The sequence below is a fragment of the Acidisoma sp. 7E03 genome (assembly GCF_054665075.1).
This window is the reverse complement of the sequence record NZ_BAAFHE010000004.1, coordinates 1-109899: the sequence shown is the minus strand read 5'-3', so window position 1 is coordinate 109899 and position 109899 is coordinate 1. Positions and strand designations below refer to the sequence as shown.

Genomic DNA, 109899 nt, shown 5'->3' with positions numbered 1-109899 from the left:
TTGGACCGCGCAGGCGGGGCGGGTGGTGGGCCTGCCGGTTTCCAAGGGGCGCGTGCGCCGGTCGCGGCGGCGCGCGGTACCGGCCTCGCGCTCTTTGCCCTCATGCTGGCGAGTTTCGGCATCGGCACCGGCGAATTCGTCATCGTCGGCCTTGTGCCCAGCCTCTCGTCCGGGCTTCACGTATCGGTCCCGACCGCCGGTCTGCTCATCTCGGTCTATGCGCTGAGCGTCGCCTTCGGCTCGCCCCTCGTTGCCGCACTCCTCTCCTCGATGCCGCGCCGGCAGGCGCTGGTGCTGCTAATGGGCGTATTCCTGGCGGGGGATGTGGCTTGCGCCGTGGCGCCCGGCTTCGGGGTCCTGATGACCGCGCGGGTGGTGACGGCGCTCGCCCATGGCGCCTTCTTCGGTACGGCGGCGATCGTCGCCGGACGGCTGGCGCCGCCCGGCAAGGCCGTCCGGGCGGTCGCGCTGCTCTTCACCGGCATGACGGTCGCGAACGTCATCGGGGTGCCGGCCGGCACCTGGATCGGACAGATCGCGGGCTGGCGCGTGACCTTTGCGCTGGTGGCGGTTCTGGCGGCCGCGGCGCTGCTCGCCATGTTACTCTGGATGCCGCGGGAGCTGGGGCGCGGCGAGGGCGGGATCAGGCAGGAACTCACCGCACTGCGGCAACCCCAGATCTGGCTTGCCATGCTGATCAGCGCGCTGTCCTCGGCCGCGCTGTTCACGGTGCTGAGCTTCCTGACGCCGCTGCTGGAGCGGGAAGCGGGCTTCGCGCCGCATGGCGCAGCCTGGGCGCTCTTCGTCTTTGGCGCCGGGCTCACCGTAGGTGGCCTCGTCGGTGGGCGCTTCGCGGACCGTCACGCCTTGCGGGCGATCCGCGCTTTGCTGGTCGTGGACGCCGTGGCCCTGATCGGGCTCGGCCTGCTGGTGCGGAGCGGGCCGCTGGCCCTGATCGCCATCTTCTTCTGGGGCGTCGCTGCCTTCGCGCTGGTGCCGCCTCTGCAGCAGCGGGTGGTGGCAGAAGCACAGGATGCGCCGCAGCTCGCCTCCACGCTCAACCAGTCTGCCTTCAATCTGGGCGACGCCGCGGGGGCCGCGCTGGGTGCGGCGATCCTGGGCGGGGGCTTCGGCTATATCTGGCTACCGGCAATCGGTGCCATCGTCCTCGGCCTCGCGCTCGTGCCGGCGTGTCTGAGCAGGGCCGCGCCGCGCTAGCATCGATCGTCTTCGGCGACCCTTGCCCCTCGGGAAGGGCAGGAGGAAACTAGCGGCCTCATGGAGGGAGACGCCGATGACCCCGCTCGTCAGCACCGAATGGCTCGCCGACTACCTCGGCGACGCCGACATCATCCTCTGCGACTGTTCCTTCTATCTGCCGAATGACCCACGTGACGCCCAGGCCCTCTTCACCGAGGCGCGCATCCCGGGCGCAAGGTTCTTCGACATCGATGCGATCAAGGACACGGCGACCGACCTGCCGCACATGCTGCCGCGGCCGGAGGCGTTCGCTGCGATGATGGGCGCCCTCGGGATTGGGAACGACAGCCGCGTGATCTTCTACGATCAGCTCGGCTTGTTCTCCGCGGCGCGCGGCTGGTGGATGCTGCGTGCCATGGGGCATGACCGCGCGGCGGTGCTCGACGGCGGCCTGCCCAAATGGCGCGCCGAAGGCCGGCCGCTGGAGAGCGGCCCCGCCGCGGCGCCGACACCCGCCCGGTTCAGCCCCGCTTTCCGGCCCGAGCGCGTGCGCGACCTCGCCGCCATGCGCGACATCGTGAGCGATGGCTCGGCCCTCGTTCTGGATGCACGGCCGGCCGGCCGCTTCCAGGGCACGACCCCCGAGCCACGCCCCGGCATGCGCGGCGGCCATATGCCCGGCGCGCACAACATCCCCTTCAACGACCTCCTGGCCGCCGACGGGACGATGCTGCCGGCCGAAGGCCTGCGCGCGCGCTTCGCGGCCGAAGGGGCGGATGGCAGCCGACCCGTGGTGACGAGCTGCGGCACCGGCGTCACCGCCGCCGTGCTGACGCTCGGCCTCGCCGTCGCGGGGTTGCCCGAAGGCGCGCTTTATGATGGGTCTTGGACCGAATGGGGCAGCCGCCCCGACACGCAAGTGGAATCCCGCACCGATGGCTGACATGGACGACCGGCTGCCCGAAGGGCAGCGCTTCGCGACGCGACTGACGCAGATGGGGCGCCCCGGTGCCCGCGTGCATGGCTTCGTCAATGCGCCGCTGGTGCGCGGCTCCACCGTGCTGCACCCCGACCTCGCGCATCGCAAGAGCGTCGGCGGCCAGCACTACGAGCAGGCGATGATCTACGGCACGCACGGCACGCCCACGCATTTTGCGCTGGAGAATGCCATCGCCGAGATCGAGGGCGGCACGCGCTGCCAGATCGTCTCCTCTGGCCTCGCCGCCATCACCACGCCGCTGCTCGCCTTTCTCAAGACCGGCCAGCATCTGCTGGTGCCGGACAGCGTCTATGGCCCGACCCGCCGCTTCTGCAACGGCATGCTGGCCGGTCTCGGGATCACGACGACCTATTACGACCCGCTGATCACCGCCGAAGCCCTCGCCGGCCTGTTCCGGCCCGAGACCGCGGTGCTCTTCCTCGAAAGCCCGGGCAGCCATACCTTCGAGGTGCAGGACGTGCCGGCGCTTGCGGCGGTCGCCCATGAGAAGGGCTGCGTCGTCATGATGGACAACACCTGGGGGCTGCACTTCTTCCAGCCCTTCCGCCATGGTGTGGACGTCTCCATCCAGGCGGCAACCAAGTATATCGGCGGTCATTCCGACATCATCCTCGGCTCGGTGACCGTCGCCGAGGACGCGCATTGGCGCCAGCTGCGCGATGCGGCGACCGCGCTCGGCCAGTTTGCGAGCCCGGACGACTGCTGGCTGGCGCTGCGCGGCATCCGCACGCTGGGCGTGCGGCTCGCGCATCAGATGCAGCAGGGCCTACACATGGCGCGCTGGCTGGAAGCGCGCCCGGAAGTGGCGCAGGTGCTGCACCCGGCCCTGCCGGGTGCGCCTGGCCATGAGTTCTGGAAGCGCGACTTCACCGGCGCCTCCAGTCTGTTCGGCGTGGTGCTGAAGCCGGAGTTCGGAGTCGATGCCGTCTCCGCCATGATCGACGGCATGACGCTCTTCGGCATCGGCGCGTCCTGGGGCGGGTATGAAAGCCTGATCCTGCCGACCTCGGGCACGATCTCCCGCAGCGCCGGCACCGGTGTCTTCGGCGGCGAGATCATGCGGCTGCACATCGGGCTCGAGGATCTGGCGGACATCAAGGCGGATCTCGAACGCGGCTTCGCCCGGCTGCACGAGGTCTCCGGTGTCTGACATTTCGGAGGCCACCATCGCCGAGACGCTGTCCGCCATCGCCTTCAACGCGGATGGCCTGGTCGCGGCCATCGCCCAGGCCGAAGGCACGGGCGAAGTGCTGATGATGGCCTGGATGAACCGGGAGGCGGTGGAAGAGACGCTCGCCACCGGCCGCGTCTGCTATTTCAGCCGCAGCCGGGGCAAGCTCTGGCGCAAGGGTGAAAGCTCAGGCCAGCGACAGCATCTGGTGGAGCTTCGCGTCGATTGCGATGGCGACACGCTGCTGCTGGTGGTGCGGCAGGAGGGCGTCGCCTGCCATACGGGCCGGCGCTCCTGTTTCTACCGGGCGGCGCGTCCGGAGGGGTTCGTCACCATCACCGAACCCGAAATCTCACCCGAAGCCCTCTACGGACACGGGCACTAGCCTCTCGCTCAGTGGTTCTCGAACTGGGGGCCGACGAAGGTGAACATGCTGTCGGGGTAATTCCCGCCATAGGTCACGTCGTAGAGGCTGATCTGCGTCTTCTTGCCCTGCGCATCGGTGATGATCCAGCTGCGCAGCGTCAGCGGATCGGTGGCGAAGATCAGTGTGATCGTGCCCCCCTGCGGCTTGTCGCTGCGGACGATGGAGAGCTGGATCTGGCCCGGTGCGCGGGCGATGCCGGTGACGGTCACCTTGCCCGACAGCTTCAGATTCTTCTCGAGCAGCAGGCCGAGCGGCGTCGAGGAGAGGAAGATGTTCGTCGTCTGCTTCACCGCCGGATCGTAGAAGACGAGCAGCCCGTGGCCAGCGACGAGCAGCATGCGGTCCGGCGGATCGTATTCGAAGCGCATCCGGCCGGGCCGATGCATCCAGACATTGCCGCCGATCGAATTGCCCTGGGCGTCCACCTGCAGGAAGCGCGCCTTCAGGCTTGTGATGCCGTTGAGATAGGCCTCGATCTTGGCGATGTCGGCCTGATCCTGCGGCGTGGTTGGGGGGGAGGCGGTAAGCTGCGCATGCGCGGCAGGCGCCCCGAGCAGGGCGACGGGCAGCGCGAGGAGGGGCAGCCAGGCGAAAAGCGTGCGACGGTTCATGGACCCCGATGTGGCATTGCCGCGCGGTCTTGAGAAGACGTCTGTGATGTCGGCTGGATTACGGAAAAGCAGGGTGGTTCAGGCAGCCGCCGGCATGCGCAGCGGCAGCTGCATCGCACCGCTGTAGGAGGGGGCGTGCAGGCCCGTGGCCGTCACGTGCCGGAAGGCGGTGGCATCCGCGAAAAGGGCGCGCAGCAGGAGATTGTTCAGCCGGTGGCCAGAGCGGCTGCCGGTGAAGCGGCCGATGAGCGGGCCGCCGGCAAGGGCGAGGTCGCCCACCGCGTCCAGCACCTTGTGGCGCACGAATTCCTGCGGCACCCGCAGACCCTCGGGGTTGAGGATGCGGCTCCCCTCGACCACCAAGGCATTGGCAAGGCTGCCGCCGCGGGCGAGGCCCGCTGCCTGCAGCTGCTTGATCTCCTGCGCCAGGGCGAAGGTGCGGCAGCGCGCAAGTTCGGCGCGGAAGCTGTCCTCCGTCAGACGGAGATCGAAGCTCTGCTGGCCGATGGCCGGAGCAGAGAAGTCGATCGACATAGACAGGTCGAGGCCGAGCCAGCTGCGGCCGGCGGGAAGCGGCTCGAGGGTGGCGGTTGCGCCATTCTCCGATACGGTGATGGGCTTCAGCACCTCGATCATGTCACGCGGCGCGGCGAGATCGGCGATGCCCGCACAGTCGATCAGAAAGAGGAAGGGCGACGCGGAGCCGTCGAAAATCGGGATTTCCGGACCATCCACTTCGATGATGGCATTGTCGATTGCGCAGGCGGCGAGCGCGGCCATGATGTGCTCGATGGTGCCGACGGTCGCTTCCGGATGGCCGGGCGCGGAGAGCTTCGTGCAGAGGCGGGTATCGGTCACGAGATCGAAGCGGGCGGGCAGGTCGATGCCCAGATCCGTACGACGGAAGACGATGCCCGTGCCGGCCGGCGCAGGCTTGAGCACGAGCCGGGTCTCGCGACCGCTGTGCAGGCCGGTGCCCTGGCAATCAATCGCGTGACGCAGCGTGCGGGACGCCGCGGGAATTGCCGTCTCGGTATAATGGTTCGGCAATCCGTCCATACCCCTGGTCTCCACATTCAAGACCCGCGGGCATGCCTTCAGGCACCGCCACACGGGTTCAGACGTAATCTTAACCTGGGGATCAGAGAAGCATTCTGGGATGGCAACCGCCAGTCAATGATTGTTGCCCAGTGTTACCGCATAACCGACTGTTTTTAAAAATTTTTGATTCAGTCGACCGTCATTGTTGCGAAAGCGCAGCGCGGAGCCGGGCGGCGCCGGCCGCATCTTTGACCAGGCCTTGGCGCAGGAAGAGGTCGATCAGCACCAGGTTGACGTTGAACTTGAAGTCCTCGGTCTCGACCACGGCCTCGAAGGCCCGCGCGATCGGCCAGAGCTCGAAGCCGGCGACCTCGCCGTCGCTCGGCCGCGGGGTGAAGTCCTCCGGCAGATCGAGGTCGTAGCAATGCAGCAGGTCGCGACGCAGCCCTTCCTGCCGCTCCATGTCGTAGCGGATGTGCCCGACGGCGACCGCCGATCGCGCCAGCTCCGCCGGCACAGCCGCTTCTTCCTCCGCTTCCTTGAGCAGCGTTTCCTCCGGGCTCATGCCCGCCGAGACGCCGCCCGCCACGATGTGGTCGAGCTTACCGGGGTCGAGCAGCTTGTCCTGCGCCCGCCGCGCGACCCAGAGGTGAAGCCCGTCCGCGCGGCGCACGAGGCCGTTCAGATGCACGCCGTAGGAGATGGTCCCGAAGAGCGGAACGGCGCCGCGGTCGACCTGGGTGAGGGCCGGCCCGGTGTCGCTCGCGCGCACGTCGAACGCCTCGTCGCGCCAGCGGAACCAGGTCGCCTCGCAGAGAGCCTTGGCAATGGCCGGCAACTCTGCCGCGCGGTCCGCGGGCAGGGTGACGCCGCCGCCGGCGTCGCGGTCGAGACCCGCGGTCTCCGCCAACGCTTCGGCAAAGGCAGGCTTCAGCCAGCCAACAGCATGGTCGCCGATGCGGAAGGGCAGACGCTCGCCCGGCAAGATCGCGTTGTGCGCGGCCTCGATATGCCGCAGTAGTTTTTCGGTGACGCGATCAGCCATGATCAAGAAGCCTTTGCATGGGGCGGGGGGCGGTGCCACATGCGCAGCCATGGCATCTACACCCGCATCGAATCCATTAGGGGAGGGCGCGGCCGCCGCGCCTCCCGTCGACAAGGATACGGCGTTCCGGACAATCCGGATGTTGCTTCCTTACCTGTGGCCGGCGGGCGACGCCATGGCGCGGCTGCGGGTCGTTCTGGCCTTCGCTTGCCTCATCCTGGCCAAGGTCGCGACGATTTACGTGCCGATCTTCTATGCCCGCGCGGTGGACCATCTGGCCCCGAAGGCCGCGCATGCGGTGGGCGGCAGCGCGGCGGCTGCGGCCGTCATCACCGTCCCACTGGCCCTCATCATCGGCTATTGCATCCTGCGCATCGCCTCGGGGGCTTTCGCGGAGCTGCGCGATGCCGTCTTCGCCTCGGTCCAGCAGCATGCGGTGCGCCGCATCGCGCTGCAGACCTTCGAGCACATGCACAAGCTGTCCCTGCGGTTCCATCTGGATCGCCACACCGGCGGCCTGTCCCGCGCCATCGACCGTGGGACGCGCGGAATCGAGCAGGTGCTGCGCTTTGCCGTCTTCAACATCCTGCCGACGCTGCTCGAAATGTTGCTCGTCGTCATCGTCATGTGGCGCATCTTCGACTGGCGCTATGCGGCGATCGTGGTGGTGGCCGTCGGTCTCTACGTCGCCTTCACCCTGTCCTTCACCAATTACCGCGTGCGCTTCCGCCGGCTGATGAACGACTCCGATTCCGACGCGCAGACCAAGGCGGTGGACAGTCTGCTGAACTACGAAACGGTGAAGTATTTCGGCAACGAGGCGCTGGAAATCGATCGGTTCGACAAGGCCCTGGCGCGGTACGAGCGCGCGGCCGTGCGGTCCCAGGTGACGCTGAACTTCCTCAACATCGGTCAGACCGTGATCATCGCGCTCGGCCTGGGCGCCATCATGCTGCTGTCGGCACAGGAGGTCGCGGCCGGCCGGATGTCGGTCGGGCGCTTCGTGCTCGCCAACACCTATCTGATGCAGCTCTATACGCCATTGAACTTCCTCGGCTTTGTCTATCGCGAGGTGAAACAGGGGCTGGTCGATACCGAGCACCTCTTCAGCTTGATGCGCGTGGGCGCCGAGATCGAGGACGCGCCGGGCGCCCAGCCGCTGCGCACCGCCGGGCGAACGGCAGCGCTCAGCTTCGAAGACGTGCACTTCGGCTACAATGCCGACCGGCCCATCCTGCAGGGCGTGAGCTTCCAGATTCCCGCCGGCGGCAATCTGGCGATCGTGGGGCCCACCGGCGCCGGCAAATCCACCATCACCCGGCTGCTCTTCCGTTTCTACGACATCGGGTCCGGCAGCATCCGGATCAACGAACAAGACATCCGTGACGTGACGCAGGACAGCCTGCGCGCGGCCATTGGCGTGGTGCCGCAGGATACCGTGCTGTTCAACGACACCATCCGCTACAACATCCGCTATGGCCGGCCGGACGCGAGCGATGCAGAGGTGGAGGAGGCCGCGCGGCTCGCCCAGCTGCACGACTTCATCCTCGCTTTGCCGCAAGGCTACGAGACGAAGGTGGGCGAGCGCGGGCTGAAGCTCTCAGGCGGCGAGAAGCAGCGCGTCGCCATCGCACGCACTCTGCTGAAGAACCCGGCCGTGCTGATCCTGGACGAGGCGACGAGCGCGCTCGACACCCGCACCGAACAGGAGATTCAGGCGGCGCTCCGCGCCATCGCCCAGAACCGCACGACGCTGACCATCGCCCATCGCCTCTCCACGGTGGTGGACGCGGACGAGATCATCGTGCTCGAAGCTGGGCGGGTTGCCGAGCGCGGCAGCCACTGGAATTTGCTCAGCCGAGGCGGCATCTATGCCCGCATGTGGGCCGCCCAGGCCGAGCAGGAGGAGGGGGCCGAAGCCGAGCGGACGGTCAACGCGGAAGCGGTTGCCCTTGCCGAACGCACCTCCTCCGCCCCGCAATCCACGAAGGAAGTCACACCATGAGCTCCAGCGACGACCGCTCCGATCTGTCCGACATCGCCCAGGCTGCGCCGGAGCTGCGCCATGCGGGCGCCGTGGTGGACCAGGCGATCGAATACCTTCTGAAGGAGAAGGTGGACGCCATCTCCATCGCCTCTGCCCTGCTGGGCGGGGCGCTCGGCATGTTGTCGATGAATCTCGACCGGGATCAGGTTCTGGCGGTGCTGGATCAGGCCCGCGCTAGCGTCTCCTCGGGCGAGATGGAAGGCCTGTCCCACCCGCCTGCGCAGGGACATGCCTGATCCCTTCCCGGCGGGCGTCGGAATCGGGCGGGACGGCTTGACGTTACAGTCCGGTTTCGCCATAAGCCCGCCTCCGTCGGGAAGCCGCGCTCCCCTTTCGCGCGCGGCGTGACCCGCTTGATGTGTTCGAGGTTTCCTATGTCCCGTCGCTGCGAGATCACCGGCAAAGGCGTTCTGTCTGGCAACAACGTCAGCCACGCCAATAACAAGACCCGCCGCCGCTTCCTGCCCAACATTCAGGACGCGTCCGTGATGTCCGATATTCTCGGCGCCCCGGTGAGCCTGCGCGTCACCGCGCGCGGCCTGCGCACGATCGAGCACAAGGGCGGCATCGACGCCTTCCTGCTCGGCACGCCGACGGCGAAGCTCTCCGCCGAGGCGAAGGTGCTGAAGCGCCGCGTCGAGCGCGCCGCCGCCCGTAAGAGCGCCTAAGACCTCTCCAGGAGTGCCCCGGCATTTGCCGGGGTTTTCGACCCGAGCCGATCAGCCGCCCGTCATACTCATGTGACGGGCTAGCTGTTTTTGGGCCGGTGCGTCGCTGATGATGAAATCGTGCTTGCGCGGCTTGCGGGCGATCGCCTCCCGCAGGATGGCCTCCATCTCCGCGTCGGAGGCTCCCTGGCGGAGTGGTGTGCGCAAATCCGCCTGGTCTTCCTGGCCGAGGCAGAGGAAGAGCGTGCCGGTGCAGGTCAGCCGCACACGGTTGCAGGCATCGCAGAAATGGTCGGTGAGGGGCGTGATGAAGCCGATCCGCCCGCCCGTTTCCGCCACTCGCCAATAGCGCGCGGGGCCCGGTGCCACACCCGTCTCACCCGTCTCTGCGTCACGCCGCAAGGTCCAGTGCGCGCCCAGCCGCTGCCGGACGGTGGTGAGCGGCAGATAATGCTCCACCCGGCTCTCGCCGGTCTCGCCCAGCGGCATGGTCTCGATCAGGCAGAGGTCGAAGCCCTCCCGCCCGCACCACATCAGCAGATCGTCGAACTCATCCTCGTTGAGGCCGCGCAATGCCACGGTGTTGATCTTGATGCGGAGGCCTGCGGCCTTGGCGGCGGCGATCCCCTCCAGCGTCTGTTCCAGCCGGCCGCCGCGGGTGATGGTGCGGAACCGCTCGGCCTGGAGCGTATCGAGGCTGACGTTGATGCGGCGCACCCCGGCGGCCACCAGCCCCTCGGCATGACGTGCCAGCTGGCTGCCATTGGTGGTCAGCACCAGCTCTTCCAGCCCGCCTGGCCCGATCTCGGCGCCCAGCGTCGCGATCAGCCGCATGACGTCCCGCCGCACCAGCGGCTCGCCCCCGGTGATGCGGAGCTTGCGGGTGCCGAGGCGGATGAAGAGCCGGCCCAGCCGCTCCAGCTCCTCGAAAGTCAGCAACTCCTCCCGCGGCAGGAAGGTCATCTGCTCCTGCATGCAGTAGAGGCAGCGCAGATCGCAGCGGTCCGTCACCGAGATGCGCAGGTACGAAATGGTCCGGCCGAAGGGGTCGATCAGCGGTGAGGCGGCCATCACTCATCCACCAGTTCGAGGGAGACGACCTGGGCATTGATCAGCCGCTTGCCCGCTTCCTCGAAGTTCACGGTGATGCGGTCGTTGACGACCGACTGCACCTGGCCGATGCCCCAATCGGGGCAGGCCGGATGGCGCACCCAGGCACCCGGTTCGATGAAGAGAAAGCGGCGATCGGTCATCGGCGGAGGCGAGCCCTCTTGCGGTTCTGAAACCCATACGCTGGGCGCGGCCGAATGGTAACGACCTCAGGCGGCGAAGGCCAATCGGCCCGCCCCCGACACATTTGGGCAATCAATGTGACGTTTTGAGTGGTTCATTCAAGTGTCACTGGGGTGTGAGGCGTCGAAGCACTAGGGGGATGCGCGACCGGACATTCGAAAACGCGAGTCGCGCCCATGAATGACGTGCCCTTTGCTCCTCGTCCGCAGCGCACCAACGCGCAATCGGCCAAGGCACCGCTCTACCGTTCCGTCTTCATTTCCGACGTGCATCTCGGCACCAAGGGAAGCAAGCCGGAGATGCTGAACGACTTCCTGGCGGATGCGACCTGCGAGCGGCTCTACCTCGTGGGCGACATCATCGATGGGTGGCGCCTCCGCCGCTCCTGGTTCTGGGACCAGCACCATGATGCCGTGCTACGCACGATCCTGCGCCACGCCAAACATGGGGCCGAGGTTATCTACATCCCCGGCAATCACGACGAGATGATGCGCGCCTGGCTGCCCCTGGGTCTCGAAATCGCCGGCGTCCGCCTCGCCGAAGAGGCTGTCCACGTGACGGCGGACGGCAAGCGCCTGCTGGTGATCCACGGCGATGCCTTCGACAGCGTGGTGCGCTACGCCAAATTCCTCGCCCATCTCGGAGACCAGGCTTACACGATGGCGCTGGTCGCCAATCGCTGGTTCAACTGGGGCCGCCGCCATCTCGGCTATCCCTACTGGTCGCTCTCCGCCTGGCTGAAGCGCCAGGTGAAGGAAGCGGTGAAGTTCATTGACAGCTTCGAGGTGGCGCTGGCCCAGGAAGCCCGCACCCGCGAGATGGATGGCGTGATCTGCGGCCATATCCACCATGCCGAGATGCGGCTGATCGGCGAGACCCGCTACTACAATACCGGTGACTGGGTAGAGAGCTGCACGGCGCTGGTGGAGCATCACGACGGGCGCTTCGAGCTGATCGACTGGCCGAGTGTGCTGCGCCAGAGCGTGGCGCCGGCGCCGGCCCGGCGCTCCGCCAAGGCCGCTGCCGATGCGATCCTGCCTGGCGCCGAGGCCGATCTGGCCGAGCCGATGCCGGCATGACGGCCTGGCCCAGCCGCGTCGCCATCGTCTCGGATGCCTGGCATCCGCAAGTCAATGGCGTGGTGCGCAGCCTCGGGCAGATCGTGGCGGAGCTGCAGGCGCGGGGCATCGCGGTCGAGGTCTTCGGACCGGACCGATTCCGCACGCTGCCTTGTCCCTTCTATCCCGAGATCCGGCTGGCCCTGATGCCAGGGTCCGGCTTGCGTCGCATGCTGGAAGACTTCGCCCCCGACGCGCTGCATATCGCGACCGAGGGGCCGCTCGGCCTCGCCGCGCGGCGCTGGGCGCGGCAGCGGGGGCATGCCTTCACCACCTCCTTCCACACCCGCTTTCCGGAGTATGTGGCGGCCCGCCTGCCGCTACCCCGCATCTGGACGGAGCGCGTGGTCTACCGCTGGATCCGGCGCTTCCATGGCGCTGGCTCCGCCGTGATGGCTGCAACCCCGAGCCTCATCCGGGAATTGCGCCAGCGTGGCTTCGGCAATGTTTGCCATTGGAGCCGTGGCGTGGACACGCAGAGCTTCCACCCCGGCCTGCGCCGGGAGGATAGCGACCTGCCGCGGCCGATCTTCCTCTATGCCGGGCGTCTCGCGGTCGAGAAGAACATCGAGGCTTTCCTCAAGCTCGATCTCCCTGGCTCTAAACTCGTGGTGGGCGACGGGCCGGATCGCGCGCATCTCGAGCGGCGTTTTCCCGAGGCCCGCTTCACGGGCATGCTGAAGGGCGAAGCGCTGACGACGGCTTATGCCTCGGCCGACGTCTTCGTCTTTCCGAGTCGGACGGACACCTTCGGCCTGGTGATGCTGGAAGCCTTGGCCTGCGGCACCCCCGTCGCGGCCTATCCCGTCACTGGCCCGCGGGACGTGTTGGGCGGCGCGGCCGAACCCGTGGGTGGCCTCAACGACGATCTGCGCGCCGCAGCGCTCCAGGCGCTGACGGCGGACCGCGCCGCCTGCCGGCGCTTCGCCGAAGGCTATTCCTGGGCGGCGGCGAGCGCGATGTTCCTGCGCAATCTGGTGCCGATGGCGGCAAAGCGTAGTTACGCTCGTCCCTTAGCACGCAACGGGTTGTCTCTTGCTCGATAGTCCATCGTGTGCGTGGGCGCGTCTGCTAACGGATATGCTCAAAGGACTACTGCTCTACCTCAGCGGAGGGGGAGGCGCTTTGCTTCGTCTGAGAAAACCGATTGAAGCACTGAACAAGGAATACATATACCCACGGAACTTCCAGCCATCGCGCGCAGCCAATAAGAAACACGAGTGATATCAGTATTATAAAGGCGTTAGGCAGCACTGTTCCTTCGAATTTAAAAAGGATGCAATCAATCAGAACGGTAACGCCCAACAGCCAAAAAAACCGTTCAATTTTACGCTGGGCCTTCTCTTCCTCCAGTCGCGATTCTAACGCAGCAGCACTTAAAGCACTTGGAGTAGACTCCTTAAGCGCAAGCAGTTGATCAATTCGGCTGGAGATGTCCTGCGGTGATTCGGGCCCGGCATTCATTGATGATAGCCTCGTCAGGAATTTTAATTCCACGAACGCCAGGGATGTAATGCGCGGCCCATGCGCCCCTTTCCCAGTGAGTTATTTCTACAAGTTCTCCAGGAGGAACAGCAAGTAGATCACGGCAAACATCTGCCAGATATTCCCGTCGTTTACTGCTTGCAGCAAAAGGTCGGGCATCTGGAAATACGTCCTGGATCGGCGCTTTGCCAAACATCCTCACCTGCTTGTAGACTTGCGGAGCTACAGGGCCATAGTCCCAGGCTTCGAAATGCAAATCCACCAATCGCTCGCCTTCCATACCCAGGAAGGCCATTTGGCCGACGTACAAAAGCTTCTGCAGTTGCAGATTGGTTACCTGCCAGTTGCCAGTTTCACAGATAAATTTGCAAACCGAATCGGGCCGGGCGACCATTTTTAAAAATCCCAACTTGGCTCCAAAAGGTCAGCCAACTCATTTCCCTATTACATTAACAAAAGGGGTAAATACAGCTCTCAAAGCTGGCTTTGCCCCAAAAGGCGATCATCAGGTCAGATGGGAGAGGGCGAAATAATCCTCGGTCCGCATTTCCATCAGCCGCGAGGCCGTGCGCTCGAAGGCGATCGCGCCTTCGCCGGCGGGATAGAGGGCATCCGGTTCGGCGGCGGCCGAGGCCACGAGCTTCACCCGGTGATCGTAGAGATTGTCGATCAGATTGATGAAGCGCCGGGCCTCGTTGTGGTTCTCGGGCGTGAGCAGGGGGATGTCGTCCAGCACCACGGTCTGGAAATGGGTGGCGATTGCGAGATAGTCCCCCGCGCCGAGATTGCGCGCACAAAGATCGGGGAAGGCGAAGCGGGCGACGCCGCCCGCCGCCTGCGGCACGTCCAGCGCCCGGCCCATGACAGTGAGCCGGACGGGGCTGACCGGCTTGCCTTCGCTCATCGTGGTGAAGGCGCGGTCGAGCGCCGCCCGGGCGCGGGGACCGGCCGGCACGTGCCAGGTCTCACCCGTCGCCTCGCGCAGCCGCCGGTAATCCTGCTGGGATTCCAGCACCAGCACGTCGAGATGCTGCTTCAGCACGGCGATGAAGGGTAGGAAGGCATCACGCCCGGGTTGGCCGCGAAAGAGATCGTCGGGCACGGTGTTGGAGGTCGCGACCACGACGACGCCACGCTCGAACAGCGCCTCGAAGAGACGGCCGAGCATAATGGCGTCGGCGATGTCGTTGATTTGGAACTCGTCGAAGCAGAGTAGGATGGCTTCCTCGGCGACCCGGTCCGCGAGCGGGGGAATCGGGTCCTCGCCACCCGGATTGGCCTGCTTCCAGGCGTGGATGCGCTGATGGGATTCCTGCATGAAGGCGTGGAAGTGGATGCGCCGGCGGCGCGGCACTTCGGCGGTCGCGAAGAACATGTCCATCAGCATGGATTTGCCGCGCCCGACCTCGCCGACCAGATAGAGGCCGTTGATCTGATTGCCCGGCGCTTCGTCCACCGGCTTGCGGCGCAGAAAGCGGCCGAGCAGGGTCTTGCGGGCGAGGCGGGGCGGCGGGTCGTAATGGCGCAGCTTGGACCAGAGAGCCTGCAGCCGCTCGGCGGCTGCCACCTGGACCGGGTCGGAGACGACGCGCTTTTCGGCGACGGCATGGCGATAGACGGCGAGCGGACCATCCCCCAGCGGGGCGCCGCTCAACAGGTCAAAGGCGACTGGCTGGGTCATGTCCATGCTGCGCCGCACATATCGGGCTGTCGGCCGGCCGACAATCGCTTTCACGGCAAACCTTCCCCGCCGTTGGAGCGGCCCGCGGCTGCGGGTGCCGTGACAGTGCGGGAGCATCGGGCTATTCCGGCGACAGGTGAGTGAGACGCGGGTGAGAACGGCATGACGGTACGGATCGACCGGGTTGTGACGCGCGGCGGCGACAAGGGCGAAACTTCGCTGGGCGACGGCACGCGCGTGGGCAAGGACGCGCCCCGTGTGGACGCCTTGGGCGCGGTTGACGAGGCGAATGCCGCTATCGGCCTTCTGCGCCTGCACACGGCTGATCAGCCGGAGGCCGACGCCATGCTGGCCCGTATCCAGAACGACCTCTTCGATCTTGGCGCCGATCTTTGCACGCCGGAGCCGGCGCCCGGAGAGGAGACCTCGCGTCCGCGCCTGCGCGTGACCGAGGCAGCCGTACTCCGCCTGGAAGCCGAGGTCGCGGCGATGAACGCAGTGCTGCCGCCGCTGACGAGCTTCGTGCTGCCTGGCGGTACGCCGGCGGCGGCCCATGCCCACCTTGCCCGCACCCTGGCGCGCCGGGCGGAGCGCCAGGCCGTGGCGCTCGCGGCGCTCGAACCGCTCAACCCGCTGATCCTGCTGTTTCTGAATCGGCTGTCAGATCACCTCTTTGTCCTCAGCCGCAGCCTCAACGCGGGATCGGGGCGCGAAGTCGTGTGGGTGCCGGGCGGCCGGTGACCGCATGAAAATGCAGCATCGCAGGGTCTTCGCGTGGGGCCTGGAATGGTATAAGTCGCCGAGCATGTCACAGCACCGCCGGATTCTTCCGATCGTCCTGATCCTGGCACCGGCACTTGCCGGTTGCGGGCTCTTCAAATCCGGCCCGACGGCCGAGCAGATTTCGGCGCGCAACGCGCATCTGCCGCCGGAGGTCGTCTACAACAACGGCATCAACGCCCTGCAGAAGCAGGACTATCAGGCCGCGGTGAACGACTTCAACGACATCGAGCAGAACACGCCCTATTCGCCCTGGGCCACGAATGCGCAGCTGATGCACGGCTATACCGAGTATCTGCGCAGCCACTACACCGACGCGATCAGCGCCCTGAACCGCTACATCGACCTGCATCCGGCGGACCGCGACATCGCCTATGCCTATTACCTGCGCGCCCTTTGCTATTACGAGCAGATCTCGGACGTGCAGCGTGAACAGGCAACGACGCAGCAGGCGATCGACGCGCTGCAGGAAGTGGTCAACCGCTTCCCGAACTCCGCCTATGCCCGCGATGCCCAGCTGAAGATCGACCTCGGCGAGGACCAGCTTGCGGGCCATGAGATGGTGGTGGGCAAGTGGTACGAGAAGCAGCATCTCTATGCCGCTGCCATCGGCCGCTATCAGGTCGTGATCAACAACTACCAGACGACGAACCACACGGCCGAAGCGCTGGAGCGTCTGGTCGAGGTCTATCTGAAGCTCGGCATGACGGACGAAGCCCGGCGCACCGCCGCGGTGCTGGCCTACAACTATCCGGGCAGCAAATGGTATCAGGAGGCCTACAGCAAGCTCGCCTCGGCCGACGTGATCAACCGCCGGACGGGTGACGTCGCGACGTCCGACACCGACACCACGGCCGAGACCGGCAGCATGGCTGGAACCTCGGTGAAGACGCCGCCGCCGAAATCCTCCGGCGGGTTCTTCGGCTGGCTGTTCTGACCGCCCGTCCTGTGACGGGATAAGCGCCATGCTGAGTGCGCTGTCCATCCGGGACGTGGTGCTGATCGACCGTCTCGACCTGACCTTCGGCCCTGGGCTGACGGTGCTGACGGGCGAGACGGGTGCCGGCAAATCCATCCTTCTCGATAGTCTTGGCCTCGCGCTGGGTGACCGCGCGGATAGCGGCCTGGTGCGTGCCGGCCAGGAGCAGGCGACGGTCACCGCCTTCTTCACCCCGGCCCTCTCCCATCCCGCTTTCGCGTTGCTCGCCGAACAGGGGCTGGAGGCGGAGGACGAGATCGTCATTCGCCGCCTAGTGCAGAAGGACGGCCGGTCCCGCGCCTTCGTCAATGATCAGCCGGTGAGCGCCGGGTTGCTGCGCCGGCTGGCGGCGCTTTTGGTGGAGGTGCAGGGCCAGCATGACCAGATCGGCCTCGCCGATCCGACGGCGCACGGGCCCTTGCTTGACAGTTTCGGTGTGCCGGCGAAGGTGACGGAAACCGTCGCCGGCACCTGGGGGCGCTGGCGCGACAGACTGGCCGCTCTGGGCGCCGCGCGGCGGGCGCTGGCTGAGGCCCAGGCGGATGAGGAATGGCTGCGCCACGCGGTAGGCGAACTCAACGATCTCGCGCCCGAAGCGGGGGAGGAGGAGGCGCTGGCCCAGGCGCGGCACGCCATGCAGCAGGCGGCCCGCCGGGCGGAATCGATTGCGGCGGCACTCGCCGAGATTGCGCCACGCGAACGCCGCAACCCCGGGCCGGCTGCCGCCTTGCGGGCCGCCGCCCGCAGCCTGCAGCGGCTGCTGCCGAGCAGCCTGTCTGACCCGCAGCCGGGGGACAATCCGCTGGCACCGGCGCTGGCCGCCATCGACCGGGCGGAAGAGGCGATCGCCGAGGCCGAGACCCTGCTTGCCCGCCTCTCGCATGAAGCCGAGGCCGATCCGCGCGAGCTGGAGCGGGCGGAGGAACGGCTCTTCGCGCTGCGGGCCGCTGCCCGCAAGCATGGCGTGCGGGTGGCCGAACTGCCGGCCCTCCGCGACCAGCTCGCGGCCCGGCTCGCCGCGCTCGACACGGGGTCTGCGCATCTTGTCGAACTGGAGGCCGCCGTCGCCGAGGACCGCGCGGCCTATCTCGCCGCCGCTGAAGCGCTTTCGGCCGCCCGCCAGAAAGCGGCGAAGCGTCTGGAAGCCGCGATCATGGCGGAGCTGCCGCCGCTCAAGCTGGAGCGCACGCGCTTCGTCGTGGAGATCGCGGCGCTCCCCGAAAGCGGCTGGGGCGCGCGGGGCGTCGAATCCATTCGCTTCCTGATTGCGACCAATCCGGGCCAGGCGCCCGGCGCGATCGACCGAATTGCCTCAGGCGGCGAATTGTCCCGCCTCATGCTGGCGCTGAAGCTTGTGTTGAGCCGAGGCTCGGCGGTCGGCACCCTCGTGTTTGACGAGGTCGATTCCGGCATCGGCGGCGCGACTGCGGCCGCCGTGGGCGAACGGCTTGCGCGGCTCGCGCGCGACGTCCAATTGCTCACGGTGACGCACAGCCCGCAGGTCGCGGCCCGTGGCAATGCCCATCTCAGGGTCGCCAAGAGCGTGCAGGGTGGGCGGAGCGCGACGCGGGTGGAGCCGATGACGGGCGAAGCGCGGCGTGAGGAAGTGGCCCGCATGCTGGCGGGCGAGGAAGTGACGGAGGCCGCGCGTGCGGCGGCCGACAGCCTGCTGGGGAACGCCGCATGAGCCGGAAACCAAAAACCAAGGGCACCGAGGCGCTGCGGGCAGAGTTGACGAGCCTCGCGATGAAGGTCGCAGCGGCGGATGTCGCCTATCACCAGAAGGACGCGCCCGAGGTTACGGACGCGGAGTATGACGGGTGGCGCCGGCGCTATAACGAGATTCTGGCCGAGCATCCCGATCTCGCCGAGGCTGGGTCGCCCGCCGAAAACGTGGGTGCGACGCCAGCGGCCGGTTTCCGCAAGCACCGCCACGGCATCCCCATGCTGTCGCTGGACAACGCCTTCGGCGTGGAAGACTTCACGGAATTCGAGGCGCGCATCCGCCGCTTCCTCGGTCTCAAGGACGAGAGCGCCCTGCGCTTCGTCGCCGAGCCCAAGCTCGACGGGCTGTCCCTCTCCATCACCTACGAGAACGGCGTGCTGGTGGCGGCGGCGACGCGCGGGGACGGTTTCGAGGGTGAACTCGTGACCGAAAATGTCCGCACCCTCAAAACCGTGCCGGAACGGCTGCATGGAGCGGCGCCTGCACGGATGGAAATCCGCGGCGAAGTGCTGATGACGAAGGCGGATTTCCTGGCGCTGAACGCAGCGCAGGAGGCGGCGGGCGAGCGGCTTTTCGCCAATCCGCGTAACGCGGCGGCGGGCTCGCTTCGTCAGCTCGATGCGCGCATCACGGCCGCCCGCCCACTCTCCTTCTTCGCCTATGCCGTGGGCGAGGCGAGCGAGGAGATCGCGGACAGCCATTGGGAGTTCCTGGCGCGGCTGGAGAGTTGGGGATTTCAGGTCAACCCGCTGCGGCGGCAGGTCTCGGGCGGGGCGGAGGCGGAAGCCTTCCAGACCGAGATGGGCATGGGCCGCGCCGATCTGCCTTATGACATCGACGGCGTGGTCTACAAGATCGACGACGTGACGCTGCAGCGGCGTCTGGGCTTCGTCGGTCGCGCGCCGCGCTGGGCGATCGCCTGGAAATTCCCCGCCGAACAGGCGGTGACGCGGCTGCTCGCGATCAACATCCAGGTCGGGCGGACGGGCGCGCTGACGCCGGTCGCCGAGCTTGAGCCCGTCAACGTCGGCGGCGTGCTGGTCAGCCGGGCCACGCTGCACAACGAGGACGAGATCGCCCGCAAGGACGTGCGGGTGGGCGACACGGTGATGCTGCAGCGCGCGGGCGACGTGATCCCGCAGATCCTAGGCATCGTGCCGGAGAAGCGGCCCGAAGGCACCGAGCACTGGACGCCACCGGACCATTGCCCGGTCTGCGGTTCGCTCGCGCTTCGCCCGCCGGGGGAGGTGGTGCGGCGCTGCACCGGCGGGCTCATCTGCGAAGCCCAGCAGGTGGAGCGGCTGATCCATTTCGTCTCGCGCGGGGCCTTCGATATCGAGGGACTGGGCGATAAGACCATTGCCGAATTTCACGCCGACAAGCTGGTCGCGAGCCCGGTCGACATCTTCCACCTGCCCGAGCATGAGGCGGAGATCGCCAAGCGCGAGGGCTGGGGCGCCCTGTCGGCCGCGAACCTCTCCCGCTCCATCGCGGCCAGGCGGACCGTGCCGCTCGCGCGCTTCATCTACGCCCTCGGCATTCGCCGCATCGGGGAGACCAACGCCAAGCTGCTCGCCCGCCACTACGGCGGCTTCATCCAGTGGCGGCAGGAGATGCTGGCGGCGCGTATCGTCGGCTCCGATGCCCGGCTGGCGCTTGGCTCCATCCTCGGGATCGGGCCGGCGGTCGCGGAAGAACTGGTGGAGTTCTTTTCCGAAGAGCGCAACGTGACGGTGCTGGATCAGCTCGCGGCGGAGCTGACGATCGAGGATGCCGAGAGTGCCGGGGCCGACAGCCCGCTCGCCGGCAAGACCATCGTCTTCACCGGCGGGATGGAGAGCATGACTCGGCCCGAGGCGAAGGCGCGCGCCGAGCAACTCGGCATGCGGGTGACAGACAGTGTCTCCAAGAAGACCGATTACGTCGTCGCCGGGGCCGATGCGGGCTCGAAGGCGAAGAAGGCGGCGGAACTCGGCATCACCGTGTTGGACGAAGCCGCCTGGCGCGACATGGCCGGATTACCGCCGGTATGACCGGTATGGTGGGCTTGGCGAAGCTGAGCCCACCATACGTCGGATGATCGTTGCTAGACGATGGCGAAGACGCGGGCCGGGAAGCCGGAGCCGCCGCGCGGCTTCGGCCAGGTGGCGACGATCAGCGCGCCGGCCTCCGGAACCTCCGCCAGATCGGCCATAAGCTCGATCTGCCAGCGGTCCTGCGCGAGGACATAGGTTTCGAGCGAAAAATCGCCGGCCGAGGTGGCGAGGCCGGGATCAGTATCGGTCGTCTCGTGACCGACGGCCGCGACGCCCCGATCTTCGATCAATAGGCGCAGCACCTCGGTCGACCAGCCGGGGTAATGCGCGCGGCCGTCCGTATCCTTGTTCGCCATGGCGGCGCCATCCGGCCAGCGCTTCGACCAGTCGGTGCGCAGCGCCACGAAGCTGCCGGCGGGAATGCGCCCGTGCCGTGCTTCCCAGGCTTCGACATCCGAACGCTGGGGCGTCGCATCGGCGTCCTCGGCGGCGCGCGCGCTGATGTCGAGCACCACGAGCGGCAGGATCATCTCGGAGACGGGGAGCTGGTCCAGGCTGCGGCCGCCCTCGATGAAATGCACCGGCGGATCGACATGCGTGCCCCACTGCCCGACATGCGTGTAGCGATGCACCTGAAAGCCGTGACCGAGGCTGTAGTCGAAATGGAAGTCCTGCGTGCCATCAGGGAAGTCGGGGAATTTCGGCTGCCCCGGATGGAAGGCGTGGGTGAGATCGACGAAGCGGCGGGGCGCGATCTCACGCGCGAAGAGATCCCAGAGCGGATGGGCGGACAAAACGGTCTCCTTCAAAAAGGAAAGCGGGCGGATCAGCCGGAAGACCAGCCCGTCATGATGCCGAGGCGGAGCGTGACGGGCACGCGGCCATCCGCGTCCTGCGGCAGGCGCATGAGGGCGGCGGGGAAGAGCCCAGCAGGAGGGACCGCACGGCTGCGCTCACGGATCGCGTTGCGCTCACCGGCTGCCTGCAGATCGCGTAGCAAGGCGAGCGGGTTGCCATAGAGCAGGGTGATTTCCTCCTGGTCGGCGACCGGCGAGGCGAAGCCCGCCCGCTGGAGCAGCCCCGCGAGATCGCGCAGTTCCGGGAAGGGCGAGATGCGCGGGCTGACGCCGCCGCGCAGCTCTGTCTCAGCTTCGGTCAAGGCACGACGGACGTCGCCCAGCGAGCCGAGCAGGGGAAGCGAGGCAAGCAGCAGCCCGTCCGGCTTCATGGCGCGGCGCAGCTGGATGAGCGCGCCGGGCAGATCATTCACCCAGTGCAGGGAGAGATTGGCGATAACGAGGTCGAAGCTGTTTGGGCCGAAGGGCAGAAGCTCCTCGTCCGCCGCGAGATAGGGCGCGCCGCTGAGGGCGGCCATCTTCGCCGAGAGGTCCATGGCAACCGTAGGAATCCCCATGGCGCGGAGCCGGGGCGCGATGACGCCACGCCCGCCGATGTCGAGCGCCGCTTGAAAATGCCGCGTGGTATCGGCCACCCGGTCCAGCAGGCGGTCGGCCGCATCCTCGAGGATCGGCGCCACCTCCTGCACGGTCGCGGCGGCGCGGTCCCGATGGCGACGGACGGCCGCGCGGTTGAAGATGTCGCCGCCGTCCGTCAGATCGCGGCCTCCTCGAAGATAGGGCGAAGGTCGCCGTTCCAGGCACCATGGTAGCGCGCCAGCCAGTACTCCGCCTGCGTCGGCGTGCCCTCCGCGATCTCTTCCAGGGGGGCGAGATAGATGCGTTCGTCCGCGCCGGCCGCATCCAGGCGCGCGCGCGCCGCAAGCCCGTCCGAGGCGATGGCGAGGAGGGGCGTGAGCAGATCCCGCAGCCGTCCATTCCGCCACGGGGCATCGAGGCCCTGGGCCGGCACGGCGGCGCGCAGCGTTGCAAGCTCCGCCGCAGTCACGCCGCGAACCAGGGACTCGGCCGCCGCGAGCGCAGCATCGTCGTAAAGCAGGCCCACCCAGAAGGCGGAGAAGGCGAGCATCATGGCCGGGCTGCCGGCGTCGGCACCGCGCATTTCCAGGAAACGCTTCAGGCGGACGTCGGTGAAGATGGTCGTGAGATGGTCGGCGAAATCGCCAAGCGTCGGCCGCTGACCTTCGAGCCCGGGCAGCCGGCCCGCCATGAAATCGCGGAAGGAGCGGCCGGCGGTGTCGATGTAGTGGCCGTCCCGGTAGACGAAATACATCGGCACATCGAGCGCGAAATCGGCGAAGCGCTCGAAGCCGAAGCCCGGTTCGAAGACCACGGGTGGAATGCCCGCCCGGGCATTGTCGGTATCCGTCCAGACTAGGGCTCGGTTGGAGAGAACTCCGTTCGGCCGGCCCTCGTAGAAGGGCGAATTGGCGAAGAGCGCCGTTGCGAAGGGCTGCAGGGCCAGGCTGACGCGCAGCTTGCGCACCATGTCCGCTTCCGAGGCGAAATCGAGATTGACCTGCACGGTGCAGGTGCGGGTCATCATGTCGAGGCCGCGCGTGCCGACCTGAGGCATGTAGCGGCGCATGATGCCGTAGCGGCCTTTCGGCATCCAGGGCATCTCCGCCTGGGTCGCCAGCGGGTGGAAGCCCAATGGTGCGAAACCCAAGCCGAGCGGTTCGGCGGCGGTCCGCACCTCAGAGAGGTGCGCTGCCAGCTCGTCCCGCGTTTCGTGCAGCGTCTCCCGCGGCGCACCCGAAAGCTCGAACTGGCCGGCAGGTTCCAGGGAGACGGAGGAGCCGCCCTGCGTCAGGCCGATCGGGTTGCCGCGGTCGAGGATCGGCTGCCAACCGCCTTTCGCGATCCCTTCCAGCATCGCGCGGATGCCGTTCGGCTCGTACGGCGGCGGCGCGAGATCGGCACGGCGGAAGCCGAACTTCTCGTGCTCGGTGCCGATGCGGAAACGCGACGCCGGTTTGCAGCCCTCCGCCAGATAGGCGGCGAGCTGCGCCGTGGAGTCGATCGGGGTGAGGTCACCCTCGCCGGGGTTGGACATCGGCTGTTCTGCTCAAGCGTCGTTGTTCAAGAAAGGCTATGGGCGCTGCAAAAGCGTGAGACCCACGATGGCCGCGGTCTCTGCCCGCAGAATGCGGGGGCCGAGCGACGCCGCTACAAGAAAGGGAAGCCGGCGGAGGACGTCAAGCTCCCGGGGATCGAAGCCACCTTCGGGGCCGATCAGCAACGCGCCCGAAACGACCGGTGGCGGTGGGGGGGCGGTGCCGTCGCGTTCAATGGCCGCGATCAGGGGGCGGTCTGCCGGCCAGCGCCGCAGCAGGCTCTCCAGCGGCTGCGGCGCGTGGATGTGTGGGACGGAGAGGCGTTCACACTGCTCCGCCGCCTCCACCGCGATCGCCGCCAGTCGCTCGGGCGCCGGCCGCGCCGGCTGGCTGCGCGCCGTGACGACGGGATGAATTTCTGAGACGCCGAGCTCGGTGGCCTTCTCCACCGCCCATTCGAGCGCATCCCGTTTGATGACGGAGAGCAGCAGCCAGAGATCGGGCTCGCTCGCTTGCGGGCGGAGCAGGCGTTCCGCCTGCAGAACAGCGCCCCGCTTGCCGATCTCCCGAATGGTGGCGGCCCATTCCCCATCCCGTCCGTTGAACAGGCGGAGCGAATCGCCAGGGGCACGGCGCATGACGGTGCCGAGATAGCGCGCCTGTCCCTCCTCCAGCCGGATGGAGGCGTCTGCGCCGAGATCGGCTGCGACGTGGAGGCGGATTGACCCATGACCGGCCAAGGAGGAAGGAGTGCTCATGGCAGCGCATACAGATATCGACCGGGACGGCTGGATCGGCAAGCTCCCCGCCAGCCTCGTACCCTATGCCATCCTGGCACGGCTCGACCGCCCCATCGGCGCCTGGCTGCTGTTCCTGCCGGGACTGTGGAGCATTCTGCTTGCGCATGTGCCGGCGGCGGAGACGATCCGCCTGATCCTGCTCTTCGCGGTGGGGGCGCTCGTCATGCGGAGCGCCGGCTGCGTGGTGAATGACATGTGGGATCGCAAGATCGACCGGATGGTGGCGCGGACGGCGGGTCGGCCGCTCGCCTCCGGCGTGCTTTCCATGCGCCAGGCCGCCGTCTTCCTGGTGTTGCTATTGTTCATCGGCCTCGCCGTGCTGCTCAGCCTCAATCCGGCGGCGCAGATCCTCGGGGCCTGTTCGCTCATCCTCGTCGCCTTCTACCCCGCGGCCAAGCGCGTGACCTGGTGGCCGCAGGCGATGCTGGGGCTGACCTTCGGCTTCGGCGCGCCTCTCGGCTTCGTTGCCGCCACCGGGCATTTCGGCTGGCCCGGTGCCCTAGTCTATGCCGCCGCCTTCTTCTGGATTCTGGGCTACGACACGATCTATGCCCATCAGGACCGCGAGGACGATGCGCTGGTCGGCATCGGCTCGACCGCGCGGCTCTTCGCCGAGACCTCCCGGCCCTTCCTCTCCGTCTGCTACGGCTGCACCGTGCTGCTGCTGGTGGCGGCCGGCATCGCTGCCGGGCTTGGCGCCCTCTATCTGATCGTGCTGATCTTGCCGTCCGTCATGCTGGCGCGGCAGGTCTGGCGGCTCGACGTGAATGATGGTCCGCTCTGCCTCGCTCTGTTCAAGAACAACAAATGGGTGGGTCTTGCCGTGGGGCTCGCCTTGCTCGCTGGGCGGCTTTGAGCGTGACGACGGAGGCCGAGACCTTCCTCCGCGCCCATACGATGCGGAGCCATGCGACCCTCGTGCCCGAAATTCCACTCTGGCTCGCGACCGAAATCACCCCGATCTGGCAGGCGAGCGAGAGCTGGCTCGCGGAAACGGGGATCGAGCCGCCCTTCTGGGCTTTTGCCTGGCCCGGAAGCCAAGTGCTGGCGCGGATGGTGCTGGACCGGCCGGAGCTGGTGGCGGGCCGTCGCGTGCTGGATTTCGCGGCCGGCTGCGGCCTCGCCGCCATCGCCTGCGCAAAAGCTGGGGCCCAGGCCGTGGAGGCGGCGGAGATCGACCCGCTGGCGATCGCGGCGACCCGGCTGAACGCGGCGGAAAACGACGTCTCAGTGCTTGCCGAGACGCGGGATGTGGTGGGTGACGACCGCCGCTGGGACCTGATCCTGTGCGGCGACGTCTGTTACGAGGCGCCGATGACCGGGCATATCCTGCCCTGGCTGCGGCGCATGGTTGCAGAAGGCGCCGAAGTCTGGGTCGCCGATCCCGGCCGGGCCTATCTGCCCCGCGCCGGCATGGTGCCGATCGCGACCATGGTAGTGCCGACGACGCTCGAGCTGGAAGACCGGCCCGAGCGGACGGTGACGGTCTTCCGCCTCAGCGCCTGAGCCTCAGCGGCTCATCAGCACCGGCAGGTCGGCATTTTCCAGAATGTGACGGGTGACGCCGCCGAGGATGAGCTGGCGCAGGCGGGAATGCGAATAGGCGCCCATCGACAGCAGATCGGCCTGGAACTCCCGCGCGCCGGCCAGCAGCCCGGCACCGACCGACTTTTCGAGTGGACGGAAGGTCGCGATCTCGGCTTCCACCCCATGCAGAGACAGGTAAGCCGCAAGGTCCGGCGCACCGGGGCCGCGGCGCTGGTAGTCATCCGAGGTGAGGATGCGCACGGCTTCCGCCTTCTGCATCCAGGGCAGAGCGGCCTGCACGGCAGCCGAGGATTCGGCGGTGCCGTTCCAGCCGATGCAGATGCGGCGGCCGAGGCTCTTGGGCTCGGCCGCGGGTGCGATCATTACCGGGCGGCCTGAATCGAACAGCACGGCATGGAGGGCGTCAGAGGAGGACACGTCCTGCCCGGCTTCGGGATGCGGGATGATGGTGAGATCGGCCAAGCGCGCCTGCTGCGCGATGATCTCTTCCTCGCGCCCGGCGACCGAGACGAAATTGGCCGAGGCGACGCCCGCCTGCGGCCGGGCCTCGCCGATGGTGACGCCGTGGGTGTTCATCGCCTTCTCGAAGAGCACGCGCACCTCATGCGCGCGCACCGCGCTCTCCTTCTCGGTCGCCACCATCATGTCTTCGATCATCGCGCCGGACAGGCCTTCCCCGGCGAGGGGGGCGACGTCCCGCGCATCGACCCGGACGTGCAGCACCGTCAGATGCGCCTTCCAGGTGCTCGCCGTATCGAGCGCCGTGTCCAGCGCGGCGCGGCCGGCTGCAGTCTCGTTCAGCAGGAGAATGATCTTGCGGATGGGCATGGCAGTCAGTCCGTTTCCGTGCGCGCCTCTATTGTAGCATAGCGGGCTTCAGGGAAAGAGGCGGCTCGTTTCCCAGGCGCCGTCTTCGGCCGTGCGGGTAAAGACCAGACGGTCGTGCAGGCGGTAGGGCATTTCGCGCCAGAACTCCACACTGTGTGGCACCAGGCGGAAGCCCGACCAGTGCGGTGGGCGCGGCACCTCCGCGGTCGGGAACCGCTCTTCCGCCTCGGCCAGACGTGCTTCGAGCACCGCGCGATCGGCGAGCGGGCGGGACTGGTCGGAGGCCCAGGCGCCGAGTTTGGAGAGGCGCGGGCGACCGGCGAAATAGACGTCCGCCTCGGCCGGGGCCACCTTCTCCACCCGGCCGCGCAGCCGCACCTGTCGCTGCAGGCTCTTCCAGTGGAAATTGAGGCAGGCGCGAGGATTGGCCGCCAGCTCCGCGCCCTTTCGGCTCTCGTAATTGGTGTAGAAGACGAAGCCCTGGGGATCGTGGCTCTTAAGCAGCACGATGCGGGCATCCGGCAGGCCATCGGCATCGACCGTCGCGAGCGTCATGGCGTTCGGGTCGGCCGGCTCCGTCCGTCGTGCTTCCGCATACCAGTCGTTGAAGAGCTGGAAAGGGTCCTGAGTCGGCAAAGCGGCGAGCGACATGCGGGTCATCCTCCATCGGGCCGCGCATTCTGACCCGCCCATGATCGGTGGCCAAGCCGCGCCCGCGGGATGGCTCCATGGCGCCATGAGCGGCCGCCCCTTGTCCCTGCTTGCCGCCTGTGTCACCACGCGCTGTTACGAGAACCTGCAGCCGTCGTGTTTCAGAAGAGGTCCCGCATGTCCCAAGATGCCTCGGCCACCCTGCCCGCCCGCGGCACGCTCATGGCCGGAAAGCGCGGCGTGGTCATGGGCGTCGCCAATGACCGCTCGATCGCTTGGGGAATCGCCGCCGCCTGCGCGGCCCAGGGTGCGGAGATCGCCTTCACCTACCAGGGTGAAGCCCTCGAGAAGCGTGTGCGGCCTCTGGCCGAGAGCATCGGCGCCGATCTGGTTCTGCCCTGTGACGTCGCCGACGAGGCGAGCATCGACGCCGCTTTCGCCGAGGTGGAGAAGCGCTGGGGCAAGATCGACTTCCTGGTCCATGCCATCGGCTGGGCCGACAAGGCCTATCTGCGCGGCCGCTACCTCGACACGCCGCGCCAGGCCTTCCTGCAGGCGATGGACATCTCCTGCTACAGCTTCGTCGCCGTCTCGCAGCGGGCGGCGGCGATGATGCCTGAAGGTGGCTCCTTGCTGACGCTCACCTATCTAGGCGCGGAGCGCGTCATGCCGCACTACAATGTGATGGGCGTGGCCAAGGCCGCGCTCGAAGCCTCCGTGCGCTATCTGGCCGCCGATCTCGGCGAGAAGAACATTCGGGTGAACGGCATCAGCGCCGGGCCGATCAAGACGCTCGCGGCCTCCGGCATCGGTGATTTCCGCTACATCCTGAAGTGGAACGAGCTGAACGCACCGCTCGGCCGCAACGTGACGACGGAAGAAGTGGGCGGCTCCGGCCTCTACCTCCTCTCCGATCTCGGCCGCGGCGTGACGGGCGAGGTCCATCACGTCGATTGCGGCTACCACATCGTGGGCATGAAGAACCCGGCCGCTCCCGACATCGCGGCGATCACGGGCTGAGGCGTGTCCTACAATACTTTCGGGCAGCTCTTCCGGGTCACCACCTGGGGCGAAAGCCACGGGCCGGCGATCGGCTGCGTGATCGACGGCTGCCCACCGGGCATCCCGCTGACCGAAGCGGACATCCAGCCCTATCTCGACCGGCGCCGCCCGGGGCAGTCGAGCTTCACGACGCAGCGCCAGGAGCCCGACCAGGTGCGCATCCTCTCCGGTGTCTTCGAGGGGATGACGACGGGCACGCCGATCGGCCTCGTCATCGACAACGTCGATCAGCGCTCGAAGGACTACAGTAACATCGCCCAAAGCTTCCGCCCCGGGCATGCCGACGTCACCTACCAGATGAAATACGGCATCCGTGATCATCGCGGCGGTGGCCGCTCTTCCGCGCGCGAGACGGCGATGCGGGTCGCGGCCGGCGCGGTGGCGCGCAAGGTCCTCGGCGACCGCGTCGTGATCCGCGGCGCCATGGTGCAGATGGGCCGCCGCAGCGTGGACCGTGCGCGCTGGGACTGGGCCGCGGTGGACGCCAATGCCTTCTTCTGCCCCGATCCGACGACGGCGGAGGCTTGGGAGGCCGAACTGCTCGCGATCCGCAAGGCCGGCTCCTCGGTCGGCGCCGTCTGCGAAATCGTGGCCGAGGGCGTTCCGCCGGGATTGGGCGCGCCGATCTACGGCAAGCTCGACGCCGATCTGGCGGCGGCCCTGATGAGCATCAATGCGGTGAAGGGCGTCGAGATCGGCGACGGCTTTGCCGCAGCGGCGCTGACCGGCGAGGAGAATGCCGACGAGATGCGCCCCGCTGCCGCGGGCGGTGTCGACTTCCTGTCGAACCATGCGGGTGGCATCCTGGGCGGGATTTCCACTGGCCAGCCGGTGGTGGCGCGCTTCGCCGTGAAGCCCACCAGCTCCATCCTGACGCCGCGGCACTCGGTCAACACGCTGGGCGAAGCCGTGGAGGTCTCGACGAAGGGCCGGCACGACCCCTGCGTCGGTATCCGTGCCGTGCCGGTGGGGGAGGCGATGATGGCCTGCGTCCTTGCGGACCACCTGCTGCGCGACCGGGCGCAAAACGGACACCGCACGCGATAAGTCCTTCCAATCTCACACGTCTGTGTTGAGTGGGTTGATTGAGGCGCGGGGCGCCTTCGCGTATCGCTTGCGAATGAGCGAAATTCTGTCTCCCGAGAGTTTGACGCGTTCTGCCCAGGCTTTTCCACGGGCGAGCTTACCCGTGACGGAGCAGTTCGTGCTCTTCGTGGGAGAAGAGCTGTGGTCGGCTCGGATCGCCGAGATCATCGGGCGCGCCGCTGCCGGCAATCGCTCCGGCGCGGTGGTCAAGCAGCGCCACGCTCTGGAACTCGCGATCGAACGCATGCGCGGGCGGGCTCCAGATGGCACGCGTGCGGCTGAACGCTCTGCCCCCACAGTGGCTGAACAGCGGCTGGAAGCAATTCTCGCCGAACTCATGGCGACGACCACCGTGCTGAGCCCGACCGGGCTTGGCCGGCTTCGCGCGCGGCTCGATGCGGCGCTGTCGGGGGACGGTCGGCTGGTCGGGCTGCTGCATCTCTTCCGGACTGCGGCGCTCCACCGGGCCCGTGGCTTCGAGGTGGTGCATAGCGGGCTGGAAGAGGGCACGGCCTACTGCCTGCTGCTGCGCCGCGACGGGGCCGAGGCCGAATGCATCTGCCACACTCTCTCGGGTGAAGCTGGGCGCGACATCCATCGCCAGGCCTGGGCGTCCTTCTGTGACCGGGTGGAGGCGCAGGTGAAGCCTTGGCTCGCGGCGCGGCCAGGCCGCTATCTGCTGAAGATGACCTTCGCCCGCGGTCTGCAGGATGGCGATGCGGCGCAGATGGAGGCGCTGCAGGCGCGCGTCCTTTCCATGCTCGAAGGTGGTGCGCGGCTGGATCAGGATGAAGCGGCGGTGCTGCGGATCGAGCCGCTGGTGCTCGGCAGCAACAATGCCTCGCTCGACGGGCTGATGGCGCGCCTGCGGGAGGAATTCGGGCCTGAGGCACATCTGTCTCTCTCCGCCTGCGCCGAAGGCGTCTGGGCGATGGCCGCGCGCGCCGGGCGGCGCAATTCCATCGCCGAGATGGTGCGGAGTGAACTCGAGCAACTGGCGCCCACCGTGGTCTCCGGCACGCGCCCAGCGATCTTGGCCTTGTTCCTCGAGGAGATGGACCGGCCGGAATGGCGCGTGCTGCGCGATAGCCTGGAGTTGGAAGGTGCCGCGCGCCAGTACATGACCTGCGACGGTGCGGCCCATGTGGTGGCCGTGACCTGCTACAGCCGGATGGAGATGTTCGGCCTCAGCGGGCCGGATGCCGCTCCCGAAGGGGAACTGCGCTTCCGCAATCCCGCGCATCCCGCGGCCAAGGTTCCAGCTCTGGCGCCTGCCATCCAGTCTTCTCTCTGATAGCAGGACGAACACGAAAACGTTGACGGGCCAAATCTGGACGAAACGCTGACGTTTCTTACTTCTCCGAATGCTGCAGTGCGGTAACATCCCGCCTGCGGGGATGGGAGAGGCTTGATGGGACTGATGCAGCGGTCGATCACCTGGAAGCTCGAAGAGCTGGACCGCATTCTGAACGACCCGACGGCTCCGATGGAGGCGCATCGCGTCTGGTCGCTGCTGGACGACATCTCCTCAGTCCATGCCGCAGAAGACCGCCCGGCCGCGGGGAAAGCCTGCCATCAGGGCGCGTAGCGCGCCCCGATCAGATATTCATGATTGCCCTCGGGACCGGTGATCGGACTTTCCACGACACCATCCACGATCCAGCCCGGTAATGACGTCCACCACCGTTCGATCTCGCCACAGGTGCGGGTGCGCACGATGGGGTCAGTGACGACGCCGCGAGGTCCGATCTCGGCCTGTGCCGCTTCGAACTGGGGTTTGATCAGGGCGATCGCCCAGGCGCCCGGTGTCAGCAGTGCCAGAGGTGCGGGCAGCACGGCACGCAGGCCAATGAAGCTTGCGTCACAGACGAGAGCGCCGAGCGGTTCCGGTATTTCGGTTGCCGTGATCAGCCGCGCATTGGTCTTTTCCAGCACCACCACGCGGTCGTCGCTGCGTAGCTTCCAGGCGAGCTGCCCGTGGCCCACGTCCACGGCATAGACGCGGGCGGCCCCTTCCGTCAGCAGCACGTCGGTGAAGCCCCCGGTGGAGGCGCCGACGTCGATCGCGACGCGCCCGGAGACGGGATAGCCGAAATGAGCCAGGCCATGGGCGAGCTTGAGCCCGCCGCGCGACACCCAGGGATGGTCCTGGCCCTTGAGCGATAGAGGGGCGTCCTCGGGCAGAAGATCCCCGGCCTTCGCGATGCGCTGGGTGCCAGCATAGGCTTGGCCTGCCATGATGAAGGCTTGAGCGCGCGCAGTGCTTTCCGCCAGGCCCCGATCGACGAGGAGCCGGTCGGCGCGGGCGCGGCGGATCTTCGGAGCGGCCAAGTCAGTCGTTGGCGGGGTAGGAGGCCATCAGCCGCTTCTGGCGGCGCCACATGCGCAGCAGGGTGAAGAAGCCGGTCGCCTTATGGCCGAGGGCGCGGTTGGCGGCCGCGATTTCGAAGGCAGAGCGGTAGTGGAAGAACTGCGCCGCATAGGCTTCGCGCAAGGTCGTCTGCGGGTCCCAGATATGGGTCGCCTCCGAGCCCACGCCGTTGATCTCGATGATGCGAAACCCTTCGCCGGCCATCAGGGCCGCCGGGCTCTCGTAGCGGATGTCGAAGCGGCCAAAGTGGAAATTCGGGATGGAGCGGGCGATGCCTTCGATCCGCGCCGTCAGCTCGGGTGTCACGAGCTTCGCGCCGTTCTTGAAGGTTGAGCCTTTGCAGTGGTTGCCGACGAAGACCAGCTTCACCCGCTCACCCGCTTCCGGAACTTCGTGCAGGCGGGAGGCAAGGCGCGGCAGATAGAGATGCGGCACCTGGGCGCAGCGGGGATCCGCCATGATCAGTTCCCGGAGATTGGATCGGCCGTCGCCGACCACCACGGGAGAGGATTTGAGGGTGACGGAGGTGATGGTGCCGGTCTTCTCGCCAGGGCGGCGGATGTAGAAGATTCCGGCTTCGGCCTCATGCGGGATCAGGGCTTGCAGCATGAAGCGGGTCAGGCGCGGGAAGGCGGCGAGGTAGCGGGCGAGATCGGCGCGGTTGTCCACGAGACAGACACCGGTGCCGTTACAGCCGATGTCGGGCTTCACGACGACGGGGAAGCTCAGGCCGGCCTCCGCCATGGCCGCCTCAGCCAGGCTCAGATCGTCCGATTCGGGATAGGCCCCGGTCGTGCAGACGGTGTAGGGGGCCACCCACTCCCGGCCGTCGGGTCCCATCTGGTCGAGGATGGACTGTTTCGATTCACCGCAAAGGCCGCCGGCCTCGATGGTGGGATTGGCCGCGGTTGCCAGGATCGGGTTGCCGTAGCGGATGCCGAGGCCGATCCATTGCAGGACGATGGGCGTGTAGGCGATCCAGCCCGGCCAGAATTCGAAGAAGGACGTGATCCGCTCGGGGCGAGCCGCTTGGGAACGCCGCAGGCGGGCGAGGGCCGCCGAAGACGCGGACGCAGCCTGAATATCGCTCACGTCGTTTCTTTTCCTCTCAACTGCCGCGCAACCAGCCGGCTGGCCACCAGCAGTACGATGCATAGAACGGCGATGCCTGCCCAATGCCAGGCGCCGAGATAGGCTTCGATATAATGCCCGAGCTTCATCGAGACGGTGAAAAGCAGGCTCGTCCAAATCAAGGTGGCAACGATGGCCGCCAAGGTGAAGACGAGGAACGACGTCTTGAGAAACCCGCATGTCGTATAAGTTGGCAGCCGCAATCCAGGCAAGAAGCGGCTGATGAAGATCACGCGGGCGAGGCGGCTGTTCAGCCAGTCGCGGCCGATATCGCGCCGGCGCGCGGGGATGAAGCGCTCCATCCAGGGGATGACTGCAGCGAGGCGGCCGAGCCCGTAGAGGCCGAGATCGCCGAGCACGATGCCGGTGTAGAGCGCGCCGAGCCCGATCTCGATGGGAATGGTCCCGGCCTGGACCTGGATCGCCGTCACAACCGTCGCCGCATCCTCCAGGATGAAGGTGCCGCCGATGATCGACAGCGCCTGCAGCACGGGATGACGCAGGGCCGCCGCCACCAGGGTAAGGAGGGCCGTCATCGATCCAGGGCTAGGGTAAAGATGGATGGGTCATGAATCTTGCGAGCGTATCACCCGAACCGCGCGGAAAACCAAGCGTATTGTTGCATCGGTCCGGGGAGGTGGCTTCGCTTGGCAGACCAAGGGGCGGCGGAGGATAAGGACGCATGTCCTCATCCTCTGATCGCCGCACCGCCCTTTTTCTGATCGCCGTGGGCCTTGGCGCCCTGCTTGTGGCCTTTGGGGCGCAGCGTTTCCTCGGAATGGCGCCGTGCGAACTCTGCCTTTGGGAGCGCTGGCCTTACCGGATCGTGATCCTGCTCGGCCTGCTCGCGCTCGCGCTCCCCGGGCGGCTGGCGGCGCTCTGTCTTTGGCTTGGCGCGACCGCCCTCCTGGCGGATGTCGGAGTCGCCTTCATCCATGTCGGCGTCGAATGGCATTGGTGGCCGAGTCCGCTCCCCGAATGCAGCGCCTCCAACCTGGTGACGCACGATCTCGCCGCGCTGATGAAGAGCCTGCCGTCCCGGCCGGCCAAGCCCTGCGATGCGCCGAATTACCTGATCCCAGGCCTGCCGCTGTCCTTCGCGGCGATGGACTTCCTCTACGCATTGCTCTGCTGGGCGGTGGTGACCGTCCGCCTCCTGCGCCGACGCGCCTGAGGCGCGCGGAGGCAGGTTTCAGACGCAGGGCTGGCATTCGCGACTTCCGGGGGAAGTTTGCGCTGCGTCATGGTCTCTCTCGCGCCGTCGGCTAGCGTTCCACGTGAAGCACCTTAGCCTGAGAGTTCATTTGACTTTCAGGCACCTAGTGCGGCTTTTTCACCTAGTTTCTTGATGACGGAGTGTCTTCCGATGCGTCCTTGGCGCAGCTTCCTGACCGGTCTTGCCCTGGCCGGTGTCGCCCTGGGCCTCGCCGCCCCGCCCGCCCATGCCGCGCATCCGAAGATCGCTTTCGTGATCAATTCGCTGAGCGCCTCCATCGACGAGATCGACGTCGATACGCACCAGATCATCCGCAGCGTGCCGGTCTTCCGCGAGCCGCACCACATGGCGCTCACACCCGATGGCCGCTACCTGCTGGTCGGCGACACCACCGGCAACGCGCTCTTCTTCCTCGACCCGCGCACGGGGGCGATGGTGAAGCACATCACCATGAGCGATCCCTATCAGCTGGTCTTCAGTCCGAACGGCGAGTACCTCACCGTCGCTGGTTTGGCCCGCAACCAGATCGACATTTACGACGCCAAGACCTTCAAGCTCTTGCATCGCGTCCGCGCCGATACGATGCCGAGCCACATCAACTATTCGCCCGATTCGAAGAACGTCTATGTCAGCCTGCAGGTCTCCGGCCAGCTGATCGCCATCGATACCGGGACCGGAGCCGTCGAGTGGCAGAAGGCCGTCGGCAATACCCCGGCCGGCGTGCTGTGGCACAATGGCATGATCCTGGTCGGCATCATGGGCGAGGGGCACGTGGCCGAGGTCGACCCCAAGACCGGTGACGTGATCGGCACCATCAAGACCGACCCGGGCGCGCACGTCATGTTCATGCCGCCGGATCACAAGATCATTTATGTGACGGACCGGGAAAGCGGGCACATCTCCGTCCTCGACGCCAAGACGCTGCAGGTGATCAAGACGTTCCAGATTCCGGGAGGGCCGGACGACATGGATTTCGCGCCCGACGGCACGATCTGGGCGACCTTGCGCTGGCAGCACCAGATCGCGCTGATCGACCCCAAGACTTTTACCTATACGACGATCCGCGTTGGCCGGTCGCCCCACGGCATCTGGTTGAACACGCATGATCCGAAGATCTGGCAGACGAGCATCGCGAGCGCGGACTGATCATGAGCTGGAGCGACTTCTTCGCCGATCCCTTCGATGCGACGGCGGGCTGGCTGCAAGGCCATTTCCTGTTGCCGCTGCTGTGGCACACCGGCCTTTCGGCCTGGGAAGACGTCTCCTACGGCTGGGCGCTGGTCGCGCTCTATGGCATCGCGCAGGTCTTCATCACCCTGGGCCTGTCGATGCCGGCAGAGCGCTTCTGGCCGCTCGAGAAGTGGCAGAAGGCCGAGAGCGTCGGCACGGACATCTTCTACACCCTGCTGCAGCGCATCGGCGTGCTGCCGCTGGTCACCTTCGTGCTCTTCTACATGGTGCAGACCTGGATCAACGGCTGGCTGACCGACCACGGCATCGTGCCGCCGACGATCGAGCGGGCGCTGCCCTTCCTGCTCGGCCATCCGATCCTCACGCTCATCACCTATCTGATCATTCTGGATTTTGCCGAATATTGGCGGCACCGGCTCTCCCACCGCTTCTACTGGTGGTACACGCTGCATTCCCTGCACCATGCGCAGCGGCAGATGACCTTCTGGTCGGACGACCGCAATCACCTGCTGGACGACTTCATCTCCGGCATCTGGTTCGGCATCGTCGCCATCGCGATCGGCGTGCCGCCCATCCAGTTCCCGATGCTGGTGCTGCTGGTGCGCGTGCTGGAAAGCTTCAGCCATGCGAATACGACGATCCACTTCGGCTGGCTGGGTGAGCGGCTGCTGATCTCGCCACGCTTCCACCGCGCCCATCACAGCGTGAAGGCGGCCGGGCAGAAGAGCTGCAACTACGGCGCCGTGCTGCCCTGGTGGGACATGATCTTCGGCACCGCGGATTTCAGCCGCGAATACATCCGCACCGGGGACCCTTCGGCGGACGAGGCCATGCACACCGGGAATTATCTCGAACAGCAGCTGTCCGGCCTGAAGCGCTTCGCGCGGTCCTTCCGCCGTCGTCGCCCGACCGCTGCCCGGGTCTGAACTTCGTCAGGCGAGCGCCGACTGCGGCGCCAGCCAGTCGCGAACGTCCCACCCGCTGAGGGATGCGAAGAGGGCTAGGTCTTCGGCAAGGAGGTGCCGCACTTCGTCCAGGGCTTCGTCCGGCGCGCTGAGTGCAGGATCGCCCTGGTGCTCGTGAACCGTCGGCTGCTCCGGGAATGGCCCGACGCCGAGGAAGCTGGCGATCGCCGCCAGCGTTTCGGCCTGCCGGGCGAAGAAATCCTCCGAGCGCAGCAGCAGGACGCGTTCCCGCGGAAAATACTCCAGGATGCGGGCGAGCTGCGTGCCATAGCGACCCCGTGCCACGAAGCTCTTCGCAGACCAGAAGAAGCACCAGGGCGGTGATTTGGCGAGCCGCGCGGGCTCCGCCCGGATCGCTTCGAGGAAGCTCAGCTTCTCTCCGCCGTTCGCGCGCTCCATGCGCCATTGCGAGAGGGCGCGCTGGGCCGGATCACGGAGCAGCAGGATGATGAGGGCATCCGGATTGTAGCGATGGATGCGCGCCATCGCCGGTTCCCAATAGGAGTAAACGGGTGTCGACTCGAAGCGCAGCCTGCCGTCGGCGGTCGGATACTCGGCATGCAGAACCTCGTAATCGGGCCGGTCCCAATCCCGCCCCTCCTCGTCGAAGAAATGAGGCTCCTTCTTGAGGGGTGCCGCGAAGGCTGGATGCTGGGCGAGGCGGGTGAATAGGCTGGTGGTGCCGCCCTTCTGCACCCCGGCAACAAACAACCCGACCTTCTGACCTTCACCCGTCACGCCGCTACGCTCCACCCATTGCGGAGACGCTAATGGTCCGGGTCGCAGAGACGCAAGGTGACGACGCGCTCTAGCGTTGGAGATAAACGCGGAGGTCCGCGGTGGAGAGCGGGGGGCTGAAGACGCCGCCCTGCCCCTCGTCGATGTCGAGATCCTGCAGCACGCGGCGCTGCCCCTCGTTCTCCACCCCGTCGGCACAGACGCTGAGACCCATGGCGTGGGAGGTTTCAACCGCGGCGCGGACCACGGCGAGGGTTTCCTTGTCCGAGGGCAGGCTGCGCAGCATCAGGCGATCCACCTTCATCGCAGTGAGCGGCATGTCGCGCAGGGCGAGGAGACTGGCGAAGACGTGGCCGAACTCGTCCAGCAGCAGGTTGACGCCGATGTCCCGCAGGCTTGCGAAGGCAATGGTGGCATCCTCGTCCAGGCTGAAGACGGTCGATTCGGGAATGGCGAGTTCAAGGCATTCCGGCGGCAGCCCGCTTTCTTCCAAAGCGGCGGAGACTTGGATGCAGAGTTCTTCGCTGGACAGGTGCGGCCCCATCAGCTTGACGGCGAGCCGCAGATCGCTCCTGTTCCACTGCTGCGCCTCCAGACAGGCGTTCTGCAGCATCCAGCCGCCGATCAGGCGGGGCGAATGCCGTTCCGAGGTGCCGGCAGAGCCGCCGGAGACGGCGGCGGTCAGGCGGTGGGGCCAGCGCGGCAGGGCTTCGACTGCCAGCACGCGTCCCGTACGCATGCAATGACGCGGCTGATAGTCGAGGATCAGCGAGTCTCGCCCGGCGCCCCGCCGCGTGTCCGTCGGAAGCCGGCGATCCACAGGTCCTGCAGGGGAACCCTGGCTGGCGGTGGGGGAATGGGGATGCAGGCCCGTCGTCCTAGATGGTGCGCACAATAGCGGAGCAGACTAGGAGGCAAAGTGTTACCGGCTTGTGAACGCTCGCCCGCCGGGGCCGGATCAAGGGGTGATTTCAAAATGATACGGGCTTTCGCTGCGCGTCAGCGGGTCCAAAGCCAGGCGATGCTCCAGCGGCGGATAGGCGCGGCTGCGGCAATTCTGCCGGTCGCAGAGCCGGCAGGAGAGCCCAATGCCAACCGTGGCGCGGTCGAGGTCGAGGGCATCGGCGTAGATGAACTCAGCCGCATGGGCGATGTCGCAGCCCATGGCGACGACATGGACGGGCCGCGGTTCCGACCAATGCGCGGCCATGCGGGAGACGCTGCGGGCAAAGCAGAGGAAGCGTCCGCCATCCGGTAGCTCCGCCACCTGAACGCGGATCTGGCCGGGCGTCGCCAAGGCGGAATGCACCACCCAGCGTGGGCAGGAGCCGCCATAGCGGGCGAAGGGAAAGCCTGCGGCGGAAAAGCGCTTGGAGACGTTGCCGGCCGGGTCGACGCGCAGGAAGAAGAAGGGCACGCCGCGGGCGCTGGGTCGCTGCAGGCTGGAAAGGCGGTGGCACGCCTGTTCGAAGGAGACGCTGAACCGCGCCGCCAGCCGCTCCACGTCGTGGCGCAGCGCGCCCGCCGCCGCGAGGAAAGGCCCGTAAGGCATGATGAGCGCGCCGGCTGCGTAGTTGAGCAGGCCGATGCGAATGAGCGACGCGGCTTCCGGCGTCGAGGGCCCGATGGCGGCGATGACGCCCTCCACGACCTCCCGCGCTTCCAGCATCATGAGCTGGAAGGCCATGTGGAAGCCGCGGCTTTCCCGCGGCAGCTGTTCCGACAGGGTGAGGCTGCGGGTCGCCGGGTCGTAGCGCCGCAGCGCCTCGGGCAGGGGCGCCACCACCACCGAGACGCCATGGCGCCGTCGCAGGCTTTCCGCCACAGCGTGGTTCATCTCCGCCGGCGAGGCGGCGAGCGCCGATCCCACCCGCTCCGCCGCCGCTTCGATTTCCGGAAAATGATTGGCCCGTTCGTGAAACGCGTCACGCGCCTCCTCGTTCGGCAACAGCACGCGCCGGCCAGACGGCAGCGCGATGCCGGTCGCATCTTCCGAGGAGACGCGCCAGGCGCGATAGAGCGCGAGTGTCGCCCGCGCCGCATTGGGCAGGGCGGCGAGGGCGGCGATCTCGGCTTCCGGTACCGGCTCGGCACCGAGCAGGGCATCGGCGAAGACTTCGCGTAAACCAAGTTCGATCTGGCGTTCCTCCCGCCCGGAGAGGGCGGCGAGATCGACCTCGAGCTGTTCCGCGAGCTTGAGCAGAAGCGTCGCCGTGATCTTCCGCTGGTCATGCTCGATGAGGTTGAGATAGCTCGCGGAGATGCCGAGCCTGGCTGCCAGCTCCTGCTGTGACAGGCTGCGCTCCATGCGCAGGCGGCGCAGCGTGCGACCAATCGGAATCCGGGACATTTACAACCTTTACAGATTTACAAGCGTCAGCGTCGATTTGACGACGGCATTACCAAGCTGTACGGCGATTTCCGCAAGATCGTCTCGCTGCCGGTGTTAATACTTCACTCCACCAAGTTTGGGGAGGAAAGAATGATCCACACCGACAGACGTCAGTATGAACCCGAAGGCCTGGCGACCGATCTGGCCGCCGATGATCGTTTCGCTGGCATCCGCCGCGATTACGGGGCCGAGGAGGTCGCACGTCTCAGCGGGTCCTTTCGCATCCGCCACACCCTCGCCGAACGCGGGGCCCAGCGCCTGTGGCATCTGCTGAAAACCGAGCCCTTCGTGCCGGCGCTCGGCGCGCTCACCGGCAACCAGGCGATGCAGCAGGTGCGCGCCGGGCTGAAGGCGATCTACCTGTCCGGCTGGCAGGTGGCCGCAGACGCCAATCAGGCGGGCGAGATGTATCCCGACCAGTCGCTCTACCCCGCCAATTCGGTGCCGCTCGTCGTGCGCCGCATCAACAACGCCCTGCGTCGGGCGGATCAGATCGCGACTCAGGAAGGGGATCACTCCATCCATTGGATGGCGCCGATCGTTGCGGATGCCGAGGCCGGCTTCGGTGGCCCGCTGAACGCCTTCGAGCTGATGCGGGCGATGATCGAGGCTGGCGCGGCTGGCGTGCATTTCGAGGACCAGCTCGCCTCGGAAAAGAAATGCGGCCATCTCGGCGGCAAGGTGCTGGTGCCGATCAGCCAGCACATCCGCACGCTCAACGCCGCACGGCTGGCGGCGGATGTCGAAGGCGTCCCCACCGTCCTGATCTGCCGCACGGATGCGCATTCGGCGCAGCTGCTGACGGCCGATGTCGACGAGCGCGACCGTCCCTTCCTGTCCGGCGAACGCAGCTCGGAAGGGTTCTTCCGCATCCGCCCGGGCCGCGGGGTCGATTATGCCATCGCTCGCAGCCTAGCCTATGCGCCCTATGCGGACCTTCTGTGGTGGGAGACGAGCGAGCCCGATCTGGACGAGGCCGAGCGCTTCGCCCGTGCCATCCACGCCCGTTTCCCGGGCAAGATGCTCGCCTACAACTGTTCCCCGAGCTTCAACTGGGCCAAGAAGCTGCCGCCGGAGAAGATCGCGTATTTCCAGCAGGCTCTGGGTGCGATGGGCTATCGCTTCCAGTTCGTGACGCTGGCGGGCTTCCATAGCCTGAACCATTCCATGTTCACGCTGGCGCGTGGCTATGCAGAGCGCGGGATGGCGGCCTATTCCGAACTGCAGCAGGCCGAATTCGCCTCGGAGGCGGAGGGCTATACCGCAACCCGCCATCAGCGCGAGGTGGGGACGGGCTGGTTCGACGCCGTGGCGCTCGCAGCCTCGGGCGGCCGGTCTTCGACCACGGCCATGGCCGGCAGCACCGAGACGGCGCAATTCCACGAGGCGCCGGCGCCGGCCGCAGCGGAGCACCCGATGAACGCCTTCTATGATGAAGGACTGGTGCATGAACACGCCTGGGCCATGAGCAACTGACGCGGACGGCCGATGAGGAGGGCGGCGGTGGCGGCCCTCCTTACGGAAAAGACACCTGCCAGACGTGACGGCGTCGGAGTGTCGTGGTTAGGTCGCTCCCACATGAGACTGGGGGCCTGCGCGTCGCTTCATGACCAACCACGAGACCGAGTCGGCAGCCGCCGCATCCGAGAAGCCGCAAGAGGCTGGCGCCCTTTATGAAGAGGCGATCCTCCGTCTCGCGGCGAAGCATGGCACCGCGAAATCCTTCACCCCGACCGATGTCGCGCAGGCGCTGGCCGAGAACTGGCGGCCGCTGCTCACTCATATCCGCGCCGCGGCGCGGCGCCTAGCGGAGCGCGACCTGATCGACATCCTGCGGCACGGCAAGCCCGTGGAGCCCGCGGCCTTGCGCGGCGTCATCCGCCTGCGCCTGAAGGCCCAACCTGCCGAGACCGAACAGCCGCCGCCGGGCGCGGCATAGGACCAGACCATGCGCCGAGCCTTGAGCCGTGTCGGGCCCGTCCTACGGGACGCCTGGTATCTCTCCAGCCCCTATTTTCGGTCCGAAGAGCGCTGGATCGCGCTTTCGATGCTGGCGGCGGTGGTGGTGCTGAACCTGTCCCTGGTCGGCATGACCGTCGTCCTCAACTTCTGGAACGGCGCCTTTTTCGACTCGATTCAGGCGAAGGACTGGCAGTCCTTCGTCCAGCTCATCTTCCTCTACAAGAAGACGCCGAGCGGCTTCCTGCCCGGCTTCTGCGGCATCGCCGTCGTCTATATTCTGGTCGCGGTCTACGCGACCTATCTCAGCCAGGGCCTGCAGATCCGCTGGCGGCGCTGGCTCACCGGCCGCTACCTCTCGGACTGGATCGGCGATCGCACCTATTACCGCATGAGCCTGACGGCGAAGGCGCATGAGGACGGCACCGACAACCCCGACCAACGTATCAGCGAAGACATCGCGAATTTCGTGACGAGCACGCTGAGCCTCGCCCTCGACCTCATGAACAACGTCGTCACGCTGTTCAGCTTCCTCGGCATCCTTTGGGCACTGTCAGGCCCCGTCACCCTGCTTGGGATCACCATCCCCGGCTACATGGTGTGGGTCGCCCTGGTCTATGCCGTGGTCGGCACCTGGGTCACCCATCTGGTTGGCCGGCCGCTGGTGCGGCTCACCTTCAACCAGCAGCGGGTGGAAGCCGATTTCCGCTTCGCCCTGATGCGCCTGCGCGAGAACACCGAAGGCGTCGCGCTCTATGGCGGCGAAGGCGAGGAGCGGGGCGAACTCGACGGCCGTTTCCGCTTCGTCGTCGAGAACTGGTGGGCGATCATGCGCCGGACCAAGGCGCTCAACATCCTGACCACCGGCTATGCGCAGGTGGCCAACGTCTTCCCCTTCGTCGTCGCCGCCCCCCGCTATTTCTCGGGCGCGATCGCCCTTGGCGTCCTCACCCGGATCTCCGGCGCTTTCGGCCAAGTGCAGTCGGCCCTCTCCTGGTTCGTTTCGAACTATTCGAGCCTCGCCTCCTGGAGTGCGACGGTCGAACGTCTCGGCACCTTCCGCCGCGCGATCGAGGAAGCGCGGCTGCACATGGCCGATGGCGCTGCCATGACGCAGCAGGGCACCGATCTCGTGATGGAGGACGTGCGCCTCGCCCTGCCGGATGGCCGAGTGCTGATGGAGACGGCCAGCCTGCGCCTGCACCCAGGGCAATCCATCGTCATCACCGGGGCTTCGGGCTCGGGCAAATCCACCCTTTTCCGCGCCTTCGCCGGCATCTGGCCCTTTGCCGACGGGCGCATCACCTTGCCGGCCGGCCAATGCCTCTTCCTGCCGCAGCGGCCCTATATGCCTCTCGGCACCCTGCGCCGGGCCGCGACTTATCCGCTCGACCCCCAGACCGTGCCGGAGGCGGCGCTGACCGATGCGCTGACCGCCTGTGGTCTCGCCCATCTGATTGGGCAGCTGGATGAGCGTCGGAACTGGCAGCAGACGCTTTCGGGCGGGGAGCAGCAGCGTCTCGCCGTCGTGCGCGCTCTGGTGCTCAAGCCCGACTGGCTGTTCCTCGACGAAGCGACGGCGAGCCTCGACCCCGAGGCGGAGGCGGCGCTCTATCGCCTGCTGCGCGAAAGGCTGACGGGGACAACGTTGATCTCCATCGCCCATCGCGACACGGTGGTGGCGCTGCACGACCGGCGCCTCGTGCTGGCGCAGGGCCGGCTTGCCGTGGCCGGTGCGCCGCTTGCCGCCGAATAGCGCGGCTCAGTAGGTCGCGCGGCCGCCCGAGATGTCGAAGACGGCGCCGGTGGTGAAGGAGGCCTCGCGGCTCGCCAGCCAGCAGACGAGCGAGACCACCTCGGCCACCTCGCCGAAGCGGCCGATTGGGATCTTCGACAGCATGAAATCGATATGCGCCTGGGTCATCTGGGCGAAGATCGCGGTGCGCACCGCCGCCGGCGTCACCGCATTCACCCGGATCTCGGTCTTCGCCAGCTCCTTGCCGAGCGACTTGGTGAGGCCGATGACCGCCGCCTTCGAGGCGCTATAGGCGGAGGCATTAGGATTGCCCTCCTTGCCGGCGACGGAAGCGATGTTGACGATGCGGCCGTAGCCGCCTGCCTGCATGGCCGGCAATACGCTCTTGTTGCAGTAGAAGAGGCCGTTGAGATTGACGTCGACGACGCGGCGCCAGTCCTCCTCCGGATAGTCGGCGAGCGGCGTATTGGGACCGGTGATCCCGGCACTGCAGACGAGGATGTCGATGCCGCCCAGAGCGGCGGCAGAGGCCGCGGCGGCTTGGGCGACGGCCGCGGCGTCCGCAATGTCCACGGCCTGGACGTCCGTCGCGCCGATCTGCGTCTGTGCCTCGGCAAGCCGCGCCGCATCCCGGTCCCATAATGAGACCTGGCCACCCTCCGCGGTGATGCGGGCGCCGACGGCGAGCCCAATGCCGGCAGCGCCGCCCGTGATGATGGCGCGTTGGCCGGCGAAGCGGCCCGGAATGATGGTCTCCGGCATGGTCATGCTCCCATGCTTCCTGCGGCACCTGAAATCAGGATCGCCCGGAAGTCGTTGACGTTGGTCAGGGTCGGGCCGGTCACCACGAGGTCGCCGAGCGCCTGGAACAGGCTGTAGCCGTCATTGTTCCGCAGCATGGCGCCGACATCGAGGCCGAGGGCTGCGGCGCGGGCGATCGTCTCTGGGCCGATGAGGGCGCCGGCATTGTCCTCGGTGCCGTCGATTCCATCCGTGTCGCAGGCGATGGCGTGGATACCAGGATGACCGCCGAGTGCCACGGCAAGGCCTGCGAGGAATTCGACGTTGCGGCCGCCACGGCCGGTGCCGCGCACCGTCACCGTCGTCTCGCCGCCCGAGAGCAGCACGCAGGGAGGGATCGCCGGCTGGCCATGGGCCGCGCATTGCCGCGCAATACCGGCCATCACCCGCGCTACCTCGACCGCTTCGCCTTCGAGCGCGTTGCCCAGGATGAGGGGGGTGATGCCGGCCGCTTGCACGACCGCTGCTGCGGCTTCGAGCACGGCCTGCGGCCCGGCGATCACCCGGGTTTCTGCGCGGGCGAAGGCCGCATCGCCGGGCTTGGGCGTCTCCGATTCAGGCTTGGCCAGCCAAGCCGCGACGCCGGGCGGCGGATCGATGCCGTACTGCGCCAGAACGGCGCGCGCCTGCGCACGCGTCGACGGGTCCGGCACCGTCGGGCCCGAGGCGATGACGGACGGATCGTCCCCCGGTACGTCCGAGATCGCGAGGGTAAGGATGCGCGCAGGCGCGGCGGCCGCGGCGAGGCGGCCGCCCTTGATCGCCGAGAGATGCTTGCGCACCGTGTTCATGGCGTCGATCGGCGCACCGCTGTGGAGCAGCGCCCGGTTGACCGCCTGCTTGTCGGCGAGCGTGACGCCTGGCGCGGGCAGCGCGAGGAGAGCCGAGCCGCCGCCCGAGATGAGGCACAGCACGAGGTCGTCCTCTGTGAGGCCTTTCGTCAGGGCGAGGATGCGGGCGGCTGCCTTCTGCCCCGCCTCGTCCGGCACCGGATGCCGGGCTTCCACCACCTCGATCCGCCGTAGTGGCCCGACGCCGTGGCCGTAACGGGTGATCACCAGGCCGGAGAGCGGCCGGTCTTCCGGCCAGGCGCGATCCACGGCGCGGGCCATGGCGGCGGCGGCCTTGCCGGCACCGACGATGAGGGTGCGGCCACGCGGCGGCGCTGGCAGATGCGGCAGGAGAGCGGCTTCGGCGTCCGCCGCACGCAAGGCGGCAGCGAACAGATCGCGCAGGAAGACGGACTCGGACATCGCTCGGCTCTCGGACGGGGCGCCCTTGGCAAGCGGGCATCCTTCTCCGGCTAGGCTAGAGGGCCGGAGCGGCGGCGGCAATCGGAGGTCCGTCAAAAAGGACAGGGCCGGAGCGTGACGACGCCCCGGCCCTGGATGGTCCCCAATGGGCCGGCGGCGGATGCCAACCGGCCCTCTGGCTTCAGCTTACCACTGGATCTGCGTGCCGACGCCGAAGAGCTGCGACTGCACGTTGTTGTGGTCCGTGCCCGCATTGCCGGTCTGGAAGTCGTAACCGCCCTGCTGGCGCATGCCGTAGAGGTAGTCGGCAAAGAGGTTCACGCCCGGCACCAGGGTGTAGGTGGCGCCGACGGCGACACCGTTGTTCTGCTGCTGGCCGGTGGTGAGGCCGGCGGAGGTGATGGTGGCGCCGGAGCCGGCGTCGATGCCGCCCGGCAGGTCACCGGTCTGGTTGAAGCGGAAGAAGCTGCCGCCGAACACCAGCGGGCCCATGCTGTACTGAGCGCCGGCCAGGAAGCCGATGGCCTTGGATCCGCCATCCGGCTCGAGCTGGAACGTGTAGCCGTCACCCATGTTGAAGGCACCGATCACCGAGTTGCCGCCGACGGTCAGGCCGCCGTAGGTCAGCGTCACGCCGCCGGTGAAGATGTTCATGTCCTTGTAGTTGGTCACGAAGCCGGTCTGGCCGCCGGTGTAGTTGACCTGGCCCGCAGTGGTGTAGTCAGCGCCCACCTGGATGCCCATCGGGCCGAACTTCTGGGTGTACTGTGCACCGATATCGAGCATGTTGCGCGGCTGGCCGCCGACGATCGGCGTGTTGGTCGAGGTTGTGGCCGGCGCGTAGTTCATCGCCGTCTGGTTCGGCGTGAAGCCGAGCGCGAACTGGAAGCCGGAAATCGTCGGCGACAGGTAGACGATCTTGTTCGTCGCCTGGTCATAGGCGGAGCCGCTGTCTGGGAACGGATAGACGGGCTGCGCGGCGGAGGGGATCATGCCCTCGATATCACCGTTCCAGCCGCCGTCGTTGAAGCCTTCGAAGAAGCCGGTTTCGAAGAGCACGGACGGACCGTTCTGCTGACCGAAGCTGATCTGGCCGACTTCCGGCAGGCCGAGATAGCCGTAGGCCTGGAAGACGTAGAGCGTCTCGTTGGAGGCGCTCTGCCCGCTGTTCATGCGGATTTCCGCGGCCGCACCGTAGTGCAGGCCATTGGCGGCGACGCCGTCGAAACCCGGATAGAGGCGCATGTAGCCGAGGAAGTTGTCGGTCGAGGTCTTGTCACCGGTCGAGGTGTTGTTGTCGAGCGATGAAGACTCAATGCCGGCGTACCAGTTCACGCGGCCGTTGAGGCGCACGGTGATCTGGCCGGGCGCCATGGTGGCGCCCGAGGAGGACGCGCTCTGCGCGTGTGCCGCGTCGAGACCCGCATAACCGATCAAACCGGTGAGCGTCGCCGCGCAGCCTAACAGCAATTTCCGCATGATTATCTCCCATTCAGCTTTCCGCGCGGCCACCGCTGATGATCAGACCCGGTGGCAGGAACGCCCTTCGAAGCTGTCGTTCGATTAATCCTGTCGCCGCACGACTGCAACATGAAGGACGCAGATAAGATCACGCATGTTGCAGAGGTGTCACATGACGCGCAGTCTGGTTATGAATGATATGTGCGCGGTGACGAAAAGCTCACGAGATCCTGTCTTGTGAGCACCTAAAACCGAACGAATCGACGCCTAATAACGATCAAAAAACGAAATCGATGTTAGATTTGACTTTGCATCGATCGATCGCATGCCGGCCGGGCTTGCCTGGCGCGGTCGAGCCGCGTGCGGCAGACCCGTCGCCGGGCGCGGCGGTCTGTCTGCGCGTCAGAGCGTGGCGAGGGACGCGATGTCAGCCTCGTCCAGGGTGAAGCCGGCGTTCCAGGACTGCCTCACCTCCGGCGTGCCCGAGACGTCCCGCCCCCGGATCTCCTCGTACTGAAGTCCGCAATGCTGGGCGAGGAACCAGAAGAAGGTGTCGGGAAAGCTCTGGGCGGTCAGGGCGATCACGCGCGTGCCTGGCCGGCAGAAGGCGGTGTTGGTGAGCGCCGCGCCGAGCGGCCCCACGACGAGATCGGCGCCTTTGAAGAGGGCGATCTGCTCGCGCAGCGGCAGCGCCGCGGGGTCCACGATGGTGAAGCCGCTCTCGGCGAGCGCGGCCGCCACGGCCTCCTGATTCTGCAGCGGGCGCGTCGCCGCGAAGCGCGGCACGAAGAGTTTGCGGGCATCGCCCGCGGGAATGGGGGCGGCGAGGGCGCGGAGCGCCTGGGCGCAGAGCGGGGACTGGAAGACGCCATGGTGGGTCAGACCGTCGATGACGACGAGGCTGTCACAGATCACCGCCGCCTCGCTCGCGCTTGAGATCGCGAAGGGATTGATGCCGATGCCGCTCAGCGCCTCCCGCGCCGTCGCCTCGAGCGACGACGCTGCAACTATATAGGTGGGGTGGCGCTGGCTCAGCAGCCGGGAGGCGAGCCAGGCTTTCGGGAACATCTCGACCAGGAAGTGGCCGTAGTTCTGCGCTGCGCGGGATCGGCAGAGGACGGAGAGCCCAGCAATGTGCCGGGGGGTGCCCTGGCGGGCGGCGCGGGCGACGGCCCGCATCTCGTCGACCGCGGCCGGTTCGAACAGCCGGCCCGTACCGGGGACGAGGGCGAGATCACGATCGAAGACCGCCCCCTCGCCGACCACGGTGGCCTGCTCGATGAGGCGGAGAGTCACCGAGCGGCCGGGAAAGACCCGCCGCCCGAAGGAGACGTTCATAGCGCCGGCGAACTCGGTGGGAATGCGCTCCGAATGACGGATCACGGGCGGCCGGGTCGGGAAGGCAGGGGAGAGCAGGCGCAAGCGCACCGTCGGATCGTCCGGTCGGTCCGAGCTGTCCCAGGCGGGCGGCTGGTTGACGTCGATGTCGTTCAGCACGATGAGCGGCGTCGCCGCCCGGGGCGTGACGAAAAGACGTACCGCCGCCACCGCCGCACCGGCAGGTGCCGCGGCCATCTCGGTGCTCGTCAGGTTTTCCTGGCGGCTGCCGTCGGTGAAGGCGACGTCGTAGCGGCAGTCGAAGAAGGCCGCAGTCTCCGCGCTGAGGCGGAACCGAAGGCCGAGGCAGGCAAGGCCCAGGCCCATGCTGCCGCAGAGCTGGCCCGCCGGCGTCCAGGGCGTGCGCAGCCCGTCAGAATAGAGGAGCTGGTATTCCGGAGCGGGGCTGTGCTGCGGCGGACCCTCGGCCGCCGGGGCCAGCATCAGTGCTTCGAGCGCGAAACCGGCAGCTGGATCTCCGAGCCACGCGCCGGGGCCCGCCGTGAGGTTCCCGCGCATCGCGAAATGGCCGAGCATGGTCGCTGGACGATCATCGGCGGCCGGTTCGGCCAGCTGTGGGGCTTGCCCGGACTCCGTGGGCGGCAGGGCCATGCAGCAAGCCTCCTTGAGCGAGAAAACGGCGTCCCTCTATATGAACGCAAGCTAAGGCTTTGGCGAGACGAGCCCATTGGGCGGGCGTTGGCCACGCTGCTACCGCGCGAGGACATGGGCCGCCGCTCGTGCATATCACCTCCACGAAGTACGGGGGCGAGAAGGCCCTTGATCGGCCCTTGCGAGCTTGACTCTCGGGACCCCGGCCCGTAGGTATCGCGCCCTCGGCCGGACCCCAGACAGAGCGTCTGGGTTCAGGCCCGCATTCGTATCTTCCGCTGCTGCGGAGCCGCCAGAGCGAAAGCTCCGGGCTCAGACCGTGGCAAGGACGCAGACCGCACGCAGGGGATTGGTCCCGGGCATGCGGCCTTTTGTGCGGATGCAGGTCGGCCTTGGCGGGATGTGAAGATCGGAAACGAGGTCTATGCCGACGATCAACCAGTTGATTGCTAAGGGGCGCGAACCCAACAAGACGCGCAACAAGGTGCCGGCTCTGCAGGGCTGCCCGCAGAAGCGCGGCGTGTGCACGCGCGTTTACACGACGACGCCGAAGAAGCCGAACTCGGCGCTTCGTAAGGTCGCCAAGGTGCGCCTCACCAACGGCTATGAAGTCGTGAGCTACATTCCCGGTGAGGGCCACAACCTGCAGGAGCACAGCGTGGTCCTGATCCGTGGTGGCCGCGTGAAGGACCTTCCCGGCGTCCGCTATCACATCCTGCGCGGCGTGCTCGATACGCAGGGCATCGCCAAGCGCCGCCAGCGCCGTTCGCTCTACGGCGCGAAGCGTCCGAAGTAAGAGGGTCTGGTCAATGAGCCGTCGTCACCGCGCGGTTAAGCGCGAAATTCTCCCGGACGCGAAGTTCGGCGACGTCGTCATCACGCGTTTCATGAACGTGCTGATGTACGACGGCAAGAAGTCCACTGCGGAAAGCATTGTCTATGGCGCGCTGGATACGCTGAAGCGCCGTGGCGGCAATGGTGCCGATCCGGTGCGCATGTTCCACGAAGCGCTGGACAATGTGAAGCCGACCGTCGAAGTGCGGTCGCGTCGCGTCGGCGGTGCGACCTATCAGGTGCCCGTCGAGGTGCGTGCCGAGCGTCGCCAGGCTCTGGCGATTCGCTGGATCATCGACTCGGCGCGTAAGCGTGGCGAGCACACGCTGGAAGACCGGCTGTCCAACGAGCTGTTGGATGCCGTGAACAATCGCGGCGCCGCCGTGAAGAAGCGCGAAGATACCCATCGGATGGCCGAAGCCAACAAGGCTTTCAGCCATTATCGCTGGTAACCCCCAGACTTAACACGTCGGTAGCAAGTCGGCTCACGGAGAGAAGACGATGGCTAAGGCCAAATTTGAGCGTAACAAGCCTCACTGCAACATCGGCACCATTGGTCACGTCGACCATGGGAAGACCTCGCTAACCGCTGCCATCACCAAGGTGCTGGCCAAGGCTGGTGGCGCGACCTTCACGGCCTATGACCAGATCGACAAGGCGCCGGAAGAGCGCGCCCGCGGCATCACGATCTCCACGGCGCACGTGGAATACGAGACCGCCAACCGCCACTACGCGCATGTCGACTGCCCGGGCCACGCCGACTACGTGAAGAACATGATCACGGGTGCCGCCCAGATGGACGGCGCGATCCTGGTCGTGTCCGCAGCCGACGGCCCGATGCCGCAGACCCGCGAGCACATCCTGCTCGCCCGTCAGGTCGGCGTTCCGGCGCTGGTCGTCTTCATGAACAAGGTCGACATGGTCGACGATCCGGAGCTGCTCGAGCTCGTGGAGATGGAAGTGCGCGAGCTTCTGTCCTCCTACCAGTTCCCGGGTGACGACATCCCCATCACCAAGGGTTCGGCGCTCTGCGCGCTCGAGGACAAGCAGCCGGAAATCGGCGAGCAGGCCGTTCTCGCCCTGATGCAGACGGTTGACGACTACATCCCGCAGCCGGAGCGTCCGAAGGATCTGCCGTTCCTGATGCCGATCGAAGACGTCTTCTCGATCTCGGGCCGCGGCACCGTGGTGACCGGCCGCATCGAGCGCGGTGTTCTGAAGGTCGGCGACGAAATCGAGATCGTCGGCATCCGCGCGACGCAGAAGACGACCTGCACGGGCGTCGAAATGTTCCGCAAGCTGCTCGACCAGGGCGAAGCAGGCGACAACATCGGCGCGCTGCTGCGTGGCACGAAGCGTGAAGACGTCGAGCGCGGCCAGGTTCTGGCGCGTCCCGGCTCGATCACGCCGCACACGAAGTTCAAGGCCGAGGCCTACATCCTCACGAAGGAAGAGGGTGGCCGCCACACCCCGTTCTTCACCAACTACCGCCCGCAGTTCTACTTCCGCACGACCGACGTCACCGGCGTCGTGACCCTGCCGGAAGGCACCGAAATGGTGATGCCGGGCGACAACGTCTCCATGGATGTCGAGCTGATCGCTCCGATCGCCATGGATGACGGTCTGCGCTTCGCGATCCGCGAAGGTGGCCGCACTGTCGGCGCCGGCGTGGTGGCGAAGGTGACCGCCTAAAACTAGGACGTGATTGAAGCCGCGAAACTGGAAGCCTGACGATGGACAATCAAAACATCCGCATTCGCCTGAAGGCGTATGATCACCGCGTGCTCGACACGAGCACCAAGGAGATCGTGAACACGGCGAAGCGTACAGGTGCCCGGGTTCGCGGCCCGATCCCCCTGCCGACGCACATTGAGCGGTTCACGGTGAACCGCTCCCCGCACGTTGATAAGAAGAGCCGCGAGCAGTTCGAGATTCGGACCCATCGCCGCCTCCTCGACATCGTCGAGCCGACGCCGCAGACGGTGGACGCCCTGATGAAGCTCGACCTCGCGTCGGGTGTCGACGTCGAGATCAAGATCTGAGCCTGGAAAGACCGCCTCTATGCGCACCGGAGTGATCGCCAAGAAGCTGGGCATGTCCCGGCTTTTCAAGGACGACGGGAGCCATGTCCCCGTCACTGTTCTGCACCTCGACCAGGTGCGGGTGGTGTCCACCCGTACGCAGGAGAAGGACGGTTACACCGCAGTCCAGCTGGGCTTCGGTCTTGCCAAGGTGAAGAACGTCAGCCAGCCGAACCGCGGCCATTTTGCGAAGAGCAAGGTGGAGCCGGCGAAGAAGCTCGTCGAGTTCCGCGTGGCGGACGATGCGCTGCTCGAGCCGGGCGCCGTGATCTCCGCCGCCCACTTCCAGGTTGGGCAGAAGATCGACGTGGCCGGCACCTCCAAGGGCAAGGGCTTCGCGGGTGGCATGAAGCGCTGGAACTTCGCCGGTCTCGAGGCGAGCCACGGCGTCTCCATCAGCCATCGTAGCCTGGGCTCCACGGGTAACCGCCAGGACCCCGGCAAGACGTTTAAGAACAAGAAGATGGCCGGTCATCTCGGCGGCGAGCGCATCACGACCCTCAATCTCGAGGTCGCCGGTGTCGACGTCGAGCGCGGGCTCATCATGGTGAAGGGCGCCGTTCCGGGTGCCGTTGGCGGCTATGTCATGGTGCGTGACGCGATCAAGCGCGCCCGCCCTGCGGACGCTGCCTATCCCGCCGCGCTGGTGGGCTGAGGATCGCGAGATGCAGATCGATATCAAAACCCTCGATAACGGTTCGGCCGGTACGGCCGAGCTCGCCGACGAGATCTTCGGCGCCGCGCCGCGCGCCGACATCATGGCCCGTGTGGTGCATTGGCAGCAGGCGAAGCGCCGCTCCGGCACGCACAAGGTAAAGGGCATGTCGGAAGTCTCCGGCACGACCAAGAAGCCGTATCGCCAGAAGGGCACCGGCAACGCCCGCCAGGGCAGCCTGCGCGCCCCGCAGTACCGCACCGGTGGCATCGTCCACGGTCCGGTGGTGCGCGACCACGGCTACGACCTGCCGAAGAAGGTGCGCCGCCTCGGCCTGATCTCCGCTCTCTCGCAGAAGCAGGCGGCCGGCAAGCTGATCGTCATCGACCGCGCCGCCGGCGTGGAGAAGACGCGCGATCTGACGGCGAAGCTGAAGACCCTCGGCCTCAGCTCGGTGCTGTTCGTGGATGCGAGCGTGGACGCGGGCTTCCTGCGCGCCAGCCGCAACATCCCGGGCGTGGACGTGCTGCCGACGGTCGGCGCCAATGTCTATGACATCCTGCGCCACGACGTTCTGGTCGTCACCTCGGCCGGTGTGGAAGGTCTGACGGCGCGTCTCGCCGACAAGAGCGCGCCCGTGGCGGAGAGCGCAGCATGAGCACCCCTGGTTTCAACGCGCGCAAGCGCGCCGAGAAGATGTCCCGCGAGGCGATCTACGAGGTCATCCGCAGCCCGGTCATCACTGAAAAGGCGACGACCCAGAGCGAGCGCAACCAGGTCTCCTTCCGCGTCGCGATGGGCGCCACGAAGCCCGAGATCAAGACCGCGGTGGAAAGCCTGTTCGGCGTCACCGTGCTCGGCGTGAACACGATGGTCACGAAGGGCAAGACGAAGCGGTTCCGCGGCCGGCCGGGCCAGCGCGCGGATGTCAAGAAGGCGATCGTGCAGCTGGCCGAAGGCCAGTCGATCGACTTCACGACGAGCCTCACCTGAGGCTCTGAGGGGTAGATCATGGCGCTGAAGCAATTTAATCCCGTTACCCCGAGCCTCCGCGGCACCGTTCTGGTGTCCCGCGAGGGTCTGTGGAAGGGCAAGCCGGTCAAGGGCCTGACGCAGGGCAAGCACTCCTCCGGCGGTCGCAACAACCACGGCCACACCACGGTGCGGTTCCGGGGTGGCGGACACAAGCAGAGCTATCGCATCGTCGACTTCAAGCGTCGCAAGTTCGACGTGCCGGCGACGGTCGAGCGTCTCGAGTATGACCCGAACCGTACCGCCTTCATCGCGCTGATCAAGTATCAGGACGGTGAACTTGCGTACATCGTCGCGCCGCAGCGTCTCGCGGTGGGTGATACCGTGGTGTCCGGCCTGCGTGCCGACATCAAGCCGGGCAACGCGATGCCGATGGCCGCGATCCCGGTGGGCACGATCATCCACAACATCGAGATGAAGCCGGGCGCCGGCGGCAAGGTCGCGCGGTCCGCGGGCACCTTCGCCCAGCTCGTCGGCAAGGATGCGGGCTACGCCCAGATCAAGCTGATGTCGGGCGAACTCCGCATCGTGCGCGCCGAATGCATGGCGACGATCGGTGCCGTGTCCAACCCGGACAATTCGAACATCCACATCGGCAAGGCAGGCCGCTCCCGCTGGCTCGGGCGTCGTCCGCACAACCGCGGTGTCGTCATGAACCCGGTCGACCATCCGCATGGTGGTGGTGAAGGCCGCACCTCGGGTGGCCGCCATCCGGTGACGCCGTGGGGCAAGCCGACCAAGGGTTACAAGACTCGCGTTAACAAGCGGACGGACAAGTTGATCATCCGCCGGCGCAACAAGAGCAAGGGCTGAGTTCATGTCACGCTCCGTTTGGAAAGGCCCGTTTGTAGACGGGTACCTCCTGAACAAGGCCGAGGCCGCACGCGCCTCGGGCCGCAACGAAATCATCAAGATCTGGTCCCGCCGGTCGACGATCCTTCCGCAGTTCATCGGTCTGACGTTCGGCGTCTACAACGGGCACAAGTTCCTGCCCGTCCAGGTCAACGAGAACATGGTCGGGCACAAGTTCGGCGAGTTCTCGCCGACGCGTACCTTCACGGGCCACTCGGCCGACAAGAAGGCGAAGCGGGGCTGATCCGATGAGCAAGCCGAAACACCCCCGGGCTCTGGCCGAGACCGAAGCTCAGGCGCTGGTCTCGAACCTGCGCGTGAGCCCCCGCAAGCTGAACCTTGTCGCGGGCATGATCCGCAACAAGCCGGCGTCCGTCGCGGTTGCGCAGCTGACCTTCAGCAAGCGCCGCATCGCCAACGACGTGAAGAAGGCGCTGCAGAGCGCCATCGCGAACGCGGAGAACAACCATCAGCTCGACGTCGACCGTCTGGTCGTCACGCGGGCCGAGGTCGGCCGCTCCATCGTGATGCGCCGCTTCCATGCGCGTGGCCGTGGCCGCGCCGCCCGCGTCGAGAAGTGGTTCAGCCACCTCAAGATCGTCGTTGCCGAGCGGGCGCAGGAAACCGCGTCCGAGCAGGAGGCCGTGTAATATGGGTCACAAAGTCAATCCGATCGGCCTTCGCCTCGGGATCAACCGCACCTGGGAGAGCCGCTGGTTCGCCGGGCGGGACTACGCGAAGCTGCTGCATGACGATCTGAAGCTGCGCACGCATCTCCGCAAGAAGCTCTCCGGTGCGGGCGTCTCCCGCGTCGTGATCGAGCGTCCGGCGAAGAAGCCGCGCGTGACCATCTATGCCGCCCGCCCGGGTGTGGTGATCGGCAAGAAGGGTCAGGATATCGAGGTGCTCCGCAAGGACCTCACGGCGATGGCGAAGGCCGAGGTTTCCCTGAACATCATGGAAATCCGCAAGCCCGAGATCGACGCGACGCTCGTTGCCGAGAACATCGCCCAGCAGCTGGAGCGCCGCGTCGCCTTCCGCCGCGCGATGAAGCGCGCCGTGCAGTCCGCCATGCGTTTGGGCGCCCAGGGCATCCGCATCAACTGCGGTGGCCGTCTGGGTGGCGCCGAGATCGCGCGTATGGAGTGGTATCGCGAGGGCCGCGTGCCCCTGCACACCCTCCGCGCTGACATTGACTATGGTGTTGCGACCGCGAAGACGACCTATGGGACCTGCGGCGTGAAGGTCTGGATCTTCAAGGGTGAGATCCTGGCGCACGATCCGATGGCGCAGGACCGCAAGGCCGCCGAACAGGCGCCGCAGCGGTAAGGATTGGACAAGAACAATGCTTTCTCCCAAGCGCACGAAATACCGCAAGGCGCATAAGGGCCGTATCCACGGCCTGGCCAAGGGTAACACGCAGCTGACCTTCGGCGCCTTCGGCCTCAAGGCCCTGGAGCCGGAGCGCATCACCGCGCGGCAGATCGAGTCCGCTCGTCGGGCGATCACGCGCCACATGAAGCGCGCCGGCCGTGTCTGGATTCGCATCTTCCCGGATGTCCCCGTTTCGGCGAAGCCCGCCGAAGTGCGCATGGGCTCCGGCAAGGGCAGCCCCGAGTTCTGGGTGGCTCGGGTCAAGCCTGGCCGCATCATGTTCGAGATCGACGGCGTTCCTCCGGAGCTCGCGCAGCAGGCGCTGACGCTCGGGGCCGCGAAGCTGCCGATCAAGACCAAATTCGTCACCCGCATCGGGGAGGCGTGATCATGGCGAACAAGACTGCTGATATCCGGGCCAAGACCCCGGACGAACTCGAGGCACAGTTGGTTGACCTGCGTCGTGAGCAGTTCAACCTGCGCTTTCAGCGTGCTACGGGCCAGTCCGAGAGCGTTGGCCGCGTGCGGATCGTGCGGCGCGAAATCGCCCGAGTGAAGACCATCATCGCGGAGCGCGCACGCGCTTCCGCCAAAGCCTGAGGAGATAAGGGCGATGTCTAGGCGCGTCCTGTCAGGGCGGGTGGTAAGCGATAAGATGGACAAGACCGTTACGGTCTTGGTCGAGCGTCGCGTCATGCACCCGCTGTACAAGAAGTTCATTCGCCGTTCGAAGCGTTATGCCGCGCACGACGAAGACAATATCTGCAAGCCGGGTGATCTGGTGCGGATCGAGGAATGCCCGCCGATCAGCAAGCGCAAGGCGTGGCTCGTGATCGAGCGGAACGGCGTCGCGCTGGTTCCCGGGGTTGAAGCGACGGATGCGGTTGCCGCTCCGGCTCAGGCCTGAGGAGAGAGCGAGATGATCCACCCCGAAACCAACCTCGACGTTGCCGACAATTCCGGTGCGCGCCGCGTGCAGTGCATCAAGGTGATCGGCGGCTCGAAGCGCAAGACGGCCTCCGTCGGCGACGTCATCGTCGTCGCGGTGAAGGACGCCATTCCGCGCGGTAAGGTGAAGAAGGGCGACGTGCACCAGGCGGTGATCGTGCGTACGGCATTCCCCGTGCGCCGCGCCGATGGCAGCGCCATCCGCTTCGACCGCAACGCGGCCGTTCTGATCAACAAGCAGAACGAGCCCATCGGCACGCGTATCTTCGGGCCCGTCGTGCGCGAGCTGCGCGCCCGCAAGTTCATGAAGATCATCAGCCTCGCGCCGGAGGTGATCTGATCATGGCCGCGCGCATTCGTAAGGGCGACCGCGTCGTCGTCATCTCCGGCTCCGACAAGGGCAAGCGGGGCGAGGTGAAGCAGGTTCTGCCGAAGCTCAACCGCGCCGTCGTCGAAGGCGTGGCCGTTGCCACCCGTCACCAGAAGCCGACCCGCATGGGCGAGCAGGGTGGCCTGGTGCGCAGCGAGCGTGCCGTTGATCTGTCCAATCTGATGCTGATCGATCCGAAGAGCGATCAGCCGACCCGGGTGGGGTTCCGCGTTCTTGAGGACGGCCGCAAGGTCCGCGTCGCCAAGAAGTCCGGTTCACTCATCGAGAGCTGAGGAGGCTAGAGGGTGAGCGAGAAGGCCGTGCCGCGTCTGCAGGCACATTATTCCGACGTGGTCCGCAAGAAGCTGCAGGAGGAGTTCGGCTACAAGAACCCGATGCAGCTGCCGCGTCTCGAGAAGATCGTCCTGAACATGGGCGTGGGTGAGGCTGCGGCGGATCAGAAGAAGCTGGACGCGGCGGTTGCCGAAATGGCGCTGATCTCCGGCCAGAAGCCGGTCAAGACGGTGGCGAAGAAGGCCATCGCCGGCTTCAAGATCCGCAAGGGTCTGCCGATCGGCTGCAAGGTGACGCTGCGGTCCGCCCGCATGTACGAATTCCTCGACCGTCTGGTGACGATCGCGCTGCCGCGCGTCCGCGATTTCCGCGGCATCACCGGCAAGGGTTTCGACGGGCGCGGCAACTTCGCCATGGGCGTCAAGGAGCAGATCATCTTCCCGGAAATCGTCTACGACAAGGTGGACGCGATCCGGGGTATGGACATCGTCTTCGTGACCACGGCAAAGACGGATGCGGAAGCCAAGGCCCTTCTCAAGGCCTTCGAGCTGCCGTTCGCGAACTGAGCTTAATTCGACGAGATTTGGAAAACCACGGCCACCGCGAGCGCGGTGGGCCGATAGGTTCCGGAGGGTAAAACAGGATGGCCAAAACTTCCCAGGTCAACCGCAATGCGAAGCGCATGCGGATGTCCGCTCGCGACAAGGCCAAGCGTGAGGCGCTGAAGGCGATCATCAAGGACCGCAGCATTCCGGTGGAAGACCGGTTCGAGGCGTCCGTGAAGCTCGCGCAGCTGCCCCGCAACGGGTCTGCGACGCGCGTCCGCCTGCGCTGCGAACTGACGGGCCGGCCCCGCGCCAACTACCGCAAGTTCCGCCTCAGCCGTATCGCGCTGCGTGACCTCGCCAGCACCGGGCAGATCCCCGGCATGGTCAAAGCAAGCTGGTAAGGAAAGGGATCACCCATGTCCATGTCTGATCCCTTGGGGGATATGCTCACGCGCATTCGCAATGCGCAGCGAGCCAACCACACCGTTTGCGTTGCGCCGAACTCGCGCCTACGCGCCAATGTTCTCGATGTCCTGAAGCGCGAAGGCTACATCCGCGGCTTCTCGACCGAGGAACTGCGCCCCGGCGTGTCGCAGCTGCGCATCGAGCTGAAGTACAACGAGGGCCAGCCGGTCATCAAGGAGATCACCCGCGTCTCCCGCCCCGGCCGCCGCGTCTATTCGAAGATCAAGGAGCTGCCCCGGGTCTATAGCGGCCTCGGCGTCTCCATTCTCTCCACGCCGCGCGGCGTGATGAGCGATCAAGAGGCCCGCGCTGCCAATGTTGGCGGCGAAGTCCTCTGCCGGGTCTTCTAAGGGGGGCTGGGACATGTCGCGCGTAGGTAAATATCCGGTCACCATCCCCGTCGGGGTTGACGTGGCCATCGCCAACAACATCCTGACGGCCAAGGGCAAGCTCGGTACGCTGACGCTGCCGCTGTCCGCGGATCTCGTGGACACGACCGTCGCCGACGGCCGCGTCACCGTGGAGCCGAAGTCGAAGGCCGCGCCGGCCCGCATGATGTGGGGCACGACGCGGGCGCTCGTCGCCAGCATGGTGAAGGGCGTGTCCGAGGGCTTCTCGAAGACCATGGAAGTGAACGGCACCGGTTACCGTGCCGCCGTCCAGGGCAAGAACCTCGTGATCAACCTCGGCTATTCGCATGACGTGGTCTATCCGATCCCTGAAGGGATCAAGATCAGCTGCGAGAAGCCGACGACGATCAAGGTCGAGGGTGTGGACAAGCGTCTTGTCGGCCAGGTGGCCGCGGAAATCCGCTCGAAGCGTCCGCCAGAACCCTATAAGGGCAAGGGCGTGAAATACGTCGACGAGACGATCCGCCGTAAGGAAGGTAAGAAGAAATAATGAGCGCGAACCAGGATCTCCGGGTGCGTCGCCGGGAGCGGCTTCGCTTCCAGCTGCGCCAGAAGTCCGGTGGCCGGGTGCGGCTGTCGGTGTTTCGTTCCAGCAAGCATATCTATGCGCAGGTGATCGACGATGCGGCGGGGCGTACTCTCGCCGCGGCCTCCTCGCTCGAGGCCGATCTGCGCGGCAGCCTGAAGACGGGCGCGGATCGCGATGCCGCCACCGCCGTGGGCAAGCTGGTCGCCGAGCGCGCTCTCGCCGCCGGTGTGAAGGAAGTCGTCTTCGACCGTGGCGCCTATCTCTACCACGGCCGCGTGAAAGCTCTGGCCGATGCCGCCCGTGAGGGCGGTCTGGCCTTCTAAGGGGAACGAAGCAATGGCACGGGAACCGAGAGAGGGTGGCGGCCGCGGCGGACGGGAGCGTGAGCGCGACCGCGAGCACAATGACGAGTTCATCGACAAGCTGGTGACGATCAACCGCGTCGCCAAGGTGGTGAAGGGCGGCCGTCGCTTCGCCTTCGCAGCCCTTGTCGTGGTGGGTGACCAGAAGGGTCGCGTCGGCTTCGGCGCCGGCAAGGCGCGTGAAGTGCCCGAGGCGATCCGCAAGGCGACGGAACGGGCGAAGCGTAGCCTGATCCGCGTGCCGATGAAGGAAGGCCGCACCCTGCATCATGACGCGCTCGGCCATTTCGGCGCGGGCCAGGTCATCCTGCGGGCGGCGCCGGCCGGCACCGGCATCATCGCCGGCGGCCCGATGCGTGCGGTCCTCGAGACCCTGGGCATCGGCGACGTCGTCGCGAAGTCCATGGGCAGCCGCAATCCGCACAACATGATCAAGGCGACCTTCGACGCCCTGCAGCATTGCGCGAGCCCGCGCTCGGTTGCGGCCCGTCGTGGCAAGAAGGTCTCCGACATCCTGGGCAAGCGCGACAATGCGACCGAGAGCGCGGAGGTGGCCGATGCCGTCTGATCGTATCACCGTCAAGCAGATCGCTTCCGGCAATGGGCAGAAGCCCGGCCAGCAGGCGACTCTGATCGGTCTCGGGCTGAACAAGATCGGCCGCGTGCGCGAGCTGGAGGATACTCCCTCGGTGCGCGGGATGATCAACAAGGTCGCCCATCTGGTGAAGGTTGTGGAAAAGGCCTGACCCGCGGGGTCAGGTCTTGAGGATTGAACCATGAAGCTCAATGAACTCCGGGATAACCCCGGCGCCCGTCCGAAGTCGAAGCGGCTCGGCCGTGGCATCGGCTCCGGCAAGGGCAAGACGTCGGGCAAGGGCGTGAAGGGCCAGAAGGCGCGTGAGGGCGTGTCCCTCAACGGCTTCGAAGGCGGTCAGCTCCCGATCTATCGCCGTCTGCCGAAGCGCGGCTTTAAGAACCCGACCCGCAAGGTCTATGCCCCGCTGAACCTTGACCTGCTCGATCATGCGGTCGGTGCTGGCGTGCTGGACGCGAGCCAGACCATCACCGAGGTGCAGCTGGCCGATGCCGGCGTTGTCAACCTCGCCAAGGTCTCGGGCGTGCGCCTGCTGGGCCGTGGCGCGGTGACCCGTGCCATCACCATCTCCGTCTCCGGTGCCTCCGCGACCGCCAAGGCCGCGATCGAAGCCGCGGGCGGCAAGGTTGAAATCCTGGGTGAAGCCGCCGAGTAATCGGCGCTCCGAGCCAAGCTCTGCATGAAGGCGTCGGGTGCGAACCCGGCGCCTTCGTCGTTTTGGCGTCCTCTCCTGCCTGCGCTAGAAGAGCGCAAAAGCGAAGGGAACGCAGGTCATGACGCAGAGCAATTTCTCGGAGGTGTTTCAGCCCGGCCGCGTCGCGGTGATCACCGGCGGCGCGAGCGGCATCGGCGCTGCGACCGCCGCCTTCTGTGCCAGCCGCGGCATGACGGTCGTGCTGGCCGATCTGCCGGGCGCAGCGCTTGACGGGGCGGCCGCGCGTCTCGCGGCAGCGTCCTCCGCTCCTGTGGTCGCGATCCCGACCGACGTCAGCAACCGGGCGGCGGTGACGGGGCTGAAGGATGCGGCCTATGCGCGTTTCGGCCGGGTTGACTTCCTGATGAACAATGCGGGGCGCGAGGGCGCCGGGCAGATCTTCGGGGACCCTGCGGTGTGGGAGGCGATCCTCGGCGTCAATCTCTGGGGCGTTGTCCACGGCACCCAGGTCTTCGCCCCGGCGATGGTCGCACAGGGCACCCCCGCCATCATCGTCAACACCGGCTCCAAGCAGGGCATCACCACGCCGCCGGGCAACACCGCCTACAACGTCTCCAAGGCCGGGGTGAAGGTGGTGACGGAAGCGCTGGCGCACGAACTGCGCAACACGCCGGGCTGCGCCGTCTCGGCCCATCTCCTGATCCCGGGCTTCGTCTTCACCGGCCTGACCCGCGCCCATACGGCGGAGAAGCCGGCCGGCGCCTGGACGCCGGAGGAGATGGTGTCTTTCATGATGGACCGGCTGGAGGCCGGCGATTTCTACATCCTCTGCCCCGACAACGAGGTGACACGCGCGTTGGACGAGGCGCGGATGCTGTGGGCGGCCATGGACATCGTGGAGAACCGGCCGCCCCTGTCGCGCTGGCATGCCGACCATGCCGAGGCCTTCCGCGCCTTTCTCGCCGCGCGCGGCCTGTGATACGCGCAGGACTCTTCTTCAGGACTTTGGTTTAAGGCTCGCATCATGACCGATACCCCGCCCGACCGTCTCTCCGTCAATCCGAAGAGCCCCTATTTCGATCAGGCGGCGCTGGAACGCGGCGTCGGCATCCGCTTCAAGGGCGTTGAAAAGACCAATGTCGAGGAATACTGCGTGAGCGAGGGGTGGGTGCGGCTCGCCGTCGGCAAGTCCGTCGATCGTCACGGCAATCCCTTGACCATGAAGGTGAGCGGGCCCGTCGAGCCGTATTTCCGGGACGATGCGGCGGAGGGCTGACCTCTCGCATAGAGGTTGAATGCGCCGGCGGGGGTGATCCCGTCGGTGCCCGCTCTTGCCGCCGGGTGCAGGCCGCGTATCGTTGCCGGAACGAGACCGGCAGGCGAGCCACGAGATGAGAGACACCATCGCGCCGTCCCCACGTCCGGCGGGTAGGACCGTTCAGGAATACATCGACGAGATTCCCGTCTGGGCGGACGGTACGCAGGTCGAATCCCTGCCCATGACCGGGATGCAGCGGCGCATCTGGTCGCTCGCGATCGCCGGCAAGTTCTTCGAGGGGCTGGTCGTTTTCATGACCGGCGTCGCCCTGCCGCTGATCGACCAGAGCTTTGGGCTCGGGGCCACCGAGAACAGCATCGTCTCTTCGGCAACCCTCTTCGGCATCCTCGTCGGCGCGACGGTGCTGGGCGGCCTGGCCGACGTCTTCGGCCGCAAGACGATGTTCATCGCCGAAATGATCCTCTTCGTCGTCTTCCTGGTGGCGCTGACCCTGGCGCCAAACTTTTCGAGCCTCGCGATCTGCCTTTTCGGGATCGGTCTGGCCCTCGGTTGCGACTATCCGACCGCCCATGTGGTCATTGCCGAAGCGGTGCCGAGCCGCGGGCGCGGCAGCCTCATTCTCGGGGCCTTCGCCTTTCAGGCCGTGGGCGCCATCTGCGGCGCGCTGCTCGGCGTGCTCATCCTCTCCTTTCATCCGGGGATCGATGCCTGGCGCTACATGTTCGCGATGGCCATTCTTCCCGCGCTGCTTGTCGTGATCGGCCGGTTCTTCATCTGCGACAGCGCCCATTGGCTGGTCACCCGTGGACGGATGCACGAGGCGACGGTCGCCACCATGGCGCTGCTGCACCGCGTGCCGCAGTATCCGAAGGTGGTCGAGCTGATCAATCCGCATCACGAGCCGGCAGCGGGGAGCCATCGCGTGCCGAAGGGCGGCATTGCCGCGCTCTTCCGGTCACCCGCCCTGCGGCGCGCTACGGTCCTCGCCTCCGTTCCCTGGTTTCTGCAGGATCTGTCGACCTACGGCATCGGCATCTTCACCCCGGTCATCCTGGCGAAGACGCTGGGGGATGCCGCCCCGGGGGAGGATGTGGCGAGCCTCGTGCATCGGGTGGAACTCTCCGCCAAGGGCACGGCGATGCTGGACCTGCTGCTCATCCTAGGCATCTTGGCGGCCATCCTCATGGTGGAGCGGGCCGGGCGCATCCGCCTGCAGATCATCGGTTTCATCGGCTGCGCACTGGGTCTGGCGCTCGCCGCCCTGTCCGAAAGCCTGTCGGGCGGCGCCCAGATCGTCGCGCTTTTCACAGGCTTCATGCTGTTCAACTTCATGACCAACATGGGGCCGAACGCGCAGACCTATCTTCTCGCGGGGGAAGTGTTTCCGACCCACATCCGCGGCTATGGCGCGGGCTTCGCAGCGTCGGTCGCCAAGATCGGCGCGGTGCTCACGGCTTTCCTCTTTCCCTATCTGCTTAAGGACATCGGCACGCAGATGCTGCTGATCCTCCTGATCCTGTCCTCCCTGCTCGGGGCCTTGGTCACCTGGGTCTTCCGGATCGAAACTCGGGGATCCTTGGAACAGGCGAGGACGGACCGCGTGCAGCCTCAGGTTTGAGGTTGACCCAGCACCTCCTCATAGACCGCGATCGTCGCCGCCTGCATGGCGCCGACCGTATAATGGGCGAGGACCGAGGCGCGGGCCCGCGCGCCCATCGCCTCCCGCGCCTCGGCCGGCGCGTCCAGAACGGCGGCGATCATGCCGGCGAGCGCCTCGACGTCGCCCGGCGGCACCAGCAGGCCGGTTTCCTGATCCGTCACCGTCTCGGCGGCTCCGCCATGGGCGGCCGCGATCACCACGCGCGCCATCGCCTGCGCCTCGATCACCGCCCGCCCGAAGGCCTCCGGTTCGGTCGAGGCGCTGACGACGACGTCCGCCAGCATCAGGGCGGCCGGCATGTCGGTAACGTGGCCCGCGAATTTCACTTGAGCCGTGACGCCGCGCGCCGCAGCCAGATCCAGCAGCTCCCGCACATAGGCGTGGCGCCCCTGGTCGGAGCCCACGAAGACCGCGAAGAGGTTCGGGCGCTGCAGTCGGCTCAGTGCCTCGATCAGCACGCTCTGGCCTTTCCATCGCGAGATCCTTGCCGGCAGCAGCACGACCTGCGCGCCTTCCGGGAGGCCCCAGGCCTGGGCCAGCCTGCCGACGCGAAGGCCGAGAGCAGCCGTAGGGTCGAAGACCGTGGGGTCGATGCCGCGGGGGATGAGGCGCAGCTTCTCGTCCCGCACGCCGTGCTGGGCGCGGACGAGATCGGCGATGAACCCGCTGGCCGCAATCACCCGGGCGCCACGCACCATCACGCTGTTGTAGAAGCGCTTTCCCCGTCCGCCGTCGGAATAGGCGCCGTGATAGGTGGTGACGAAGGGAATGCCGGTGCGCCGGCAGGCGGCGAGGACCGACCAGGCAGGCGCGCGCGAGCGGGCATGGACGAGATCGACCCGCTCCTCTCGGATCACCTCCGCGAGGCGTGCGGCATTGCGCCAGATCCCCCAGGGCGTCTTCGTCTTGAGCGGCAGGGTGACATGACGGCCGCCCGCTCGCTCGACGGCCGCGACGAGGCGACCGCCCTGGCTCGCGACCAGCGCCGTCCAGCCTTGGCGGACGATCGCTTCGACCATTTCGATGGTCCCACGCTCGACGCCGCCGCTGTCGAGCGCAGGCAGAACCTGCAGAATGGTGGGCAAGAGAGGTTACAGGGGCGCGCAGGCGACGGTGAGCCAGGCGGCGGCCGGCCCGTCCAGCTGCGGGCCGACGCGCCGCAGCACTTCGGCGTGATACGCGTCCAGCCACTGCCGTTCGGCAGGCGAGAGAAGCGCCGTGTCGATCAGAGCACGGTCGAAAGGGGCCCAGGTGATGGTCTCGAACTCCAAAAAAGGCTTCACGCCGTCAGCCTGAGCCGCGGCGGGCTGCACGAAGAGCAGGTTTTCGAGCCGAATACCGTAAGCGCCCGGCAGGTAGTAGCCCGGTTCGTTGGACAGCAGCATACCGGCCGCGAGCGGGATGGGCTTGGCGGCGCGGGAGAGGCTGACCGGCCCCTCATGCACCGAGAGATAGGCGCCGACGCCGTGGCCGGTGCCGTGGTCGTAGTCGAGCCCGGCGCGCCACAGGGCGGCACGGGCGAAGCTGTCGAGATGAGCGCCGGCGACGCCTTCGGGGAAGCGCAAGGTCGCGATGGCGATATGACCCTGCAGTACGCGGGTGAAGCGTTCTTTCACGGTGGACGGGGCTGCCTCCGGCCCGGTCCAGACCGTGCGCGTCACGTCAGTGGTGCCGTCTTCGTATTGCGCGCCCGAATCGATGAGATAGACCTCGTTGGCCTTGAGGGTGCGATTGCTCTCCGGCGAGACACGATAATGGATGATGGCGCCGTTTTCCCCGGCACCCGAGATCGCGGGGAAGCTTTCCTCGCGGAATTCCGGCGCTGCCCTGCGGAAGGCCAGCAGCGCCTCGGCGGCCGAGAGCTCGGTCTCCGCGCCGGTCTTCCCGTTCACCGACAGCCAGTGCAGGAAACGGCAGAGGGCGACCGCATCCCGCGCATGGGCGCGCCGCACGCCCTCTTGTTCCACGGCATTCTTGCGAGCCTTGGGCAGGGCGATCGGGTCGGGTCCCGGCACCACGGTGGCGCCGGCCGCACGCAGGCGCTGCGCGAACCAGACGGGCGAGGCGGCGGGATCGACCCGCACCTTGAGACCGCTGAGCGCATCGAGTCCCGCGGCGAGCGCCTCCCGCGGCGCCACCGATACGGCATTGCCGAGATGCGCCCGCACCGACTCGGACAGTTTCTCGGGCGCCATGAGAAGGCTGGCCGTGCCATCCGCCTTCAGGATCAGAAAGCCGAGGGCGATGGGCGCGAAGGGCACGTCCGCGCCGCGGATGTTGAGCAGCCAATTCACCGACGGCGGGTCGGTGATGATGGCGGCATCCTCGCCGGCCGCTTGCAAGATGGCTGCGATCTCAGCGCGCTTTTCGGCAGTGTTTCGCCCGGCGCGCTCATCCGGATAGATCGTGACGGCGCCGATGGGCGCCGGCGGCTGATCGGCCCAGATGCTGTCGACCGGGTTCCGCTCCAGCGGCAGGAAGGTGAGGCCCGGCGCGGCCTGCACTAGGCGGTCCAGCGCATCCTGCGGCATCAGCAGGGGATCGTAGCCGATGCGGGCGCCAGCAGGTGCCGCCTCCTTCAGCCAAGTGGCCGGCGGCTCCTCGATCAGGTGGCGGTATTCCCAGGCGCTGCCGTCCACCTCCTGCCGCACCTGCAAGACGTAGCGGCCATCGACGAAGACTGCGGCCCGCTCGGCGAGCACGACGGCCAGACCCGCGCTGCCGGTGAAACCGGTGAGCCAGGCCAGCCTTTCGGCCCCCGCCGGCACATATTCGCCGAGATGCTCGTCCGACCGCGGCACCAGAAAACCGTCGATGCCGAAGCTCGGAAAGGCGGCGCGCAGGGCGGCAAGGCGGTCGGTAGATGGCAGCATGGTGGAACTTCCGTGAAAGATATGTGTCTGGATCATAAACTAAAGATGATCATGCTTGCTGCGCATGTCAGCTTGATCTTCTTGCCGCAGCATCTTGCAGCGCAGCATTGGTATACGCCGCACCAGCGAACGGCCCAGATGGAAAAGTGGCCGTCGCATTAAGGACATATTCCGATGAACGCCTTCATCAACACGTCTTCCGCGGCGCCTGCGACCCGTGGTCTGGGTGGCCGCTTCACCCGCCTCGGCGCGCCTGTCGCCCGTATGGGCCAGTGGGTGCGTGATCTCGGCCGCCGCAGCGCCGTCATCAACGAACTCGACCGCCTGAGCGATCGCGAACTCGCCGATATCGGCCTGAACCGCAGCGAAATCCGCTCGATCTTCGCGACCCGTCGCGACGCCCGGTAATGACCGAGCGTCGGCGGGCTTGAAAGGGCAGGTCTGACCAGGACCTGCCCTTTTTCTATGGCCGGGCCGCCGGCTAACGCGCATCCGGTCGCGGAAGGGTCTGCGCCGCCACGCGGGCGATGTCTCCGGCGCGGCACAGCCACACCCGGTCCCGCGGATGCGCGACATGGGCCAGCGCACGGCGCAGATGACGCAGCCGATACGGTTGACCCACGATATACGGGTGCAGGGCGATGCCCATGACGAGGGGCTGCTCCACCGACTGTTCCAGCATCTCGTCGAACTGATCCACGATCATGTCGGCGAAGTCCGCCGCACTCATCCGCCGCGCGACGATGGCCGGAATGTCGTTCACCTCCTGCGGGTAGGGGACGGCGAGCAAGGGCCGGCCGCTGCGGGTCGCGAGCCAGGTCGGCTGATCGTCATGGCACCAGTTCAGCGTGTAGTGATAGCCGGCTTCGGCCAAAAGATCGGGCGTCACGCGGCTTTCGGCAATCCAGGGGCTGAGCCAGCCGGCAGGGGCCTGTCCCTCATGGCGGCGGATCGCCTCGGTCGTCTCCGCGATCAGCCGGACCTCCTCCGCTTCCGAGAGCGTGCTCTGCCGTTCGGCATTGCTGTGCCCGTGCCCCGCAATCTCGTCGCCGCGCGCGCGGAAGGCGGCGACGACCTCGGGGCAGTAGTCGTAGATCGCGCTGTTGAGCAGAACGGTGGCGGGCAGGGACAGCCCCTGGAAAAGCTGCAGCATGCGCCAGACGCCGACGCGGTTGCCGTAGTCCCGCCAAGCGTAATTCAGCACGTCCGGCTGCGGGCCACCGGGCGCGAGTTCCGCGCCGAGGCCTTCGCCGAAAGCGAAATGCTCCAGGTTGAGGCCGAGATAGACGGCGAGCCGGCGACCGTCCGGCCAGTCGTACTCCGGTCGCGCAGTGATGGCAGAATAGGTGTAGCGATGATGATGCGCGAGCGCGCTCATGGCTTGCGGAGCAGCAGCGCGGTCCATTGCCCTTCCGGGAAACGCCGTTCGAGGACGAGGCCCTGGCGCCGATGGGCCGCGAGCACCATGCGTTCCTGTGTCGCGAGCAGGCCGGCGAGGATGGCGTGGCCGCCTGGCGCCAGATGTTGCGAGAGCGGATAGGCCATGGAACAGAGCGGCCGCGCCAAGATATTGGCGAAGACGAGGTCGTAGGGCGCGCCGGCCCGGGTGGCTCGGCCCTTCCAGCCATCCGCGAGCGCCGGCCGGATGAGGGCGGAGACACCGTTCAGCGCCGCGTTCTGCTGCGTGACGCGGACCGACCAGGGGTCGATGTCGGTCGCGATCACCGGGCGCTTGAGCAGCTTGGCGGCGGCCATGGCGAGAATACCGGAGCCCGTGCCGAGATCGAGGATATGGCGCGGCCGGGTATGGGCGATGGCTTCCAGCGCCCGCAGGCAGCCGCGGGTGGAGCCGTGCTCGCCGCTGCCGAAGGCGAGGCCGGCATCGACGGTCAGGGTGTGGCGGCCGCGCAGCGGCGGCGCGGTTTCATGCGTGCCGCGGACGGCAAAATGCCGGCCGATCAGCTGCTCGGGGAATTGCTCGAGATTGCGGGCAAGCCAGCCCTCGGCTTCGGTTGGCGTGTGCTCGACGGCGACCTCGATGCCCGACAGCGCGCCTGCCAGCATCAGCGCCATCTCGAGTTCCGCATCCCGCTCGCCGATCGGCTTCACCGCCTCGAGACGCCAAGGGCCTTCATCCTCGTCCCGAAAGAAGCCGACGGTCGGGCAGACGGAGAGGAGCGCTTGTTCGTAGAAGGGCAGCGCCTCCTCCGGCACTAGGAGGGAGACGGTTTCGAGCGGCGTTGCACGGCGGGCCATCAGGCAGGTTCCACGAAGGTGTCGAGCACGCGCTTTTCGCCGCTCTTTTCAAAATTGACGTCGAGCCGGTTCTCGTCGACCGCAGTCACCGTGCCGTAGCCGAATTTCTGGTGGAAGACGCGGGTGCCGACGGGAATGGCGCTGGTGCGCGGGGTGCGGGCTGGCTGCTCCCACGCACCTGGCGCCTGCCGTGGGCGGCTGGCGGTCAGCGGAAAGGCGCCGCCGAAGACGGGTGGCGCGTTCAGGCGCTGCTGCCGTTCGGCGCGGGCATTGCCCGTGTGCTCGACGTGCTCGGCGGGCAGTTCCTCGACAAAGCGGCTCGGCACGCTCGACTGCCAGTTCGCATAGATGCGGCGATTGGCGGCATGGCTGATGATGGCCCGGCGGCGGGCGCGGGTAATGCCGACATAGGCGAGGCGCCGTTCTTCCTCGAGCCCCTTGAGGCCGCTTTCGTCCATCGAACGCTGGCTGGGGAACAGCCCTTCCTCCCAGCCGGGCAGGAAGACCGTGTCGAACTCCAGTCCCTTGGCGCCGTGCAGCGTCATCAGGCTGACCCGGTCTGTCTCTCCGCTTTCCTCGTTTTCCATGACGAGCGCGACGTGGTCGAGGAAGGCCGCCAGCGTCTCGAAATCGGCGAGCGCCCGGACGAGTTCCTTGAGGTTGTCGAGCCGGCCCGGCGCGTCGGGTGATTTGTCGGCCTTCCACATGGCGGTGTAGCCGCTTTCGTCCAGCAGGGTCGCGGCGGCGACGACATGGCCTTCCTGATTGAGCACGCCGCGCCAGGACTCGAACTGATGCAGCAGCTCACCAAGGCTTTCGCGCACGCGGCCGCGAATTTCGCCGGTTTGGATCATGCGGGCGGCGGCCGCCATCAGCGGCACGCCATGGGTGCGGGCATGCAGATGTAGGTTGCGGAGCGCGACGTCGCCCACGCCGCGGCGCGGCAGGTTGACGATGCGCTCGAAGGCGAGATCGTCTGCTGGCTGCTGGATGAGCCGGAGATAGGCGATGGCGTCGCGGATTTCTTGTCGCTCGTAGAAGCGCTGGCCACCGACGATGCGATAGGGCACGCCGATGGTGATGAGACGTTCTTCAAAGGCGCGGGTCTGGAAACCGGCACGCACGAGGATCGCCATCTCGGCGAGGTGGTGGCCGTCCCGCCGCAGCGTCTCGATCCGCCCGCCGATCATGCGGGCCTCCTCGTCGGAATCCCAGAGCCCGACGACCTCGACCTTTTCGCCCGACGCATCATTGCGGCCGGGGCGCAGCGTCTTCCCGAGCCGGCCTTCGTTATGGGCGATGAGCGTGGAGGCGGCGCCCAGAATCTGCTTGGTGGAGCGGTAATTCGCCTCCAGCCGGACGATGCGGGCGCCGGGGAAATCCTTCTCGAAGCGCAGGATGTTTTCCACCTCTGCCCCGCGCCAGGAATAGATCGACTGGTCGTCGTCGCCGACGCAGCAGATGTTCTGGTGGGACTGGGCGAGCAGCCGCAGCCAGAGATACTGCACGAGGTTGGTGTCCTGATATTCGTCCACCAGGATGTAGCGGAACATGCGGTGATACTGGGCCAGCACATCCGGCTGGGTGCGCAGGATTTCGGTCACGTGCAGCAGCAGGTCGCCAAAATCGGCGGCATTCAGCGCGCGCAGCCGCGCCTGATAGGCGGCATAGAATTCCTGCGCGCGGCCGGCAGCATAGTCGCTGTTCTCGGCCGCGGTGATGCGGTCGGGCGTGAGGCCGCGATCCTTCCAGCGCTGGATGACGGCCATCAGCCCCTGCGGCTGCCAGCGCTTGATGTCGATCCCATCGGCCTGCATCAGCTGCTTGAGCAGCCGGAGCTGGTCGTCCGTGTCGAGGATCGTGAAGTTCGATTCGAGGCCGACGAGGCCCGCGTGGCGGCGCAGCATGCGGGCGCAGAGGGCGTGGAAGGTGCCGAGCCACAGGCCTTCGACAGGCCGGCCGAGGATGGCCCCCACGCGTTCCTGCATCTCGCGCGCCGCCTTGTTCGTGAAGGTGACGGAGAGGACCTGGCCGGGGCGCGCCCGCCCGGCCATCAGGATATGGGCGAAGCGGGTGGTCAGCACGCGGGTCTTGCCGGTGCCGGCACCCGCCAGCACCAGCAGCGGTCCGTCCAGAGCCTCAACCGCCGCCCGCTGCTCGGCGTTCAGCCGGTCGAGATAGTCCGTCACGCGGCGCCGACCTCCGCCGCCGGCTGCGGCCGCACGCCCAGAATATGCGCGATGGCATAGGTCAGATCCGGGCGGTTCAGCGTGTAGAAATGGAATTCGTCCACCCCGTTGGCCTGCAGCAGCCGCACCTGCTCGGCGGCGATGACGAGGGAGACCATGCGTCGTGTCTCGGGGTCCTCGTCCAGCCCTTCGAACATGCGGGCCATCCAGTCAGGGATGACGGTGCCGGTGAGGTCGGCGAACTTCCGCGCCTGCGCGAAATTGGTGACGGGCAGGATGCCGGGGACGATCGGTGCGGTGATGCCGGCGGCGAGGCAGCGATCGAGGAAGCGGAGATAGGTATCGCTGTCGAAGAAAGCCTGGGTGATGGCGCGGGTCGCCCCGGCATCGAGCTTGCGCTTGAGGTTGTCCAGATCCGCCTGGGGGGAAGCGGCCTTCGGATGAATCTCCGGATAGGCAGCAACGCTGATCTCGAAATCGGCGACCCGGCGCAGGCCCTCGACCAGTTCGAGGGCGCTCTGATATCCATTAGCCCCGACATCTTCGACGCCCGGCGGCAGGTCGCCGCGCAGAGCCACGATGTGGCGCACCCCACCTTCCCAGTAGCGGGCCGCGATCTCGTCGATCTCGCCGCGATCGGCCCCCATGCAGGTGAGGTGTGCCGCCGGGATCAGGCTGGTTTCCTTGACGATGCGGATCACAGTTGCGTGCGTACGCTCTCGCGTGCTGCCGCCTGCGCCATAAGTCACCGAGACGAAACGCGGGGCGAGCGTTTCCAGCCGGCGGATGCAGGCCCAGAGCTGCAATTCGAGGGCTTCCGTCTTCGGCGGAAAGAACTCGAAGGAGAGGGCGGGGGCCGGGCTGCCACCCTCAGGCAGAGGCAGGCCGCCAAAGCGCGGGCCGCTCATCCAGCGTTCCAGCACGGGTTCGGCGCCGGGCAGGGGACGGGGGGAGAGAGGAAGGTTCATGTTCGGGCTCGTCGGGCGGGTCTGCGGCCTTTCTCCGTGGCAGCAACTTCCGGGGGATGCAAGCCTATGCCGTGGCAGGGTGCCCGGCGGTGCATGCAGGAAACTGTATGTCTTATACGGCGTGTGGATGGAGAAGGGTGTTTTGCGTCTGGACGATTTTGGCTTAGGTCTCGTTTGATGGACAATTGTCCGAACCGTGCCACTGCTGTCATCAAGGGGACCTCCGCGTGAAATCAAGGATCTGGGCCGCGGCCACTCTGGCGGCTGTCATGCTGACCGGCCTCGCGGGGTGCGCCACGAAGCCGCCGGCGTCAGACCCCGACGCGCTCGCCGCCTACAAGCAGAATGACGATCCGCTCGAGCCGATGAACCGCAAGCTCTATGCGTTCAACAATACGCTCGATACCTACATCATGAAGCCGGTTGCCGAAGGGTATAAGGACGTCGTGCCGCGCACCGTCCGCAACCACGTCGGCGACTTCCTGTCGAACCTCCACACCCCCGTCATCTTCATCAACGACATCCTCGAAGCCAAGTCGCGCCGCGCGGGTGATAGCCTTGTGCGCTTCGTCGTGAACTCGACGGTGGGCCTCGGCGGCATCTTCGACGTGGCAACCGGCCTGGGCTATCCGTCTCATGAGGCGGATTTCGGCATCACGCTCGCGATCTGGGGCGTGGGCAGCGGACCCTTCCTCTATCTGCCGGTGCTCGGCCCGTCCGATCCGCGTGATGCGGCAGGCTTTGGCGTGGGTATCGTTTCCGATCCCTTCTTCTGGATCGGCCAGGGTGCCGCCGTCACGGCACTCGGCTATTCGCGGACCGCGGTCAGCATCGTCAATACCCGCGCTGATTTGCTGAAGCCTATCGACGAAGTGAAGCGCATGGCGCTCGACCCCTATGCCACCTTCCGCAGCCTGTACCGCCAGCACCGCGAAGCGGCCATCCAGGCGGTGCGGGACGATCATCGGGCGACCCCGCCGGACTGGTATCCGCGTCAGCCGGCAGCGCCGGCGCCTGCCGCGGCGCCCTAGGAGGCAAACCTTGGACTGCCCTTGCGACCTGAAGGACTCGGAGACGAATATGCTGATGCGACGCCGCTCTGTGATGACCGCCCTGGCGGTGGCCCTGCCTCTGGCGGGCTCCCTCGGGCTTGCCTCCGTTGCCCGGGCAGACGAGGCGTCGGCCGCACGGACGCTGATCGCCAATACCGGCGGCAAGCTGCTCGACGTCATCAATTCCTCGGCCAGCGACGGCGCGAAGCAGGCGCAGCTGCGGCAGCTCGTCTTCGCGAGCGTCGACGTCGACGGCGTGGCCCGCTTTGTGCTCGGCCGCTACTGGCGCATCGCGACGCCGGCCCAGCAGCAGGACTACATGGAAACCTTCCGTCAGCTCCTGGTCTATGCCGTGACGGCGCAGGCGAGCACTTTCGAGGGGGCGCAGCTGAAGGTGGGTGACGCCGCGCAGCGCGATGTCGGCACCGTCGTCGACACCACCGTGCTGGTTCCCGGCAAGCCGCCGACCAATGTGCAGTGGGTGGTCCAGGCCGTGGGTGGCCAGCCGAAGATCGTCGACATCATCGCCGAGGGCACCAGCCTGCGCATTACCGAGCGCAACGACTATGCAGGGGTGATCTCGCAGCATGGCGGCCAGATCCAGCCGCTGCTGGATGCCATGCACCACCAACTCGCCCGTTTCAAAGCCAACGCGACGGGCTGACGGGCGCGACTGTGATCGGGCGCGGCGCGGGTCCATTATAGCCTCCACACGGGACGGGACCGGCGCCCAGCCGCGGCGACGGATGCCGTGGCGGCCCCATTTGTTGCGAAAATGTATAGTGGATTTAGCTTGATCGCAGCATCGAACACGCCAGAATAAGCCATGCCGTGTTCCACGGTTTTATAAGGATTTTTCCACAATGGCTTTTGGTCCCGATTTCCGAACCTACCGCGGCGGCTCCGTTGCCGCACAGGCGACGGTTCTCGATGCCGGACTGCGCGCCTACATGCTGCGGGTCTTCAACTGGATGGCCTCCGGCCTGTTGCTGACCGGCATCGTCGCCTATGGCATCGCCCATACGGACGCGATGAACTACCTGTACCCGACGGTGCAGAACGCCCAGGGCTTCCTGGTTCATCGCCCCTCGGGGCTGGCCTATCTGCTGATGTTCGCGCCTCTCGCCTTCGTCATGGTGCTGAGCTTCGGCGTGAACCGCCTGTCTCGCACCGCCGCACAGACGTTATTCTGGGTCTTCGCGGCCGTGATGGGCGCGAGCCTCACCAACATCTTCCTGGTCTTCACCCAGACCTCGATCGTGGAAGTGTTCTTCATCTGCGCCGCGACCTTCGCCGCCACCAGCGCCTGGGGCTATGCGACGAAGCGTGACCTGACGGGCATGGGCAGCTTCATGATGATGGGCCTCTTCGGCATCATCATCGCCTCGCTCGTGAACATCTTCGTCGCCTCGAGCGCCCTGCAGCTCGGCATCAGCATCGTCGGCGTGCTGGTTTTCACCGGCCTCACCGCCTACGACACGCAGCGTATCAAGGCCGACTACATCCAGTATGGCTACGGCTATGACGGCGAGATGTCCGCCAAGCGCTCCGTCTACGACGCTCTGGCGCTCTACCTGAACTTCATCAACCTCTTCCTGATGATGCTTCAGATCATGGGCAACCGGAACAGCAACTGATCCGTGTTGGAGTGCTGCCTCTCCGGAGGCGGCACCCGGACGGACGCAAAAAGGGCGGGAGACCTCACGGTCTCCCGCCCTTTTTATGTACCCTCGTGAGGGATCAGAGCGTCTTGAGGAAGTCGTTCAGCTTGGTAGCGGCCGTCGCCTTGTCCGTCTTGTCGAGGGCGGCGAGTTCGGCGGCCAGCCGGTCCATCGCCGCCTCGTAGATCTGCCGCTCGCTGAAGCTCTGGTCGGGCTGCCCGGAATTGCGGTGCAGGTCCCGCACCACCTCGGCGATGGCCAGCGGATCGCCCGAATTGATCTTCGCCTCATACTCCTGGGCGCGGCGCGACCACATGGTGCGCTTCACCCGCGCGCGGCCACGGAGGACGGCCAGCGCGTCGTCGAACAGCTTGCGGGTGGCCAGCTTGCGGAGGCCCGCAGTGCGCGCCTTGGCCACCGGAACCCGCAGGGTCATGCGGTTCTCTTCGAAGGTGATGTGGATGAGTTCGAGCTTGTGGCCCGCGATCTCTTCCACCGCGATGCGCTCCACCTTGCCGACGCCATGCGTCGGATACACCACGTAGTCGCCCTCGGCGAAGGTCTCCGGCTTGCCGGCCGGCACCGGCTTCACCGGCTTTTCGGGAGCGGTATCGTCCTCCTGCATCAGGGTCTCGGATGCGTCAGGAGAAGAGGCATTCATGGGCAAAGCCTTCCGCGAATGAAGCCGCAGCCATCCCGACCCGCCGGCACGCGGGAGCGCGCGGAGGACGGTAACAGCGAGCGACGGGTATATGCGGAGCAGATGGATACCGGCGGCAGCCAGCCTCTCATCGGACCGCTCTTTCTACGCAAATCATGCGTATATCACAGAACTCCTCTAAAGTCATGCTCGATCGCGTCTCGCTGGAATGCACGAGCTGGGGAGCGGCGCTGAGGCGGGCTTCGCTCAACGCCCTTCCCGGCGCCAGGCGAGCAGGGCGAGCAGCAGCAGGAGCGGAAGGACCGCCCAGGCCGGCAGCAGCGTGGTGAGGGCGATGCCGGTCGTGACATGGGCATGGCGGCGCTGCAGGCCGATCCAGTCCGGGCCGCCCGAGGTGGCGCCGGCTTCGACGAGGCGCAGGCTCGGAACCCCCTCCGCCTGCAGGAAATGGGCGCTGCCGTGGCTTGCTTCGACCAGCCCCCCGGCCTTGGTCGCCGTTGCCCGCAAATCGCGCCATTCAGGCGGATCAGCCGTGTCGGAGGCGGCATAAGCGGTCCGCGCCCCGTCGCTCACGGTCCAGAGTCCAGGGGCGGTGGCTGGAAGATCGAAGACGGCGTGGCCGGGGCCGAGGGCGCGCAGCGTGACCTGCCGGGTGTGCCCCGCCGGGTCCGTCACCGTCACCGCGGGGGGAGGGCCCGCCGCCAGCTGCCGCCGGTCGATGTGCAGCATGCCATCGGCGATGGTGGCGGAGAGGCGGTTTTCCTCCAGCGCCGGCTCTTTCATCAGCCAATGGGCGAGGCGGCGCAGCAACTCGGCCTGAGGGCCGCCGCCGTCATGGCCACGAGCCCAGAGCCAGATCTGATCTGAGAGCAGCAGGCCCACGCGCCCCTCGCCGACATGGTCGAGGATCAGCAGCGGCTTGTCTCCGGCGCCGGTCATCAGCACCTGGCCATGCACCTGGGTGCTGTCGATGAGCCGGTACCACTGTCCCCAATCGGCGTCCGTCGCACCGGAGAGATCCGCCGTGACGGGGTCGCGGCGGCCGAGATCGGTCAGATGGGGCCGGAAGGGGGCAATGGTGATGCCGTTGCCGGACTGGGTCTGCAGCGGCGGCTGCAGCGTGTCCGGGAAACCCGCACTCGGGTCGAGCGGAGCTGCTCCCACCGGCTGTGCCGGCAGCACCGCCCCGAGCGGCGAACGGGCGAGGGAGCCTGCGGTCGCGAATTCCGGCCCCGCCTCCAGCAGCAGTGCCCCGCCCTGGCGCACGTAGCGCGCGATATTGGCGAGATAGGCGCTGGGCAGGATGCCCTGGTTCTGGAACCGGTCGAGGATGATGAGATCGAAATTGCCGATCTTCTGCTCGAAGAGCTCGCGTTCCGGGAAGGCGATCAGCGCAAGCTGATCGAGCGGGGTCAGATCGTCCTTCTGCGGCGGGCGCAGGATGGTGAAGTGCACCAGATCCACCGCCGGATCGGATTTGAGGAGGCGCCGCCAGGCGCGCTCCCCGGGGTCGGGCTGGCCGGAGATCAGGAGAACCCGCAGCCGGTCCCGCACCCCGTTCACGGTGACGATCTGCTGGTTGTTGATCTGCGAGACCTCGCCTGGCAGGGCGGAGGCGCGAAGCACGACGACTGACGGCCCCTCCCGCTTGACCGGCAGGGTGAGGCTCTGCGGCTGGCCGACCGGGACCTGCGCTTGGCTCACCGGCTCCCCATCCCGCATGATGGTAACGGTGGCTGTGCCGCCCGCGGGGGCCGGGCCGAGATCCTCGACGACGTAGCGAAGCGTGACCGTCGCTCCAACCACGCCGTAGCGCGGTGCGTCGATCAGCCGCAGCCTGCGGTCGGTTTCTTCGCCCTTCGCCGGCAGAAGCAAGTGGAAGGGCGCGGCAAAGGGCGGTTTGGCCGGCACATCGGCGATCTCGCCGTCGCTCAATGCCACGACGCCGGCCAACTGATCGGGCGGGATGTCCCCGAGCGCCGAGCCGATGGCCGAGAAGAGCTGCGTGCCTTCGGAGCCCTGCTCCGGCAGGGTGACCGTACGCAGTTCAAGGCCTGGAATGGCGGCCGCCTCCTGCCGCAGCTTCGCGGCGGCGGCATCTTCGATCGCCTCGCGATCGCGGATCGTCGTCGAGCCACTGTGGTCGATCGCCAGCAGCGCGATGTCCGGGAGGTCCCGCCATTGTTGGCGCACCAGGGTGGGGCCGGTGAGCCAGCCGAGCAGCACCAGCAGCAGCAGGAGGCGCCAGAGCCTGCCCGGCACGCGGCCGAGGAAGGCTGGGACGAGCGCGAGCAGACCGAGGACCGCGAGCGCCGCGAGCAGCCAGAGGGGGAGAACCGGCGCGAATTGCAGGCCGGTGACGGTCGCCGCCATGTTCACTGGCCGAGCCGCTCCAGGATGGAGGGCACGTGGACCTGGTCGCCCTTATAGGTGCCGGTCAGCGCATACATCACGAGGTTCATGCCGAAGCGATAGGCATAGAGCCGCTGCTCGTCGCTGCCCGGCACGGTGCTGAAGGGAAAGCTGCCGTCCTGGTTCATCGCCCAGGCAGCCACCCAGTCATTCGCCCCAATGATAATGGGGCTGACCCCGTCATTGCTGGTCTCCGGATTGCGGGCCACCCAGACCGGCGCGCCGACGAAACGGCCCGGAAAGCTGCGCAGCAGATAGAAGCTGTGGGCGAGCACGTGGCGCGGATCGAGAGGGGTGAGCGGGGGGACGTCGAGCCCCTCGACGGCCGCCCGCAGGGCTGCGGACGCGCCGGGCTGCATGCCGGCCCCGGAGCCCGGCGCACCGCTATCGCTGCCTTCCGTGTCGATCAGCAGAATGCCGCCGCCCGCCATGAAACGGTTGAGGGCGGCGATGGCATCGGGCGCGAGGGCGGCCATGCCCGGCACCACCGGCCAGTAGAGCAGCGGATAGAGGCTGAGGTCATCGCGTCCCGGCACGACGCCGGCAGGATCGCCGAGGATCGCGGCGGAACGGCTGGTGACGAAGTCGGAGAGGCTGGAGAGTCCGGTCGCGGACAGCGCATCCACCTGCGTATTGCCGGTGATGACATAGGCGAGCGAGGTCTGCAGGGCGGCGGCCGGAACCTGCGGCGCGCCGGCCGCCTGTGCGCGGGGCGCCAAAGCGAGCGAGAGCGCGATCATCAGAGCCGCCGCCTTGCGGCGGCTCCCGCGCCGCAATGGCCCGAGCGCGCCCCGCAGCGCAAGGCTCGCCAGCAGGTCGAGGATCAGCAGCAGCAGTCCCGCCGCAGTGAGCGCAGGGCCGAGCGCCCGTTCGTTGCGCCCACCGCCGAGCGTGCCCTGGCTTGCGCCTGGCACCGTCGGTGCGGCGGCAAGGTCGGGCAGCGCGCCGCCGAGGTTGAAAGCGCGCCGGTCACCACCCGCACCATAGAAGCCCGGCGGCGTCTTGGGCGACGGCAGGAGATGCGCGAGATCGCCCGCGCGCACGGGCGCCGCGGCACCGCTCGCCGGTCCCAGCTCGCCATAGCCGTTGAGGACGGAGACGGGCGCCAGCTCGCTCTGTGGATTGGTTTCGCCGAGCCCTGCGGCGAGCTGCACCAGCCGGTCGAGCAAGGCGGGAAACAGGCCGGAGAGCGGCAGGTTCGACCAGTCGGCATCGGCCGTGACGTGAAACAGCACGATGCGGCCCCGGCCGAGCGGTGCCGAGGAGACGAGCGGCGTGCCGTCGGTCAGCGTCGCCCAGACCGCCGCTTGGCCGAGGGAGGCGGGGTCGGCAAGCAGCTGGCGGCGTACCGTGAGGTCCTGCGGCACGGTGAGACCGGCGAAGGGGCTGGTGGCCGGGAAAGCGGCAAGATGCTCAGGCTTGTTCCAGGAGAGCGCACCGCCGAGGCTCCGGTCCTGCTGCAGCAGATGAACGGGCAGCAGAGGGTCGGGGCCGCTTTCCGCCATCAGAGGACCGCCGAAGCGAATGAGCAGCCCGCCCTGTTCGACGAAATGGGCAACCGCGTCCCGCTCCGGGCCCGGCGGCAGCGGCCGGTCGCTCAGAATGAGCGCGGAGAGCGGCTCGGCGAGCAACTCGTCCAGCGTGCCGTGGCGGATTTCGACATCCGGTCCGAGCGCCCGGTTCAGGTAGTAGAGTGGGCCAACGAGCGGCGCATCGGCGTTGGCACCGTCAGCCGAGGCCAAGCCCACGATCCGCCGACGCCACTGGCCGTCGAGCAGCAGCGTGCCGCCGGCCGAGGGCGCACCGGCGAGCCGCAGCGCGGTCACTTCGTTGGCGAGGCTGGTGGGCAGGCCCAGAGGCGCTTCCGCGATCGTCTGGCCGGCCGGGAGGGAGAGGCTGACGCGCGTCAGCCTACGGCCATCCGCGCCCTCGGCCAGAACGGCGAAGCTCCGGTCGACGGCGAGGGGCAGGGCGGCCATACGCACCAGCCGCTGCCCCGCCCGGTTAGCGGGGGGGAGCAACAAGGGAGCGTCCGCCGGGGCACGCAGCTCCGTCACGGTGCCGGCTGCGCCGAGCGCGCGGCGGAATGCCGCCTCTCCCGATGGAGCCAGGATGCCGTCATCGATGAAGAGGACGGAGGTGTCCGGCGCGTGCCAGGTGCCGAGGGCGCGCGCATCCGCGGCGCGATCCGGCGACCAGGGATGCGGCATCACGGCGGCCAGGTGGTTTTCGGCACGGGCTGCGGGCATGGGGCCCAGGATCGCGGGCGGCGTGCCGTCGAGCTCCGCGGCCGTGGCCAAAAGGGCGACCGGCCGTCCGTCCCGCGCCGCGGTGGAGATCGCAGCGCGAGCTGCCGCGAGGCGATCTGCCCAGTCGCTGGCCGTGGCCCAGGAATTGTCGATCACGAGAAGCAGCGGACCGCCCCCGACCGGCCCCGTGCGCGGGTTGAGGATCGGGCCGGCGAGGCCGGTGATGAGGCAAGCGAGCGCGAAAAGGCGCAGGAGAAGCAGCCAGGGCGGCGTTCTCTCGGGCGACTCCGTCTGCGTCTCCAGCCCCGCCAACAAGCGCAGGGCGGGGAAGCTCTGCCGCCGAGGGGCCGGCGGGCTGGCGCGCACCAGCCACCAGAGGACGGGCAGGAAGAGAAAGGCCAGAAGCAGCCAGGGCGCGCCGAAGATCATCGCGGGGCGAGCGCCTCATAGAGCGCGAGCAGTGCAGCATTCGGCGTGTGGTCGGTGCGGTGCAGCCCGGCCGTCCAGCCGGCGGCGCGGGCGATGGTGCCGATCCCGGCGATCTGATCCTGCAGCCGGGCTTTGTAGGCGTCGCGGATCTCTTCGACCTTCGGCACCACGAGATCCGCGAGGCCGCGGCCGCCTGGGCTCTCGAAACGCACCCGGCCGCGAAAGGGCAAGTCGACCTCGGCCGGGTCGAGGATCTGCAGCAGATGACCCGAGACCGGAAGGCCGGCGAATCCCGTGACCGCCGTGCGGATGTCGTCCAGAGGCTCGAGGAAGTCGCCGATCAGCACTAGGTGGGCGTGGCGCGGCAGGCGCAGCGGCGGCGGCAGAGGCTGTTCGGTCTGCGGTCCGTCGAGCAGCGCGGCAATCGCAGGCAGGGCCGCGCGTCCCGCCGCTGGATGTGGTGCGGCGCCGAGAAGCCGGACATATTCGCCGCCGCGCAGCAGGAGGGCAGCCAAGGCCAGGGCCAGAAGCACGGCGCGCTCTCGCTTCGCGGGCGCTTGCCCGCTCTGCCAGCGCATCGCCGCGCCATCCGCGACCCAGAGATAAGCGGTTTGCGCCGCTTCCCATTCGGTCTCCCGCACGAAGAGCCGGTCCGACCGCGCGCTTTGCCGCCAGTCGATGCGCTGGGCCGTATCCCCCTCGGTGAAGGGGCGATACTGCCAGAAGCTGTCACCCCGGCCGGTGCGCCGGCGCCCATGCACCCCTTGCGCGACCGAAGCGGCCACTCGTTCGGCAGCCAGCAGCAGAGGCGGCAGCGTTTGGCCCAGGGCCTCGGCGGCCAGCGGCGCGGCACGACCAGGCCCCACGGCCGAGGCCTTAGGCGCCAATGCGGGCAACCATGGCGGCGATGACGGTCTCGAGCGTCACGCCCTCGGCCCGTGCACCGAAGGACAGCGCCATGCGATGCCGGAGCACAGCCGGAGCGAGGGCGGCGACGTCTTCCAGGCTGGGCGACATCCGCCCATCGAGCAGCGCCCGGGCGCGGCTTGCGAGCATCAGTGCCTGTGCGGCGCGTGGCCCCGGGCCCCAGGCGACATGGTTGCGCACGAGGGGCAGGGAGGAGCCGTCCGGCCGCCCGTCCCGCACCAGGGAGACGATTCCGTCCACGACCGCATTGCCGATCGGCATGGCGCGGACGAGCCGCTGGGCGGCAAAGAGTGTCTCCGGGCTCAGAATGGCGCGGGGCGCCGCGGTTTCCGTGCCGGTCGTGGCGAGCAGCATGGCCCGCTCATCCGCCCGTTCGGGATAGGTGAGGTCGATCTGCAGCAGAAAGCGGTCGAGCTGTGCTTCGGGCAGCGGGTAGGTGCCTTCCTGCTCGATCGGATTCTGCGTCGCGAGGACATGGAAGGGGCGCGGCAGCGGCCGGTCCTGCCCGGCGACGGCGACATGGCCTTCCTGCATCGCCTGCAGCAAAGCCGATTGCGTGCGGGGGCTGGCACGGTTGATCTCGTCGGCCATGAGCAGCTGGCAGAAGACGGGGCCCGGAAGGAAGCGGAAGGCGCGCCGCCCGCTCTCGCTCGTTTCGTCGAGGACCTCACTGCCGAGAATGTCGGCCGGCATGAGGTCGGGCGTGAATTGCACGCGGTTGGTCTTGAGGCCGAGGGTGCGGCCGAGCGTATCGACCAGCCGCGTCTTGCCCAGGCCGGGCACGCCCACCAGCAAGACGTGGCCACCTGAGAGGATGCCGGTGAGGGCGAGATCGACGACCTCGCGCTGGCCGAAGATGATCCGTCGAATCTCGCTTTTCAGTTCGGCAAGCTGGGCGCCCAGCTCTTCGGCTCGTGAAAGAATCTCCTCCGCCACATTGCCGTCGCTTCCTGGTCGTCCCATTTCGAAAGGCATGGTGTTCCTTGGCAATCATGGCCCAATATAACCAGCCGCCATCTTAACGCGGCTAGCCTGTCGAGCCGATGACCCTATCTATAGTTCATGGTCAGGTGAATGTCGGCTCAGGAATTTGTGGGAAGGCATTGCCGGTCAAAGTCTGGCTTGAGGCGATGATGAGGTTGAGGCTGTGTCGGGCGAGCAGGAAGGACTGAAGAGCACGCCAAGCGTGGCGGCACCCCCCCTCGGACAGGCAGCGGCCGTGCCGCGCCCTGTGCGAAGCGGCCGGAAACCCGCCGAGTGCGGAGACCTTCCCTTCGTCATCAAGCGGGACGGAACCTGGCTCTACAAGGGTACCGCCATCGGCCGGAAGGAACTCGTCTGCCTCTTCGCGAGCGTCTTGAGGCGCGAGGCCGATGGCAGCTTCTGGCTGGAGACGCCCGCCGAGCGCGGCCGGATCGTCGTCGAGGATGCGCCTTTTGTCGTCGTCGAGATGGAATGGGACGGCGCCGACAGCGAGCAGGTCATCACCTTCCGCACCAACACGGACGAAATCGTCACCGTCGATCTCGACCATCCGCTGCGCTTCATGGACGAGGCAGGGGGCGATCCCAAGCCCTATGTCCGGCTCAGGCCGGGCAATGGCGACCACCCCATCGAGGCGCGCATCAGCCGACCCGTCTTCTACGAACTGGCGGCCCTCGCCGAGCCGCAGACGGTGCGGGGACGCATGATGCTGGGCGTGTGGAGCAGCGGCGTCTTCTTTCCCCTGGGCGAGATGCCGAACGACGAGACGTGAGCGGGACGCTGACCGCGGAGGAGGTGCGGGCCCGGCTGGCCCGCCCGGTGCCGCCTGATACCAGTGCCAAGACCGTCACCCGGATCATGGAGGGCCGCGCCGCCGCGGTGCTGGTGCCGATCATCATGGAGCCGGCGCCGCGGGTTCTGCTCACCCGCCGGGCGGATCATCTGCGCCACCATGGCGGGCAGGTGAGTTTCCCAGGCGGCCGCATCGACCCGACCGATCTCAGCCCGGAAGCCGCGGCGCTGCGCGAAGCCTGGGAAGAGGTGAAGCTCGATCCAGGCGTGGTGGAGATCGTCGGCCGGCTGCCTCTGCACGAGACGGGGACGGGATTCGTCGTCACGCCGGTCGTAGGCCTTCTGCCCCCCGGTCTCGACCTTCACCCGGAAGCGGACGAGGTCGCGGATCTCCTCAGCCTACCCATCTCCGTGTTGCTCGACCCGGCTCAGCCGACCCGGCAGCGCATGCGGCCGCCCGGCAGCACGGATTGGCGGGACATCTACGTCTGGCCGCATGACGACCACTATATCTGGGGCGCGACGGCTGCCATTCTCCTCAGCCTGGCGCAGTGGCTGCGGAGAGATGCGTGACGAGTGAGGCGGAGGGGGACATCCCTCCATCAGGGGACCTGCCGGAGGTGCCGCCGGACGTCGTCGTCATCGGTGCCGGGATCGTCGGCCTCGCGATCGCACGCAGTCTCTCGGCCGCTGGGCGCCGGGTCGCAGTGGTCGAGCGCGGCGGCGTCGCGGCCGCCACCAGTTCGGGCAATGCCGGGGCGCTCGCGTTTTCGGACGTGCTGCCGCTGGCCAGTTCCGGCAAGATACGCCACGTGCCGCGATGGCTGATGGACCCGCTCGGGCCGCTGTCCCTTCCGCCGGCCTATGCCCTGAAGATCGCGCCCTGGCTGCTGCGCTTCTGGCGAGCCGGCTGGCGGGACCGGCTGGCCGCGAGCCTCGCGGCTCAGATGGGCCTCATGCGTCTCGCCGAGACGGAGATGGACCGGCTGATCACCGCTGCCGGGCTCGGCCCGATGGTGCATCACGATGGATCGCTCGAAGTCTACGAGAGCGAACGGGCCTTCCGTGAGTCGCAGGCCGGATGGCAGGCGCGGGAGGCCGCGGGCATCGCCTTCGAGCACGTTTCCGGCGCACGGATGGCGGAGCTGCAGCCGGGACTTTCTCCGCGCTTCCTATGCGGCACCTTCGTCCCCGGCTGGCGGACGGTGAGCGATCCCTACCTCTTCGCGCTCGCCCTCGCGCGCCATCTCCGCGCGGCAGGCGTGACCTTTCATGCCGGGGAGGCGGTCGCGCTTCTGCCCAGCGAAGACGGCGTCATGCTGCGCCTGAGGGATGGCCGGCACCTCACCGCCGGGCAGGCAGTCGTGGCCGCCGGGGCCTGGTCCCGCCGGCTCACCGACGGCCTGGGCGACCGTATCCCGCTCGAGACCGAGCGCGGCTACAACACCACCCTGCCGCCCGGCGCCTTTGACCTGCGTCGCCAGATCATCTTCGGCGGCCACGGCTTCGTGGTGACACCGCTCTCCACCGGCCTGCGTGTCGGCGGCGCCGTGGAACTCGGCGGCCTCCAACTGCCACCCAACTACAAGCGGTCAGAGGCCATGCTGCGGAAGGCGCAGGATTTCCTGCCCGGGCTGAAGTCGGAGGGCGGCCGGCAATGGATGGGTTTCCGCCCATCACTGCCGGACAGCCTGCCGGTCATCGGCGTGTCTCGTGCCTCGCCACGGATCGTCTATGCCTTCGGCCACGGCCATCTCGGCCTGACGCAGTCGGCGGCGACGGGCCGGCTGGTCGCGGATCTGATGACTGGGCAGCCGCCCGCCCTTTCGCTCGCGCCCTTCAGCCCCGCACGCTTCGGATGAGCCGCGCGCCGGCGAAGAGCAGGGCGGAGAGCGTGCCGACGAAGAAGCCGATCGGCCAGTCGGAGAGATAGGCGAGGGCGATCGCCAACCAGACGGTGACGAGAGCGAGGCCGATAGAGAGCCCGATCGCCTGCGCCGGGCGGTGGGCGAGGCTCCGCGCGGCCGCGGCCGGCCCGACCGTGAGGCTGAACACCAGCAAAGCGCCGACCACCGGAAGGGCGATGACGGTGGCGAGCGCGAGCAGCGCGAGGAAAATCAGGTCGAGGCGGCTAGGTGACCAGCCTTGCGCGGCGGCGAGATCGACCGAGGCCGTGTTGAGCAGCAGCGGCCGGAAGATCAGGGCGAGGGTTGCGAGCACCACAGCGGCCATCACCGACATGGGGAGAAGGGCTGCCCGGCTGACGCTCACCAACTGGCCGAAGAGCAGGGCATAGACGCCTTGTGCGTAATGGCCGGAGAGGCTGAGGAAGAGCGTGCCGAGCCCGAGCAGGCAGACCAGGGTCAGCGCCGTCGCCACGTCCCGTCGCGCGCCGCGGCCGAGACGGGTGATGCCGAGGACGCCGAGGAGCGCGAAGCCGAGCAACCCCCAGAGTTGCGGAAAGCCGAAGAGGCTGGCGGCGGCTGCCCCGGGGAAGGTGCCGATGGGCAGGCTATGGGCGGCGAAGCTATTGCCGCGCAGCACCACGAAGAAACCGACGCTGCCGGCGACCACGGCGACGATGCTCGCCATGATCCAGCCGTTGATCATGTAGCTCGCGAACATTGGGCTCAGGCCTGCCGCGTCTGCGCCGCGCCGGTCAGGCGCAGGCCGGAGAGCAGGTAGAAGAGCGCGATCAACCCCACGATGAAGAAGCTGACGGGCCAGGGGTGGCCGGGCGTCCAGCCATAGCTGTCATAGGCGAGCAGGATGCCACCCCAGCAGGAGAGCAGGCCGAAGAGGATCGCGAGCAGGATGGCCCGGCCCGGCCGCGCCGTCAGCCGCATCGCGGCTGCCGCCGGCCCGATCAGCAGGGCCGTGGAGAGGATCGCCCCGATCGTCATGGCAGAGAGGGTGACGGCGAGGGCAAGAACCAAGAGATGGAGAAGGCCGACGAGCGCCACGGGCACGCCGCGGGCGGCCGCGAGATCGCGATGGACGGAGGCGAGCAGCAGGGGGCGCCACATCACCGCAAGCAACGCCAGGGCGCCCAAACCGACCGCAAGCGCTGGGACCACGAGGCTGCCCGGGATTGCAAAGATCGAGCCGAACATGACGGAGAGGGCGGCGCCGCCCGAACTGCGGCTCGCCACGGCGAAGTGCAGGAGCAGGGCGGTGACGCCCAGCCCGGCGCCGAAGACGATGCCGGTCGCGATATCCCGCTCCTGCGTCCGTCTCAGGCCGACTGCCTCCAGCGCAAGAGCGGCTGCGGCCGCGATTCCGAGAAAACCCCAGAGCGGCGCAAAGCCCACGAGAAAGGCGAGAGCGCCGCCGGCGCTGCTGATGTCGGACAGCGCATGGCCCGCGAAGGATTGGCCGCGCAGGATGGTGAAGATGCCGATGGCGCCGGAGACGATGGCCGCACCGCTGCCGATGAGCAGCGCCGTCTGCACTGGCCCGCTCGCGAAGAAGCCCGGAGCGATGATGACCTCATAAAGCGACATGCGGGTCAGGGGATCTCGCAGACGTGGACGGGATGCCGTTCGACGGCGAGGGGAATTTCGTCGGCCGCGCCGGCGGCCACCACGAGGACGCGGCCATGGACGCGGATGACGTCGATGTGGTGGCCGTAGAGCCGGCTCAGCACGTCGGTCCTCACCACCGCTTCCGTCGTGCCGGCCGCGGCACGGCCATGGGCCAGGTAGACGATCTGGTCCATCACGCCCATCAGCGGGTTCATGTCATGCGCCGAGACGAGGACGGTGACACCCTCCTCCACGGCAAACCGGTGCAGGAGATGGACAATGTCGGCCACCGCGCCAACATCGAGATTGGCGAGCGGCTCATCCAGCAGCAAGAGCTGCGGCCGCCGAATCATGGCATGGGCGATGAGGATGCGCTGCTGCTGCCCCCCGGAGAGATCGCTGATGCGCTGATCCGCAAAGCCCGTCGCATCGACGGCCTCCAACATCTCCATCACCCGACGGGTGCGGCTGCGCGAGGGCAGCGGGAGTCCGAACCGTCCACCGTCGAGCCCCAGGCCCACGACATCCCGCGCGCGCAGCGGCATCTCGGTTTCGAAGCCGATCTTCTGCGGCACGTAGCCGACCAGTCCGCGTGTCGCAGCACCGCTCTTGCCGCCGATCCGCACGAGCCCGCTGGTGGGCGCCTGCAGACCCAGGATCGTCCGCAGCAGGGTTGTTTTGCCGGAGCCGTTGGAGCCGATGAGACCGCAGACGCTGCCGCGCTTCAGCGTGAAGCTGACATCCTGCAGCACCCGGCGCCCGGGATAGGCGACGCTCAGCTGCTCGACGCGGAGCGTCTCCAGGTGATGGGGCATGGCGGATCGGGCTTTTCGGATCAGTGGGCGGCAGGCTTCAGCAGGGTTTCGGTCGACAGCCCGCCCGCGACGGCGCGCTTCAAGGCCTCGACCTCCGCCAGCATCCAGTTTTGATAGTGATAGCCGGGGCTGGGCATCGTTTCATAGACGGCAACCACCGGAATGCGATGCTTGCGGGCGAGGTCCAGGAAGGAGGTGGTCAGCGGATCCGTCACCTGCTGGTTGTAGACCAAGGCCTTGACCTCACCCTTGATGAAAAGAGCGTTCTGCGTGGTGATGTCCTGCGGCGCCGGATCGGTGTCGTTCATGATCGCGGCTTCGAGCGCGAAGGGTGTTTTGATCGCGGCCCCTGCCGCCTGCAACATGTAGTCGCCGACGGGCTCGGTGACGGCCACCGGCACGCCCGGATAGGCCGCCTTGAAGGCGGCGAGGGCATCGGTCCACGGCTTCAGCGAGGCTTCGAAGGCTTTCTCCCGGGCCGCATACTCCGCTGCATGCGACGGGTCGAGCTTGGCCAAGGCGGCGGCCACCGCCTTGGCCACCGCCGGCATGGTGGCGGGATCGTACCAGAGATGCGGGTTGGGCGTGGAATCCGGCAGGCCGCGCAGGGTCTGGACGTCGATGACAATGCGGTCTGCCTTTGGTGCTGCTTTGAGCATCTTCGCCGCCCAGTCGTCATAGCCGAGGCCGTTCAGCACCACGAGATCGGCTTGCGCGATCGCGCCGCCGATGCGGGGGCTCACTTCGAAGCTGTGCGGGTCGGTATTGGGATCGGACATGATGGCGCTGGTGACGACGCCGGAGCCCGCGATCTGGGCGATGACGTCGGCGTATTCATTCTCGATGCCGATGGCATGAAGGGGGCCAGCGGCGGAGGCGGAACGGGCGAAGCCCAGGCCGGTGATGGCGGCGGCAAGGAGCAGCAGGCCACGGAGGAAGGGGCGGGAGCACAGTCGGGGCATGGGGTTCCTCAGCATGAGACTGGAAACGTTATAACATAACATTTTGAGCCGTCCAGCCTGCCTGCCGTCGTTTTGCTACAGGCGCGGTTCCTGCATGATGCGGAGGATCGCCCCAGTGGAGAGGATGATGAATCACGAAGACTACATGCGCCGCGCCTTCGCGGTGGCGATGCAGGCGCGGGCGCAGGGGCAGCATCCCTTCGGCGCCATTCTGGTGGGGCCTGACGGCGCGGTATTGATGGAACAAGGCAATGGCTTCATGCCGGATCACGACATGACGGGCCACGCCGAGCGGGTGCTGATGACCCGGGCATCGATCGCCTATGATGCGCCGTTTCTCGCCGGCTGCACGATGTACACTTCGGCTGAGCCCTGCGCGATGTGTGCCGGTGCCGCCTACTGGGCGGGGGTCGGTCGTGTGGTCTATGGCTGTTCGGAGCGCGATCTCAAGGCGCTAACGGGCAACCACCCCGAAAACCCGACGCTCGACCTGCCTTGCGAGACCGTTTTTGCGGCTGGCCAGCGCCGGGTCGAGGTGATCGGCCCCGTGCTGCGCGAGGAGGCACTCGCGCTGCACGAGGGCATGTGGGATTAGCCGGCGAGTGCCGCCTTGTAGCGGCGGATCGTCTCTTCCCAGCCGAAGATCAGCGCATCCGCCGTTAGCTCGTGTCCGATCGAGGCTTCGGCGAGGCCGGGCAGCGCTGCGACCAGAGGCGGGAGATTCTCCAGATTGAGATCGTGGCCGACATTGATGGCGAGGCCGGCCGCGCGGGCCGCTGCACAGGTCGCAGCGCAGGCTTCTAGAATCGCGCCATGGCCTCCGGCGCGATGGGCCGCCGCGTAACCGCCGGTATAGATCTCGATCCCATCGGCCCCTGCGTCCAACACGCGCGGAATTACGCTGGGATCGGGGTCGACGAAGAGGATCGCGCGCGCCCCTTGGGCCTTCAGAGTTGTGATCGCGAGCTTCACCTGCGCCATCTGCTCGGCGCCCAACGTCCATCCCTCGTCCGAGGTGAAGGCGCCCGGCGCATCGGGCACCAGCGTCACCTGTTCGGGCCGCAGGGCGGAGACGATCTCCATCAGCCGGGGTTCGGGATAGCCTTCGATGTTGAACTCGAAGGCGGGGCGCCAGGGGCGCATCAGCGCATCCAGCATGAACACGTCCGTGCGCCGGATGTGCCGCTCATCCGGCCGGGGGTGAACCGTGAGCCCTGCGGCCCCGGCGGCATGAGCCAGGCGGGCGAAGTGAGCAAGGTCGGGCACGCCGGTATGGCGGGAATTCCGCAGGAGCGCGATCTTGTTCAAGTTGACGCTGAGCTTGGCCATCGGGAGCCTCGGGCGATCGGAGGGAAGGGGTGTTTCTATTCGCGCCGGTAGGTGAGCACCAGCACGTCCCGGAAGGCGGGCGCTCCCGGGTCCAGCGGCCGGACGGGCGTCACCCCGTGATAGACCCGGCTGTCATCGACCAGCGCCGCATCCATAGGCGTGGCCAGGGTGAAGCGTAACATCAGCTGTTTTTCGAGATTGGTGATGCTGGTCTCGCCCTCGGCGACGTTCTCTCGCCGCACGAGAAGCACCAGCACCCAATCGACCCCATCCCGATGCAGCCCCTCCGGCGTCGGCTGGCCGAGCGCGTCGGGCTGCGCCTCGATCCGGAACTGGTGCATCTCGACGTGCCAGCGTCGCGGCCTCAGATCGGGCGCGGTTAGGCGGGTGAAGAGATCGTTGGTGACCTGCAGCACGGCCTTCAGCGCAGGGTGCGCCGCCACAGCCTCGGTGACGGGTTCGAACCAGCGTTCGATGCCGCCGTTGAGCGCATTGTAGTCCCGGCTCTGGTAATGCGGCTGGTGCGGCTTGCGCGTAATGCCTTCGGCACCGGCGGCGAAGGCTGCGAAGCGGCGGCGCCGGTAGCGCCCCCCATCCGCCATGAAGCGGTCAAGGCCGAGGTCGTTCCAGCTGTCGGCGAAGCCGGCCCAGTCTGCCAGGCCCGCGGCCGCCAGGATCGGTTCCAATTCGGCCGCCTGGAGCTGGGCGAAGCCCTGCTCCTCCAATTGGCGGGCTGCCGTCTCAAGCCCGGTTCCGCTCTGCGCCATGGCCGGCGATCCTCTCATGCGTGTCGCCTGCTTTGTACACGACGGCCGAAGCGCTAGGTGGAGGGCAAGTCGCAGGGGAATCATGTGCATGACGCAGCCGCCGATGGGCATCACGATGGGGGATGCGTGCGGGATCGGGCCCGAGATCGTGGTTCGCTTCTTTGCGGAGGGCTACGACCGGCCGGCCGTCGTCTTCGGGGATGCCGGCAGTCTCCGCCGCGCGGCGACGCTGCTGAATGTGCCCCTCGACATCATCGAGGTTGCGCATGCGGGTCTCGCCGGCCGGGGGACGGGCCGGATCGATGTCGTTTCCGTCAGCAAGCTGCCGGAGGATCTGCCGATGGGACGGGTGGATGCGCGCGCTGGGCGCGCGGCCTTCGACGCCATCGCCCATGCGATCGATGCCGCGCAGCAGGGGGCAATCTCGGCGATCGTCACTGCGCCGATCTCGAAGCAGGCGCTGCACGCGGCCTGCATCGACTATCCCGGCCATACCGAAATCTTGGCCGAACGGGCCGGCATCACCGACTACGCCATGATGCTCGCGAACAAGGAACTGCGCGTCCTGCTCGTGAGCATCCACGTGCCGCTGGCGGAGGCCGTCCGGCTGGTGACGCCCGAGGCGGAGCTGCGCGCCATTCGCCTGGCGCATCGAGCGGGCCTGCAATTCGGCCTCGCGCGGCCGCGCATTGGTGTGGCTGGGTTGAACCCGCATGCCGGGGAGGGGGGCGCCTTCGGGCGCGAGGACATCGACATCATCGCGCCGGCGGTCGCCGCGGCGCGGGCCGAAGGGATCGCGGCCTCAGGCCCGTTTTCGGGTGACACCATCTTCATGCGCGCGCGCCAGGGAGAGTTCGACGTCGTTGTCGCGCAGTATCACGACCAGGGACTGATCCCGGTGAAGTATCTCGGCCTGGACGAAGGCGTGAATATCACGGTGGGCCTGCCCTTCATCCGCACGAGCGTCGACCACGGCACGGCCTTCGAGATTGCGGGCAAGGGCCTCGCCAGCGCGGCCAGCCTGCGCGCCGCCTGTGACCAGGCGGCGGCCATGCTATCCGCTCAAGGTGTCCAGCCGAAATGAGGGAAGGCCCAGCCGAGGCTTTCGAGGATGAGATCGTTCATGCCGGGCGTCAGGGTGGAAGGCCAGTCGCCCGTTACGCCCTTGCGCAGAAAGGTGCCGTCCTTCGCCTCTCCGGCCGGCCGGCCGCCGGTTGCGGCCCGAAAACGGGTTCGCTCGATACAGTCGGTGACGATCGGCGGATCGTCAGAGAGACCGAGGAAGCGAAAGAGCCCGGCGAGGGCCGGTTGCGGCGCCGCCTGCAGCGTCTCGTAGGTGACCGTGCGGCAGCGGTCCGGGCTGCGGCTCGTATGAGCGATAGCGGCGCGTAGACCGTCAGCGAGCGAGGGAAGCGCCGACCGGATGAAGGCGAATTTTGCCTCTTCCCCGCCTTCGACCTCCTTGTCACCCCGGAAGAAATGCCAGGCGGAGGTGATGACGTCGCGCGGGTCCCGCGCGATGACGATGAATTTCGCGCGCGGGAACAGCGCCGCGAGCTGCGGGATGAAGAAGACGTTTTCGGGCGTCTTCTCGCCATAGGCGCGGCAATCCCGACCGCTCGCCTGGCGGCGCAGGGCGAGCAGGATCATGCTGGCTGCCAGGAACTGTCGTTCCTCCTCGCCTGGCAAGGGATAGCCTTCGAGATGCGAGAAGACCGTCTGGTTCTTGTCGCCGAGATCCTTGCGCAGGCGACCGAGCATGCCGTCGATCAGCGGATAGAGCAGCTTCGCGAAGAGCCCTTCGCCGCGGCAGCTGGCATCGGGATGGGCATCCAGCATCTGCTGCAGCCAGGTGGTGCCCGAACGTGGCGCGCCACCCAGGAAGAAAAGCTGTCGTTCCTGTATCTGCAGAAGCGCTGCCGCCGTCTCCGCCCAATCCTCCCGGTGTGGTTGCGGTGTTGTCATGGCGTGGGCGGCAGGCCGGGTACGCGGCGGATCGCTGCGATCACCTGTTGTGCCGTGATGGCGCGCGAGCACTCGAACATGCGCGGCGTGTCCTTGTGGCGAGGGCACCACAGGAAATCCGCACGGTCCTGATTGTCGAAGGCGGTGGTGTCGTCATTCCAGCAGCTGTTGCAGACATGCCAGTTGATGACGCGATAAGGCGTATGGAATTCGTTGAGCGGATGGGTGAAGCCCGAGATCATGACGACGGGGCAGCCCGCCGCCCAGGCCAGCCAGGAGAGGCCAGAGGAGAGGCCGACGAATACCGAGGCGTGGCGTAGCCAACGCGCGCGCTCGACCAAGGGGCGGTCTCCCGTCTGATCCTCCGCGCCGAAGGGCATGGCGTTGCGGATGAAGCCGCGCGTCTCCACACGGCTGCGGTCGATGCAGATGACGCGCAGGCCACGGGATTTGAGATAGGCGATGGTCTGGTCCCAGCCGTCCGGACTGTTCCAGTATTTGGCTTGTCCCGTGGCCTGGGTCGCGATCACGGCATAGGGTTCCGCGATCGGGCGGCTCTCGTCCGGCAGGGCGAGGCGCGGACGCAGCTCGCGCGCGTCGATGCCCAGCAGATGGGCGGCGTTGCCCTGCAGGCTGAGCCAGCGGCCTTCGCAACGATTCCAGTCCCGGTTCACGTCCCCGAAGAACATCATCATTTTGTAGGTTGCGTAATAGACGTGATCGTCCGGCGTCTCTGGCGTGATGAAGCGGATGTGCGGATAGGCCTCCGCAAAAAGCGGAATCAGATGCTCGGACATGCAGCAGGTCATGCGGCAGCGGTGCCGTTCGGCGAAGGCGGCGGCATAGGGGAACCAGGCCAGGATATCGCCCAGCGTGCCGATGTGGAAACGGATCAGTACCTCGCGGCCTCGCGCGTCGTAGCTGTGGTCGAAGACGCTATCCGCACCGTCGAAAACTTCGATGCGGCCGCGGAAGAACCACTTCTTGGCGCTCGACACCTGGCCGCCCGCCAGTTCCGTCTGAAAAAGGATGTTGCCGGTGTCGACGTCCGTCAGTCGCACGCGCCAGAGTCCGGCTTCTCGTGGCGGCAAGAAGAGGCGGATACCTTCGTTGAAGTCGTAGCGAAGGCCGCGCGGCCCCTCCAAGCTCGGGAGGGTCGGCAGTTCAGGCACGGGGGTTGAGCTCCGGCACGCGTTTCAGCACCCCGATCACCTGGGTGCCGGTGATCAGCCGCGTGCATTCCAGGTGCCGATCGGTGCCCTTGTGGCGCGGGCAGTAGAGATAGTCGCTGTGATCGAAACGATGCCGCACGTCGTTCCAGCAGCTGTTGCAGGTGTGCCAGTTGATGATGCGATAGGGCGTGTCGAATTCGTTGTCGGGGTGCGTGAAGCCCGAGATCATCACGGTCGGGCAGCCGGCCGCCCAGGCGAGCCATGCGAGACCCGATGACAGGCCAATGAAGGCGGAGGCGTGACGGAGCCAGCGCGCCCGTTCGGCGAGAGGGCGGTCCCCCGTTTCGTCCTCGGCGCCATGTGGGATGTGATTCCAGACGATGCCTTGGCCGTGCACCGGCTTCTGGTCGATGCAGATGACGCGAAAGCCCCGCTCCTTCAGGAAGGTGATGATCTCCCGCCAGCCGTTCGGATTGTTCCACATCTTCGCCTGGGTCGAGGCCTGAACCGCGATGCAGACATAGGGTTCGGGGATCGGGCGGCTCTCGTCCGGCAAGGAGAGCTGCGGCGCCTCTTCGGTCGGGTCGACCCCGAGGATGTAGCCAGCCGTGCGATGCAACCCGACATGGCGGAAGTCGGTCGGCTGCCATTCGAATGCGGCGTCGTCGAAGAACAAGCCGATGCAGTAGGTGGCATAGGCGTTGGCGGCGAGCTTCTTCTCCTCGACCTCTTCATGGGTCGCGAGCGTGATGTCCGGATAGGCGTCACGGAACAGCGGCAGGATGAGCTTGGACAGCGAGCAGGTGACCCTGGCGCCCTTGGTGCGCGCGAAGCGGACGACGTAAGGAAACCAGCCCATAGTGTCGCCGAGCGTGCCGACCGGAAGGTGGATCAGCACCTCGCGGTCCCGCACCTCCTGCTCATGGGTGAAGACCGGCGTGACGCTGCCATCCTCTTCGACCTCCGAGACTTCGATGCCGAAGCGGACGAAGAAGCGCTTCGAGGAGCGGATGAAGGCGCCTTGATTGTCGCTTTGGAACAGGATGTTGCCGGTATCGAGATCGGTCAGGCGGATGCGCCACTGGCCCTTGCTGCGGCTGGGCAGCACCACCCGCGCGCCGTGGTTGAAGTCGTAACGAATGCCGCGCGGCCCGAGCTGGGTCGGTGTTTCCGAAGGGTGCGGGAAATTCGGCTTCTGTGCGGGGGACGATACCTTTGGGTTTTCGGCCGAAGATGCCGGTGCCTCCGTCTGCGAGGCGACGTGATCCGGGGCGGGCGCTGTATCGGTCATCGCAAGGCCACTCGAACGTTGAGAACGACGAAGAAAGGAGACAGTGTCCAACAGTCTCTAGGGCCGAAGGGTCCTTCTGGCTAGGCCTGCTTCGGACCGGCTGCGTAATGCGCCGGAGGAGGTTCAGCGGTAGGGGTCATCGGTATCGAGATAGGTGCGGACGAAATGGCCCACCGCTTCTTCCAGTTGGGTGCCTGGGCGGTTATATCCCGCCGCCTGCAGCCGCGCCGGATTGGCCTCGGTGAAATACTGGTAGCGCGGGCGCATCGCCTCCGGCATTTCGACGAAGCGGATCTTCCGTTCCAGGCCCAAGGAATCGAAGATTGACCCGACAAGGTCGATGAAGCTGCGGGCGCGGCCGCTGCCGAGGTTGAAGAGGCTCGTGCCACGATAACCATCGAGCAGCCAGAGGATCGCGTCCGTGATGTCGTGGACATAGACGAAGTCCCGCAACTGCTCACCGTCCGCATAGTCGGGCCGGTAGCTGCGGAAGAGGTCGATCGTCTCGCCGCGGCGGATCGCCGGGAAGTATTTCGAGACGAGGCTCATCATCGGTCCCTTGTGGTACTCGTTCGGACCGAAGACGTTGAAGAATTTCAGCCCGACGCAGACGGGCGGCAGCGGCTTGCCGCCTTCCAGGCGCGTCGAGACGACCTGGTCGAAGAGCTGCTTGCTCCAGCCGTAGAGATTGAGCGGCCGCAGGGTCTGCAGATAGGAGAGGGACAGGTCGTCATCGAACCCCGCCTCGCCGCCGCCATAGGTGGCCGCCGAGGAGGCGTAGATGAAAGGCACGCCCTGGGCGGTGCACCAGTCGAGCAGGGCCAGGGAGAAGCGGAAGTTCCGCTTCATCACGTCGTCCCCGTCCTGCGCGAGGGTCGAGGAATTGGCACCCATGTGCACGATCGCTTCGATGTCGCGGCGGCCGTCGAGCCAGGCCATCAGCTCCTCCGGGGGCACCACGTCCTGCAGCACGCGCTTGCGCAGGTTCTGCCACTTGCCCTCGCTCCGCAGCAGGTCGGAGACGACGACGTCGTGCCGGCCAGCGTCGTTCAGCGCGGCGACGATGTTGGAGCCGATGAAGCCCGCTCCCCCCGTGACGACGATCAAATCAGTCTACTCCTCAAGATTCGCGCGGCGGTGACATAGGCCGAGGTCAGGTGATAGAGGCTGCTGGCCGGAGCCGGCATGGCTGCGAAGCTGCCATCCTCGCGCCGTTGCTCCATCCACAAGCCAGGCGGTGCCGGGGCGATGTGCTGCTGCAACACCGCATAAGCGGCGAGGATGCGGCTCTCTTCCGGATCCCGGCGCAGCAGCTCCGCCTTCAGCCGTTCGGTCTGGGGCCAAAGCCGCTGGCCGGCCGATGCGACACTGCCGTCGCTCCATAACACGTCTACGAGTGCCCCGGTCTCCGGATGGATACCGAAACGATCATTGAAGCGGGTGAGCGCCCGCATCGCGGCGTCGAGGGCGGGAGGGACCGAGCGACCATGCTGGCGGCAGAGGCTTTCGTGCCAGTGCAGCAGCCAGATCCACTCGGCATGGTGGCCAGGCTCGACCGCAAACCGTCCGTGTTCGCGATGCGGCACCAGTCCCTCGTCGAAATACTCGGCGAGTGCGCCTTCGGAGGGCTGGAAGAGGCGGGTTAGAAAAAGATCGATCAGGCTTTCGGCGCGTGTGAGGAAGGGATCGCGACCGAATGCCTCGGTCGCGGCGAGGCAGGCTTCGAGCAGATGCATGTGCGGGTTCTGCCTGCGGGGCAGGCTGGGTGGCAGGCTTTCGCCATAGCCGCCGGCGGGATGCGGGAAGGCCTTCTGCAGGTAGCGGTCGAGCGCCAGGGCCTCGTCCCGCAAGACGGGATCGGGCCGGGCCTGCATGGCCGCAGCGAGAGCCAGCAGCACGAAGGCGTGGTCGTAGAGATCCCGCTTGGGGTCGATCACCCCGCCGCGCAGATCGAAGCGCCAATGGTAGCCGCCATCGGGGTCGAAGGCGTGGCGGCGTAGATAGTCGAGGCCAAGGTCCAGAGCGGCAGCCGCCGGTGTGAAGCCTTCCCGCAGCGCCTCGGCGAAGACGAAGCTCTGCCGCGTCACCACGCGCAGGCGACGGAACTCGGCCGAGCAGCTCAGATCCTCGAGGGCGATGAATTCGTGAAAGCCGACGGGCCGTCCGCCCGCCGCGTGGTCGATCCCCCTGGCGAGCCAGAAGGGCCAAGCGGTGTCACGGAGCCAAGTCATGGCCGTTTGAGAGGCGGCGAGTACAGCGGGGCTCGGCTGCAGGGGCACGGCAGATCAGCCTTTCGCGGGGTTCGCCGTTTCCAGGGCCGGCACGACGCTGCCGGTGCCGAGCCCCGTTTGACGCGCATCCATGGCCCCCATCCGCGCGATCATCTGCGTGGTGCTCGTGTTCGGCATGTAGGGGATGATGTCGACGCGGCCGCCATAGGCTTCCACCTCGGCACGGCCCACAACGGTCGCAGGCGTATAATCCCCGCCTTTGAACAGCACGTTCGGACGCAGGGCCAAGATGAGGTCGAGCGGCGTGTCCTCGCCGAAGAGGATGACGGCGTCCACCGCCTCGAGCGCGGCGGCGACCGTCAGACGGGCGGCTTCGTTCTGCACGGGCCGCTGCGGCCCCTTCAGCCGCTGCACCGAGGCGTCTGAGTTGAGCGCGAGGACCAGCCGATCCACCCGGTTGCGGGATTCGGTGAGCGTCCAGATGTGGCCGGGATGCAGCAGGTCGAAACAGCCATTGGTGAAACCAACGGACAGGCCGTCCGCCTGCCAGGCTTCCACCTGAGCACGCAGAGCCTCAGGGGCCGCGAAGATCTTGGAGGAGATGCGATGCTCATGCCGGCGCAGAAGCAGTTCGGCGAGTTCATCGGCCGTGGCGGCGGCGGTGCCCTTCTTGCCGACCGCGATGCCGGCAGCGGCATTGGCGATGCGCGTCGCTTCCGCAGGGGAGGCGCCGGCGGCGAGCGCCATGGCGAGGGCCGCGACCAGCGTATCGCCAGCTCCCGAGACGTCCGTCACACGGCGGGCGACCGTCGGAAAGCGCACGACCGTGCGGCCGTTCTCCACCAGTTGCACGCCTGCCTGGCTGCGCTTGACGACGAGACTCGCGACCCCGGAGGCTGCCGTGACCTCGGCGGCGGCGGCTTCCACGGCCGCGTCCTCCTGCGGCACGGCATGGCCCACGGCGAGCGACAGCTCGTGCAAATTGGGGGCGATGATCGTCGCACCCCGATAGCGCGCGAAATCCTGCCCCTTGGGATCGACGATGACGGGAATGCCGCGGCGCTTGGCTTCCGCACCCACCGCTTGCATCAGCGTGGGCTGTAAGACGCCTTTGAGGTAGTCCGAGAAAATGACGATCTCGGCCTGGGCGACCGCTGCCACCGCCCGCCCTGTGAGCGCGGCGAGCACGCTGCCCTCCGCCGGGCGCGTCACCTCCCAGTCCAGCCGCAGCAGATGCGTGTTGTACTGCGGATTGACCAGCCTGACCTTGAGGGTCGTCGAGCGCCCCGGATCGGTGACGAGATCGGGCTCGATGCCGGGAAAGCGGGCCAGTTCCTCCGTCAGTTCGCTGGCGATCGCGTCTCCGCCGCAGAGGCCCACAAGGTGGCAGACGCCGCCCAAAGCGAGCACGTTCATGGCAACGTTGGCAGCCCCGCCCAGCATCTGTTCCTGCCGGTCCGCGGCCAGGATCAGCGAGGGTGCCTCCGGGGAGACGCGTTCGGTGCGGCCATAGACAAACCGGTCGAGCATCACGTCGCCGATGACGAGGATCCGGCGGCCGGCCATGGCGCTCAGGATGTCGGCAATCGGCTTGGACATTGGGTGCTCCCCGCTTAAGGCGCGTCGGCCTCGCTTACCGCGGCCAGGAAAAATGGCCAAATGCCGCATTTTTGGCTAGGCAGCGGAACGGGCCTCGCGGCTCGCGACCGCGCTCCATTCTGGCACAGGTGATGGCCTCAATCGACCCGACACCGCTTCTCTCCCTGCCGGGCGTCCGCCCGGTGCTCGCGGCGCTGCCGGCTGCGCGCATCGTGGGCGGCGCAGTGCGCGATCTTCTGGCGCAACGGCCCGTCGCGGACGTCGACGTCGCGACTCCCACGCCCCCTGACGCGACGATGCGTGCTTTGCAGGCCGCTGGCATTCGAGCCATCCCCACGGGCCTCGCCCATGGCACGGTCACCGCCGTGGCCGAGGGTGGCACGATCGAAGTGACGACGCTGCGGCAGGACGTGGAGACCGACGGGCGCCACGCGGTCGTCGCCTTCACCGAGGATTTCGCCGTGGATGCCGCCCGGCGGGACTTCACCATCAATGCCATGTCGCTGAACGTGGACGGCACCCTCTTCGACTATTTCTGCGGCGCGGAGGATCTCGCGGCGGGGCGTGTGCGCTTCGTGGGCGCGCCGGCCGAACGCATTGCCGAGGATTACCTCCGCATCCTGCGCTTCTTCCGCTTCCACATCCGCTATGGCCGGGAAGCACCCGATGCCGAGACGGCCGCGGCCCTGCAGGCGGCGGCGCCGAAGCTTGGCACTCTCTCCGCCGAGCGCCTGTGGTCGGAGACCGGGAAGATTCTGGGCACGCCCTATCCGCGCGCCGGCCTTGCGCTGATGGCCGATCTCGGCGTCTTCGCGGCCCTGCTGCCCGAGGCCGCACCCGGGTGGCCGGCGCGGCTCGGCCGGCTGGCGACGGCCGGCGCGCCCCCCGAGCCCTTGCTGCGCCTGGCGGCGATCGTCGACGACGCGGCGCGGGGTGATGCGCTGGCGCTCCGCTGGAAATTCTCCAATGTCGAGCGGGAGCGGCTTGCCCAGCTGTTGACCGGCGCGGTGCCGGGACCGGAGGCGGGCCCCGTGGCCTTGCGCCAGGCGCTGGCCGATACGCCACGCGACGTCCTGGTCGGCCGGTCCTTTCTGCGGCATGCGCCCGGACCGGACGCTGCGGGGCTGCGCCAGAGGCTTGCGGCCATGGAGGCGCCGATCTTCCCCCTGCAGGGTCGCGACGGCCTGGCGCTCGGCCTGACACCGGGGCCGGCGCTGGGCGCGGCGTTGCGGGCGGTGCGGGCCTGGTGGATCGCGCGCGGATGCAACGATGACGAAGAAGCCTGCCGTGCGGAGCTCGCACGCCAGGCCGGGGTGGCCGATCGGCCCGCTTCTTGATACAGGGCCGCGCGATGAGCACCTTGCCAACCAATGAATCAACCCGTGCCTTGGTCCGACGCCTGTGGCGCGAGCATTTGCGCGGCTACAAGGGGCGGATCGTCATCGTCGCGATCCTGACGGCGCTCGTCGCCGGCGCCACCGCACTCTACCCCGCGGTGATCGACCAGGCCTTCAGCATGTTCGTGCGCAAGGATCAGCGCATCCTCTACCAGATTCCCATTCTGGTGCTGGTGGTGACGGGCTTCAAAGCCGCCGTACAGTTCGGCCAGTCGGTGGCCACACAGAACCTCGTCCTGCTCGTCATCCGCGACTTGCAGAACCGCATGTTCGGGCATCTCGTGACCTCCGACCTGCAACGGATGGAACGGGAGGCACCGGCGCAGCTCGCCGCGCGCTTCACCACGGATGCCGCGACCATCCGTGAGGCGATGACCCGCGCGGTCAACGGCGTGTCCGATTCCATGACCGTCGTCGGCCTCGTCGCCTCCATGGTCTACATGGATTGGTTGATGAGCGTGCTGGCTCTCGCCCTCTATCCCTTGGCCGCCGTACCCATCCAGCGCATCGGCAAGCGCGTGCGCCGTGCCTCCGGCAATATGCAGGAGCGGATGGGCGAGACGGCGATGGTGCTGAACGAGAGCTTCGCCCAGAGCCGCACCGTGCGTGCCTACCGGCTGGAAGACGTGGAGCGGCACCGTGCCGAGCGGGTCTTCTCCCAGCTCTACCGTGCGCTGCTGCGCATGGTGCGCACCCGCGCCGGTGTCGATCCTGTGCTCGAAGTGCTGGGCGGCGTCACCGTCGCCCTCGTCATCGGCTTTGCCGGCTGGCGCGCTGCTGCCGGGGCCGCGACGCTCGGCAATTTCTCGGGTTTCGTCGCGGCGCTGATGCTCGCCTCCCGTCCTCTGCGCTCCCTCGGCTCCCTCAATGCCGCGGTGCAGGAGGGGCTCGCCGGCCTCGCCCGGTCCTTCTCCGTCATCGACGAGCAGCCCGCCATCGCCGACGGCCCTGGGGCCGCGCCGCTTCCCCCTGGCCCGGGCGCGCTCTGCTTCCGCGACGTGCGCTTCACCTATCCCGACGGACGGCCGGGGCTGCAGGGGCTGAGCTTCGCCGCCCAGCCGGGCCAGACCATTGCCCTGGTCGGTGCTTCCGGCGCAGGCAAATCGACCGCCCTCGCCCTCATTCCCCGCCTCTATGAGGTCGAGAGTGGCGCCATCGAAATCGACGGGCATGACATCCGCGGTGTCACCCTCGAAAGCCTGCGCGACGCGATCGCCTATGTCGGCCAGGATTCCCTGCTCTTCGACGATACGGTGGAAGCCAATATCCGCATGGGCCGGCCGGGCGCGACCGAGGAGGAGGTGGCCCAGGCGGTGGATGCCGCCGCCGCCTTCTTCGTTGCCGACCTGCCGGAAGGCGCGCAGACCATCGTCGGCCATAACGGCAGCCGTCTTTCCGGCGGTCAGCGCCAGCGCGTCTGTCTCGCCCGCGCTTTCCTGCGCAGCCCCCGCATCCTTCTGCTCGACGAGGCGACGAGCGCCCTCGACGCCGAGAGCGAAGCGGCCGTGCAGTCCGCGCTAACCCATCTCCGCGCCGGGCGCACCACGGTGATCGTCGCGCACCGCCTGTCGACCGTGCGCAGCGCGGATCTCGTCGTCGTCATGGCCGAGGGGCGGGCAGTGGAGTGGGGCACCCATGCCGAGCTGGTGGCGCAGGACGGCATCTACGCGAACCTCGTAAGAACCCAGGGACTGATGCCATGAGCAGCGTGACGGCAACGCAGGACGAGGCCGTGCGCGCGGCCGTGCTCTCCCGCTTCGAGGCCGAGGTCGCGTTTCTCGCGGCGCTCGTGCGCCAGTCGTCCGACAATCCGCCGGGCGATTGTGCGCCCCACGCGGCGATGGCGGCAGGACTGCTCGAAGCCCTGGGTTTCACGGTGGAGCGGCATCCGGTGCCCGAGCCGGTGGTGCAGGCAGCCGGCATGATCTCGGCGACGAACCTCATCATCCGCCATCGCTTCGGGCCCGGTCCGGTCATCGCGCTCAACGCGCATGGGGACGTGGTGGCGCCGGGCGAGGGATGGACGCACGACCCATACGGTGCCGAAATCGTCGACGGGCGGATGTTCGGCCGCGGCGTCGCCGTCTCGAAATCCGACTTCGCTACCTATGCCTTCGCACTGCTGGCCCTGCGGGACGCTGACCTGCCGCTGGAAGGCGCGGTGGAACTGCACCTCACCTATGACGAGGAAACCGGCGGGCTCATCGGCCCGGGCTGGATTCTGGAACAGGGGCTTTCCGAGCCGGATTACGCGATCAGCGCGGGCTTCGCCTATGGAGTGACCATTGCCCATAACGGCTGCCTGCATCTGGAGGTGACGGTGCGTGGCCGTTCGGCCCATGCCGCCCGGCCGGAGACGGGGGCGGACGCACTGGCGGCGGCGACACAGATCCTCTCCGCCCTCTATGCCTTCCGCGGCGGGCTCGCCGCACGTGTCTCGGCCGTGCCCGGCATCGGCCACGCCAATCTCAACGTCGGCCTCATCGCGGGCGGCATCAACACCAATGTCGTGCCGGATCGCGTCACCTTCCGCATCGACCGCCGCATGATTCCGGAAGAGAACCCGGGCGCGGTCGAGCAGGAGCTGCGCGACCTGATTGCCCAGGCGGCGGCCGGCCTGCCCGGCATCGCCGTGAATGTCACCCAGATTTTGGTGGTGCGGCCGATGGAGATGGTGCCCGGGCAGGACAAGCTGGTGGATGCGTTGACTGATGCGGCTCAGACGGTGCTGGGCGAGCGGATCGGCGCCGAAGGCACGCCGATCTATTGCGATGCGCGGCTCTATACCGAGCGTGGCATCCCGACCGTCCTGTATGGCGCCGGTCCTCGCACCATGCTGGAAGCCAACGGCCACCGGGCGGACGAAAACCTCGTGCTCTCGGACCTCCAGGCCGCGACCCAGGTCGTGGCGCTCGCCATCACCCGCCTGCTCGCCGCCTGAACAAAAAAAGCCCCGCGGCTGTTCGGGCCGCGGGGCTCTGGTCTCTCAGCCGGATGGCAGAGAGCTTACATCTTCTGCTGCACGGACTGTGCGGCGTCGGTGGTGGCCTGGCCGGTGTTCTTCACATCCTGCCCGGCGCCCGCCACCGTATTGCAGGCCGAGAGGCTGATCGCGGCGCCCGCCAGCATCAGCCCCATCAGCGCCACCCGCATCATCCGCCCGTCCAGTCGCATCGCCTTCGTCATCTCCGTTCTCCACGTTCCAATGAAGAGGAGGTGGGCGGGATCACGGCGAAGAGAAGAAAGGCCGAAAGGTCACATTTCGGTTACGCATAGGCCGCCCGCACCAGCTCACGCGTGAAGGGGCCGTTCGTGCCTTCCAGCGCGGTGTTGGTAAGCGCGACGGCACTGAGACCAGCAGCAGGATCGACCCAAAAGCTCGTGCCGAAAGCGCCGCCCCAGCCCCAGGCGCCGGGGTTTTGCGGCGTCTCCCCAGCGGCGGGATCGCGCAGGCAGGCGACGCCGAGGCCGAAGCCCCAGCCGGGCGTATCGGTGGCGAGGTCCGGAATCGCATCCCCGACCAGGGCGGCGGTGGAGGCGGCGGAGAGGATCGGCGCACCGCCCCCGCGCAAGGCTTCCAGGAAGCGCATGTAATCCGCCGCCGTGCCGATCATCCCAGCGCCACCAGTCGGATAAGCCTGCACATCATAGGCGCGGCTCGGTGAGTAATGGACCTCGCCGAGCGCCGGATCGGGCTGATGCAGCACGAAAGGCTCGGTCATCCGCCGCGGCGCCTCGCCGGGTGCGGCGGGATCGGCATAGGGGGTGGCGAGCGGCGTTGCCGCCGTCGCGCGGAAGCGCGTCTCCGTCATGCCGAGCGGCTGGGTGATCCGCTCGGACACCAGATCGGGCAGGCTCTGGCCCGAGGCTGCTTCCAGCACGGCGCCCAGCACGTCCGTCGCCAGGGAATAATGCCAGGCGGTGCCGGGCGCGAAGCGCAGCGGCTGGCCCGCGAGGCGACGCAGGTTTTCGGCGAGCGTGATGCCGGGCGCATCAAGCCCGTCCGAAATGCCCGCCGCGACATAGGCCGAGGGCTCGGGCTGCAGGAAGCCGTAGGAGAGGCCGGCCGTATGGCTCAGCAGATGGCGGATGCGGATTTCGGCGACCGCGCCATCCGGCGTCTTCGGATGAAACTCGGGCAGGAAGCGCGTCACCGGATCGTCGAGCGTCAGCAGCCCGGCTTCGGCCAGGGCGAGGGTCGTGACCGAGACGATGGGCTTCGTCATGCTCGCGAGCCGGAAGACGGTGTTCATCGTCATCGGCCGCTCGGCCTCGCGGTCCGCCAGGCCGACGGCCTTCTCATAGAAGGGCTGGCCGTCCCGGAAGAGGAGCACGGCGGCGCCGACCAGGCGCCGTTCGGCGATGACGCGGTCGAGCAGGGCGTCGAGCGCCGGGTGGGTAGTTTCAGGTCGGATCATGATGCGGGCCTCAGAAATCGGCGTTCTGGTCGTCCGCGAAATCCCCGAAGCTGTCGGCGATGGCGAGGACCTCGGGTTCGGAGCGGAAGAGCGTCTTCTGCTCCGGCGTCATCAGGCGCCAGGCGACGCGGCCGATGTCTTCCAGATCGGCGATGCGCTGGGCGGTGTCGGCTGTCTCCCCATGGATGCGGGCGAGGGCGAAATAGCTCTCGATATCCTCAGGGTCGAAGCCGTGCGGGCCCGATGCCGCTGCCCCTCTGCTCATGCTCTGCCGCTCCCTCTGCCGGCCGCGCAGGCGGCCCGGCTCACGCTCCAGCAATCGTGCCGGGGACGCAAGGGCCATCTGCGCTTTGGCCTCTGGCGCAAATGACGCGAGGTGCGACATTCGTGCATCCCTGCCTGTGCAATTCGTTGTAGCGAATAGAGCACGTAATACTGGACAAGAACCGCGAAAGGGGCTAATGCTGCGCTGCAACAACGGATCATAGGAACACCCCGAAAATGGCGACCTTCGCTGACCTCAACGGCACCCGTAGCGCCCAGGACAGCTTCGGCAATGCCACCGACTTCCTCGGCTTCGTCACCGTCTTCCGCGGCCTCAAGCTGCTGCGCCAGGCAATGGCGGACCGCCGCGCCGAGCGGGCCGAGCGCCTGCAGATGGCCCGCGAGCTGGACACCTACTCCGACCGCGAGCTGGGCGAGCTGGGCTTCAGCCGTGCCGACCTGCCGCGGATCGTGGCCGGCACCTACGCGCGCTGAGCGCATCACCCCGGCGCCTGAACGGCCGGGGTTCTGAGATTGCGGAGGGGAGGCATCCTCCCTTCCGGACGATTGCCCCCGGGTGACCCTCCTCCTGGCACCCGGGCGCGGCGACCCTGCCGGGCCGCCGGTGCCTGACGCTCCTCCCATGCTTTGTCAGCGCATCGCGGCCCGGCGGGGACTTCGCAAACCGCTTTCCCCAAAGGCCGGAGCATCCTAGGCTCGCCGCGATACGCGCGCGCGAAGGATCTCCGCTTGGCCAAGCCCCGCATGCATCTCGGCTTCGACATCTCGTACACCCACATGGGCGGACGGTGGCGGATGCCGGGGGCCTGGCCCGGCCGTCATTTCCCCGATGTCGAGATGTTCGAGGAGATCGCCCGCATCGCCGAGCGCGGCTGCCTGGACATGATCTTTTCCGGGGACGGCACGGGCATTCCCGATACCTGGCGCGGCTCGCCCGACGCCGCCATCGAATGGGGCATCAGCTGGCCGCGCCAGGACCTCAATCCCGTCATGGTCGCGATGGCACGGGTGACGAAGCATATCGGCTTCGGCCTCACCTATTCCTCGACCTTCATGCACCCCTACTACGTGGCGCGGCTGATGAACTCGCTCGATCATCTGACGGGCGGGCGCATCGCGATGAATCTCGTCACCTCCACCCGCACATCGGACGCCGCCAATTTCGGCTTCGACGCTCTGATGGAGCATGGCGCCCGCTATGAGCGAATGGAGGAATTCGTCGAGGTTTGCCGCAAGCTGTGGGACAGCACCGAGCCTGACGCCATGCTCTGGGATTATGAGACCGGGCGGGTGACGGACCCGGCCAAGGTGCATCGCGTACGCCATGAGGGCCGCTTCTTCAAGGTGGAAGGCGCGCTCAACACGCCGCCCTCGCCGCAGGGGCGGCCGGTGCTGATTCAGGCTGGCGGCTCGCCGCGCGGCATCCGCGCCTCGGCGTACGTTGCCGATTACGTCTTCGGCCCCGACATGGCGCTGTCCCGCCAGGTGAAGCATCGCGCCGCGCTGGACGAGGCGCTGGTCGCGCAGGGGCGCGACCCCGCGACCGTCGGCATTCTGTGGCAGACGCCGATCGTGGTGGGGGAGACGGAGGCGGAGGCCCTGGCACAGCGGGAACGGCTGCTGACGGCGATCCCTCAGGAGGCCGTGGGCGCTTATCTTTCCTACAACAACGGCTATGACTTCTCGACCCTGCCGGAACGCTTCACGCTGGCCGAGGTGCAGGCGCAAATCGTCGCGGCCCAGGCCTCGCCCATCGGCTTCGTGCACGAGCTGAGCCTGGCGCTGGGCGCCGAGACCGAAATCAGCCGCGAGACCTTCTTCGACTATGGCGTGAAGAGTGCGACCGCCTACGACAAGACGATTGCGGGCTCACCCAGCCAGATCGCGGACATGCTGGAAGAAGCCTTCGAGGCGACGGGCAGCCGCGGCGGCTTCATGCTGGGCCATACCGTCTCCGTGCCGGCCGACCTCATTCGCATCGTCGATCTGCTGGTGCCGGAATTGCAGCGGCGCGGCCGTTTCCGCACCGAATACCGCACGCGCACCCTGCGCGAGACGCTTCAGGAGGCCTGACCGATGAGCGTGACGGGCGTGCACACCTTCAGCTGTCTCGACGGCCATACCTGCGGCAATCCCGTCCGCCTCGTCTCGGGCGGCGGCCCCATCCTGCAAGGCGAGACGATGAGCGCGCGACGGCAGGATTTCCTGGCGCGTTACGACTGGATCAGGCGCGCCCTGATGTTCGAGCCGCGCGGGCATGACGTGATGAGCGGCTCCATTCTCTATCCACCGACGCGCACCGATTGCGACATCGGCATTCTCTTCATCGAGGTCTCGGGCTGCCTGCCGATGTGCGGCCACGGCACCATTGGCACGGTGACGATGGCGCTGGAGAACGGGCTCGCCACGCCGCGGGAGGAGGGCGTGCTGGCGCTGGATGCGCCGGCCGGCCGCGTGCTTGCCGAATACCGGCCGGAGGGGCGCTTCATCGAAAGCGTGCGCATCCACAACGTGCCTTCCTACCTCGCCGCCGCAGATGTGGTGATCGACGTGCCGGGCTTGGGCGAACTCGTGGTGGATGTGGCGTACGGCGGCAATTTCTACGCCATCATCGAGCCGCAGAAGAATTACGCGGGGCTCGACGCCCTCTCCGCCGGGAACATTCTGCGCCTCAGCCCCCTCGTGCGGCGGCTGATGCAGCAGGCGGTGGAGGTGGTGCATCCCGAGGATGCGACGATCCGCGGCGTCAGCCACGTGCAATGGACGGGGCCGGCGCGCGACCCGCGCGCCCATGCCCGCAACGCCGTCTTCTACGGCGACAAGGCGATTGACCGCTCACCCTGCGGCACCGGCACCTCCGCCCGCATGGCGCAGCTCGCGGCGCGCGGGCGGCTGAACGTGGGCGATGATTTCGTGCATGAAAGCATCATCGGCAGCCTCTTCGACGGCCGCGTGGAAGCGGCGGCCGCGGTGGGGCCATTCGCCGCCATCCGCCCGAGCATTGCCGGCTGGGCGCGCTTGACCGGGATCAACACGATCTTCGTCGATCCGCGCGATCCCTTCGCGCATGGGTTCCAGGTGGGGTGAGGCGGGTGGCGCTCGGCCTTTATTGAGCGAGCCACTCTCCGATCGCTCATTCGTCATCCTCGTGCTTGTCACGGGGATCTACTGGGTGAAGTTCTACTCTGACCGTGCTTCTGGAGTCTGTCAGTCTTTCGTTGAAACAACTCAGGCCGTCATGCCCACAAGTGGGCATCTTTTTGACCGTCACAGATATCGCCGTCGCCGGGAAGGGCGCCCCACCTTCAGAAGATACCCGCTTGCGCGGGTATGACGGTGTTGAAGGGTCGATTCCAACTCAAACGGGCGAACTCTACCAAGCGCGATGCCGCCGCTGCTTGCTCAGAATGGCATGAAGGGAAGCCTCAAGAGCCGGAGGGCAGCCCAGAGACCCAGGATGAAAAACAGCAGGGTGGCATAGCGCAGGGCGGGCCGATTGCGGCGGTAGAACAGGTGGTCCAAGCGCATGCCGAGCAGGCCGATGACGACAGGCAGCGCCGCCCCGACACCGAAGGTCATGACGATTTTGGCGAAGGGCGTGCCGTCATCATCGAAGAGGAGTCCGATGAACAGCAGCAGGAGGCAGATTCCAGAGATATAGCTCACCTCCAGCCATAGAATGATCCACAGGAGCCAAATGAGCCACGGCGCATCTCTTCTGCCGGCTGGCGTGGATGGGTGGTTCATTGAAGCTCCCATGAGGCTAGCAAGTGAAGCGCCCGTAAGGTCATCAAGGTTATCTAGGCACTGGGCACATAGAGCGCTCATTCTCTAAGGTTACTAAGCTTCTGGCGAGCAATAGGCTTATCTTCGTCATCGCAGAGTGGGGCCGCCTGTGGCTCGATCCGGCGATCCGTATCTGGGTGCGACACAACGTGTGAATGCCCGGCCCAAGGCGCGGCCAGCAACGGTAGGCATCACGGGGTGATGCCTATCTCTTCTAGTTTGTATCGAAGAGAATTCTCAAATTCCACACTTGCCTTGGCAAGCAAATTTTGCCTCTGGCCTAATTTATCAGGAAGTTGCCGATTAAGAACTTTCAACAGTTCTTTTCCACAAACATTCTGGAACTGAGCTTCCGCTCCCTCGGGCCAAAGTTCGTCTGTTGCAGGGCCGCCACCATCGCGCCAAAACTTCAAATTTGCCTCCCGGCGTTTGTCTTTGAATTTTGTCCGCAATTCGTCCGTGCTTTTCTTGATAATTTCGGAAACTATATTGCTCGCTTCCGCAATATCAATACTATATACATCCGAAATATTGTCGGCAGTGCAATGATATGCCTCGACGTCACAGAGGGGGGGTGAAAAGATCGTCATTTCCCTGCTTGTGTAGTCTTTCCCCCAAATCTCCAATTCAGCATCGCTAAGAAAATCGCGATCTCGATGAATTAAAACAGCAGGCTTTCTCTGAAGCAAGTCGCACATCGCCTTGATCGCGACAGCTGATCCTGCGTTGTTTATGCCATTATAAGAAATTACTTTCACGCGATCGGAAAGGCCCAAGCTGACGACAGCCGACTCAATGATATTCTTGCCACGGTCTTCTGTGCATATAATGCAATCTGCACCTCTAGAATCAAGTTGATCAAGTGCGCCCAAATCGACCAAAACGGTTGCTAGATCACGACAATCGTCAGACTCGACTTGACCGTCCTTCATCCAGATAATCTTTGTATCAAGTGCCGCCGAAGCTAAAAGATGCCGACTATGCGTAGACACAACAACCGTTGCTCCATAGTCACTAGAAATTTTGTCGAAAGCACGAGAGAGTAGAACTTGCCGTGACGGATGAAGATGGTTATCTGGTTCGTCAATTAACAAAAAGATGGGGCTGAACAATGCAACATACGAAATAATTTGAAGCAACTGAAGGACGCCGGTTCCTGCTAGATCCAGAGGGATAAACTTCCTGCCATCCAGGGATACTTCCACTTTCAAATAAGTATCAAATTCAGAATTATGGTTAAGGCGGATGCTAAAAGCCCCTACTAGATCAGTCATAATTTCTTCGACTTTGTAGAGCAATTTTCTTTCATGTAGCAGTCTTATTACATTCCTGAATACAAGATTCGCGTCGCCTCCTGCGGCTTTTTGAAAAACACTCGCATAGCTCTTAGAGGCCATTTCGGAATCAACGCGGAACGTGTTCAGCGAGGGGTTGGATGGCCGTGCCAGATGTGATTCTGGGCAGGTGTTCGAAGCCTTGCCG

General features: G+C 67.0%; 118 protein-coding genes. 67 read left to right on the top strand and 51 right to left on the bottom strand.

Annotated elements, in window-relative coordinates:
- The 4 genes from ACYQ6W_RS07810 (at position 1) to hisI (ending at position 3756) form a co-directional block, all read left to right on the top strand.
- Positions 1-1218 carry an MFS transporter gene (locus ACYQ6W_RS07810; RefSeq protein ID WP_459674597.1) on the top strand — a complete coding sequence of 406 codons (1218 nt, stop codon included), beginning with the start codon at positions 1-3 and terminating at the stop codon, positions 1216-1218.
- Positions 1219-1294: 76 nt separating this feature from the next.
- Positions 1295-2143, top strand: coding sequence for a 3-mercaptopyruvate sulfurtransferase (sseA, locus tag ACYQ6W_RS07805; protein ID WP_459674596.1), 849 nt, complete (start codon positions 1295-1297; stop codon positions 2141-2143).
- Positions 2136-3350 (top strand): cystathionine beta-lyase, encoded by a 1215-nt coding sequence (gene metC, locus ACYQ6W_RS07800; RefSeq protein WP_459674595.1) that lies wholly within the window; start codon positions 2136-2138, stop codon positions 3348-3350. Before sseA ends, metC begins: the two co-directional genes overlap by 8 nt.
- Positions 3343-3756 (top strand): phosphoribosyl-AMP cyclohydrolase, encoded by a 414-nt coding sequence (gene hisI / locus ACYQ6W_RS07795; protein ID WP_459674594.1) that lies wholly within the window; start codon positions 3343-3345, stop codon positions 3754-3756. Before metC ends, hisI begins: the two co-directional genes overlap by 8 nt.
- A gap of 8 nt (positions 3757-3764) precedes the next feature.
- Here the strand turns inward: hisI and ACYQ6W_RS07790 are convergent, their stop codons facing one another.
- The 3 genes from ACYQ6W_RS07790 to ACYQ6W_RS07780 form a co-directional block, all read right to left on the bottom strand.
- Entirely contained in the window at positions 3765-4409 is a 645-nt protein-coding gene (locus ACYQ6W_RS07790) for a LolA family protein (RefSeq protein ID WP_459674593.1), read from the bottom strand.
- Positions 4410-4487: 78 nt separating this feature from the next.
- Positions 4488-5468 carry a UDP-3-O-acyl-N-acetylglucosamine deacetylase gene (gene lpxC / locus ACYQ6W_RS07785; RefSeq protein ID WP_459674592.1) on the bottom strand — a complete coding sequence of 327 codons (981 nt, stop codon included), beginning with the start codon at positions 5466-5468 and terminating at the stop codon, positions 4488-4490.
- A gap of 181 nt (positions 5469-5649) precedes the next feature.
- A complete protein-coding gene (locus ACYQ6W_RS07780) occupies positions 5650-6495 on the bottom strand; it encodes an NUDIX hydrolase (protein WP_459674591.1) in 846 nt (281 codons plus the stop codon).
- Between the two features lie 139 nt (positions 6496-6634).
- Here ACYQ6W_RS07780 and ACYQ6W_RS07775 point away from each other — a divergent pair, with 139 nt between their 5' ends.
- The 3 genes from ACYQ6W_RS07775 to rpmB all read left to right on the top strand — a co-directional run bounded on the left by ACYQ6W_RS07775 (position 6635) and on the right by rpmB (position 9210).
- Complete coding sequence (locus tag ACYQ6W_RS07775; RefSeq protein WP_459674590.1) at positions 6635-8500, top strand: ABCB family ABC transporter ATP-binding protein/permease; 1866 nt, start codon at positions 6635-6637, stop codon at positions 8498-8500.
- Positions 8497-8778, top strand: a complete 282-nt coding sequence (locus tag ACYQ6W_RS07770; protein ID WP_459674589.1) for a hypothetical protein — start codon at positions 8497-8499, stop codon at positions 8776-8778. The genes ACYQ6W_RS07775 and ACYQ6W_RS07770 overlap by 4 nt, the downstream gene beginning before the upstream one ends.
- A 138-nt stretch (positions 8779-8916) precedes the next feature.
- The gene (gene rpmB / locus ACYQ6W_RS07765; protein WP_459674588.1) at positions 8917-9210 is read left to right on the top strand and encodes a 50S ribosomal protein L28; all 294 of its coding nucleotides are present in this window, start codon (positions 8917-8919) and stop codon (positions 9208-9210) included.
- Positions 9211-9261: 51 nt separating this feature from the next.
- Here rpmB and moaA read toward each other — a convergent pair whose 3' ends face one another.
- Together moaA and ACYQ6W_RS07755 are read right to left on the bottom strand one after the other, a co-directional pair.
- Entirely contained in the window at positions 9262-10281 is a 1020-nt protein-coding gene (gene moaA, locus ACYQ6W_RS07760; RefSeq protein ID WP_459674587.1) for a GTP 3',8-cyclase MoaA, read from the bottom strand.
- Positions 10281-10463 carry a DUF3553 domain-containing protein gene (locus tag ACYQ6W_RS07755; protein WP_459674586.1) on the bottom strand — a complete coding sequence of 61 codons (183 nt, stop codon included), beginning with the start codon at positions 10461-10463 and terminating at the stop codon, positions 10281-10283. Before ACYQ6W_RS07755 ends, moaA begins: the two co-directional genes overlap by 1 nt.
- A 216-nt stretch (positions 10464-10679) precedes the next feature.
- Here ACYQ6W_RS07755 and ACYQ6W_RS07750 point away from each other — a divergent pair, with 216 nt between their 5' ends.
- Entirely contained in the window at positions 10680-11582 is a 903-nt protein-coding gene (locus ACYQ6W_RS07750) for a UDP-2,3-diacylglucosamine diphosphatase (RefSeq protein WP_459674585.1), read from the top strand.
- Positions 11579-12667: a glycosyltransferase family 4 protein gene (locus ACYQ6W_RS07745; protein ID WP_459674584.1), complete on the top strand. Its 1089-nt coding sequence runs from the start codon at positions 11579-11581 to the stop codon at positions 12665-12667. The genes ACYQ6W_RS07750 and ACYQ6W_RS07745 overlap by 4 nt, the downstream gene beginning before the upstream one ends.
- Positions 12668-13038: 371 nt before the next feature.
- Here the strand turns inward: ACYQ6W_RS07745 and ACYQ6W_RS07740 are convergent, their stop codons facing one another.
- A complete protein-coding gene (locus ACYQ6W_RS07740) occupies positions 13039-13500 on the bottom strand; it encodes a Panacea domain-containing protein (protein ID WP_459674583.1) in 462 nt (153 codons plus the stop codon).
- A 111-nt stretch (positions 13501-13611) separates the two neighbouring features.
- Complete coding sequence (gene zapE, locus ACYQ6W_RS07735) at positions 13612-14787, bottom strand: cell division protein ZapE (protein WP_459674826.1); 1176 nt, start codon at positions 14785-14787, stop codon at positions 13612-13614.
- A gap of 162 nt (positions 14788-14949) precedes the next feature.
- On the opposite strand from zapE, the gene ACYQ6W_RS07730 reads away from it, so the two are divergent.
- From ACYQ6W_RS07730 to ligA, 4 genes are all read left to right on the top strand, one after another.
- Entirely contained in the window at positions 14950-15528 is a 579-nt protein-coding gene (locus tag ACYQ6W_RS07730; protein ID WP_459674582.1) for a cob(I)yrinic acid a,c-diamide adenosyltransferase, read from the top strand.
- Between the two features lie 64 nt (positions 15529-15592).
- Entirely contained in the window at positions 15593-16504 is a 912-nt protein-coding gene (locus ACYQ6W_RS07725; protein ID WP_459674581.1) for an outer membrane protein assembly factor BamD, read from the top strand.
- A 28-nt stretch (positions 16505-16532) separates the two neighbouring features.
- Positions 16533-18233 carry a DNA repair protein RecN gene (gene recN, locus ACYQ6W_RS07720; RefSeq protein ID WP_459674580.1) on the top strand — a complete coding sequence of 567 codons (1701 nt, stop codon included), beginning with the start codon at positions 16533-16535 and terminating at the stop codon, positions 18231-18233.
- Positions 18230-20305, top strand: coding sequence for an NAD-dependent DNA ligase LigA (ligA, locus tag ACYQ6W_RS07715; RefSeq protein ID WP_459674579.1), 2076 nt, complete (start codon positions 18230-18232; stop codon positions 20303-20305). The genes recN and ligA overlap by 4 nt, the downstream gene beginning before the upstream one ends.
- 53 nt (positions 20306-20358) lie before the next feature.
- Here the strand turns inward: ligA and ACYQ6W_RS07710 are convergent, their stop codons facing one another.
- The 4 genes from ACYQ6W_RS07710 to ACYQ6W_RS07695 are packed head-to-tail and all read right to left on the bottom strand — an operon-like array spanning position 20359 to position 24040.
- Positions 20359-21102: a cyclase family protein gene (locus ACYQ6W_RS07710; protein WP_459674578.1), complete on the bottom strand. Its 744-nt coding sequence runs from the start codon at positions 21100-21102 to the stop codon at positions 20359-20361.
- Between the two features lie 32 nt (positions 21103-21134).
- Complete coding sequence (locus tag ACYQ6W_RS07705) at positions 21135-21923, bottom strand: methyltransferase domain-containing protein (RefSeq protein WP_459674825.1); 789 nt, start codon at positions 21921-21923, stop codon at positions 21135-21137.
- Entirely contained in the window at positions 21920-23281 is a 1362-nt protein-coding gene (locus tag ACYQ6W_RS07700) for a glutamate--cysteine ligase (RefSeq protein ID WP_459674577.1), read from the bottom strand. Before ACYQ6W_RS07700 ends, ACYQ6W_RS07705 begins: the two co-directional genes overlap by 4 nt.
- A 36-nt stretch (positions 23282-23317) precedes the next feature.
- A complete protein-coding gene (locus tag ACYQ6W_RS07695; RefSeq protein ID WP_459674576.1) occupies positions 23318-24040 on the bottom strand; it encodes a 16S rRNA (uracil(1498)-N(3))-methyltransferase in 723 nt (240 codons plus the stop codon).
- Here ACYQ6W_RS07695 and ubiA point away from each other — a divergent pair.
- Together ubiA and ACYQ6W_RS07685 are read left to right on the top strand one after the other, a co-directional pair.
- Entirely contained in the window at positions 24039-24938 is a 900-nt protein-coding gene (ubiA, locus tag ACYQ6W_RS07690; protein ID WP_459674575.1) for a 4-hydroxybenzoate octaprenyltransferase, read from the top strand. The two genes, ACYQ6W_RS07695 and ubiA, sit on opposite strands and share 2 nt — an antisense overlap.
- Positions 24935-25588 (top strand): class I SAM-dependent methyltransferase, encoded by a 654-nt coding sequence (locus ACYQ6W_RS07685; RefSeq protein ID WP_459674574.1) that lies wholly within the window; start codon positions 24935-24937, stop codon positions 25586-25588. The genes ubiA and ACYQ6W_RS07685 overlap by 4 nt, the downstream gene beginning before the upstream one ends.
- Positions 25589-25591: 3 nt before the next feature.
- Here the strand turns inward: ACYQ6W_RS07685 and ACYQ6W_RS07680 are convergent, their stop codons facing one another.
- The gene (locus ACYQ6W_RS07680; RefSeq protein WP_459674573.1) at positions 25592-26458 is read right to left on the bottom strand and encodes a universal stress protein; all 867 of its coding nucleotides are present in this window, start codon (positions 26456-26458) and stop codon (positions 25592-25594) included.
- 48 nt (positions 26459-26506) lie between these two features.
- Complete coding sequence (pdxH, locus tag ACYQ6W_RS07675; protein WP_459674572.1) at positions 26507-27109, bottom strand: pyridoxamine 5'-phosphate oxidase; 603 nt, start codon at positions 27107-27109, stop codon at positions 26507-26509.
- 177 nt (positions 27110-27286) lie between these two features.
- On the opposite strand from pdxH, the gene fabI reads away from it, so the two are divergent.
- From fabI to ACYQ6W_RS07655, 4 genes are all read left to right on the top strand, one after another.
- On the top strand, positions 27287-28129 hold the full coding sequence (gene fabI, locus ACYQ6W_RS07670) for an enoyl-ACP reductase FabI (RefSeq protein ID WP_459674571.1): 843 nt from the start codon (positions 27287-27289) through the stop codon (positions 28127-28129).
- A gap of 3 nt (positions 28130-28132) precedes the next feature.
- On the top strand, positions 28133-29218 hold the full coding sequence (gene aroC, locus ACYQ6W_RS07665) for a chorismate synthase (RefSeq protein WP_459674570.1): 1086 nt from the start codon (positions 28133-28135) through the stop codon (positions 29216-29218).
- Between the two features lie 142 nt (positions 29219-29360).
- Positions 29361-30551 (top strand): hypothetical protein, encoded by a 1191-nt coding sequence (locus ACYQ6W_RS07660; RefSeq protein ID WP_459674569.1) that lies wholly within the window; start codon positions 29361-29363, stop codon positions 30549-30551.
- A gap of 117 nt (positions 30552-30668) precedes the next feature.
- The gene (locus ACYQ6W_RS07655; protein WP_459674568.1) at positions 30669-30845 is read left to right on the top strand and encodes a peptide chain release factor 1; all 177 of its coding nucleotides are present in this window, start codon (positions 30669-30671) and stop codon (positions 30843-30845) included.
- Here ACYQ6W_RS07655 and ACYQ6W_RS07650 read toward each other — a convergent pair.
- From ACYQ6W_RS07650 to ACYQ6W_RS07640, 3 genes are read right to left on the bottom strand one after another with little or no spacing between them, the layout of a single operon-like run.
- Positions 30833-31573, bottom strand: coding sequence for a TlyA family RNA methyltransferase (locus tag ACYQ6W_RS07650; protein WP_459674824.1), 741 nt, complete (start codon positions 31571-31573; stop codon positions 30833-30835). The two genes, ACYQ6W_RS07655 and ACYQ6W_RS07650, sit on opposite strands and share 13 nt — an antisense overlap.
- Positions 31574-31589: 16 nt before the next feature.
- On the bottom strand, positions 31590-32720 hold the full coding sequence (locus tag ACYQ6W_RS07645; RefSeq protein WP_459674567.1) for an ATP-grasp domain-containing protein: 1131 nt from the start codon (positions 32718-32720) through the stop codon (positions 31590-31592).
- A complete protein-coding gene (locus tag ACYQ6W_RS07640) occupies positions 32717-33295 on the bottom strand; it encodes a DedA family protein (RefSeq protein ID WP_459674566.1) in 579 nt (192 codons plus the stop codon). The genes ACYQ6W_RS07645 and ACYQ6W_RS07640 overlap by 4 nt, the downstream gene beginning before the upstream one ends.
- A gap of 146 nt (positions 33296-33441) precedes the next feature.
- On the opposite strand from ACYQ6W_RS07640, the gene ACYQ6W_RS07635 reads away from it, so the two are divergent.
- From ACYQ6W_RS07635 to ACYQ6W_RS07625, 3 genes are all read left to right on the top strand, one after another.
- Positions 33442-33933, top strand: coding sequence for a disulfide bond formation protein B (locus ACYQ6W_RS07635; protein WP_459674565.1), 492 nt, complete (start codon positions 33442-33444; stop codon positions 33931-33933).
- Between the two features lie 192 nt (positions 33934-34125).
- Entirely contained in the window at positions 34126-35121 is a 996-nt protein-coding gene (locus ACYQ6W_RS07630; protein ID WP_459674564.1) for a YncE family protein, read from the top strand.
- A 2-nt stretch (positions 35122-35123) separates the two neighbouring features.
- Positions 35124-36092 (top strand): sterol desaturase family protein, encoded by a 969-nt coding sequence (locus ACYQ6W_RS07625; RefSeq protein ID WP_459674563.1) that lies wholly within the window; start codon positions 35124-35126, stop codon positions 36090-36092.
- Positions 36093-36098: 6 nt separating this feature from the next.
- Here the strand turns inward: ACYQ6W_RS07625 and ACYQ6W_RS07620 are convergent, their stop codons facing one another.
- The 3 genes from ACYQ6W_RS07620 to ACYQ6W_RS07610 form a co-directional block, all read right to left on the bottom strand.
- Entirely contained in the window at positions 36099-36869 is a 771-nt protein-coding gene (locus ACYQ6W_RS07620) for a sulfotransferase family protein (protein WP_459674562.1), read from the bottom strand.
- Positions 36870-36939: 70 nt separating this feature from the next.
- On the bottom strand, positions 36940-37689 hold the full coding sequence (locus tag ACYQ6W_RS07615) for an EAL domain-containing protein (RefSeq protein ID WP_459674561.1): 750 nt from the start codon (positions 37687-37689) through the stop codon (positions 36940-36942).
- Between the two features lie 138 nt (positions 37690-37827).
- The gene (locus ACYQ6W_RS07610; protein ID WP_459674560.1) at positions 37828-39219 is read right to left on the bottom strand and encodes a helix-turn-helix domain-containing protein; all 1392 of its coding nucleotides are present in this window, start codon (positions 39217-39219) and stop codon (positions 37828-37830) included.
- A gap of 132 nt (positions 39220-39351) precedes the next feature.
- On the opposite strand from ACYQ6W_RS07610, the gene aceA reads away from it, so the two are divergent.
- From aceA to ACYQ6W_RS07595, 3 genes are all read left to right on the top strand, one after another.
- Positions 39352-40737, top strand: coding sequence for an isocitrate lyase (gene aceA, locus ACYQ6W_RS07605; protein ID WP_459674559.1), 1386 nt, complete (start codon positions 39352-39354; stop codon positions 40735-40737).
- A 130-nt stretch (positions 40738-40867) separates the two neighbouring features.
- The gene (locus ACYQ6W_RS07600) at positions 40868-41200 is read left to right on the top strand and encodes a DUF3253 domain-containing protein (protein ID WP_459674558.1); all 333 of its coding nucleotides are present in this window, start codon (positions 40868-40870) and stop codon (positions 41198-41200) included.
- A 9-nt stretch (positions 41201-41209) separates the two neighbouring features.
- Positions 41210-42976, top strand: a complete 1767-nt coding sequence (locus tag ACYQ6W_RS07595) for an ABC transporter ATP-binding protein/permease (protein WP_459674557.1) — start codon at positions 41210-41212, stop codon at positions 42974-42976.
- Positions 42977-42982: 6 nt separating this feature from the next.
- On the opposite strand, the gene ACYQ6W_RS07590 is transcribed toward ACYQ6W_RS07595, so the two are convergent.
- From ACYQ6W_RS07590 to ACYQ6W_RS07575, 4 genes are all read right to left on the bottom strand, one after another.
- On the bottom strand, positions 42983-43738 hold the full coding sequence (locus ACYQ6W_RS07590) for an SDR family NAD(P)-dependent oxidoreductase (protein ID WP_459674556.1): 756 nt from the start codon (positions 43736-43738) through the stop codon (positions 42983-42985).
- Between the two features lie 2 nt (positions 43739-43740).
- On the bottom strand, positions 43741-45030 hold the full coding sequence (locus ACYQ6W_RS07585; protein WP_459674554.1) for a glycerate kinase type-2 family protein: 1290 nt from the start codon (positions 45028-45030) through the stop codon (positions 43741-43743).
- 186 nt (positions 45031-45216) lie between these two features.
- Positions 45217-46509: a porin gene (locus ACYQ6W_RS07580; protein WP_459674553.1), complete on the bottom strand. Its 1293-nt coding sequence runs from the start codon at positions 46507-46509 to the stop codon at positions 45217-45219.
- A gap of 384 nt (positions 46510-46893) precedes the next feature.
- Positions 46894-48480: a glycosyltransferase family 61 protein gene (locus ACYQ6W_RS07575; protein ID WP_459674552.1), complete on the bottom strand. Its 1587-nt coding sequence runs from the start codon at positions 48478-48480 to the stop codon at positions 46894-46896.
- A 424-nt stretch (positions 48481-48904) separates the two neighbouring features.
- On the opposite strand from ACYQ6W_RS07575, the gene rpsL reads away from it, so the two are divergent.
- From rpsL to ACYQ6W_RS07440, 27 genes are all read left to right on the top strand, one after another.
- Positions 48905-49276 (top strand): 30S ribosomal protein S12, encoded by a 372-nt coding sequence (rpsL, locus tag ACYQ6W_RS07570; RefSeq protein ID WP_459674551.1) that lies wholly within the window; start codon positions 48905-48907, stop codon positions 49274-49276.
- Between the two features lie 13 nt (positions 49277-49289).
- The gene (rpsG, locus tag ACYQ6W_RS07565) at positions 49290-49766 is read left to right on the top strand and encodes a 30S ribosomal protein S7 (protein WP_459674550.1); all 477 of its coding nucleotides are present in this window, start codon (positions 49290-49292) and stop codon (positions 49764-49766) included.
- 49 nt (positions 49767-49815) lie between these two features.
- Positions 49816-51006, top strand: a complete 1191-nt coding sequence (gene tuf, locus ACYQ6W_RS07560; RefSeq protein WP_459674548.1) for an elongation factor Tu — start codon at positions 49816-49818, stop codon at positions 51004-51006.
- Between the two features lie 41 nt (positions 51007-51047).
- Positions 51048-51356: a 30S ribosomal protein S10 gene (gene rpsJ, locus ACYQ6W_RS07555; RefSeq protein ID WP_459674547.1), complete on the top strand. Its 309-nt coding sequence runs from the start codon at positions 51048-51050 to the stop codon at positions 51354-51356.
- Positions 51357-51375: 19 nt separating this feature from the next.
- Positions 51376-52050 (top strand): 50S ribosomal protein L3, encoded by a 675-nt coding sequence (rplC, locus tag ACYQ6W_RS07550; RefSeq protein ID WP_459674546.1) that lies wholly within the window; start codon positions 51376-51378, stop codon positions 52048-52050.
- Between the two features lie 10 nt (positions 52051-52060).
- A complete protein-coding gene (gene rplD, locus ACYQ6W_RS07545; RefSeq protein WP_459674544.1) occupies positions 52061-52708 on the top strand; it encodes a 50S ribosomal protein L4 in 648 nt (215 codons plus the stop codon).
- 38 nt (positions 52709-52746) lie between these two features.
- Positions 52747-53043 carry a 50S ribosomal protein L23 gene (locus ACYQ6W_RS07540; protein WP_459674823.1) on the top strand — a complete coding sequence of 99 codons (297 nt, stop codon included), beginning with the start codon at positions 52747-52749 and terminating at the stop codon, positions 53041-53043.
- A gap of 18 nt (positions 53044-53061) precedes the next feature.
- The gene (gene rplB / locus ACYQ6W_RS07535; protein ID WP_459674543.1) at positions 53062-53895 is read left to right on the top strand and encodes a 50S ribosomal protein L2; all 834 of its coding nucleotides are present in this window, start codon (positions 53062-53064) and stop codon (positions 53893-53895) included.
- Positions 53896-53899: 4 nt separating this feature from the next.
- Complete coding sequence (gene rpsS / locus ACYQ6W_RS07530) at positions 53900-54178, top strand: 30S ribosomal protein S19 (protein ID WP_227307419.1); 279 nt, start codon at positions 53900-53902, stop codon at positions 54176-54178.
- Between the two features lie 4 nt (positions 54179-54182).
- Positions 54183-54584 (top strand): 50S ribosomal protein L22, encoded by a 402-nt coding sequence (gene rplV, locus ACYQ6W_RS07525; protein ID WP_459674542.1) that lies wholly within the window; start codon positions 54183-54185, stop codon positions 54582-54584.
- 1 nt (position 54585) lies between these two features.
- On the top strand, positions 54586-55263 hold the full coding sequence (gene rpsC, locus ACYQ6W_RS07520) for a 30S ribosomal protein S3 (RefSeq protein ID WP_459674541.1): 678 nt from the start codon (positions 54586-54588) through the stop codon (positions 55261-55263).
- A gap of 16 nt (positions 55264-55279) precedes the next feature.
- Positions 55280-55696 carry a 50S ribosomal protein L16 gene (gene rplP, locus ACYQ6W_RS07515; RefSeq protein ID WP_459674540.1) on the top strand — a complete coding sequence of 139 codons (417 nt, stop codon included), beginning with the start codon at positions 55280-55282 and terminating at the stop codon, positions 55694-55696.
- A gap of 2 nt (positions 55697-55698) precedes the next feature.
- Entirely contained in the window at positions 55699-55908 is a 210-nt protein-coding gene (gene rpmC, locus ACYQ6W_RS07510; RefSeq protein WP_459674539.1) for a 50S ribosomal protein L29, read from the top strand.
- A gap of 13 nt (positions 55909-55921) precedes the next feature.
- Positions 55922-56215, top strand: coding sequence for a 30S ribosomal protein S17 (rpsQ, locus tag ACYQ6W_RS07505; RefSeq protein WP_459674537.1), 294 nt, complete (start codon positions 55922-55924; stop codon positions 56213-56215).
- 12 nt (positions 56216-56227) lie between these two features.
- The gene (gene rplN / locus ACYQ6W_RS07500) at positions 56228-56596 is read left to right on the top strand and encodes a 50S ribosomal protein L14 (protein ID WP_459674536.1); all 369 of its coding nucleotides are present in this window, start codon (positions 56228-56230) and stop codon (positions 56594-56596) included.
- Between the two features lie 2 nt (positions 56597-56598).
- Positions 56599-56919, top strand: a complete 321-nt coding sequence (rplX, locus tag ACYQ6W_RS07495) for a 50S ribosomal protein L24 (protein ID WP_459674535.1) — start codon at positions 56599-56601, stop codon at positions 56917-56919.
- 12 nt (positions 56920-56931) lie between these two features.
- A complete protein-coding gene (gene rplE / locus ACYQ6W_RS07490) occupies positions 56932-57486 on the top strand; it encodes a 50S ribosomal protein L5 (RefSeq protein ID WP_459674534.1) in 555 nt (184 codons plus the stop codon).
- A gap of 77 nt (positions 57487-57563) precedes the next feature.
- Complete coding sequence (rpsN, locus tag ACYQ6W_RS07485) at positions 57564-57869, top strand: 30S ribosomal protein S14 (protein ID WP_459674533.1); 306 nt, start codon at positions 57564-57566, stop codon at positions 57867-57869.
- A gap of 15 nt (positions 57870-57884) precedes the next feature.
- Positions 57885-58283, top strand: a complete 399-nt coding sequence (rpsH, locus tag ACYQ6W_RS07480; protein WP_459674531.1) for a 30S ribosomal protein S8 — start codon at positions 57885-57887, stop codon at positions 58281-58283.
- A gap of 13 nt (positions 58284-58296) precedes the next feature.
- On the top strand, positions 58297-58833 hold the full coding sequence (rplF, locus tag ACYQ6W_RS07475) for a 50S ribosomal protein L6 (RefSeq protein ID WP_459674822.1): 537 nt from the start codon (positions 58297-58299) through the stop codon (positions 58831-58833).
- Positions 58833-59195 (top strand): 50S ribosomal protein L18, encoded by a 363-nt coding sequence (gene rplR / locus ACYQ6W_RS07470; protein ID WP_459674530.1) that lies wholly within the window; start codon positions 58833-58835, stop codon positions 59193-59195. The genes rplF and rplR overlap by 1 nt, the downstream gene beginning before the upstream one ends.
- Before the next feature lie 13 nt (positions 59196-59208).
- Complete coding sequence (rpsE, locus tag ACYQ6W_RS07465) at positions 59209-59802, top strand: 30S ribosomal protein S5 (protein WP_459674529.1); 594 nt, start codon at positions 59209-59211, stop codon at positions 59800-59802.
- Entirely contained in the window at positions 59792-59980 is a 189-nt protein-coding gene (rpmD, locus tag ACYQ6W_RS07460) for a 50S ribosomal protein L30 (RefSeq protein ID WP_459674528.1), read from the top strand. Before rpsE ends, rpmD begins: the two co-directional genes overlap by 11 nt.
- A gap of 30 nt (positions 59981-60010) precedes the next feature.
- Entirely contained in the window at positions 60011-60484 is a 474-nt protein-coding gene (rplO, locus tag ACYQ6W_RS07455; protein WP_459674527.1) for a 50S ribosomal protein L15, read from the top strand.
- A gap of 118 nt (positions 60485-60602) precedes the next feature.
- On the top strand, positions 60603-61463 hold the full coding sequence (locus ACYQ6W_RS07450) for an SDR family NAD(P)-dependent oxidoreductase (RefSeq protein WP_459674526.1): 861 nt from the start codon (positions 60603-60605) through the stop codon (positions 61461-61463).
- Positions 61464-61508: 45 nt separating this feature from the next.
- Positions 61509-61760: a DUF3297 family protein gene (locus ACYQ6W_RS07445; protein WP_459674525.1), complete on the top strand. Its 252-nt coding sequence runs from the start codon at positions 61509-61511 to the stop codon at positions 61758-61760.
- A gap of 115 nt (positions 61761-61875) precedes the next feature.
- On the top strand, positions 61876-63381 hold the full coding sequence (locus tag ACYQ6W_RS07440; protein WP_459674524.1) for an MFS transporter: 1506 nt from the start codon (positions 61876-61878) through the stop codon (positions 63379-63381).
- Here ACYQ6W_RS07440 and ACYQ6W_RS07435 read toward each other — a convergent pair.
- Positions 63372-64508, bottom strand: coding sequence for a glycosyltransferase family 4 protein (locus tag ACYQ6W_RS07435; protein WP_459674523.1), 1137 nt, complete (start codon positions 64506-64508; stop codon positions 63372-63374). The genes ACYQ6W_RS07440 and ACYQ6W_RS07435 overlap by 10 nt on opposite strands.
- A 6-nt stretch (positions 64509-64514) precedes the next feature.
- Positions 64515-66296 (bottom strand): aminopeptidase P family protein, encoded by a 1782-nt coding sequence (locus tag ACYQ6W_RS07430; RefSeq protein WP_459674522.1) that lies wholly within the window; start codon positions 66294-66296, stop codon positions 64515-64517.
- A 174-nt stretch (positions 66297-66470) separates the two neighbouring features.
- Here ACYQ6W_RS07430 and ACYQ6W_RS07425 point away from each other — a divergent pair, with 174 nt between their 5' ends.
- A complete protein-coding gene (locus ACYQ6W_RS07425) occupies positions 66471-66704 on the top strand; it encodes a DUF1127 domain-containing protein (RefSeq protein ID WP_459674521.1) in 234 nt (77 codons plus the stop codon).
- Between the two features lie 73 nt (positions 66705-66777).
- Here ACYQ6W_RS07425 and ACYQ6W_RS07420 read toward each other — a convergent pair whose 3' ends face one another.
- From ACYQ6W_RS07420 to metF, 4 genes are read right to left on the bottom strand one after another with little or no spacing between them, the layout of a single operon-like run.
- Entirely contained in the window at positions 66778-67701 is a 924-nt protein-coding gene (locus tag ACYQ6W_RS07420) for a polysaccharide deacetylase family protein (protein ID WP_459674520.1), read from the bottom strand.
- A complete protein-coding gene (locus ACYQ6W_RS07415) occupies positions 67671-68552 on the bottom strand; it encodes a 50S ribosomal protein L11 methyltransferase (protein ID WP_459674518.1) in 882 nt (293 codons plus the stop codon). Before ACYQ6W_RS07415 ends, ACYQ6W_RS07420 begins: the two co-directional genes overlap by 31 nt.
- A complete protein-coding gene (locus ACYQ6W_RS07410; protein WP_459674516.1) occupies positions 68552-70741 on the bottom strand; it encodes an ATP-dependent helicase in 2190 nt (729 codons plus the stop codon). The genes ACYQ6W_RS07415 and ACYQ6W_RS07410 overlap by 1 nt, the downstream gene beginning before the upstream one ends.
- A complete protein-coding gene (metF, locus tag ACYQ6W_RS07405; RefSeq protein WP_459674515.1) occupies positions 70738-71709 on the bottom strand; it encodes a methylenetetrahydrofolate reductase in 972 nt (323 codons plus the stop codon). Before metF ends, ACYQ6W_RS07410 begins: the two co-directional genes overlap by 4 nt.
- 227 nt (positions 71710-71936) lie before the next feature.
- Here metF and ACYQ6W_RS07400 point away from each other — a divergent pair, with 227 nt between their 5' ends.
- The 3 genes from ACYQ6W_RS07400 (at position 71937) to ACYQ6W_RS07390 (ending at position 74398) form a co-directional block, all read left to right on the top strand.
- A complete protein-coding gene (locus tag ACYQ6W_RS07400) occupies positions 71937-72740 on the top strand; it encodes an MlaA family lipoprotein (RefSeq protein ID WP_459674514.1) in 804 nt (267 codons plus the stop codon).
- Between the two features lie 55 nt (positions 72741-72795).
- Positions 72796-73425, top strand: coding sequence for an MlaC/ttg2D family ABC transporter substrate-binding protein (locus ACYQ6W_RS07395; RefSeq protein WP_459674513.1), 630 nt, complete (start codon positions 72796-72798; stop codon positions 73423-73425).
- A gap of 199 nt (positions 73426-73624) precedes the next feature.
- The gene (locus ACYQ6W_RS07390) at positions 73625-74398 is read left to right on the top strand and encodes a Bax inhibitor-1/YccA family protein (RefSeq protein ID WP_459674511.1); all 774 of its coding nucleotides are present in this window, start codon (positions 73625-73627) and stop codon (positions 74396-74398) included.
- 103 nt (positions 74399-74501) lie between these two features.
- Here ACYQ6W_RS07390 and ACYQ6W_RS07385 read toward each other — a convergent pair whose 3' ends face one another.
- From ACYQ6W_RS07385 to ACYQ6W_RS07365, 5 genes are all read right to left on the bottom strand, one after another.
- Entirely contained in the window at positions 74502-75083 is a 582-nt protein-coding gene (locus tag ACYQ6W_RS07385; RefSeq protein WP_459674510.1) for a CarD family transcriptional regulator, read from the bottom strand.
- Between the two features lie 246 nt (positions 75084-75329).
- Positions 75330-77456 (bottom strand): hypothetical protein, encoded by a 2127-nt coding sequence (locus ACYQ6W_RS07380; protein WP_459674509.1) that lies wholly within the window; start codon positions 77454-77456, stop codon positions 75330-75332.
- Positions 77457-77458: 2 nt separating this feature from the next.
- Positions 77459-80173, bottom strand: a complete 2715-nt coding sequence (locus ACYQ6W_RS07375) for a DUF4159 domain-containing protein (protein WP_459674507.1) — start codon at positions 80171-80173, stop codon at positions 77459-77461.
- A complete protein-coding gene (locus ACYQ6W_RS07370) occupies positions 80170-81039 on the bottom strand; it encodes a DUF58 domain-containing protein (protein WP_459674506.1) in 870 nt (289 codons plus the stop codon). Before ACYQ6W_RS07370 ends, ACYQ6W_RS07375 begins: the two co-directional genes overlap by 4 nt.
- A gap of 10 nt (positions 81040-81049) precedes the next feature.
- The gene (locus ACYQ6W_RS07365) at positions 81050-82075 is read right to left on the bottom strand and encodes an AAA family ATPase (protein WP_459674505.1); all 1026 of its coding nucleotides are present in this window, start codon (positions 82073-82075) and stop codon (positions 81050-81052) included.
- 211 nt (positions 82076-82286) lie between these two features.
- Between ACYQ6W_RS07365 and ACYQ6W_RS07360 the strand changes: the two genes are divergently transcribed.
- From ACYQ6W_RS07360 to ACYQ6W_RS07350, 3 genes are read left to right on the top strand one after another with little or no spacing between them, the layout of a single operon-like run.
- Positions 82287-82856, top strand: coding sequence for a DUF1285 domain-containing protein (locus tag ACYQ6W_RS07360; protein WP_459674504.1), 570 nt, complete (start codon positions 82287-82289; stop codon positions 82854-82856).
- Entirely contained in the window at positions 82853-83449 is a 597-nt protein-coding gene (locus ACYQ6W_RS07355) for a CoA pyrophosphatase (protein ID WP_459674503.1), read from the top strand. Before ACYQ6W_RS07360 ends, ACYQ6W_RS07355 begins: the two co-directional genes overlap by 4 nt.
- Positions 83446-84738: an NAD(P)/FAD-dependent oxidoreductase gene (locus ACYQ6W_RS07350; protein ID WP_459674502.1), complete on the top strand. Its 1293-nt coding sequence runs from the start codon at positions 83446-83448 to the stop codon at positions 84736-84738. Before ACYQ6W_RS07355 ends, ACYQ6W_RS07350 begins: the two co-directional genes overlap by 4 nt.
- Here the strand turns inward: ACYQ6W_RS07350 and ACYQ6W_RS07345 are convergent.
- From ACYQ6W_RS07345 to ACYQ6W_RS07330, 4 genes are read right to left on the bottom strand one after another with little or no spacing between them, the layout of a single operon-like run.
- Positions 84716-85501, bottom strand: a complete 786-nt coding sequence (locus ACYQ6W_RS07345) for a metal ABC transporter permease (protein ID WP_459674501.1) — start codon at positions 85499-85501, stop codon at positions 84716-84718. The genes ACYQ6W_RS07350 and ACYQ6W_RS07345 overlap by 23 nt on opposite strands.
- A 5-nt stretch (positions 85502-85506) precedes the next feature.
- The gene (locus tag ACYQ6W_RS07340; RefSeq protein ID WP_459674500.1) at positions 85507-86379 is read right to left on the bottom strand and encodes a metal ABC transporter permease; all 873 of its coding nucleotides are present in this window, start codon (positions 86377-86379) and stop codon (positions 85507-85509) included.
- 5 nt (positions 86380-86384) lie between these two features.
- On the bottom strand, positions 86385-87215 hold the full coding sequence (locus ACYQ6W_RS07335) for a metal ABC transporter ATP-binding protein (RefSeq protein ID WP_459674498.1): 831 nt from the start codon (positions 87213-87215) through the stop codon (positions 86385-86387).
- Between the two features lie 20 nt (positions 87216-87235).
- Complete coding sequence (locus ACYQ6W_RS07330; RefSeq protein WP_459674497.1) at positions 87236-88177, bottom strand: metal ABC transporter solute-binding protein, Zn/Mn family; 942 nt, start codon at positions 88175-88177, stop codon at positions 87236-87238.
- A 124-nt stretch (positions 88178-88301) separates the two neighbouring features.
- On the opposite strand from ACYQ6W_RS07330, the gene ACYQ6W_RS07325 reads away from it, so the two are divergent.
- Positions 88302-88772 carry a nucleoside deaminase gene (locus ACYQ6W_RS07325; RefSeq protein ID WP_459674496.1) on the top strand — a complete coding sequence of 157 codons (471 nt, stop codon included), beginning with the start codon at positions 88302-88304 and terminating at the stop codon, positions 88770-88772.
- On the opposite strand, the gene ACYQ6W_RS07320 is transcribed toward ACYQ6W_RS07325, so the two are convergent.
- Both ACYQ6W_RS07320 and ACYQ6W_RS07315 read right to left on the bottom strand, forming a co-directional pair.
- A complete protein-coding gene (locus tag ACYQ6W_RS07320) occupies positions 88769-89506 on the bottom strand; it encodes a pyridoxine 5'-phosphate synthase (protein WP_459674495.1) in 738 nt (245 codons plus the stop codon). The two genes, ACYQ6W_RS07325 and ACYQ6W_RS07320, sit on opposite strands and share 4 nt — an antisense overlap.
- Before the next feature lie 35 nt (positions 89507-89541).
- Entirely contained in the window at positions 89542-90273 is a 732-nt protein-coding gene (locus ACYQ6W_RS07315) for a 2OG-Fe dioxygenase family protein (RefSeq protein WP_459674494.1), read from the bottom strand.
- Positions 90274-90361: 88 nt separating this feature from the next.
- Between ACYQ6W_RS07315 and pdxA the strand changes: the two genes are divergently transcribed.
- Complete coding sequence (pdxA, locus tag ACYQ6W_RS07310) at positions 90362-91357, top strand: 4-hydroxythreonine-4-phosphate dehydrogenase PdxA (RefSeq protein WP_459674493.1); 996 nt, start codon at positions 90362-90364, stop codon at positions 91355-91357.
- Here pdxA and ACYQ6W_RS07305 read toward each other — a convergent pair.
- From ACYQ6W_RS07305 to ACYQ6W_RS07280, 6 genes are all read right to left on the bottom strand, one after another.
- Positions 91336-92238, bottom strand: a complete 903-nt coding sequence (locus tag ACYQ6W_RS07305; RefSeq protein WP_459674491.1) for a sulfotransferase family protein — start codon at positions 92236-92238, stop codon at positions 91336-91338. The genes pdxA and ACYQ6W_RS07305 overlap by 22 nt on opposite strands.
- Complete coding sequence (locus tag ACYQ6W_RS07300; protein WP_459674490.1) at positions 92235-93410, bottom strand: autotransporter strand-loop-strand O-heptosyltransferase; 1176 nt, start codon at positions 93408-93410, stop codon at positions 92235-92237. Before ACYQ6W_RS07300 ends, ACYQ6W_RS07305 begins: the two co-directional genes overlap by 4 nt.
- On the bottom strand, positions 93403-94701 hold the full coding sequence (locus ACYQ6W_RS07295; RefSeq protein ID WP_459674489.1) for an autotransporter strand-loop-strand O-heptosyltransferase: 1299 nt from the start codon (positions 94699-94701) through the stop codon (positions 93403-93405). The genes ACYQ6W_RS07300 and ACYQ6W_RS07295 overlap by 8 nt, the downstream gene beginning before the upstream one ends.
- A gap of 123 nt (positions 94702-94824) precedes the next feature.
- The gene (rfaD, locus tag ACYQ6W_RS07290; protein ID WP_459674488.1) at positions 94825-95808 is read right to left on the bottom strand and encodes an ADP-glyceromanno-heptose 6-epimerase; all 984 of its coding nucleotides are present in this window, start codon (positions 95806-95808) and stop codon (positions 94825-94827) included.
- Entirely contained in the window at positions 95805-96932 is a 1128-nt protein-coding gene (locus tag ACYQ6W_RS07285) for an AGE family epimerase/isomerase (protein ID WP_459674487.1), read from the bottom strand. The genes rfaD and ACYQ6W_RS07285 overlap by 4 nt, the downstream gene beginning before the upstream one ends.
- 54 nt (positions 96933-96986) lie before the next feature.
- Positions 96987-98531 (bottom strand): PfkB family carbohydrate kinase, encoded by a 1545-nt coding sequence (locus ACYQ6W_RS07280; RefSeq protein WP_459674485.1) that lies wholly within the window; start codon positions 98529-98531, stop codon positions 96987-96989.
- Positions 98532-98662: 131 nt separating this feature from the next.
- Between ACYQ6W_RS07280 and ACYQ6W_RS07275 the strand changes: the two genes are divergently transcribed.
- The 3 genes from ACYQ6W_RS07275 to ACYQ6W_RS07265 are packed head-to-tail and all read left to right on the top strand — an operon-like array spanning position 98663 to position 102869.
- A complete protein-coding gene (locus tag ACYQ6W_RS07275) occupies positions 98663-99868 on the top strand; it encodes a CCA tRNA nucleotidyltransferase (RefSeq protein WP_459674483.1) in 1206 nt (401 codons plus the stop codon).
- A gap of 14 nt (positions 99869-99882) precedes the next feature.
- On the top strand, positions 99883-101631 hold the full coding sequence (locus tag ACYQ6W_RS07270) for an ABC transporter ATP-binding protein (protein WP_459674481.1): 1749 nt from the start codon (positions 99883-99885) through the stop codon (positions 101629-101631).
- On the top strand, positions 101628-102869 hold the full coding sequence (locus ACYQ6W_RS07265; RefSeq protein ID WP_459674480.1) for a M20/M25/M40 family metallo-hydrolase: 1242 nt from the start codon (positions 101628-101630) through the stop codon (positions 102867-102869). Before ACYQ6W_RS07270 ends, ACYQ6W_RS07265 begins: the two co-directional genes overlap by 4 nt.
- A 65-nt stretch (positions 102870-102934) precedes the next feature.
- Here the strand turns inward: ACYQ6W_RS07265 and ACYQ6W_RS07260 are convergent, their stop codons facing one another.
- The 3 genes from ACYQ6W_RS07260 to ACYQ6W_RS07250 all read right to left on the bottom strand — a co-directional run bounded on the left by ACYQ6W_RS07260 (position 102935) and on the right by ACYQ6W_RS07250 (position 104611).
- Positions 102935-103114: a hypothetical protein gene (locus ACYQ6W_RS07260; RefSeq protein WP_459674479.1), complete on the bottom strand. Its 180-nt coding sequence runs from the start codon at positions 103112-103114 to the stop codon at positions 102935-102937.
- Positions 103115-103194: 80 nt separating this feature from the next.
- A complete protein-coding gene (locus ACYQ6W_RS07255) occupies positions 103195-104346 on the bottom strand; it encodes a serine hydrolase domain-containing protein (protein WP_459674478.1) in 1152 nt (383 codons plus the stop codon).
- Between the two features lie 10 nt (positions 104347-104356).
- Entirely contained in the window at positions 104357-104611 is a 255-nt protein-coding gene (locus ACYQ6W_RS07250; RefSeq protein WP_459674477.1) for a hypothetical protein, read from the bottom strand.
- A gap of 236 nt (positions 104612-104847) precedes the next feature.
- Between ACYQ6W_RS07250 and ACYQ6W_RS07245 the strand changes: the two genes are divergently transcribed.
- The 3 genes from ACYQ6W_RS07245 to ACYQ6W_RS07235 all read left to right on the top strand — a co-directional run bounded on the left by ACYQ6W_RS07245 (position 104848) and on the right by ACYQ6W_RS07235 (position 107718).
- Positions 104848-105105: a hypothetical protein gene (locus ACYQ6W_RS07245; RefSeq protein ID WP_459674475.1), complete on the top strand. Its 258-nt coding sequence runs from the start codon at positions 104848-104850 to the stop codon at positions 105103-105105.
- Between the two features lie 255 nt (positions 105106-105360).
- Positions 105361-106704 carry an NtaA/DmoA family FMN-dependent monooxygenase gene (locus ACYQ6W_RS07240; protein ID WP_459674473.1) on the top strand — a complete coding sequence of 448 codons (1344 nt, stop codon included), beginning with the start codon at positions 105361-105363 and terminating at the stop codon, positions 106702-106704.
- 3 nt (positions 106705-106707) lie between these two features.
- Positions 106708-107718, top strand: a complete 1011-nt coding sequence (locus ACYQ6W_RS07235; protein ID WP_459674472.1) for a 4-hydroxyproline epimerase — start codon at positions 106708-106710, stop codon at positions 107716-107718.
- A gap of 315 nt (positions 107719-108033) precedes the next feature.
- Here ACYQ6W_RS07235 and ACYQ6W_RS07230 read toward each other — a convergent pair whose 3' ends face one another.
- Both ACYQ6W_RS07230 and ACYQ6W_RS07225 read right to left on the bottom strand, forming a co-directional pair.
- The gene (locus tag ACYQ6W_RS07230) at positions 108034-108297 is read right to left on the bottom strand and encodes a hypothetical protein (RefSeq protein WP_459674471.1); all 264 of its coding nucleotides are present in this window, start codon (positions 108295-108297) and stop codon (positions 108034-108036) included.
- A 311-nt stretch (positions 108298-108608) separates the two neighbouring features.
- The coding region (locus ACYQ6W_RS07225; protein WP_459674470.1) for an ATP-dependent nuclease at positions 108609-109899 on the bottom strand (1291 nt) is incomplete at its 5' end.

Coding starts and splice junctions, on each gene's coding strand:
- sseA (WP_459674596.1), top strand. CDS start 1,295: ATGACCCCGCTCGTCAGCACCGAATGGCTCGCCGACTACCTCGGCGAC.
- metC (WP_459674595.1), top strand. CDS start 2,136: ATGGCTGACATGGACGACCGGCTGCCCGAAGGGCAGCGCTTCGCGACG.
- ACYQ6W_RS07790 (WP_459674593.1), bottom strand. CDS start 4,409: ATGAACCGTCGCACGCTTTTCGCCTGGCTGCCCCTCCTCGCGCTGCCC.
- lpxC (WP_459674592.1), bottom strand. CDS start 5,468: ATGGACGGATTGCCGAACCATTATACCGAGACGGCAATTCCCGCGGCG.
- ACYQ6W_RS07780 (WP_459674591.1), bottom strand. CDS start 6,495: ATGGCTGATCGCGTCACCGAAAAACTACTGCGGCATATCGAGGCCGCG.
- ACYQ6W_RS07775 (WP_459674590.1), top strand. CDS start 6,635: ATGTTGCTTCCTTACCTGTGGCCGGCGGGCGACGCCATGGCGCGGCTG.
- ACYQ6W_RS07770 (WP_459674589.1), top strand. CDS start 8,497: ATGAGCTCCAGCGACGACCGCTCCGATCTGTCCGACATCGCCCAGGCT.
- rpmB (WP_459674588.1), top strand. CDS start 8,917: ATGTCCCGTCGCTGCGAGATCACCGGCAAAGGCGTTCTGTCTGGCAAC.
- moaA (WP_459674587.1), bottom strand. CDS start 10,281: ATGGCCGCCTCACCGCTGATCGACCCCTTCGGCCGGACCATTTCGTAC.
- ACYQ6W_RS07755 (WP_459674586.1), bottom strand. CDS start 10,463: ATGACCGATCGCCGCTTTCTCTTCATCGAACCGGGTGCCTGGGTGCGC.
- ACYQ6W_RS07750 (WP_459674585.1), top strand. CDS start 10,680: ATGAATGACGTGCCCTTTGCTCCTCGTCCGCAGCGCACCAACGCGCAA.
- ACYQ6W_RS07745 (WP_459674584.1), top strand. CDS start 11,579: ATGACGGCCTGGCCCAGCCGCGTCGCCATCGTCTCGGATGCCTGGCAT.
- ACYQ6W_RS07740 (WP_459674583.1), bottom strand. CDS start 13,500: ATGGTCGCCCGGCCCGATTCGGTTTGCAAATTTATCTGTGAAACTGGC.
- zapE (WP_459674826.1), bottom strand. CDS start 14,787: ATGACCCAGCCAGTCGCCTTTGACCTGTTGAGCGGCGCCCCGCTGGGG.
- ACYQ6W_RS07730 (WP_459674582.1), top strand. CDS start 14,950: ATGACGGTACGGATCGACCGGGTTGTGACGCGCGGCGGCGACAAGGGC.
- ACYQ6W_RS07725 (WP_459674581.1), top strand. CDS start 15,593: ATGTCACAGCACCGCCGGATTCTTCCGATCGTCCTGATCCTGGCACCG.
- recN (WP_459674580.1), top strand. CDS start 16,533: ATGCTGAGTGCGCTGTCCATCCGGGACGTGGTGCTGATCGACCGTCTC.
- ligA (WP_459674579.1), top strand. CDS start 18,230: ATGAGCCGGAAACCAAAAACCAAGGGCACCGAGGCGCTGCGGGCAGAG.
- ACYQ6W_RS07700 (WP_459674577.1), bottom strand. CDS start 23,281: ATGTCCAACCCCGGCGAGGGTGACCTCACCCCGATCGACTCCACGGCG.
- ubiA (WP_459674575.1), top strand. CDS start 24,039: ATGGCAGCGCATACAGATATCGACCGGGACGGCTGGATCGGCAAGCTC.
- ACYQ6W_RS07695 (WP_459674576.1), bottom strand. CDS start 24,040: ATGAGCACTCCTTCCTCCTTGGCCGGTCATGGGTCAATCCGCCTCCAC.
- ACYQ6W_RS07680 (WP_459674573.1), bottom strand. CDS start 26,458: ATGCCCATCCGCAAGATCATTCTCCTGCTGAACGAGACTGCAGCCGGC.
- pdxH (WP_459674572.1), bottom strand. CDS start 27,109: ATGTCGCTCGCCGCTTTGCCGACTCAGGACCCTTTCCAGCTCTTCAAC.
- fabI (WP_459674571.1), top strand. CDS start 27,287: ATGTCCCAAGATGCCTCGGCCACCCTGCCCGCCCGCGGCACGCTCATG.
- ACYQ6W_RS07655 (WP_459674568.1), top strand. CDS start 30,669: ATGGGACTGATGCAGCGGTCGATCACCTGGAAGCTCGAAGAGCTGGAC.
- ACYQ6W_RS07640 (WP_459674566.1), bottom strand. CDS start 33,295: ATGACGGCCCTCCTTACCCTGGTGGCGGCGGCCCTGCGTCATCCCGTG.
- ACYQ6W_RS07635 (WP_459674565.1), top strand. CDS start 33,442: ATGTCCTCATCCTCTGATCGCCGCACCGCCCTTTTTCTGATCGCCGTG.
- ACYQ6W_RS07630 (WP_459674564.1), top strand. CDS start 34,126: ATGCGTCCTTGGCGCAGCTTCCTGACCGGTCTTGCCCTGGCCGGTGTC.
- ACYQ6W_RS07625 (WP_459674563.1), top strand. CDS start 35,124: ATGAGCTGGAGCGACTTCTTCGCCGATCCCTTCGATGCGACGGCGGGC.
- ACYQ6W_RS07610 (WP_459674560.1), bottom strand. CDS start 39,219: ATGTCCCGGATTCCGATTGGTCGCACGCTGCGCCGCCTGCGCATGGAG.
- aceA (WP_459674559.1), top strand. CDS start 39,352: ATGATCCACACCGACAGACGTCAGTATGAACCCGAAGGCCTGGCGACC.
- ACYQ6W_RS07600 (WP_459674558.1), top strand. CDS start 40,868: ATGACCAACCACGAGACCGAGTCGGCAGCCGCCGCATCCGAGAAGCCG.
- ACYQ6W_RS07595 (WP_459674557.1), top strand. CDS start 41,210: ATGCGCCGAGCCTTGAGCCGTGTCGGGCCCGTCCTACGGGACGCCTGG.
- ACYQ6W_RS07590 (WP_459674556.1), bottom strand. CDS start 43,738: ATGCCGGAGACCATCATTCCGGGCCGCTTCGCCGGCCAACGCGCCATC.
- ACYQ6W_RS07585 (WP_459674554.1), bottom strand. CDS start 45,030: ATGTCCGAGTCCGTCTTCCTGCGCGATCTGTTCGCTGCCGCCTTGCGT.
- ACYQ6W_RS07580 (WP_459674553.1), bottom strand. CDS start 46,509: ATGCGGAAATTGCTGTTAGGCTGCGCGGCGACGCTCACCGGTTTGATC.
- ACYQ6W_RS07575 (WP_459674552.1), bottom strand. CDS start 48,480: ATGGCCCTGCCGCCCACGGAGTCCGGGCAAGCCCCACAGCTGGCCGAA.
- rpsL (WP_459674551.1), top strand. CDS start 48,905: ATGCCGACGATCAACCAGTTGATTGCTAAGGGGCGCGAACCCAACAAG.
- rpsG (WP_459674550.1), top strand. CDS start 49,290: ATGAGCCGTCGTCACCGCGCGGTTAAGCGCGAAATTCTCCCGGACGCG.
- tuf (WP_459674548.1), top strand. CDS start 49,816: ATGGCTAAGGCCAAATTTGAGCGTAACAAGCCTCACTGCAACATCGGC.
- rpsJ (WP_459674547.1), top strand. CDS start 51,048: ATGGACAATCAAAACATCCGCATTCGCCTGAAGGCGTATGATCACCGC.
- rplC (WP_459674546.1), top strand. CDS start 51,376: ATGCGCACCGGAGTGATCGCCAAGAAGCTGGGCATGTCCCGGCTTTTC.
- rplD (WP_459674544.1), top strand. CDS start 52,061: ATGCAGATCGATATCAAAACCCTCGATAACGGTTCGGCCGGTACGGCC.
- ACYQ6W_RS07540 (WP_459674823.1), top strand. CDS start 52,747: ATGTCCCGCGAGGCGATCTACGAGGTCATCCGCAGCCCGGTCATCACT.
- rplB (WP_459674543.1), top strand. CDS start 53,062: ATGGCGCTGAAGCAATTTAATCCCGTTACCCCGAGCCTCCGCGGCACC.
- rpsS (WP_227307419.1), top strand. CDS start 53,900: ATGTCACGCTCCGTTTGGAAAGGCCCGTTTGTAGACGGGTACCTCCTG.
- rplV (WP_459674542.1), top strand. CDS start 54,183: ATGAGCAAGCCGAAACACCCCCGGGCTCTGGCCGAGACCGAAGCTCAG.
- rpsC (WP_459674541.1), top strand. CDS start 54,586: ATGGGTCACAAAGTCAATCCGATCGGCCTTCGCCTCGGGATCAACCGC.
- rplP (WP_459674540.1), top strand. CDS start 55,280: ATGCTTTCTCCCAAGCGCACGAAATACCGCAAGGCGCATAAGGGCCGT.
- rpmC (WP_459674539.1), top strand. CDS start 55,699: ATGGCGAACAAGACTGCTGATATCCGGGCCAAGACCCCGGACGAACTC.
- rpsQ (WP_459674537.1), top strand. CDS start 55,922: ATGTCTAGGCGCGTCCTGTCAGGGCGGGTGGTAAGCGATAAGATGGAC.
- rplN (WP_459674536.1), top strand. CDS start 56,228: ATGATCCACCCCGAAACCAACCTCGACGTTGCCGACAATTCCGGTGCG.
- rplX (WP_459674535.1), top strand. CDS start 56,599: ATGGCCGCGCGCATTCGTAAGGGCGACCGCGTCGTCGTCATCTCCGGC.
- rpsN (WP_459674533.1), top strand. CDS start 57,564: ATGGCCAAAACTTCCCAGGTCAACCGCAATGCGAAGCGCATGCGGATG.
- rpsH (WP_459674531.1), top strand. CDS start 57,885: ATGTCCATGTCTGATCCCTTGGGGGATATGCTCACGCGCATTCGCAAT.
- rplF (WP_459674822.1), top strand. CDS start 58,297: ATGTCGCGCGTAGGTAAATATCCGGTCACCATCCCCGTCGGGGTTGAC.
- rplR (WP_459674530.1), top strand. CDS start 58,833: ATGAGCGCGAACCAGGATCTCCGGGTGCGTCGCCGGGAGCGGCTTCGC.
- rpsE (WP_459674529.1), top strand. CDS start 59,209: ATGGCACGGGAACCGAGAGAGGGTGGCGGCCGCGGCGGACGGGAGCGT.
- rpmD (WP_459674528.1), top strand. CDS start 59,792: ATGCCGTCTGATCGTATCACCGTCAAGCAGATCGCTTCCGGCAATGGG.
- rplO (WP_459674527.1), top strand. CDS start 60,011: ATGAAGCTCAATGAACTCCGGGATAACCCCGGCGCCCGTCCGAAGTCG.
- ACYQ6W_RS07450 (WP_459674526.1), top strand. CDS start 60,603: ATGACGCAGAGCAATTTCTCGGAGGTGTTTCAGCCCGGCCGCGTCGCG.
- ACYQ6W_RS07445 (WP_459674525.1), top strand. CDS start 61,509: ATGACCGATACCCCGCCCGACCGTCTCTCCGTCAATCCGAAGAGCCCC.
- ACYQ6W_RS07440 (WP_459674524.1), top strand. CDS start 61,876: ATGAGAGACACCATCGCGCCGTCCCCACGTCCGGCGGGTAGGACCGTT.
- ACYQ6W_RS07430 (WP_459674522.1), bottom strand. CDS start 66,296: ATGCTGCCATCTACCGACCGCCTTGCCGCCCTGCGCGCCGCCTTTCCG.
- ACYQ6W_RS07425 (WP_459674521.1), top strand. CDS start 66,471: ATGAACGCCTTCATCAACACGTCTTCCGCGGCGCCTGCGACCCGTGGT.
- ACYQ6W_RS07420 (WP_459674520.1), bottom strand. CDS start 67,701: ATGGACCGCGCTGCTGCTCCGCAAGCCATGAGCGCGCTCGCGCATCAT.
- ACYQ6W_RS07415 (WP_459674518.1), bottom strand. CDS start 68,552: ATGGCCCGCCGTGCAACGCCGCTCGAAACCGTCTCCCTCCTAGTGCCG.
- metF (WP_459674515.1), bottom strand. CDS start 71,709: ATGAACCTTCCTCTCTCCCCCCGTCCCCTGCCCGGCGCCGAACCCGTG.
- ACYQ6W_RS07395 (WP_459674513.1), top strand. CDS start 72,796: ATGCGACGCCGCTCTGTGATGACCGCCCTGGCGGTGGCCCTGCCTCTG.
- ACYQ6W_RS07390 (WP_459674511.1), top strand. CDS start 73,625: ATGGCTTTTGGTCCCGATTTCCGAACCTACCGCGGCGGCTCCGTTGCC.
- ACYQ6W_RS07385 (WP_459674510.1), bottom strand. CDS start 75,083: ATGAATGCCTCTTCTCCTGACGCATCCGAGACCCTGATGCAGGAGGAC.
- ACYQ6W_RS07380 (WP_459674509.1), bottom strand. CDS start 77,456: ATGGCGGCGACCGTCACCGGCCTGCAATTCGCGCCGGTTCTCCCCCTC.
- ACYQ6W_RS07375 (WP_459674507.1), bottom strand. CDS start 80,173: ATGATCTTCGGCGCGCCCTGGCTGCTTCTGGCCTTTCTCTTCCTGCCC.
- ACYQ6W_RS07365 (WP_459674505.1), bottom strand. CDS start 82,075: ATGCCTTTCGAAATGGGACGACCAGGAAGCGACGGCAATGTGGCGGAG.
- ACYQ6W_RS07345 (WP_459674501.1), bottom strand. CDS start 85,501: ATGTTCGCGAGCTACATGATCAACGGCTGGATCATGGCGAGCATCGTC.
- ACYQ6W_RS07340 (WP_459674500.1), bottom strand. CDS start 86,379: ATGTCGCTTTATGAGGTCATCATCGCTCCGGGCTTCTTCGCGAGCGGG.
- ACYQ6W_RS07335 (WP_459674498.1), bottom strand. CDS start 87,215: ATGCCCCATCACCTGGAGACGCTCCGCGTCGAGCAGCTGAGCGTCGCC.
- ACYQ6W_RS07330 (WP_459674497.1), bottom strand. CDS start 88,177: ATGCCCCGACTGTGCTCCCGCCCCTTCCTCCGTGGCCTGCTGCTCCTT.
- ACYQ6W_RS07325 (WP_459674496.1), top strand. CDS start 88,302: ATGATGAATCACGAAGACTACATGCGCCGCGCCTTCGCGGTGGCGATG.
- ACYQ6W_RS07320 (WP_459674495.1), bottom strand. CDS start 89,506: ATGGCCAAGCTCAGCGTCAACTTGAACAAGATCGCGCTCCTGCGGAAT.
- ACYQ6W_RS07315 (WP_459674494.1), bottom strand. CDS start 90,273: ATGGCGCAGAGCGGAACCGGGCTTGAGACGGCAGCCCGCCAATTGGAG.
- pdxA (WP_459674493.1), top strand. CDS start 90,362: ATGACGCAGCCGCCGATGGGCATCACGATGGGGGATGCGTGCGGGATC.
- ACYQ6W_RS07305 (WP_459674491.1), bottom strand. CDS start 92,238: ATGACAACACCGCAACCACACCGGGAGGATTGGGCGGAGACGGCGGCA.
- ACYQ6W_RS07295 (WP_459674489.1), bottom strand. CDS start 94,701: ATGACCGATACAGCGCCCGCCCCGGATCACGTCGCCTCGCAGACGGAG.
- ACYQ6W_RS07285 (WP_459674487.1), bottom strand. CDS start 96,932: ATGACTTGGCTCCGTGACACCGCTTGGCCCTTCTGGCTCGCCAGGGGG.
- ACYQ6W_RS07280 (WP_459674485.1), bottom strand. CDS start 98,531: ATGTCCAAGCCGATTGCCGACATCCTGAGCGCCATGGCCGGCCGCCGG.
- ACYQ6W_RS07275 (WP_459674483.1), top strand. CDS start 98,663: ATGGCCTCAATCGACCCGACACCGCTTCTCTCCCTGCCGGGCGTCCGC.
- ACYQ6W_RS07270 (WP_459674481.1), top strand. CDS start 99,883: ATGAGCACCTTGCCAACCAATGAATCAACCCGTGCCTTGGTCCGACGC.
- ACYQ6W_RS07265 (WP_459674480.1), top strand. CDS start 101,628: ATGAGCAGCGTGACGGCAACGCAGGACGAGGCCGTGCGCGCGGCCGTG.
- ACYQ6W_RS07260 (WP_459674479.1), bottom strand. CDS start 103,114: ATGACGAAGGCGATGCGACTGGACGGGCGGATGATGCGGGTGGCGCTG.
- ACYQ6W_RS07255 (WP_459674478.1), bottom strand. CDS start 104,346: ATGATCCGACCTGAAACTACCCACCCGGCGCTCGACGCCCTGCTCGAC.
- ACYQ6W_RS07250 (WP_459674477.1), bottom strand. CDS start 104,611: ATGAGCAGAGGGGCAGCGGCATCGGGCCCGCACGGCTTCGACCCTGAG.
- ACYQ6W_RS07245 (WP_459674475.1), top strand. CDS start 104,848: ATGGCGACCTTCGCTGACCTCAACGGCACCCGTAGCGCCCAGGACAGC.
- ACYQ6W_RS07235 (WP_459674472.1), top strand. CDS start 106,708: ATGAGCGTGACGGGCGTGCACACCTTCAGCTGTCTCGACGGCCATACC.